Origin of the sequence: Curtobacterium sp. UNCCL20 (assembly GCF_900101675.1) — a bacterium.
In the GTDB taxonomy this organism is placed as follows: domain Bacteria; phylum Actinomycetota; class Actinomycetes; order Actinomycetales; family Microbacteriaceae; genus Curtobacterium.
The window spans coordinates 1,113,201-1,226,529 of the sequence record NZ_FNKG01000001.1 but is presented as its reverse complement, the minus strand read 5'-3'; the positions used below and the strand labels follow the sequence as shown (position 1 = coordinate 1,226,529).

General features: G+C 71.7%; 111 protein-coding genes (2 of these 111 only partly in view). 46 read left to right on the top strand and 65 right to left on the bottom strand.

The genetic code is table 11. The features are described from left to right. Together purD and BLT36_RS06050 are read left to right on the top strand one after the other, a co-directional pair. Positions 1-483: the final stretch of a phosphoribosylamine--glycine ligase gene (gene purD, locus BLT36_RS06055; protein WP_092092882.1), read on the top strand. The gene continues 786 nt to the left of window position 1, outside the view; the window shows 483 of its 1,269 coding nt (coding positions 787-1,269); its start codon lies beyond the left edge, outside the window; its stop codon occupies positions 481-483. Then, a complete protein-coding gene (locus tag BLT36_RS06050) occupies positions 480-1,349 on the top strand; it encodes a phosphoribosylaminoimidazolesuccinocarboxamide synthase (RefSeq protein WP_092092879.1) in 870 nt (289 codons plus the stop codon). The genes purD and BLT36_RS06050 overlap by 4 nt, the downstream gene beginning before the upstream one ends. A gap of 70 nt (positions 1,350-1,419) precedes the next feature. Here BLT36_RS06050 and BLT36_RS06045 read toward each other — a convergent pair whose 3' ends face one another. Beyond that, complete coding sequence (locus BLT36_RS06045; RefSeq protein WP_092092876.1) at positions 1,420-2,613, bottom strand: PP2C family protein-serine/threonine phosphatase; 1,194 nt, start codon at positions 2,611-2,613, stop codon at positions 1,420-1,422. A 173-nt stretch (positions 2,614-2,786) separates the two neighbouring features. Between BLT36_RS06045 and BLT36_RS06040 the strand changes: the two genes are divergently transcribed. From BLT36_RS06040 to BLT36_RS06020, 5 genes are read left to right on the top strand one after another with little or no spacing between them, the layout of a single operon-like run. Then, positions 2,787-3,725 (top strand): ABC transporter ATP-binding protein, encoded by a 939-nt coding sequence (locus BLT36_RS06040; RefSeq protein WP_092092873.1) that lies wholly within the window; start codon positions 2,787-2,789, stop codon positions 3,723-3,725. Further along, a complete protein-coding gene (locus BLT36_RS06035) occupies positions 3,722-4,531 on the top strand; it encodes an ABC transporter permease (protein ID WP_254787362.1) in 810 nt (269 codons plus the stop codon). Before BLT36_RS06040 ends, BLT36_RS06035 begins: the two co-directional genes overlap by 4 nt. Positions 4,532-4,554: 23 nt before the next feature. Further along, a complete protein-coding gene (locus BLT36_RS06030; RefSeq protein WP_092092871.1) occupies positions 4,555-5,796 on the top strand; it encodes a sensor histidine kinase in 1,242 nt (413 codons plus the stop codon). Beyond that, positions 5,793-6,419: a response regulator transcription factor gene (locus BLT36_RS06025; RefSeq protein WP_092092868.1), complete on the top strand. Its 627-nt coding sequence runs from the start codon at positions 5,793-5,795 to the stop codon at positions 6,417-6,419. Before BLT36_RS06030 ends, BLT36_RS06025 begins: the two co-directional genes overlap by 4 nt. Before the next feature lie 22 nt (positions 6,420-6,441). Beyond that, the gene (locus BLT36_RS06020; RefSeq protein WP_092092866.1) at positions 6,442-6,765 is read left to right on the top strand and encodes a hypothetical protein; all 324 of its coding nucleotides are present in this window, start codon (positions 6,442-6,444) and stop codon (positions 6,763-6,765) included. Here the strand turns inward: BLT36_RS06020 and BLT36_RS06015 are convergent. The 3 genes from BLT36_RS06015 to BLT36_RS06005 form a co-directional block, all read right to left on the bottom strand. Then, positions 6,740-8,362: an MFS transporter gene (locus BLT36_RS06015; protein WP_092092863.1), complete on the bottom strand. Its 1,623-nt coding sequence runs from the start codon at positions 8,360-8,362 to the stop codon at positions 6,740-6,742. The genes BLT36_RS06020 and BLT36_RS06015 overlap by 26 nt on opposite strands. Before the next feature lie 103 nt (positions 8,363-8,465). Further along, positions 8,466-9,431 carry an alpha/beta hydrolase gene (locus tag BLT36_RS06010; RefSeq protein WP_092092860.1) on the bottom strand — a complete coding sequence of 322 codons (966 nt, stop codon included), beginning with the start codon at positions 9,429-9,431 and terminating at the stop codon, positions 8,466-8,468. A gap of 85 nt (positions 9,432-9,516) precedes the next feature. Further along, positions 9,517-10,248 carry an alpha/beta fold hydrolase gene (locus tag BLT36_RS06005; RefSeq protein ID WP_092092856.1) on the bottom strand — a complete coding sequence of 244 codons (732 nt, stop codon included), beginning with the start codon at positions 10,246-10,248 and terminating at the stop codon, positions 9,517-9,519. 281 nt (positions 10,249-10,529) lie between these two features. On the opposite strand from BLT36_RS06005, the gene BLT36_RS06000 reads away from it, so the two are divergent. After that, the gene (locus tag BLT36_RS06000; protein ID WP_092092853.1) at positions 10,530-11,054 is read left to right on the top strand and encodes an MmyB family transcriptional regulator; all 525 of its coding nucleotides are present in this window, start codon (positions 10,530-10,532) and stop codon (positions 11,052-11,054) included. A 3-nt stretch (positions 11,055-11,057) separates the two neighbouring features. Here BLT36_RS06000 and BLT36_RS05995 read toward each other — a convergent pair whose 3' ends face one another. From BLT36_RS05995 to BLT36_RS05980, 4 genes are all read right to left on the bottom strand, one after another. After that, a complete protein-coding gene (locus BLT36_RS05995; RefSeq protein ID WP_175529513.1) occupies positions 11,058-11,915 on the bottom strand; it encodes a helix-turn-helix domain-containing protein in 858 nt (285 codons plus the stop codon). Positions 11,916-11,988: 73 nt separating this feature from the next. Beyond that, positions 11,989-12,804 carry a helix-turn-helix transcriptional regulator gene (locus tag BLT36_RS05990; RefSeq protein ID WP_139166387.1) on the bottom strand — a complete coding sequence of 272 codons (816 nt, stop codon included), beginning with the start codon at positions 12,802-12,804 and terminating at the stop codon, positions 11,989-11,991. A gap of 101 nt (positions 12,805-12,905) precedes the next feature. Next, positions 12,906-13,538 carry a signal peptidase I gene (gene lepB / locus BLT36_RS05985; protein ID WP_092092846.1) on the bottom strand — a complete coding sequence of 211 codons (633 nt, stop codon included), beginning with the start codon at positions 13,536-13,538 and terminating at the stop codon, positions 12,906-12,908. Next, positions 13,535-14,101: a hypothetical protein gene (locus BLT36_RS05980; protein WP_139166386.1), complete on the bottom strand. Its 567-nt coding sequence runs from the start codon at positions 14,099-14,101 to the stop codon at positions 13,535-13,537. The genes lepB and BLT36_RS05980 overlap by 4 nt, the downstream gene beginning before the upstream one ends. 109 nt (positions 14,102-14,210) lie before the next feature. Between BLT36_RS05980 and BLT36_RS05975 the strand changes: the two genes are divergently transcribed. Beyond that, complete coding sequence (locus BLT36_RS05975) at positions 14,211-14,993, top strand: SDR family oxidoreductase (RefSeq protein WP_092092841.1); 783 nt, start codon at positions 14,211-14,213, stop codon at positions 14,991-14,993. Between the two features lie 61 nt (positions 14,994-15,054). Continuing rightward, on the top strand, positions 15,055-15,939 hold the full coding sequence (locus tag BLT36_RS05970) for a VOC family protein (protein ID WP_092092838.1): 885 nt from the start codon (positions 15,055-15,057) through the stop codon (positions 15,937-15,939). A 141-nt stretch (positions 15,940-16,080) separates the two neighbouring features. On the opposite strand, the gene BLT36_RS05965 is transcribed toward BLT36_RS05970, so the two are convergent. The 5 genes from BLT36_RS05965 to BLT36_RS18320 all read right to left on the bottom strand — a co-directional run bounded on the left by BLT36_RS05965 (position 16,081) and on the right by BLT36_RS18320 (position 19,728). After that, positions 16,081-17,151 carry a hypothetical protein gene (locus tag BLT36_RS05965; RefSeq protein ID WP_139166385.1) on the bottom strand — a complete coding sequence of 357 codons (1,071 nt, stop codon included), beginning with the start codon at positions 17,149-17,151 and terminating at the stop codon, positions 16,081-16,083. Between the two features lie 29 nt (positions 17,152-17,180). Beyond that, positions 17,181-17,777 (bottom strand): ABC transporter ATP-binding protein, encoded by a 597-nt coding sequence (locus BLT36_RS05960; protein ID WP_254787360.1) that lies wholly within the window; start codon positions 17,775-17,777, stop codon positions 17,181-17,183. Continuing rightward, complete coding sequence (locus BLT36_RS05955) at positions 17,774-18,832, bottom strand: peptidoglycan-binding domain-containing protein (protein WP_092092831.1); 1,059 nt, start codon at positions 18,830-18,832, stop codon at positions 17,774-17,776. The genes BLT36_RS05960 and BLT36_RS05955 overlap by 4 nt, the downstream gene beginning before the upstream one ends. Beyond that, entirely contained in the window at positions 18,817-19,224 is a 408-nt protein-coding gene (locus BLT36_RS05950) for a hypothetical protein (protein WP_139166384.1), read from the bottom strand. The genes BLT36_RS05955 and BLT36_RS05950 overlap by 16 nt, the downstream gene beginning before the upstream one ends. Positions 19,225-19,446: 222 nt before the next feature. Continuing rightward, positions 19,447-19,728, bottom strand: a complete 282-nt coding sequence (locus tag BLT36_RS18320; RefSeq protein ID WP_139166383.1) for a hypothetical protein — start codon at positions 19,726-19,728, stop codon at positions 19,447-19,449. 99 nt (positions 19,729-19,827) lie between these two features. Here BLT36_RS18320 and BLT36_RS05945 point away from each other — a divergent pair, with 99 nt between their 5' ends. After that, positions 19,828-20,394: a GNAT family N-acetyltransferase gene (locus BLT36_RS05945; RefSeq protein WP_175529512.1), complete on the top strand. Its 567-nt coding sequence runs from the start codon at positions 19,828-19,830 to the stop codon at positions 20,392-20,394. 77 nt (positions 20,395-20,471) lie between these two features. Here BLT36_RS05945 and BLT36_RS05940 read toward each other — a convergent pair whose 3' ends face one another. Beyond that, positions 20,472-22,001, bottom strand: coding sequence for a catalase (locus BLT36_RS05940; protein WP_092092822.1), 1,530 nt, complete (start codon positions 21,999-22,001; stop codon positions 20,472-20,474). Between the two features lie 107 nt (positions 22,002-22,108). Further along, positions 22,109-22,573 carry a Fur family transcriptional regulator gene (locus BLT36_RS05935; protein WP_092092819.1) on the bottom strand — a complete coding sequence of 155 codons (465 nt, stop codon included), beginning with the start codon at positions 22,571-22,573 and terminating at the stop codon, positions 22,109-22,111. Between the two features lie 82 nt (positions 22,574-22,655). Here BLT36_RS05935 and BLT36_RS05930 point away from each other — a divergent pair, with 82 nt between their 5' ends. Further along, complete coding sequence (locus BLT36_RS05930; protein ID WP_254787359.1) at positions 22,656-23,408, top strand: aquaporin; 753 nt, start codon at positions 22,656-22,658, stop codon at positions 23,406-23,408. Positions 23,409-23,603: 195 nt separating this feature from the next. Further along, entirely contained in the window at positions 23,604-24,425 is an 822-nt protein-coding gene (locus tag BLT36_RS05925) for a cytochrome c oxidase assembly protein (protein ID WP_175529511.1), read from the top strand. Positions 24,426-24,747: 322 nt separating this feature from the next. Here the strand turns inward: BLT36_RS05925 and BLT36_RS05920 are convergent, their stop codons facing one another. Both BLT36_RS05920 and BLT36_RS05915 read right to left on the bottom strand, forming a co-directional pair. Then, positions 24,748-26,421: a DHA2 family efflux MFS transporter permease subunit gene (locus BLT36_RS05920; RefSeq protein WP_254787356.1), complete on the bottom strand. Its 1,674-nt coding sequence runs from the start codon at positions 26,419-26,421 to the stop codon at positions 24,748-24,750. Continuing rightward, entirely contained in the window at positions 26,418-27,026 is a 609-nt protein-coding gene (locus tag BLT36_RS05915) for a PadR family transcriptional regulator (protein WP_092092812.1), read from the bottom strand. Before BLT36_RS05915 ends, BLT36_RS05920 begins: the two co-directional genes overlap by 4 nt. A 179-nt stretch (positions 27,027-27,205) precedes the next feature. Here BLT36_RS05915 and purS point away from each other — a divergent pair, with 179 nt between their 5' ends. From purS to BLT36_RS05895, 4 genes are read left to right on the top strand one after another with little or no spacing between them, the layout of a single operon-like run. After that, positions 27,206-27,460 (top strand): phosphoribosylformylglycinamidine synthase subunit PurS, encoded by a 255-nt coding sequence (purS, locus tag BLT36_RS05910; RefSeq protein WP_092092809.1) that lies wholly within the window; start codon positions 27,206-27,208, stop codon positions 27,458-27,460. A gap of 5 nt (positions 27,461-27,465) precedes the next feature. Next, positions 27,466-28,161 carry a phosphoribosylformylglycinamidine synthase subunit PurQ gene (gene purQ / locus BLT36_RS05905; RefSeq protein ID WP_092094379.1) on the top strand — a complete coding sequence of 232 codons (696 nt, stop codon included), beginning with the start codon at positions 27,466-27,468 and terminating at the stop codon, positions 28,159-28,161. Positions 28,162-28,193: 32 nt separating this feature from the next. Further along, positions 28,194-30,575 (top strand): phosphoribosylformylglycinamidine synthase subunit PurL, encoded by a 2,382-nt coding sequence (gene purL, locus BLT36_RS05900; protein WP_092092806.1) that lies wholly within the window; start codon positions 28,194-28,196, stop codon positions 30,573-30,575. Between the two features lie 17 nt (positions 30,576-30,592). Then, entirely contained in the window at positions 30,593-31,513 is a 921-nt protein-coding gene (locus BLT36_RS05895) for a 2-hydroxyacid dehydrogenase (RefSeq protein WP_092092804.1), read from the top strand. 176 nt (positions 31,514-31,689) lie between these two features. On the opposite strand, the gene BLT36_RS05890 is transcribed toward BLT36_RS05895, so the two are convergent. Further along, the gene (locus BLT36_RS05890) at positions 31,690-32,775 is read right to left on the bottom strand and encodes a lactonase family protein (RefSeq protein ID WP_092092801.1); all 1,086 of its coding nucleotides are present in this window, start codon (positions 32,773-32,775) and stop codon (positions 31,690-31,692) included. Continuing rightward, positions 32,772-33,095 carry a chorismate mutase gene (locus BLT36_RS05885; RefSeq protein ID WP_092092799.1) on the bottom strand — a complete coding sequence of 108 codons (324 nt, stop codon included), beginning with the start codon at positions 33,093-33,095 and terminating at the stop codon, positions 32,772-32,774. The genes BLT36_RS05890 and BLT36_RS05885 overlap by 4 nt, the downstream gene beginning before the upstream one ends. A 121-nt stretch (positions 33,096-33,216) precedes the next feature. Here BLT36_RS05885 and BLT36_RS05880 point away from each other — a divergent pair, with 121 nt between their 5' ends. Further along, on the top strand, positions 33,217-33,621 hold the full coding sequence (locus BLT36_RS05880; RefSeq protein WP_175529510.1) for a DUF1304 domain-containing protein: 405 nt from the start codon (positions 33,217-33,219) through the stop codon (positions 33,619-33,621). A 247-nt stretch (positions 33,622-33,868) separates the two neighbouring features. On the opposite strand, the gene BLT36_RS05875 is transcribed toward BLT36_RS05880, so the two are convergent. Then, positions 33,869-34,843 (bottom strand): iron-siderophore ABC transporter substrate-binding protein, encoded by a 975-nt coding sequence (locus tag BLT36_RS05875; RefSeq protein ID WP_092092796.1) that lies wholly within the window; start codon positions 34,841-34,843, stop codon positions 33,869-33,871. An 86-nt stretch (positions 34,844-34,929) separates the two neighbouring features. On the opposite strand from BLT36_RS05875, the gene BLT36_RS05870 reads away from it, so the two are divergent. Then, positions 34,930-35,796 carry a shikimate dehydrogenase family protein gene (locus tag BLT36_RS05870; RefSeq protein WP_092092793.1) on the top strand — a complete coding sequence of 289 codons (867 nt, stop codon included), beginning with the start codon at positions 34,930-34,932 and terminating at the stop codon, positions 35,794-35,796. Positions 35,797-35,823: 27 nt separating this feature from the next. Here the strand turns inward: BLT36_RS05870 and BLT36_RS05865 are convergent, their stop codons facing one another. Continuing rightward, the gene (locus tag BLT36_RS05865; protein WP_092092791.1) at positions 35,824-36,210 is read right to left on the bottom strand and encodes a YchJ family protein; all 387 of its coding nucleotides are present in this window, start codon (positions 36,208-36,210) and stop codon (positions 35,824-35,826) included. A gap of 9 nt (positions 36,211-36,219) precedes the next feature. Then, a complete protein-coding gene (locus BLT36_RS05860; RefSeq protein WP_092092789.1) occupies positions 36,220-36,645 on the bottom strand; it encodes an organic hydroperoxide resistance protein in 426 nt (141 codons plus the stop codon). Between the two features lie 161 nt (positions 36,646-36,806). Here BLT36_RS05860 and BLT36_RS05855 point away from each other — a divergent pair, with 161 nt between their 5' ends. Next, entirely contained in the window at positions 36,807-37,538 is a 732-nt protein-coding gene (locus BLT36_RS05855) for an SOS response-associated peptidase (RefSeq protein ID WP_092092786.1), read from the top strand. 107 nt (positions 37,539-37,645) lie between these two features. On the opposite strand, the gene BLT36_RS05850 is transcribed toward BLT36_RS05855, so the two are convergent. The 4 genes from BLT36_RS05850 to BLT36_RS05835 form a co-directional block, all read right to left on the bottom strand. Further along, entirely contained in the window at positions 37,646-37,972 is a 327-nt protein-coding gene (locus BLT36_RS05850) for a hypothetical protein (protein WP_092092784.1), read from the bottom strand. 103 nt (positions 37,973-38,075) lie between these two features. After that, entirely contained in the window at positions 38,076-38,405 is a 330-nt protein-coding gene (locus BLT36_RS05845) for a hypothetical protein (protein ID WP_092092781.1), read from the bottom strand. Positions 38,406-38,673: 268 nt separating this feature from the next. After that, entirely contained in the window at positions 38,674-39,231 is a 558-nt protein-coding gene (locus tag BLT36_RS05840) for an arsenate reductase/protein-tyrosine-phosphatase family protein (protein ID WP_254787508.1), read from the bottom strand. 27 nt (positions 39,232-39,258) lie between these two features. Then, a complete protein-coding gene (locus BLT36_RS05835) occupies positions 39,259-40,551 on the bottom strand; it encodes an adenylosuccinate synthase (RefSeq protein ID WP_092092775.1) in 1,293 nt (430 codons plus the stop codon). Positions 40,552-40,783: 232 nt separating this feature from the next. On the opposite strand from BLT36_RS05835, the gene BLT36_RS05830 reads away from it, so the two are divergent. Further along, positions 40,784-40,957, top strand: coding sequence for an Rv0909 family putative TA system antitoxin (locus BLT36_RS05830; protein WP_092092772.1), 174 nt, complete (start codon positions 40,784-40,786; stop codon positions 40,955-40,957). 103 nt (positions 40,958-41,060) lie between these two features. On the opposite strand, the gene BLT36_RS18645 is transcribed toward BLT36_RS05830, so the two are convergent. Further along, positions 41,061-41,231, bottom strand: a complete 171-nt coding sequence (locus tag BLT36_RS18645; protein WP_175529509.1) for a hypothetical protein — start codon at positions 41,229-41,231, stop codon at positions 41,061-41,063. A 153-nt stretch (positions 41,232-41,384) separates the two neighbouring features. Then, the gene (locus BLT36_RS05825; protein WP_175529508.1) at positions 41,385-45,020 is read right to left on the bottom strand and encodes a S8 family peptidase; all 3,636 of its coding nucleotides are present in this window, start codon (positions 45,018-45,020) and stop codon (positions 41,385-41,387) included. Between the two features lie 160 nt (positions 45,021-45,180). On the opposite strand from BLT36_RS05825, the gene BLT36_RS05820 reads away from it, so the two are divergent. The 5 genes from BLT36_RS05820 to BLT36_RS05800 all read left to right on the top strand — a co-directional run bounded on the left by BLT36_RS05820 (position 45,181) and on the right by BLT36_RS05800 (position 50,861). Further along, the gene (locus BLT36_RS05820) at positions 45,181-45,861 is read left to right on the top strand and encodes a TetR/AcrR family transcriptional regulator (RefSeq protein WP_092092767.1); all 681 of its coding nucleotides are present in this window, start codon (positions 45,181-45,183) and stop codon (positions 45,859-45,861) included. Beyond that, positions 45,858-46,613: a P-loop NTPase family protein gene (locus BLT36_RS05815; protein ID WP_092092764.1), complete on the top strand. Its 756-nt coding sequence runs from the start codon at positions 45,858-45,860 to the stop codon at positions 46,611-46,613. The genes BLT36_RS05820 and BLT36_RS05815 overlap by 4 nt, the downstream gene beginning before the upstream one ends. Further along, positions 46,610-48,679 carry a YhgE/Pip family protein gene (locus tag BLT36_RS05810; protein ID WP_092092761.1) on the top strand — a complete coding sequence of 690 codons (2,070 nt, stop codon included), beginning with the start codon at positions 46,610-46,612 and terminating at the stop codon, positions 48,677-48,679. The genes BLT36_RS05815 and BLT36_RS05810 overlap by 4 nt, the downstream gene beginning before the upstream one ends. Before the next feature lie 213 nt (positions 48,680-48,892). Beyond that, positions 48,893-49,711, top strand: coding sequence for an NAD-dependent epimerase/dehydratase family protein (locus BLT36_RS05805; protein ID WP_092092759.1), 819 nt, complete (start codon positions 48,893-48,895; stop codon positions 49,709-49,711). A gap of 151 nt (positions 49,712-49,862) precedes the next feature. Next, positions 49,863-50,861 (top strand): LacI family DNA-binding transcriptional regulator, encoded by a 999-nt coding sequence (locus BLT36_RS05800; protein WP_254787355.1) that lies wholly within the window; start codon positions 49,863-49,865, stop codon positions 50,859-50,861. Between the two features lie 121 nt (positions 50,862-50,982). Here BLT36_RS05800 and BLT36_RS05795 read toward each other — a convergent pair whose 3' ends face one another. Beyond that, complete coding sequence (locus BLT36_RS05795) at positions 50,983-51,618, bottom strand: TrmH family RNA methyltransferase (RefSeq protein WP_092092757.1); 636 nt, start codon at positions 51,616-51,618, stop codon at positions 50,983-50,985. 95 nt (positions 51,619-51,713) lie between these two features. Further along, positions 51,714-52,409, bottom strand: coding sequence for a TetR/AcrR family transcriptional regulator C-terminal domain-containing protein (locus BLT36_RS18640; protein WP_092092755.1), 696 nt, complete (start codon positions 52,407-52,409; stop codon positions 51,714-51,716). A gap of 175 nt (positions 52,410-52,584) precedes the next feature. On the opposite strand from BLT36_RS18640, the gene BLT36_RS05785 reads away from it, so the two are divergent. Further along, complete coding sequence (locus BLT36_RS05785) at positions 52,585-53,382, top strand: HAD-IIA family hydrolase (RefSeq protein WP_092092752.1); 798 nt, start codon at positions 52,585-52,587, stop codon at positions 53,380-53,382. Between the two features lie 9 nt (positions 53,383-53,391). On the opposite strand, the gene BLT36_RS05780 is transcribed toward BLT36_RS05785, so the two are convergent. From BLT36_RS05780 to BLT36_RS05770, 3 genes are all read right to left on the bottom strand, one after another. After that, positions 53,392-54,267 (bottom strand): L,D-transpeptidase, encoded by an 876-nt coding sequence (locus BLT36_RS05780; RefSeq protein ID WP_092092750.1) that lies wholly within the window; start codon positions 54,265-54,267, stop codon positions 53,392-53,394. An 80-nt stretch (positions 54,268-54,347) separates the two neighbouring features. Then, on the bottom strand, positions 54,348-56,144 hold the full coding sequence (locus BLT36_RS05775; protein ID WP_092092747.1) for a phosphatase PAP2 family protein: 1,797 nt from the start codon (positions 56,142-56,144) through the stop codon (positions 54,348-54,350). Positions 56,145-56,334: 190 nt separating this feature from the next. Beyond that, entirely contained in the window at positions 56,335-57,222 is an 888-nt protein-coding gene (locus BLT36_RS05770; RefSeq protein ID WP_139166382.1) for a CPBP family intramembrane glutamic endopeptidase, read from the bottom strand. A gap of 37 nt (positions 57,223-57,259) precedes the next feature. Between BLT36_RS05770 and BLT36_RS05765 the strand changes: the two genes are divergently transcribed. Next, positions 57,260-57,949 (top strand): metal-dependent transcriptional regulator, encoded by a 690-nt coding sequence (locus BLT36_RS05765; protein ID WP_092092742.1) that lies wholly within the window; start codon positions 57,260-57,262, stop codon positions 57,947-57,949. 36 nt (positions 57,950-57,985) lie between these two features. Here BLT36_RS05765 and BLT36_RS05760 read toward each other — a convergent pair whose 3' ends face one another. Both BLT36_RS05760 and BLT36_RS05755 read right to left on the bottom strand, forming a co-directional pair. After that, positions 57,986-59,284 carry a sodium:proton exchanger gene (locus BLT36_RS05760; RefSeq protein WP_254787353.1) on the bottom strand — a complete coding sequence of 433 codons (1,299 nt, stop codon included), beginning with the start codon at positions 59,282-59,284 and terminating at the stop codon, positions 57,986-57,988. Positions 59,285-59,634: 350 nt separating this feature from the next. Next, on the bottom strand, positions 59,635-60,279 hold the full coding sequence (locus BLT36_RS05755) for a HEAT repeat domain-containing protein (RefSeq protein ID WP_092092739.1): 645 nt from the start codon (positions 60,277-60,279) through the stop codon (positions 59,635-59,637). Between the two features lie 95 nt (positions 60,280-60,374). On the opposite strand from BLT36_RS05755, the gene BLT36_RS05750 reads away from it, so the two are divergent. Beyond that, positions 60,375-61,328 (top strand): aldo/keto reductase, encoded by a 954-nt coding sequence (locus tag BLT36_RS05750; RefSeq protein ID WP_092092737.1) that lies wholly within the window; start codon positions 60,375-60,377, stop codon positions 61,326-61,328. 140 nt (positions 61,329-61,468) lie between these two features. Here BLT36_RS05750 and BLT36_RS05745 read toward each other — a convergent pair whose 3' ends face one another. Together BLT36_RS05745 and pyrE are read right to left on the bottom strand one after the other, a co-directional pair. Further along, the gene (locus BLT36_RS05745; protein ID WP_092092734.1) at positions 61,469-63,763 is read right to left on the bottom strand and encodes a septum formation family protein; all 2,295 of its coding nucleotides are present in this window, start codon (positions 63,761-63,763) and stop codon (positions 61,469-61,471) included. Then, a complete protein-coding gene (gene pyrE / locus BLT36_RS05740) occupies positions 63,760-64,311 on the bottom strand; it encodes an orotate phosphoribosyltransferase (RefSeq protein ID WP_092092732.1) in 552 nt (183 codons plus the stop codon). Before pyrE ends, BLT36_RS05745 begins: the two co-directional genes overlap by 4 nt. A gap of 85 nt (positions 64,312-64,396) precedes the next feature. Between pyrE and BLT36_RS05735 the strand changes: the two genes are divergently transcribed. Beyond that, positions 64,397-66,064 carry a hypothetical protein gene (locus tag BLT36_RS05735; protein ID WP_092092729.1) on the top strand — a complete coding sequence of 556 codons (1,668 nt, stop codon included), beginning with the start codon at positions 64,397-64,399 and terminating at the stop codon, positions 66,062-66,064. A 102-nt stretch (positions 66,065-66,166) separates the two neighbouring features. Beyond that, on the top strand, positions 66,167-67,495 hold the full coding sequence (locus tag BLT36_RS05730; protein ID WP_139166380.1) for a M23 family metallopeptidase: 1,329 nt from the start codon (positions 66,167-66,169) through the stop codon (positions 67,493-67,495). 77 nt (positions 67,496-67,572) lie between these two features. Here BLT36_RS05730 and BLT36_RS05725 read toward each other — a convergent pair whose 3' ends face one another. The 6 genes from BLT36_RS05725 to BLT36_RS05700 are packed head-to-tail and all read right to left on the bottom strand — an operon-like array spanning position 67,573 to position 70,665. Then, entirely contained in the window at positions 67,573-68,355 is a 783-nt protein-coding gene (locus BLT36_RS05725) for an aminoglycoside 3'-phosphotransferase (protein ID WP_092092724.1), read from the bottom strand. Positions 68,356-68,362: 7 nt separating this feature from the next. Then, a complete protein-coding gene (locus BLT36_RS05720) occupies positions 68,363-68,956 on the bottom strand; it encodes an Asp23/Gls24 family envelope stress response protein (RefSeq protein ID WP_092092721.1) in 594 nt (197 codons plus the stop codon). Next, the gene (locus tag BLT36_RS05715; protein ID WP_092092719.1) at positions 68,953-69,636 is read right to left on the bottom strand and encodes a hypothetical protein; all 684 of its coding nucleotides are present in this window, start codon (positions 69,634-69,636) and stop codon (positions 68,953-68,955) included. The genes BLT36_RS05720 and BLT36_RS05715 overlap by 4 nt, the downstream gene beginning before the upstream one ends. Next, positions 69,633-70,022: a hypothetical protein gene (locus tag BLT36_RS05710; RefSeq protein WP_092092716.1), complete on the bottom strand. Its 390-nt coding sequence runs from the start codon at positions 70,020-70,022 to the stop codon at positions 69,633-69,635. Before BLT36_RS05710 ends, BLT36_RS05715 begins: the two co-directional genes overlap by 4 nt. Continuing rightward, positions 70,019-70,210 (bottom strand): DUF2273 domain-containing protein, encoded by a 192-nt coding sequence (locus BLT36_RS05705; protein ID WP_092092713.1) that lies wholly within the window; start codon positions 70,208-70,210, stop codon positions 70,019-70,021. The genes BLT36_RS05710 and BLT36_RS05705 overlap by 4 nt, the downstream gene beginning before the upstream one ends. Continuing rightward, positions 70,207-70,665 carry an Asp23/Gls24 family envelope stress response protein gene (locus BLT36_RS05700; protein ID WP_092092711.1) on the bottom strand — a complete coding sequence of 153 codons (459 nt, stop codon included), beginning with the start codon at positions 70,663-70,665 and terminating at the stop codon, positions 70,207-70,209. Before BLT36_RS05700 ends, BLT36_RS05705 begins: the two co-directional genes overlap by 4 nt. A gap of 187 nt (positions 70,666-70,852) precedes the next feature. Here BLT36_RS05700 and BLT36_RS05695 point away from each other — a divergent pair, with 187 nt between their 5' ends. Both BLT36_RS05695 and BLT36_RS05690 read left to right on the top strand, forming a co-directional pair. Beyond that, the gene (locus tag BLT36_RS05695) at positions 70,853-71,689 is read left to right on the top strand and encodes an exodeoxyribonuclease III (RefSeq protein WP_092092708.1); all 837 of its coding nucleotides are present in this window, start codon (positions 70,853-70,855) and stop codon (positions 71,687-71,689) included. 137 nt (positions 71,690-71,826) lie between these two features. Then, positions 71,827-72,096 carry a hypothetical protein gene (locus tag BLT36_RS05690; RefSeq protein ID WP_092092706.1) on the top strand — a complete coding sequence of 90 codons (270 nt, stop codon included), beginning with the start codon at positions 71,827-71,829 and terminating at the stop codon, positions 72,094-72,096. Between the two features lie 21 nt (positions 72,097-72,117). On the opposite strand, the gene BLT36_RS05685 is transcribed toward BLT36_RS05690, so the two are convergent. Further along, positions 72,118-72,498 (bottom strand): four-helix bundle copper-binding protein, encoded by a 381-nt coding sequence (locus BLT36_RS05685; protein ID WP_254787351.1) that lies wholly within the window; start codon positions 72,496-72,498, stop codon positions 72,118-72,120. Positions 72,499-72,751: 253 nt separating this feature from the next. After that, complete coding sequence (locus tag BLT36_RS05680) at positions 72,752-73,675, bottom strand: AEC family transporter (protein WP_092092701.1); 924 nt, start codon at positions 73,673-73,675, stop codon at positions 72,752-72,754. 85 nt (positions 73,676-73,760) lie between these two features. Here BLT36_RS05680 and BLT36_RS05675 point away from each other — a divergent pair, with 85 nt between their 5' ends. The 3 genes from BLT36_RS05675 to BLT36_RS05665 all read left to right on the top strand — a co-directional run bounded on the left by BLT36_RS05675 (position 73,761) and on the right by BLT36_RS05665 (position 75,652). Then, entirely contained in the window at positions 73,761-74,357 is a 597-nt protein-coding gene (locus BLT36_RS05675) for a nitroreductase family protein (RefSeq protein WP_092092698.1), read from the top strand. A gap of 65 nt (positions 74,358-74,422) precedes the next feature. Beyond that, on the top strand, positions 74,423-74,854 hold the full coding sequence (locus tag BLT36_RS05670) for an acyl-CoA thioesterase (RefSeq protein WP_092092696.1): 432 nt from the start codon (positions 74,423-74,425) through the stop codon (positions 74,852-74,854). A 39-nt stretch (positions 74,855-74,893) separates the two neighbouring features. Then, positions 74,894-75,652 (top strand): HAD-IIB family hydrolase, encoded by a 759-nt coding sequence (locus tag BLT36_RS05665; protein WP_092092693.1) that lies wholly within the window; start codon positions 74,894-74,896, stop codon positions 75,650-75,652. A 31-nt stretch (positions 75,653-75,683) separates the two neighbouring features. Here BLT36_RS05665 and BLT36_RS05660 read toward each other — a convergent pair whose 3' ends face one another. Next, complete coding sequence (locus tag BLT36_RS05660; protein WP_092092691.1) at positions 75,684-76,307, bottom strand: phosphoribosylanthranilate isomerase; 624 nt, start codon at positions 76,305-76,307, stop codon at positions 75,684-75,686. Between the two features lie 70 nt (positions 76,308-76,377). After that, complete coding sequence (locus BLT36_RS05655; protein WP_175529507.1) at positions 76,378-77,430, bottom strand: serine/threonine-protein kinase; 1,053 nt, start codon at positions 77,428-77,430, stop codon at positions 76,378-76,380. 198 nt (positions 77,431-77,628) lie between these two features. On the opposite strand from BLT36_RS05655, the gene BLT36_RS05650 reads away from it, so the two are divergent. Then, positions 77,629-77,832 carry a hypervirulence associated TUDOR domain-containing protein gene (locus tag BLT36_RS05650; protein WP_092092686.1) on the top strand — a complete coding sequence of 68 codons (204 nt, stop codon included), beginning with the start codon at positions 77,629-77,631 and terminating at the stop codon, positions 77,830-77,832. A gap of 4 nt (positions 77,833-77,836) precedes the next feature. Here BLT36_RS05650 and BLT36_RS05645 read toward each other — a convergent pair whose 3' ends face one another. Both BLT36_RS05645 and BLT36_RS05640 read right to left on the bottom strand, forming a co-directional pair. Next, on the bottom strand, positions 77,837-78,571 hold the full coding sequence (locus tag BLT36_RS05645; protein WP_175529506.1) for a DedA family protein: 735 nt from the start codon (positions 78,569-78,571) through the stop codon (positions 77,837-77,839). 105 nt (positions 78,572-78,676) lie between these two features. Then, positions 78,677-79,825: an ROK family transcriptional regulator gene (locus BLT36_RS05640; protein WP_175529505.1), complete on the bottom strand. Its 1,149-nt coding sequence runs from the start codon at positions 79,823-79,825 to the stop codon at positions 78,677-78,679. 42 nt (positions 79,826-79,867) lie between these two features. Between BLT36_RS05640 and BLT36_RS05635 the strand changes: the two genes are divergently transcribed. Further along, positions 79,868-81,601: a beta-N-acetylhexosaminidase gene (locus tag BLT36_RS05635; protein WP_092094371.1), complete on the top strand. Its 1,734-nt coding sequence runs from the start codon at positions 79,868-79,870 to the stop codon at positions 81,599-81,601. A gap of 89 nt (positions 81,602-81,690) precedes the next feature. Here the strand turns inward: BLT36_RS05635 and BLT36_RS05630 are convergent, their stop codons facing one another. The 12 genes from BLT36_RS05630 to BLT36_RS05575 all read right to left on the bottom strand — a co-directional run bounded on the left by BLT36_RS05630 (position 81,691) and on the right by BLT36_RS05575 (position 98,562). Next, complete coding sequence (locus tag BLT36_RS05630; RefSeq protein ID WP_092092678.1) at positions 81,691-83,760, bottom strand: PTS fructose transporter subunit IIABC; 2,070 nt, start codon at positions 83,758-83,760, stop codon at positions 81,691-81,693. Positions 83,761-83,866: 106 nt separating this feature from the next. Beyond that, entirely contained in the window at positions 83,867-84,874 is a 1,008-nt protein-coding gene (locus BLT36_RS05625) for a 1-phosphofructokinase family hexose kinase (protein ID WP_092092675.1), read from the bottom strand. Next, positions 84,871-85,659 carry a DeoR/GlpR family DNA-binding transcription regulator gene (locus tag BLT36_RS05620; RefSeq protein WP_092092673.1) on the bottom strand — a complete coding sequence of 263 codons (789 nt, stop codon included), beginning with the start codon at positions 85,657-85,659 and terminating at the stop codon, positions 84,871-84,873. Before BLT36_RS05620 ends, BLT36_RS05625 begins: the two co-directional genes overlap by 4 nt. A gap of 140 nt (positions 85,660-85,799) precedes the next feature. Further along, a complete protein-coding gene (locus tag BLT36_RS05615) occupies positions 85,800-86,732 on the bottom strand; it encodes a carbohydrate ABC transporter permease (RefSeq protein WP_254787350.1) in 933 nt (310 codons plus the stop codon). Then, complete coding sequence (locus BLT36_RS05610) at positions 86,729-87,730, bottom strand: carbohydrate ABC transporter permease (protein WP_092092670.1); 1,002 nt, start codon at positions 87,728-87,730, stop codon at positions 86,729-86,731. Before BLT36_RS05610 ends, BLT36_RS05615 begins: the two co-directional genes overlap by 4 nt. A 4-nt stretch (positions 87,731-87,734) precedes the next feature. Next, positions 87,735-89,060 (bottom strand): sugar ABC transporter substrate-binding protein, encoded by a 1,326-nt coding sequence (locus BLT36_RS05605; protein ID WP_217638262.1) that lies wholly within the window; start codon positions 89,058-89,060, stop codon positions 87,735-87,737. Between the two features lie 263 nt (positions 89,061-89,323). Then, a complete protein-coding gene (locus BLT36_RS05600) occupies positions 89,324-89,878 on the bottom strand; it encodes a DUF2231 domain-containing protein (RefSeq protein WP_092092665.1) in 555 nt (184 codons plus the stop codon). A gap of 90 nt (positions 89,879-89,968) precedes the next feature. Continuing rightward, a complete protein-coding gene (locus tag BLT36_RS05595) occupies positions 89,969-92,137 on the bottom strand; it encodes an ATP-dependent Clp protease ATP-binding subunit (RefSeq protein ID WP_092092663.1) in 2,169 nt (722 codons plus the stop codon). A gap of 57 nt (positions 92,138-92,194) precedes the next feature. After that, positions 92,195-93,616, bottom strand: coding sequence for an MFS transporter (locus BLT36_RS05590; protein ID WP_092092660.1), 1,422 nt, complete (start codon positions 93,614-93,616; stop codon positions 92,195-92,197). A gap of 179 nt (positions 93,617-93,795) precedes the next feature. After that, positions 93,796-94,077 carry a twin-arginine translocase TatA/TatE family subunit gene (gene tatA / locus BLT36_RS05585; RefSeq protein WP_092094367.1) on the bottom strand — a complete coding sequence of 94 codons (282 nt, stop codon included), beginning with the start codon at positions 94,075-94,077 and terminating at the stop codon, positions 93,796-93,798. 164 nt (positions 94,078-94,241) lie between these two features. Then, a complete protein-coding gene (locus tag BLT36_RS05580) occupies positions 94,242-95,717 on the bottom strand; it encodes a sugar transferase (RefSeq protein WP_092092658.1) in 1,476 nt (491 codons plus the stop codon). Positions 95,718-95,832: 115 nt separating this feature from the next. Then, complete coding sequence (locus BLT36_RS05575) at positions 95,833-98,562, bottom strand: glycosyl hydrolase 2 galactose-binding domain-containing protein (protein ID WP_092092655.1); 2,730 nt, start codon at positions 98,560-98,562, stop codon at positions 95,833-95,835. Between the two features lie 258 nt (positions 98,563-98,820). Between BLT36_RS05575 and BLT36_RS05570 the strand changes: the two genes are divergently transcribed. Beyond that, the gene (locus tag BLT36_RS05570; protein WP_092094365.1) at positions 98,821-99,228 is read left to right on the top strand and encodes a pilus assembly protein CpaE; all 408 of its coding nucleotides are present in this window, start codon (positions 98,821-98,823) and stop codon (positions 99,226-99,228) included. Between the two features lie 76 nt (positions 99,229-99,304). Beyond that, positions 99,305-100,135 (top strand): aldo/keto reductase, encoded by an 831-nt coding sequence (locus BLT36_RS05565; RefSeq protein ID WP_092092653.1) that lies wholly within the window; start codon positions 99,305-99,307, stop codon positions 100,133-100,135. A 68-nt stretch (positions 100,136-100,203) separates the two neighbouring features. Here BLT36_RS05565 and BLT36_RS05560 read toward each other — a convergent pair whose 3' ends face one another. From BLT36_RS05560 to BLT36_RS05550, 3 genes are all read right to left on the bottom strand, one after another. Further along, positions 100,204-100,686, bottom strand: coding sequence for a DUF3060 domain-containing protein (locus tag BLT36_RS05560; RefSeq protein WP_092092650.1), 483 nt, complete (start codon positions 100,684-100,686; stop codon positions 100,204-100,206). Positions 100,687-100,784: 98 nt separating this feature from the next. Next, complete coding sequence (locus BLT36_RS05555; protein WP_302847107.1) at positions 100,785-102,626, bottom strand: Ig-like domain-containing protein; 1,842 nt, start codon at positions 102,624-102,626, stop codon at positions 100,785-100,787. A gap of 579 nt (positions 102,627-103,205) precedes the next feature. Beyond that, positions 103,206-105,491 (bottom strand): Ig-like domain-containing protein, encoded by a 2,286-nt coding sequence (locus tag BLT36_RS05550; RefSeq protein WP_092092645.1) that lies wholly within the window; start codon positions 105,489-105,491, stop codon positions 103,206-103,208. Positions 105,492-105,722: 231 nt separating this feature from the next. On the opposite strand from BLT36_RS05550, the gene dnaK reads away from it, so the two are divergent. The 6 genes from dnaK (at position 105,723) to BLT36_RS05520 (ending at position 111,690) form a co-directional block, all read left to right on the top strand. Then, the gene (dnaK, locus tag BLT36_RS05545) at positions 105,723-107,588 is read left to right on the top strand and encodes a molecular chaperone DnaK (protein WP_092092644.1); all 1,866 of its coding nucleotides are present in this window, start codon (positions 105,723-105,725) and stop codon (positions 107,586-107,588) included. 2 nt (positions 107,589-107,590) lie between these two features. Then, positions 107,591-108,244, top strand: coding sequence for a nucleotide exchange factor GrpE (locus BLT36_RS05540; protein ID WP_092092641.1), 654 nt, complete (start codon positions 107,591-107,593; stop codon positions 108,242-108,244). 23 nt (positions 108,245-108,267) lie between these two features. Then, entirely contained in the window at positions 108,268-109,281 is a 1,014-nt protein-coding gene (locus BLT36_RS05535; RefSeq protein WP_092092639.1) for a DnaJ C-terminal domain-containing protein, read from the top strand. Between the two features lie 137 nt (positions 109,282-109,418). Further along, complete coding sequence (locus BLT36_RS05530) at positions 109,419-109,829, top strand: heat shock protein transcriptional repressor HspR (protein ID WP_092094363.1); 411 nt, start codon at positions 109,419-109,421, stop codon at positions 109,827-109,829. Between the two features lie 44 nt (positions 109,830-109,873). Next, on the top strand, positions 109,874-110,494 hold the full coding sequence (locus BLT36_RS05525) for a DUF6518 family protein (protein ID WP_092092636.1): 621 nt from the start codon (positions 109,874-109,876) through the stop codon (positions 110,492-110,494). A gap of 53 nt (positions 110,495-110,547) precedes the next feature. Then, the gene (locus tag BLT36_RS05520) at positions 110,548-111,690 is read left to right on the top strand and encodes a class I SAM-dependent methyltransferase (RefSeq protein ID WP_092092633.1); all 1,143 of its coding nucleotides are present in this window, start codon (positions 110,548-110,550) and stop codon (positions 111,688-111,690) included. Here BLT36_RS05520 and BLT36_RS05515 read toward each other — a convergent pair whose 3' ends face one another. Beyond that, a protein-coding gene (locus BLT36_RS05515; RefSeq protein WP_175529504.1) for an acyltransferase family protein crosses the window boundary here: on the bottom strand, positions 111,691-113,329 show its 3' portion. 386 nt of this gene lie beyond the right edge of the window; only the last 1,639 of its 2,025 coding nucleotides appear in the window; the start codon falls outside the window, past its right edge; the stop codon is at positions 111,691-111,693.

Genomic DNA, 113,329 nt, shown 5'->3' with positions numbered 1-113,329 from the left:
TTCGTCGGCCTCCTCTACTGCGGGCTCATCGTCACCGAGCAGGGCGTCCGGGTCATCGAGTTCAACGCGCGCTTCGGCGACCCGGAGACGCAGGTCGTCCTCCCCCGTCTGGCCACGCCGCTCAGCAGCCTCATGCTCGCCGCGGCGACCGGGCAGCTCGGGTCCGCGCCGGAGCCGGCGTTCCGACCGGACGCCGCCGTGACCGTGGTGCTCGCGAGCGAGGGCTACCCGGAGAACCCGAAGACCGGACGCGTCATCACCGGCATCGACGCCGCGAACGCACGCGACGGGGTGTCCGTGGCGCACGCCGCGACCGGTCTCCTCGACGGCGAGCTCGTCGCCACCGGCGGCCGGGTGCTCAGCGTCGTCGCGACCGGCGCCGACTTCGCCGAGGCACGATCGCGCGCCTACGCCGGCCTGGGCGACATCACGCTCGAGGGCGCGCAGTTCCGCACCGACATCGCCGCGAAGGTCACCCGATGAGCGCCGCGCCCGTGCTCGACGGCTGGCAGCACGTCTCGTCCGGCAAGGTCCGCGAGCTCTACGTCCCCACCGGCACCCCCGACGTCCGGAGCGCCACCGAGCTGCTCCTCGTCGCGTCGGACCGGGTCAGCGCGTACGACTTCGCGCTCGAGCCGCCGATCCCGGGCAAGGGTGAGCTCCTGACCCGCCTGTCGCGCTTCTGGTTCACCCGGCTCGCCGACGTCCCGAACCATCTCATCGCACCGTCCGCCGGCGGCACCCCGGTGCCGGAGTCGGTCGCGTCGCGGTCCATGCACGTGATGCCGCTCGACATGTTCCCGGTCGAGTGCGTCGTCCGCGGGTACCTGGTCGGCAGCGGCTGGGTCGAGTACCAGGAGTCCGGCAGCGTCTGCGGCGTCGCGCTCCCCGAGGGGCTGTCGAACGGCGACCGCCTGCCCGAGCCGATCTACACGCCGGCGTACAAGGCACCGCAGGGCGAGCACGACGAGAACATCTCCTACGAGCAGACGGTGTCGCTCGTCGGAGCCGAGGCGGCAGCGGCGCTGCGGGACCTCTCGCTGCGGGTGTACTCCGAGGCGGCGGCGATCGCGGCCGAGCGCGGGGTCGTCATCGCGGACACGAAGTTCGAGTTCGGGCGTGACACCTCCGGCCGGATCCGGATCGGCGACGAGGTCCTGACGAGCGACTCCAGCCGCTACTGGGACGCCCGGTCGGGGAACCGCACCGAGTCGTTCGACAAGCAGATCGTCCGCGACTGGCTCAGTGCGAACTGGGACAAGCAGGGAACGCCGCCGGTGCTGCCCGAGGCGATCGTCACCCGGACGGCGGAGCGCTACCGCGAGCTCATCGAGCGTCTCGGCGCCTGACCCGCGCGCGCCGAGCGGGACGACGGGTGCCCGCTCGACGAACGGTGCCCGCTCGACGAACGGGCGCGCGTCAGTCGCGCGCGACGACGACGACCGTCAGGTCGTCCCCCGGGTCGTGCGAGGCCGCACGCGACCGCACCCGCGCCAGGAACGTCTCGATGACCGGCTGGTCGCGCCACACCGACCCGAGCACGGACAGCGACGCGAGCGTGGAGTCCCAGAGCTCGAGCGCTCCGTCGCTCACGAGCAGCAGGGCGTCCCCGGGCTCGAGCACGAGCGAGCCCGTCACCCGGTCGGCGCCGACCGGGTGCAGCCCGATCGGCAGGTCGTAGGAGCGCAGGATCGCCTCGGTGCCGTCGGCGCGGAGGTGCAGCACGAGGCCGTGGCCGGCGTCGGTGAACTCCATCCGCCCGGTCGACGGGGTCAGGCGGCCGTGGAAGAGCGTCGCGAACGACTCGGCGCGGCTGAGGTCGGGGCCGACCTGGGTCTCGAGTGCGGCGACGGCACGGTCCGGCGTCTCGGAGGCGCGGGCGAGCAGCGCTCCGCGGATGGTGGCGGCGAGGAGCCCGGCCGACATGCCCTTGCCCATGACGTCGGCGACGGTGACCGACAGGGCATCCCCGTCGACCTGCCAGTCGTGGAAGTCGCCGGAGACGACCCCGTGCGGGACGGACATCCCGCCGACGCGGTACCCGGGGAGCTCGACGGCGTGCGGCTCGAGGCCCGCGAGCACCGAGCGGAGGCGGTCCTCGTCGGCGCCGGCGGCGAGTTCGCGCTCCGCCCAGACCCCGAGCTCCTGCAGCAGCGCGAGGTCGTCCGGTTCGAGGGTCCGGGGCTGCGGGTCGATGAGGCAGAGCGTGCCGACCTTGACGTCGTCGTCGCCCACGCGGAGCGGGACGCCCGCGTAGAAGCGGACGTTGGGGTCGTCGAGGACCATCGGCAGGTCGGCGTACCGGGCGTCGGCACGTGCGTCGGGCACGACGACGGGGCCGGCTTCGCCGAGGGTCCGTCCGCAGAAGGTGTCCTGCAGGGGGATGACCGGACCGAACACGGCGTCGGACTGCTGCGACTTGATCGTCAGCGAGTCGGTGCCGGCGAGGTTGAGGAACGAGCCGCTCACGCCGAAGGCCTCGCGCGCGATGCGGGTGATGCGTTCGAACCGCTCCTCGGGGCCGCTCTCCACGACCTCGAGGGCGGCGAGCAGCGCTGCCCGCCGGACGGCTTCCGCCGCTGGGCGGTCGGAGACGGCGGGGTCGAGGTGCATGCGTCCACGCTAACGCGCCGACCGGACAGTCCCAGTCCCCAGTACGGAGGACGCGGATCCCGCCGGGGCACACCCCCGGGCACGTGCGGCCACCGCCGCCGTGACAGATGTCACCCCCGGATCGTGACGTCCGCCAGAGGTCCGAGCCGTCTCCGGGCGCGAGGCTCGAGGACATGAACGACACTCCGGTCATCCAGCTCCGTGGGCTCCGCAAGCGCTTCGGCGCCGTGGCCGCGGTCGACGGCGTCGACCTGACGATCCGTCCGGGCGAGGTCGTCGCCCTCCTCGGTCCGAACGGCGCGGGCAAGACCACGACCGTCGACCTCGCGCTCGGCCTCTCCACACCGACCGCCGGCGAGGCGCTGCTCTTCGGCGAGGACCCCCGGGCGGCGGTCGTCGCCGGCCGGGTCGGCGCGATGCTGCAGGGCGGCGCGCTGCTGCCGGACATGACCGTCCGCGACGCCGTCGCCCTCGTGGCCGCCGCGCACCGTCGTCCGATGCCCGTCGACGAGGCGCTCCGCCGCGCACGGTGCACCGAGATCGCAGGCCGTCGGGTGAACAAGCTGTCCGGTGGGCAGCTGCAGCGGGCGCGGTTCGCGGTCGCCGTCGTCTCGGACCCGGACCTGCTGGTGCTCGACGAGCCGACCGCGGCGATGGATGTCGAGGCCCGGCACACGTTCTGGTCGTCGATGCGCGAGTTCACGGACGCCGGACGCACGGTCGTGTTCGCGACGCACTACCTCGACGAGGCCGACACCTTCGCGGACCGGATCGTCATCATGCGGTCCGGGCGGATCGTCGCCGACGGCACGCCCGCCGAGATCAAGGCGATCACCGCGACACGGACCGTCCGGTTCGCAGGCGTCGGTGCGGCAGCGCACGTCGCGTTGCGCGCCCTGCCGGGCGTCGTCGGCCTGGAGGCTCGGCACGACTCCGTCACGCTCCGCACCGACCGCAGTGACGACACGCTCAGGGCGCTCCTCGCCGCGCACCCGGAGGCGCACGACATCCAGGTCGTCGCCTCGACGATGGACGACGCGTTCCTCGCGCTCACCCATGCCGACGACCCCGACTCCACCCCGTCCACCGAGCACGAAGGGGCCCGCGCATGAGCGCCGCGACCGCCGCCACCACGTCCGCCCGTCCGGCCACCGCCAGCACGACCAGCGGCCGGCTGCCGATCCGGTACGTCCTCCTCGAGACGAAGCGGCAGCTCCGGAACGTCCGCGCGATGGTGTTCACCTTTGCCGTCCCGGTCGTCATGCTGCTCGTGTTCGGCTCGGCCTTCGGCACGCAGACGGACCCGACGACGCGGCTGCAGTACCTCGTCGTCACGACCCTGCAGATGGCGTCCTACGGCGCGATGATGGCCGCGCTCAGCCAGGCGTTCGCGATCGTCAACGAGCGCTCGATCGGCTGGAACCGCCAGCTCCGGGTGACACCGCTGTCCGGCTGGGGCTTCATGGTGTCGAAGGTGATCGCCGCGATGGCCTTCGCCGGGATGTCGATCGTCATCGTCGTGCTCGTCGCCACCGTCGGCCTGCACGCGTCGCTCGACCCGGGGCACTGGCTCGCGGCGGGGTTCGGTGTCTGGCTCGGGGTCGTGCCGTTCGCCCTCATCGCGATCCTGATCGGGCAGTTCGCGAAGCCGTCCTTCGCGCAGCCGCTGTTCATGGTGGTCTTCATGGGGCTGGCGATCCTCGGCGGGCTCTGGGTCCCGCTGTCGATCATGCCGGACTGGATGGCGAGCGTCGCGCACCTGCTCCCCTCGTACTGGCTGAACCGCATCGGGCAGATGGGCGCCGGGGCCACCGGGGCGACGGGGATGCTCGAACCGGCGCTGGTGCTCACCGGGTGGGCGCTCCTCCTCGCCGCGGTGATCGTGTGGCGCTACCGTCGCGACGCCGCACGACAGTGACCGACGGCCCTACGCTGGCACCGATGTCCGAGGCGACCAGCACGACGGAGGCGCGGGACGCGGCCGACGCACCCCGCGCCTCCCGGCCTGCCCGGACGTCCCCGCGCTCCTTCCCGTGGGCCGTCCCGCCGGGCGCGGACGACGACGACATCCGGATCGGCCGCCGACGCTGGTACGCCGGCGCGGTGTTCGCGCTCCTCTGGCAGGTGCTCGAGGTGATCGCCGTCTGGAACGACGGCCGGAGCCTGCGGGCGCACGTCCTGTCGTCCGTCGCGCTCGCCGTCGTGTACGCGGCGTACCTGTTCGCACCGGAGGCGATGTGGCGCCGGAGCATGCGTGGCCGCGTCGTCGTGCTGCTCGGGGTCGCCCTCCTCGCCGGCCTCCTGCTCTTCGTGGTCGGTCCCCTCGCCGTCTGGACGTGGCTGCTCGTCGCCGCACTCTCCGGCTTCGTCGCCGAGCGGTTCTGGGTCGCGGGGGTCGTCGTGCTCGGCATCGTCGGCGCGCAGTTCCTCGTCGCCGTGAGCACCGGCTGGGACACCGCGGTGAACAGCGGCATCCTCTTCGCGCCGGTCATCACGGTGTCCGTCGGCGCGTCGATGCTGTTCTTCGGACGCCAGCGCGAGGCCGAGCAGCGACTCGGCGTCGCACAGGACGAGATCACCCGGCTCGCCGTCGTCGAGGAGCGGGCCCGCTTCTCGCGCGACCTGCACGACGTGCTCGGGCACTCGCTCACCGTCGTCGCGATGAAGTCCGAGCTGGCCGCACGCCTCGTCGACGTCGACCCGGTGCGGGCGAAGGCCGAGATGCAGGACGTCGAGCGGCTCTCCCGCGAGGCGCTGCAGGGGCTCCGCCGAGCGGTCAGCGGCTACCGCGAGGCCGACCTCGACGCCGAGCTGCTCTCCGCACGCGCGGCCCTCGAGGCCGCCGAGGTCGACGCGACGCTGCCCGCCGACGGCTCCGCGGCCGGTGACGACGTCCGCAGCCTGTTCGCGTGGGTGCTGCGCGAGGGCGTGACGAACGTGATCCGCCACGCTGCTGCCAGCCGGGTCCGTGTGACACTCACCCGCACGGCGCTGACCGTCGACGACGACGGGACGGGGACGACCGCCGGCAGCGCGGCGGGGGCGGACGGCACGTTCAGCGTCACCGGAGGCAACGGCCTCCGCGGACTGCGCGAACGCTCTGACGCCGTCGGCGCGACGCTGACCACGGGCACGAGCGACCTGGGCGGCTTCCGGCTGCGGGTCGAGAGGACCAGTCGATGACCGAGACGATCCGGGTCCTGCTCGCCGACGACCAGGCGCTCGTGCGCGGCGCGCTGGCGTCGCTGCTCTCGCTCGAGCGGGACATCGAGGTCGTCGCCCAGGTCGCCCGCGGCGACGAGGTGCTCGACGCCGCCCGGGACTCCGGCGCCACCGTGGCCCTGCTCGACGTCGAGATGCCGGGCGCCGACGGCCTCACCGCAGCCGCGACCCTCGCGCGCGACCTGCCGTCGTGCCGCTCCCTCATCGTGACCACCTTCGGGCGTCCCGGCTACCTCCGCCGCGCGCTCGAGTCCGGCGCCGCCGGCTTCGTCGTGAAGGACACCCCCGCCGAACAGCTCGCCGACGCCGTCCGACGGGTTGCCGGCGGCTTCCGCGTCGTCGACCCCGTGCTCGCCGCCGAGTCGCTCGCCGCCGGGCCGTCCCCGCTCACCCCGCGCGAGACCGACGTCCTCATCGCGTTCCGCACCGCGCCGACCGTCGCCGGGGTCGCCGGCACCCTGCACCTGTCCGAGGGCACGGTGCGGAACCACCTGTCGTCGGCGATCGGGAAGACGGCCGCCCGCAACGCGACCGAGGCGCTCCGGGTGGCGGCGGACAACGGCTGGCTGCTCGGCACGCCCTGAGCCGCGGCGTACCCTGGGGCACGTGCTGCGTCGTGTCGTCCCCGTGTTCGTCGTCGGCGTCGCCGCGGTCCTCACCCTCGCCGGCTGTGGTGCCCACGACTCCACCGGTCAGGTCTCGGTCACGGTGTCGTCGAACGCGGCGAGCCACGCCTACGAGGTGAAGGTCTTCACCGCCACGACCGGCAAGCTCGCCGAGCACCAGCGGGTGTTCCCCGGTGGCACCGCGGACTTCGCCGGAGTGCCCCTCGGCGAGGTCACCGTGCGCGCCGCCGACCTCTGCCCGCAGAAGACCACCGTGGCGAACGGCGAGGTGGCGAAGGTCACGCTGACGACGACGGGCTGCTGACCCCGACGGCCACCAGGTGCTCGACGCGCGGCTCCCCCGCGACCTCGCGCACCGCCTCGAGCATCCGGGCGTCGTCACCGGTCTGCCGGACCTCGTGCTGGTCGACGTGCTCCTGCCACGACCCGACCCGGAAGGCCTCCACCCACGCGTCCGGGCCGGTCGCGGCGTCACGGTAGAGGTTCCAGTCCCGCGCACCGGTCCGTCGGCGGCTCTTCCCGAGCCGGGCCGCACGCGCGCGGAACTCGTCGACGGACCCGGCCGGCACCGTCCAGTGCAGCAGGACGAGGGTCTCACCGGTCGCCGCAGCGTGGTCGTCGGGGACGAACGCCACGTCGCTGAGCGGCATCGGCGTCGCGGCACGCTGCCGGTCGGTGAGCACCGGGAACCCCGACACGAGGAGGAGTCCGGCGCCCAGTGCGGTGAGCACGCCGGCCGCGGCGAGGACGCCGACCACACCGAGGGGCGTCGCGACGACGCCGGCGAGTGCGGCGCCGACGGCCGTGCTGCCGAACAGGACGAGCTGGTACACGGCGAGGCCGCGCGCCCGGACCCAGGCGGGGAGGAACGCCTGCACGGTGCCGTTCAGGGTGGTGACGACCCCGATCCACGCGACGCCGCCGATGACCAGCGCGACGAGGACCACCGGCAGCGAGGGCACGAGCGCGACGACCACCATCGCGGCACCGAACACGACCGAGGTCAGTCCGACCACTCGGCCGATCCCGAGCCGCCTCCGGATCGCGGGCATCACGAAGGCGCCCCCGACGGAGCCGGCACCGACCGCGGCGAGGAGCAGCCCGTACCCGCCGGAGGACAGCCCGAGCGGCCCGTTCGCGACGAGCGGCAGGAGTGCCCAGAGCGCGTTCGCCGGGACCATGAACACGGCGAGCTGGACGAGGAGCCGCCGGACGACACCGGCGTGCAGGACGTAGCGGACGCCGGCGCGCGTGGCGTCGACGAACGGTTCGGCCCGGGTCTCCGGACGCTGGTAGCCCCGCCACGCCACGAGGACGACGAGGAAGAGCGCGAACGACAGCGCGTTCGCCGCGAAGACGAACGGCACGCCGAGCTGCGCGATGACGACACCGGCGAGTGCGGGGCCGATCGCCCGGGCGACGTTGACGCCGACGGAGCTGAGCGCGGCGGCGTCGGTGATGGCCGCGCGGGGCACGATCTCCGGCACGAGCGCCTGGTACGCGGGCAGCTGCAGGGCGGACGCGGACCCGAGCAGGAAGGTCACGGTGAGGAGGAGCGCCGGGGTCATCGACCCGGTGGCGGTCAGGACGGTCATCGCGGCGCCGACGACGACCTGGAACGCCTGCACGCCGATGAGCAGCCGGCGCCGGTCGACGAACTCGCCGACCACCCCGGCGGGGATCCCGATGAGCAGGACCGGCAGGCTGGACGCGGTCTGCACGAGGGCGACGACCACGGGGGCGGCGTGCTCGTCGACGAGCAGCCACTGCGCGCCGACCGTCTGCATCCAGCTGCCGATGTTGCTGACGAGGACCGCGATCCAGAGCGCCCGGAAGACCGGGATCGCGAGCGGCGCGAGCGCGCCGCTCCGGGGTGTCGTCGTGGTGCGTTGCGTGGTCACGTCGCCTCCTGGGTGGAACCGTGGTGGGCCTGGAGGCGCGGTGCGCGTCGGGCGTGCACCGCGCCTCCAGGCCCTGGTCGCGTCCGCGGTCGGACGCTCCGCGTCAGTCGGCGAGCGCCGCCGACAGGAAGGCGACCGCCTGCGCGACCGCGGCCTTGGCCGGCGGCATGTCGTGCAGCGAGTTCACCATCACGAAGTCGTGCACGACGCCACCGTAGCGGGCTGCCGTCACGGGGACGCCGGCGCGGCGGAGCTTGGCGGCGTACGCCTCACCCTCGTCGCGGAGCACGTCTGCCTCACCGGTGATGACGAGCGCCTGCGGCAGGCCGGCGAGCTGCTCCTCGGTGGCGCGGAGCGGCGACGCGGTGATCTCGGCGCGGTCCTCCTCGCTCGTCGTGTACTGGTCCCAGAACCACCGCATGCCGTCCAGGGCGAGGAAGTAGCCCTCGGCGAACTCCTGGTAGGACGCGGTGTCGAACGCGGCGTTCGTCACCGGGTAGAACAGCGCCTGCGCGCGGAAGACCACGTCGCCGCGCTCCTTCGCCATGATCGTCAGGACGGTCGCCATGTTGCCGCCGACCGAGTCACCCGCGACGACGAGGCGCGACCCGTCGAGGTCCTTCTCCGCGCCGTGCTGGACGACCCACTGCGCGACGGCGTAGGACTGCTCGTTCTGCACCGGGTACCGGTGCTCCGGGGCACGGTCGTACTCGGGGAAGACGACGGCCGCACCGGTGCCGACGGCGAGGTCGCGGACCAGGCGGTCGTGGGTGTGGGCGTCGCCGAAGACCCAGCCGGCACCGTGCGTGTACAGCACGACGGGCAGGACGCCGGTCGCGCCCTTCGGCTTGACGATGCGGACGGGGACGCTGCCGGTGGGGCCGCCCTCGACGGTGATCCACTCCTCGTCGACCTCGGGCTTCCAGATGGGTTCGTCCTGCACGCCGTCGACAGCCGTGCGCCCGTCCTCCGGGGTGAGCTGGTACAGGAACGGTGGGGTGGCGGTGGCGTCGACGAAGGCCTGGGCGGCGGGTTCGAGTGCGACGTTCTTCGGGTTGCCGGTGGGCATGGGTCCTCCTCGTGGGACGGGTGTGTGCGTGGTGCTGGGTGCTGGCCGCGCGGGTGGTGGTCCGTGCGGGTCGCGCGGGGGGTGGTCAGGCCGCGGCGTCGGTGGTCGTCGTCGCGGTGACGGCGCGCTCGATGACGTCGGCGACGGCCTCCGGGTGGGTCTGCATGACCAGGTGCGGCGCGGGCAGCTCGGTCACGTCGGTGATCCCGGCGCGGGTGTAGCCGAAGCGCTCGACCTCGGGGTTGATGGTGTGGTCCTCGCTGGAGACGATCGCCCAGGCCGGGGTGGTCTTCCACGCGGCGACGGAGGCCGGCTCGCCGAACGCGGCACCGGACAGCGGCCGCTGGGACACGGCGAGGACCTCGGCGACGCGGGGGTCGACACCGGCGGCGAACACGGCCGGGAACGCGTCGACCTTGACGGAGACGTCCGTGCCGTCCTCGGCGCCGGCGACCGGGTACGGCGTGTACACGAGGTTCGCGGCGAGGTCGGAGTCCGGGAAGCCGCCCTGCAGCTGCCCGAGGCTCTCGCCCTCGTCGAGCACGTAGCCCGCGACGTAGACGAGGCCGACGACGTTCTCCGCCGCTCCCGCGACGGTGATCACGGCGCCGCCGTACGAGTGGCCGGCGAGGACGACGGGGCCCTCGATGTGCTCGGCGACCGCGCGGACCGAGGCGGCGTCCTCGGCGAGGCTGCGGTTGTAGACGGGCGGGACGACGACGGTGTGGCCGCGGTCGAGGAGCTCGCGGGTGACGGGGGCCCAGCTGGCGGCGTCCGCGAAGGCGCCGTGGACGAGGACGATGGTCGGTGCGGTCATGGTGCACTCCCTGTGTGCGTGGTGACGGTGCCGGGCATCGTGCCGGCGTGGTCACGCTAGGGTCCGGGGTCCCCGCTCGTCCTGTCCCTGTGATGCCCCGTCAGCAGTCGGTGCGGCGGCCGTCGCGTCCGTTCGGCCGCCGCGGGCCGCCCTCGTGCCCGGCCATCCCGGCCGACTCGAGCCAGCTCTTGCCCGCTCGTGCCCGCTCGTGCTCCCCGGCGTCGCGGACGGGGTAGTGACGGGGTCCCCCTCATCGCCCGGGAGCTGGGTACCGTTGCCGGATGGAACACGGAGACGGCACGACGACGACGTCGGCGCAGGGGTTCGTGGACGCCCTGGTCGAACCCGTGGTCGTCCTCGACCGACACCTCGACGTGGTGGCCGCGAACCGGGTCGCCGGCGCACTGTCCGGGTCGCTGACGGTCGGCACGAACCTCGCCCGCTTCACGTTCCTGAACCCGTACGTCGAGGAGTCGGTCGACGAGTGGGAGGCAGAGGCGCACCGAACGGCCGCGATGCTCCGGGACTCGCTCGAGCAGCACGACGAGGACCCGCGGTTCCGTGAGCTCCTCGGCGAGCTGATGGCGAGGAGCCCCGCGTTCGCGACGGAGTGGGCCGCGCGGGCCGAGGGGCCGGCGAGCCAGGGCGTCTCGACGTTCGAGAACCCGCTCGTCGGTCGACTGGTGCTGCGCTGGGAGCAGCTGCGTCGTCAGGACGACCCCGAGCACGTGGTGGTCGTGTGGGCCCCGGCGGACGACGCCTCGGTTCGGCGTCTCGACGCGCTGCGGGCGCTGCTCGAGGGCTGAGGGTCAGCCGGCCAGCGACTCCCCGTCGACCCGGGTCGTGCGCGCGGTCCCCTGTTGCACCTGCGCGGCGAGGTACGCGACGGCGGCGGCAGCCGGGGTGCCGACGTCCGCCCAGAACGTGACGAGCACGTGGCTGCTGCCGGGGATGGCGAGGTTCTGCCACCGGAACTCGACCCAACCGATCGGGTCGATCCAGTGCCGTGACACCCCGGTCCGCTGCACGGCGACGTCGTGGCGGGCCCAGATCCCCGGGAAGTCCCGGTCCTGCAGGGTCAGGGTGCCGACGATCTCCTGCAGCCGCGGGTCCTCCGGGTCGGCGTGCATGCGGAGCGCCGCCACGACGCGGTGCGCGGTCGGCAGCCAGTCCGCTGCGTGCTGCCGGGACGCCTCTGTGAAGATCTGGAGCACGAGGTTCGCACCGGGCTCCATGTACCCGGGGCCGAGGGCACTGGCGAGGGCGTTCGACAGGATGATGTCCTGGTTGCGGTCCATGACGAACGCCGGGGTGTGGGACCACTGCGCCAGGAGCGACCGCACCGAGTCGTCGACGCCTGGTGTCGCGGTTCCGGAGCCCCGGGTGCGCTCGGCGTGCGCGAGGCGGCGCATGTACGCGGTGGCCTCGTGGTCGAGGCGGAGCGCTCGGGCGATCGCGGCCAGGACCTGGTCGGAGGGCTGGTGATCGCGGCCCCGTTCGAGCCGGAGGTAGTACTCGGCACTGATGCCCGCGATCCGGGCGACCTCCTCGCGCCGCAGCCCGTCGACGCGGCGCCCGGGCTCCCGGACGAGCCCGACGTCCTCGGGTTGCACGAGCGCACGGCGTGCCCGGAGGTACTGCCCCAGTTCGGATCGTCGTGCGTCCACGAGAGCAGGATAGCCGGAATCCGCACAGTTGAGAACCATCGTTCTCGAAGCGACGCCCGGCGAGGGTGACTCGTCAGCCGATCGGTCGCCCGGACCGCTGGATCGTCTCGTGGGGGCTCTCCCCGAAGCGCTGCCGGTAGGCCGCCGCGAACCGGCCGAGGTGCGCGAACTGCCAGCGGTGCGCGACGTCCCGGACCGTGCGCACGCCACCTCGGTACGCCGAGAGCTCGAGGTGCACGCGGTCCAGCCTGACCTCGCGGAGGTACCGCATCGGGGTCACCGCGAGCCGGCGCCGGAACAGGTCCTGCAGCCCGCGTTCGCTGAGGTCGGCTCCGGCTGCGATGTCGGCCACCTCGATCGACTCCCCCGCGTGGTCGTGCACGAACCGGATCGCGCGGCGCAGGCGGTGCTCGACGTCGGACCGTGACCGGGTGAACGTCGACAGGACGACGGTGGCGACCCGACGGTTCAGTGCGGCCCGCTCGGCCGGGTCGAGCGTCGGGTCGATGATCCGGTCGCCGGCCTCCCGCAGCAGGGCGAGGAGGGGCTCGACACCCGGGTCGTCGGACTCGGGCTGCACGAACTCCGACGGCTCCTCCGCGTCGCCGAGCATCCGCGGCGCGACGTGCAGGAGCGTCATGGTCGTCGCGTCGGTGTCGAACGCGTACGCCACCGGGGCGGAGAGCATCATCGGGCGCCCGGCCCCGACCTCCCACGAGCTGCCGTCGTCGGAGGTCAGGGTGGCGTGCCCGTCGGCGAGGACGAACACCACGTGGTCGGGGCGCGGGCCGATCGTTCCTGCCTGCGGTCCCGCGGTCCGGATGCGACGCAGGGCGACGTCGTCGTCACCGCCGGTCACGTAGTCGAAGGCCGGTTCGGGTGACGGCATGGCTTCTCTCGGGTCGACGACGAACACGCCCGGGTCCGGCGGTCACCGAACGGTACCGCGCGCGCACCGCCGGATGCGAGCCCGTGCCGCACCACGGTCGGTCAGGACGGGTCGGGCACGCCGTCCCACACATCGCCGTGCCGGGACAGCACCGTCCACCGCGACGCCGGCCACGTCGTCAGGAACGCACGACCGACCACGTCCGACACCGGCACCGTCCCGTGCGCTCGCGAGTCCGCCGAGTCGTACCGGTTGTCGCCCATCACCCAGAGGCGCCCCTTCGGGACGGTCACCGAGAAGTCGTCCATCGCCACCCGGTCCGTGCCCGGCGGCAGCACCACGTACGACTCGTCCACGGGGTGCCCGTTCACGGACAGCCGTCCCTGCGCGTCGCAGCACGACACGGTGTCGCCCGGCATCCCGATCACGCGTTTGATGAGGTCGTCCCCCTGCCCGGCGGTGAGCCACCCGCCCGGGTCCTGGAAGACGACGACGTCGCCGCGCTGCACCGGCACGGCTCCGGGCACGAGTTCGTTGACGAGCACCCGGTCACCGATGAGGAGCGTGTTCTCCATCGACGCCGACGGGATGTAGAAGGAGCGGACGAGGTAGGCCTTCACCAGGAACGACGCGAGCACCGCCGCGACGACGATGATGACGACGTCGCGGAGGAACTTCCCGCCCTGTCGACCGGCGCGCGGCGCGCCGGCTCGGGGCTGCTCGACGTCGCTCAATGCGTCAGCACCACCTTGACGAGGCCGATCACGAAGGCGACCGCGGCGAGCACGATCCCGCCCCAGAGGCCCAGGAACGTGGGCCGCTGGCCGCTGAACCGCTGCATGAAGACGCCGACCAGGCCGATGCGCACGACCAGGATGACGAGCGCCGCGGTCTGCGCCCACGACGCCGGCAGCCAGCCGATCCACGCCGCGGCGTACAGGACAGCCGGGATCAGGCCGGAGGTCGCGATCGGGTTGGCGTTCCGCACGATGGTCACGACCGACTCGCGGCGGACGTCGTCCGACTCGGACTCGTCGGCACCGAACCCGTGCGCGACGAGGTGGGACAGCACGTGCGCGAGGTACGTCAGCACCGCCGTCGCGAGGACCGCCCAGATCGCCGACCCGGCACGGATCGCTTCCGGGTCGACGGCGATCGCCGCCGCGAGGACGGTGATGTTGCCGTAGATGTACGACGACATCCGGTCGCGCATCTGCTCGACCGGGAAGGTCGCCGGGTCGGGACGACCGCCCCGTCGACCGCGTGGCCGGTCCGGCAGGCGTCGTGTGCGTGGCATCCCCCCATCTTGGCCCTGGTCGGCGCGGCCCACCCGACAGGACACCGGGTGCGATGCCATCCTGGGTGGGCCGGCGCACCGAGGCGACGGACAGACTGGAGGCACGCCCATGTCCCGCAGACCACTCGCCCTGGTGACCGGGGTCGGCCGCAGGGCCGGGATCGGCGCCGCGATCGCGTCACGACTGGCGGCCGACGGCTGGGACCTGGCCATCTCGTGGTGGGGCCCGTACGACGACCGCGTGTCCGGCGGGGCCGATCCGGACGGGATCGAGTCCGTCGTCGCCGAGTGCGAGCACGCGGGTGCACGCGTGACGCGCCTCCCGGTCGACCTCGCCGACCCGGAACAGGCGGCCGCGCTCGTCGACCGCGCCGAGACCGAGGCGGGCGCTCCGGTGACCGCCCTCGTGATGTCGCACTGTGAGTCGGTGGACTCGGACGTCCGGACCACCACGGTCGAGGCGTGGGACCAGCACTTCGCCGTCAACGCCCGTGCACCGTTCCTGCTCGTGCAGGCGTACGCGGCCGCACTCGAGCGCGCAGGCGACGATGCGCCCCGGGACCTCCGCCGGATCGTCGCCCTCACCAGTGACCACGTCGCGTTCAACCTGCCCTACGGCGCGTCGAAGGGTGCGCTCGACCGACTCGTGTTCGCCGCGGCGAAGGAACTCGGCGGGCTCGGCGTCAGCGCGAACGTGGTGAACCCCGGCCCGAACGACACCGGGTGGATGTCCGACGAGGTGAAGGCGTGGGCGATCGAGGCGACCCCGCGCGGGCGACTCGGGCGACCGTCCGACGCCGCTGCGCTCGTCGGGTTCCTCTGCTCGGCCGACGGCGGCTGGGTGAGCGGGCAGCTCTTGAAGTCCGACGGCGGGATCTCGAACAGCGTGTGACGCGTCACCGACTTTGTGCGATTTGGTTGACGCGTCAACTAAACCGGCGCACACTGGACGCATGCACACGCCGGACCTCCTCGCCGCCGACACCGGGATGGGCGCCGTCACCCTCCGGGTCGCGAACCTCGACCGGATGATCGGGTACTACCGCGAGGGCGTCGGCCTGTCGCTGTTCTCGAACGAGGGCGGCGTCGCCGTGCTCGGCCGACCGTCCGCATCGGGCGTCGACGTGCCGATCGTCGTCCTCGAGCACGAGCCGTCGATGCAGCACGCCGCTCCGCACGAGGCCGGCCTGTTCCACACCGCGATCCTGTTCGACACGAAGGCCGACCTCGCCGCCGCCCTGTACTCCGTCGCCACGAAGTACCCGCAGACCTTCACCGGCAGCGCCGACCACCTGGTCAGCGTCGCGTTCTACTGCACGGATCCCGAGGGCAACGGCGTCGAGCTGTACTGGGACCGCGACCGCACCGAGTGGTCGTGGACCCACGGCATGGTCGACATGGCCACCGAGTACGTCGACCCGAACGCCTTCCTGCAGGAGCACCTCACCGCGACCGCGCTCGAGTCCGCCGCCGCCCGGCCGGGACGGGTCGGGCACGTGCACCTCTCGGTCGGCGACGTCGACACCGCCCGCGCCTTCTACGTCGACCAGCTCGGCTTCGCCACCACTGCCGGGTTCGGCGAGGCGCTGTTCGTCAGCGCCGGCGGCTACCACCACCACATGGCGATGAACACGTGGAACTCCCGCGGAGCCGGACGACGGCAGCTCGCGCTCGGCCTCGGCCTGGTGCGGATCGAGGTCCGGGGCACCGACGACCTCGGGGCGCTGGTCGCGCGGATGCGGGACACCGGCGTGCAGACCGCCGACGACGGCCGGACGGTCGCGTTCGAGGACCCGTGGGCGAACCGCATCGAGGTGACCGCGCCCGGTCGCGGCTGACCCCGCGCGGCCCCGCCGCGCGCCCGCCGCGCCCCCGCCCGCCGCGCCCCCGCCGCGCGGGCCGAGTCTCGGGCTGATCGACACTCCTCGGGGCCGTGGGCACGAGAAGTGTCGCTGAACGCGAGACTCGGCCGCGCGTCATCACCGGGAGCGGAAGTAGCGGTGGAGTGCACGCTCCCGGACGGACGCCGCACCGACGCCTCCGCCGACGAGGACGCCGACGAGTCCGAGACCGGCCACGACGCCCGATGCGGCGACGATCGGCAGTGCGTCGTCCGGTGGGAGTCCCCGCACTGCGACGACCGCGGTCGCCATCGCGACGGCAGCACCGGCAACTCCCCACACGAGGTGCTGCAGGACGATCCCCAGCATCTGCTCGCTCCGCCGGACTCCGACGTGGCGATCGGACGCGAGCGCGAGCCGACGCCGAGCCACCGCCGCCCATCCGATGGCAGCACCACCCCCGATGGCCGCAGACGCCGGCACCCAGTCCGGCAGCCCGGCCGACCACACGAAGGTCTCCCCCAGCCGCGAGTTGAGCAGCCCCACCGTGGGACGCTCCTCTTCCTCAGCGCCGCTGGACGGGAGGACGGTGCGGCGGAGCATCGGCACCGTGTCGTCGCGCTGCGGCCAGACCGTCACCCAGCACGCGTCGAACGCCGTCCCGTCATCGGCGGCAGGGGCGAGTGCTGCGTACTCGAGATCGGGATCGCGTCCGTCATCCGGGTAGTCGTAGACGCCGGCGACCGGAAGCCGCCTCCCTGCAAACGTCACCAATTCGTCGCCCGGATCGAGGCCGAGCGCATCGTGGACGGCCGGTGCGAGGACCAACCCGGCGCCTCCGGCAGCGACTGCCCCGCCCAGGGCCCCGACCATGCCCGAGGTCACCTCGTAGGTCGGGATGGTCGACCCCGGCAACACGGCTGGGACCACCCCGCGGTCGACCCGGCGGAGCGCTCCGGACGCGAGGACCCCCTCGGAGTCGGCGAGCGCATCACAGCCGCGACCGTCGATCCGGCCTTCGGCGCGCTGGACCGTCGTCGCGGCGCCACTCGTCAGGAACGCTGACGCCGCCCGGACCTCACCGGCGGCCGAGGCGGCCCGGAATCCGAGGAGACTGCCGAGGAGCACGGCGACCACGACGGCGCTCGTCACCGCCCACGCCGCCCCCGCGCACACGTCGCGCCACGCTTCCCGCGCGATCTCCCGCACGCGCATCCCACCGGGACCGGGACGACTTCTCACCGGTACTGCCCGAGGTCGAGGACGCTGGTGCACGCCGCCCGGGTGTCCTCGTCGTGCGTCGCGACCACCACGACCGTGCCGGATTCGGCGAGCGCCGTGATCGCACAGTTCACCTCGTGCGCCGTCGCGCGGTCGAGCTGCGCCGTCGGCTCGTCGACGAGCATGAGGTCGGGCCGCGTGGCGAGCCCCCGCGCGAGCATGAGCCGTTGCGCCTCGCCGCCGGAGAGTTCGGCGAACCGAGCCTGTGCCCTGTGCGCGAGCCAGAAGCGTTCGAGCACTTCGAGCGCAGCGGCGTCGGCGCTCCGACGGTGGGCACCCCGTGCGAGGAACGGTGTCGCGACGTGGTCGAGTACTCGGCGCTTCGCGACCCCGTGCGGGTTCTGGAAGACCCAGAACGGCCGGCTGCCTTCCGGACGTCGGACGGCGCCCTGCGACGGTCGGAGCATGCCCGCGAGGATCGCCAACAGCGTGGACTTCCCCGAACCGCTCGGACCGACGACGGCCGTCACCGTACCGTCGTCGAGCGTGCGGTCGACGCCCCGGAACAGCTCGGTTCCCGTCGGCCACGTGTGACCGAGACCATCGAGCGTCACCGGCACGAGCGCGTCCGGTCCGGTGAAGCACGCAGACGGTCGAGCGCGTGCCCGTCCGTCGCGCGGACGAACGACTGCCCGAGCTCGGAGCCGAGGACCTCGACCTCGGCCGGCGCGCCGCTCGTCGGCTGGACGCACGCCCGATCCCCCTCGATCTCGTACAGCGCCGTGGGCGGGACGACCTGGACCGTCCTCGGACTCCTGAGCGACCAGCTCGCGGGGAGCGTCGGCACCCCGTCGGCCGAGACGACTGTCGCGGCGTACTCGGGGAGGGCCGCGATCCGCGCGAGCGCCTCCGTCGACGAGACCACGCCGCGTTCGTCCACCAGGACCTCGGTGCCGCCGATCCGTAGTGAGCGATCACCCGGCACCGGATCGACCGGAACCGCGTCGATGCGGGCACTGCGGAGCTCGGCCGGGAGTTCGGCGAGGACCCCCTCGACGGGGACCGGAGCGCCGACCACCGCGGTGCACGACCGCACCGTGTTCGTCGCCGCGGGGACCCACGCGAACGCGTCCTTCGTGAGCATGTCCTTCGGGAGCCCGACCCGAGGCACACCGCGGTCGACCAGGAACTGCCGGGCAGCTCGGAGTGTGGCGGCCCCCACGAGTCCGTCGACGGCGAGGTCCGCGCCGAGACGGTCGAACTCACGTTGCAGGCCGCGGACGTCGTCGCCCGTGTCCTCGAGTGCGAGGTCCCGCCAGAGGGGCACTGCGCTGGCAAGGGCGATCACGGCCCGACCGTCGACGTGGGCGATGACGTCCCCGCTCTTCAGCGGTTGCCCGGTCGAGCAGGCAGCGGCCGTCACCGTGCCGGTCATCGACGTCACGACGGCCCGGGGTGCCCCGGTGTCGAGCGCGAGCTGCACCTGCCGTTCGTCGGCATCGGAGCGCTCCGTCGCCCGAACAGTGCCGGCCGGGGTCGCCGTCCGGAGCGCTGCGGGCGGGTCCACCGGCACCGCGACCGCCACGGCGACCGCGACCCCGGCCGCCACCACCATCGCCCCGAGCCCCACGAGCGCCCCCGAGAGCCGGCCGGTCACGGTGTCCGCCACAGGCCGAGCGGGTCAAGGTCGCACTGCCTGGCGGAATCGCTCATCGAGTCGAAGGGGAAGGTGTCGGCATCGTGATCATCCCGCCACTGCTGGTCGGTGTAGTCCTCGCCGACCAGTCCCGCAGCCTGCAAGCACGGCACCGTGATCTCCGCGTCGTCGCGTCGTTCGGGGTTTCGCCGAGTCTGCTCGAACAGGTACGTCACGTACTCGTCGGATTCCTTCTCACACGAGCGCAGAACCGGATCAGACCGTTCGAAGAAGTCGTCGGGGTACTCGCCGTCCAACGACTCCACCCCGAAACCACCGTCCGGGTCGTAGTCGATCGCGAGACCGGAGTCCGCCAGACAGCGACCCACACGGTCGTGCGCTGCCTCCATCTCCTCGGCGGTCACGGCACCGTCCGCGAGGATCTGCCCTTCGAACTCGGACACTCCGTCGTCGAGCGCGGCCTGGAACTCGTCTGACCACGGACCAGCCGACTCGAGCGTCGCGTCGCGCGGGACGCCCGTCCCGGAAACCCGCGGTGCTGACGAGGAACAACCGGTGACCGTCACGAGGAGGGCCACAGCGGCCGCGACGCACCTCGCGCCGCGGCCGCCGTTCGAACTGCGCATCTAGCGCGCCGTCATGCCGTACGAGACCACGTTCGCCCAGCACAGTTGCTGCGACGAGACTCCACCCCTGCCCACCCACGCCCCGTACTTGCTCTTCGCGTTCTTGATGGCGTTCCAGTGTCGAGCACCGTTTGAGCAGGAGTTGTTCTTGCCTTTCATGAGCGTCACTGACCCGTAGCAGGCCGCCTTCGCCTCCGGCGCAGTCACAGTGTCCACCGCAACCCCTCCGGCGACGACGGCCCCGAGCACAGCGGCGCCGAGCAGAACATTCTTGATCGACATCGATCTCCCCTCTCATTGATACACCGTGTATCGCCGTTAACGTATCGATGCGAGTGCCGCGCCGCAACCCGTTGCCGCCGGAACCGGCAGGATGGACGCGTGACTGAAGACATCCGGTGGGAGGTGGTCGAGGAGAGCACGCTGTCGCTCCCCGACCACGAGGCGATCGCAGCGCTCCTGGGGCAGGCCTTCCCCGACTGGTCGCACTGGTACGTGGGCGGCCGCAGCTGGTCCGGCATGCAGCCCGAACGGCGCGTGCTCGCCCGCGACGACCACGGCGTCGTCCTCGCGCACGTCGGCATCCGTCGGATGTTCATCACCGTCGGCGGCCGCGACGTCCTGGTCGGTGACACCGGACTCGTCGCCGTGTCGCCGCGCCTGCAGGGAACGGGGCGGGGCCGCGAGCTCATGGAGCGGGCGCACGCCGTGCTCGAGGGGCTGCGCGTGCCGTACGGCTTCCTCGGCGCCGGCGAGAACCGGGTGCCGTTCTACGCGAAGCTCGGCTGGCACGTCTTCGACGACGTCGTCGCCGACTACACGGCGTTCACGGCGGAGGGCGCCGGCCTCCCGATGACGGACCAGGGTGGCTGGATGGTGCTGCCGGTCGCGGACCGACTCGAGGACTGGCCGGCCGGACCGATCGCGCTGAACGGCCAGCAGGTCTAGACCGCACGAGCAACGGACTGGAGGCCCGGTGCCAGCTGGCACCGGGCCTCCAGTCCGTTGCGGTGGTGGAGCGGGGCTTACGCCTCGACCGCGACCTTCTCCGGGTCCTCGTTGGAGCCCGGCGCGCTCGGCGCGACCGCTGCGCGGACGCGAGCACCCAGCTCGGCGTCGACGTTCGTCCAGTAGGCGAACACGCGCTCCCGCAGGTCGTCGCGGGTCACCTTCGAGACGTGACCGGCGATGTTGCCGACCAGGCGCTCACGGGCGGCGTCGTCGAGGACCTCGCGGACGAGGGTGCCGGCCTGCCCGAAGTCGTCGTCCTCGGGGTGGAGCGTCGCGGCGGAGCGCTGGAGCGCACCGTCAGACTCCCAGCCGGGGACGTCGTCGGTCGCCGACGGGTCGGCGTGCGCCCCACCGAGGGAGTTCGGCGCGTAGACGGGGACCTCGGACTTCTGGAAGTCGAAGCGCATCGCGCCGTCCTTCGAGTACGAGTGGACCTCGTTCTTGGGGGCGTTCACCGGCAGCTGCGCGTGGTTGGTGCCGACGCGGTAGCGGTGGGCATCCGCGTAGCTGAAGATGCGCGCGAGGAGCATCTTGTCCGGGCTCGCCGCGATGCCGGGCACGAAGTTCGACGGGGCGAACGTCGCCTGCTCGATCTGTGCGAAGTAGTTCTCCGGGTTGCGGTTGAGCTCCATCGTGCCGACCTCGATGAGCGGGTAGTCCGCGTGCGGCCACACCTTCGTCAGGTCGAACGGGTTGAAGCGGTACGACGCGGCGTCCTCGTAGGGCATGACCTGCACCTTGAGGGTCCAGCGCGGGAAGTCCTGGCGCTCGATCGCCTCGTGGAGGTCGCGGATGTGGAAGTCCGCGTCCTCGCCGGCGATGCGGTCGGCGTCCTCCTGCGTGAGCGTCTTGTGGCCCTGCTCGGTGATGAAGTGGTACTTCACCCAGAAGCGCTCACCGTCGGCGTTGATCCACTGGTAGGTGTGCGAGCCGAAGCCGTCCATGTTCCGCCAGCTCGCCGGCAGACCACGGTCGCCCATCAGCCAGGTGACCTGGTGCGCCGACTCGGGCGACAGGGTCCAGAAGTCCCACTGCATGTCGTGGTCGCGGAGGTGCGAACCCGGCAGGCGCTTCTGCGAGCGGATGAAGTCCGGGAACTTGATGCCGTCGCGGATGAAGAACACCGGGGTGTTGTTGCCGACGAGGTCGTAGTTGCCCTCGGTCGTGTAGAACTTCAGCGCGAAGCCGCGCGGGTCGCGCCAGGTGTCCGGGGAGCCCTGCTCGCCGGCGACGGACGAGAAGCGGGCGAGCATCTCGGTGGTCTGGTCGGGCTGCAGGAACGCGGCGCGGGTGTAGCGGCTGATGTCCTGCGTGACGGTGAAGGTACCGAACGCGCCGCCGCCCTTGGCGTGCACGACGCGCTCCGGGACCCGCTCGCGGTTGAACTGGGCGAGCTTCTCGACCAGGTAGTGGTCGTGCAGCGCGAGGGGGCCGTCGGCGCCCACGCCCATCGAGTGCTCGTCGCTGGAGACGGGGGCGCCGCTGTTGGTCGTGGTGGTGGGGGTGCCGGCCGGCTGGCCGGTCGTCGTGTTCTGGTCGGACACAGTTCCTCCTTGGGTGGAACGGTTGGTTCGGTCAGGGATGCTCGGGTTGGTCTTGTTCCGCGGTTCGGTGCAGCGCCGACGATCGACTGCGATCTCGGGCCGCTGCGTCACCGCTGGGGCTGGGGCTGCTCGCCGGAGGGGGACCCGGCGTCGTCGCGCTCGGCCGCCGCGCACCGTTCGCAGATCCCCCAGTACGTGACCTCGGCGGTGGTCACCGCGAAGCCGTGGGTCTCCGACGGCGTCAAGCAGGGCGAGGGCCCGACAGCGCAGTCGACGTCCTCGATCGCGCCGCAGAGGGTGCAGACGATGTGGTGGTGGTTGTCGCCGGTCCGTCGTTCGTAGCGCGCGGGGCTGCCGGCGGGTTCGATGCGCCGGACGAGTCCGACGCCGGTGAGCGCCGCGAGGACCCCGTACACCGCCTGGTGGCTGGTCGTCGGGAGTTCGGCGGCGAGTGCCGTGACGATGTCGTCGGCCGTGGCGTGCGGCATCGTCTCCGTCGCGCGGAGGACGGCGAGGCGTGGTGTCGTGACCCGGAGACCGGAGGCGCGGAGCAGGTCGGTGTCGTCGTCCATGCTGAGCCTTTCTTTTGCAGCGGTCAAGACAATGCGTCCAATGTACACCAAGCGCTCGCCGCGTCGACCACGAACGGTCGACATGACAACGATGACACACGACATTCCAGCAGTTCCCGGGATCACCGCATGCATCGCAGCGGAAGCGGCGGGGACGTTCCTGCTCGTGTTCGCCCTGGTCGGAGCAGCGAGCTACACGGCCGTGTTCCCCGATGAGCACGGGACGCTCGGCATCGGCCTCCTCGGGGTCGCCGTCACCCTGGGGCTCGTCGTGATGATCGGCGCCAGCGCCTTCGGCCCCGTCAGCGGCGGCCACTTCAACCCGGCGGTGACCATCGCGCTCGCCGTGGCGGGGCGCCACCGTTGGGCAGACGTGGGAGCGTACGTGCTCGCACAGTTCGTCGGTGGCACGCTCGGCGCCGCCGTCCTCCTGCTCCTCGCAGGTCAAGGGTCTCGCGGGTTCCTCGCCGCGACGCTCGACGGTGGATTCGCCTCGAACGGCTACGGCTCGCAGAGTCCGGCGGGCTTCACGCTCCTCGGCGTCGCGATCGCGGAGACGGTCGGCACAGCACTCTTCGCGACGGTCATCCTCCGCGTCACCGGCCCCCGCGGAAGCGCCGTCCCCGCCCCCGTCGTGATCGGTGCGACCCTGACGATCCTCCTCCTCACGCTGATCCCGATCTCGAACGCTTCGCTCAACCCGGCACGGTCGTTCGCCACCGCCGTGTTCGCCGGCCCGGAGTGGCTGGCGCAGTGGTGGGCGTTCCTGGTCTTCCCCGTCCTCGGTGGAGCGATCGCGGGCGCCGCTGCCCGGGTGCGCGCGACCGAGCGGTGACACCGGTCGGCACAGCCAGTCCAGAACCGAGCGCGCACCACCTCGTGCGGATCTGAACCGGTTCTCACCGATCGGAGCCCCTGCGGGCCGTGCTGCGGGCGGAGGATCGTCTTCGGCAGCACGACCCGCAGGAGGCACCCCACGCCGTCGACACCCGAGTTCTGGAGCATCTGGCACCCCGACCCGCTCGCAGCGGTGCTCATCGCCGTCGCCGCCGTGACCTACGGCTGGTGGGTGGTCGGCGCCGCTCGCCGAGGCACCCCCTGGCCGTGGTGGCGGAGCCTCGCGTTCCTCGGAGCCCTCGTCCTGTTCGGCATCCTGCAGTTCGGCATCGTCGGCGTGTACGACCGCGAACTCCGGTGGGCGTTCGTGCTGCGGTTGGCCCTGCTGTTCTTCGCGGTCCCCACCTTCGCAGCGCTGGCCGCGCCCGTCTCGCTGCTCCGGACTGGAGGCCCGGCTCACCTCGCCGAGACCGCCACCGCCATGCTGCACTCGCGTCCGGCACGGTTCCTCGGCAACGCGATCGTGTCGCCGCTCATCGCCCTCGCGCTGTTCTGCGTGCTGCTCACCCCGTTCGCGGCGACCGTCCGGGAGTCCCCGGTCTGGGCCGTCGCCATCACCGTGCTGGTGCCGGTGCTCGGGTTCACCCTGCTGACGCCGCTGTCGGAGCCGGGGATCCTGCGCTCGTCGACCTTCGTCACCGTCGAGTTCCTGCTGGCGTTCGTCGAGCTCATGGCGGACGCGATCCCGGGCATCGTCCTGCGGATCACGAACCACGTGCTCGACGGGTCGGTCGTGCAGGCGGTCGGGCAGCCGTGGTTCCCCTCCCCCCTGCGTGACCAGCACCTGGCGGGTGACCTGCTGTGGTTCATCGCCGAGGTCGCGGACATCCCCGTGCTCATCTCCCTCTTCATCCGGTGGCAGCGCACCGATCGTCGCGAGGCCCGCACGATCGACGCCCTCTCGGACGAGGAGATGGAGGAGCTCACCCGCGCGCACCTGCAGCGCCGCGGGTAGGCGGGCGCGGGGCGGCCGGGCGACCGGGCGGCGCGGTGCCGGGCGGCCGGGCGGCGAAACATGCACACGCAGATTCCGACGAAGCACCCGTCGATCGACTCGTGGGATGTCGGAAGATGCACACGCAGCACATGCGCCGGCATCGTTCGACGAAGCACGCGTCGATCGACTCGTGGGATGTAGCAGCAGGCGTGTGCATGTTTCGACGAGCACACGGCACCCCGGCACCCCGGCACCCGGCACCAGGCAACAGCGCCGCGGAAACGGAACGGGCCCCGCGCCGCTCGTGTGAGCAGCCCGGGGCCCGGGACGACGACGCGACTCAGGCGTCGGCGTGCTTGCCGTGGTGGTCGAGCGAGGCGAGCTCGTCCTCCGGGGTGGCCGGAGCCGCAGCGGCCGCGTGCACACCGTGCTCGGCCGGAGCCGCAGCAGGGGCGGCAGCAGCAGCGGGCGCCGGAGCAGCAGCGTCGGGAGCGGCAGCGTCGGGCTGCGTCGCCACCGAACCGGTCTGCTGCCACGCCACGGTCTGCTTCGGCTTCGCCAGGAAGAGGGCCGCGACGATCGCGATGACGAGCACCACGGCCGGCAGCACGAGCGACTGCCCCATCGCGGTGGCGAACGGCTGGAGCAGGAAGCCGGGCAGGCCGCCGACCTGCTGCTCGGCGCCGCCGGCCGAGACCCCGCCGGACTGGACCGGGAAGTTCGCCGTGATGCGCGCCTCGATCAGCGCGGCGATGCCGGCCGAACCGAGGACCGCACCGATCTGCCGCGTGGTGTTGTAGACGCCCGAGCCGGCACCGGCCAGGCGCGGCGAGAGGTTCCGCGTCGCCGAGACGGACAGCGGGCCCCACATGCAGGCGTTGGCGAGTCCGAGGAGCGCGCTCGGCAGGAGCACCCAGCCCCAGTCGGCACCGGAGGACAGCAGCGCACCGAACCAGAACAGTCCGGCCGAGAAGCACGCGAGCCCGAACGAGGCGACCCAGCGCGGGTTCCACACGGTGAGCTTCTTGCCCACGAGCGGGGCGAGACCGGCGGAGATGACGGCCTGCGGCACGAGGAGCAGCGCAGCACCGGTCGGCGAGAACTTCTCGACGTCCTGGGCCCAGAGCATGATCGGCAGCGCGAACGACGAGATCGCGACGCCCACCGCGGTGATGGCGATGTTCGCGAGGGTGAAGTTGCGGTCCTTGAACAGGCCGAGCGGCAGCAGCGGCTCGCCCTTCTGCACGCCCTGCCACACCACGAAGGCGGCGAGGACGACGAGGCCGGCGATGATCAGCGACCAGACCGTGAGCGGGCCGGCGATGACGCCCCAGTCGTAGGTCTCGCCCTCCTGGATGCCGAAGACGAGCAGGAAGAGCCCGACGGCGGAGAGCACGATGCCGAGGTAGTCGAACCGGTGGCCGTGACGCTCGAACGACGGGACGAAGCGCTGCGCGAGGACGAACGCGACGACGCCGACGGGGACGTTCACGATGAAGATCCACTCCCAGCCGAACCCGTCGACGAGCAGGCCGCCGAGGATCGGGCCGACGAGCGAGGCGACGCCAGCGACGGCACCCCAGAGGCCCATGGCCGCGCCACGGTTCTGCGGCGGGAACATCCGGGTGATGACCGACATGGTCTGCGGGGTCATCATCGCGGCGCCGAGGCCCTGCACGACGCGGGCGACGATGAGCATCTCGATCGAGCCGGACAGGCCGCACCAGAGGCTGGCGAGCGTGAACACGACGAGGCCGGTCTGGTAGAGCACCTTCGGGCCGAAGCGGTCACCGAGGCGCCCGGTGATGAGGAGCGGCACGGCGTAGGCGAGCAGGTACGCGCTCGTCACCCAGATCACGGCGTTGATGTCCGCGTCGAGCTTCTGGGCGATGGTGGGGGTGGCGACCGACACGATGGTCGAGTCGACGAGGATCATGAAGAACCCGACGACGAGTGCCCACAGGGCAGGCCACGGCTTCTTCTCGGTCGTCCGCGGAGGCGTGACGGTGGTCATCGAGTGGTTTCCTTGCTGTTCGTGGTGGTGTCTGCGGACGCGACGGAGGCGTTCCAGGAGATGTGGCCGGCGGCGATCCGGTCGGCCGTGGCGGCGAGCCACTCGATCTGCGTGGCGAGCATGGCACGGACGTACGACACGTCGAGCCAGTACCGCTCGGGCAGGTCCTTCGCTCGGACGATCCCGAGGATCTCGTCCGCCTCGTCGCTCTGGGCCCGGAGTGCGGTGACCCGCGCACGGAGGGCGGACTCGGCCTCGTCGACCGACAGGTTCTCGATCTCGGCGACGGCCAGGTGGAAGACGGGGTACTCCTCGGCCGGTTCGGCGATCAGCCGGACGAGCCCGTCGTGCAGCGCCGTCCACCCGTCGTCCGTGATGGCGTAGGTGGTGCGTTCCGGACGGTTACCCGCCCGGTCGGTCCCCACGACCTCGGCGAGGCCGAGCTCCACCAGGCGGCCGACCTGGTGGTACAGGGTGCCGGGCCGGACCTTGACGTTCCGGCCGTCCCGTCGGTGCGTCATCGTCTGGAACATCTCGTAGGGATGCGTCGGCCCCTCGGCCAGGAGCCCGAGCGCGGCGAACGCGAGTGGCGTGAGCGACGGCACACGTGCCTCCAGTCCGCTTGTTCGTTGTTGACTATTCGAAGTGGAATATACGCGTTGGAACAGACATGAACAACCGCACAGCAAGGGCCGGTCTGGAGGCCCGTGGCCGTCCCGGCGTGTCGCGCGCGCCCCGTAGACTGGTCGCGTCCCACCCACCCCCGAAGTGCTGGAGTGAACACGTGCCAACGATCGTCGTCGAGGTCATGCCGAAGGCCGAGATCCTCGACCCCCAGGGCAAGGCGGTGGGCAACGCCCTCGCCCGTCTCGGCAAGGCCGACCTGACCAACGTCCGCATCGGTAAGCGCTTCGAGGTGGCCGTCGACGGCCCGGTCGACGACGCCAAGCTCGCCGAGGTCCGCGAGATCGCGGCCGACGTCTTCTCCAACGCCGTGATCGAGGACGTCGTCTCGGTCCACGTCGCCGACGCCGAGTGAGCGCCATGCGCATCGGTGTCATCACCTTCCCCGGCTCCCTCGACGACCGCGACGCCCAGCGCGCGGTCCGTCTCGCCGGTGCCGAGCCCGTCGCGCTCTGGCACGGCGACCACGACCTGCAGGGCGTCGACGCCATCGTGCTGCCCGGCGGGTTCTCCTACGGCGACTACCTCCGCGCCGGTGCGATCGCCGCGAAGGCGCCGATCATGGCCGAGGTCATCGACGCGGCCGGCAAGGGCATGCCCGTGCTCGGCATCTGCAACGGCTTCCAGATGCTCGCCGAGGCGCGGCTCGTGCCCGGGGCGCACACCCGCAACGCGCACCAGCAGTTCATCCGGCGCGACCAGAAGCTCCGCGTCGAGACCACCGGCACCGCGTGGACCTCGGGCTTCACCGCCCAGCAGGAGATCACCATCCCGCTGAAGAACGCCGACGGCCGCTTCGTGGCGGACGCCGACGAGATCAAGCGCATCGAGGACAACAGCCAGGTCGTGTTCCGCTACGTCGGCGTGAACCCGAACGGGTCGATCGACGACATCGCCGGCGTCTCGAACGAGCGCGGCAACGTCGTCGGCCTGATGCCGCACCCCGAGCACGCGACGGAGCCCGGGTTCGGCCCGGACACCGCCGCTGCGATGGCCTCCGGGACGGACGGCCTCACCTTCTTCACCTCCGTGATCGAGCACGCGCTCATCAAGTGACCGCTCGTCAAGCGACAGGAAACGACAACACCGTGACCACTTTCGTGCGCCCGAAGCCCGACACCGTGCAGGACGCCGCAGCCACCCCGGACAAGGAGCAGCCGTACGAGGCGCTCGGGCTGAAGGCGGACGAGTACGCGAAGATCCGCGAGATCCTCGGCCGCCGCCCCACGTCGGGCGAGCTCGCGATGTACTCCGTGATGTGGTCCGAGCACTGCTCGTACAAGTCGTCGAAGAACTACCTCCGGCAGTTCGGCAAGAAGGTCACGCCGGAGATGACCAAGAACCTGATGGTCGGCATGGGCGAGAACGCGGGCGTCGTCGACGTCGGCAACGGCTGGGCGGTGACCTTCAAGGTCGAGTCGCACAACCACCCGTCCTACGTCGAGCCCTACCAGGGCGCCGCAACGGGTGTCGGCGGCATCGTCCGCGACATCATCTCGATGGGTGCCCGTCCGGTCGCCGTGATGGACCAGCTCCGCTTCGGAGCGATCGACCACGAGGACACCGCGCGCGTCGTGCACGGCGTCGTCGGCGGCATCTCGTTCTACGGCAACTGCCTGGGCCTGCCGAACATCGGCGGCGAGACCTACTTCGACCCGGTGTACCAGGGCAACCCGCTCGTGAACGCCCTCGCGGTCGGCGTCCTCCGGCACGAGGACCTGCACCTGGCGAACGCGTCCGGCGCCGGCAACAAGGTCGTGCTCTTCGGTGCCCGCACCGGTGGCGACGGCATCGGCGGTGCGTCGATCCTGGCGTCCGACACCTTCACCGAGGGCGGCCCGACCAAGCGTCCCGCCGTCCAGGTCGGCGACCCGTTCGCCGAGAAGGTCCTCATCGAGTGCTGCCTCGAGCTGTTCCAGAAGGAACTCGTCGAGGGCATCCAGGACCTCGGCGCCGCGGGCATCTCCTGCGCCACCTCGGAGCTCGCGTCGAACGGCGACGGCGGCATGCACATCTCGCTCGACGACGTCCTGCTCCGCGACCCCACGCTCACCGCCGAAGAGATCCTGATGTCGGAGAGCCAGGAGCGCATGATGGCGGTCGTCCGGCCCGAGAAGCTCGACGAGTTCCTGCAGGTCGTCGGCAAGTGGGAGGTCGAGACCAGCGTCCTCGGCGAGGTCACCGGCACCGGCCGTCTCGTCATCGACTGGCAGGGCGAGGAGATCGTCAACGTCGACCCGCGCACGGTCGCCGTCGACGGCCCCGTCTACGACCGCCCGGTCGCGTACCCGACCTGGATCGACGCGCTGCAGGCCGACTCGGCCGCGTCGCTCGACCGCCCGGCCGACGGACCGGCGCTCAAGGCGCAGTTCCTCAGCCTGCTCGGCTCGCCGAACCTGGCGTCGAAGAACTGGGTGACGAACCAGTACGACACCTACGTGCTCGGCAACACCGCGCTCTCCTTCCCCGACGACGGCGGCATGATCCGCGTCGACGAGGAGACCGGTCTCGGCGTCGCCATCGCGACCGACGCGAACGGCCGGTACTGCCAGCTCGACCCGAAGCAGGGTGCACGTCTGGCTCTGGCCGAGGCGTACCGGAACGTCGCCGTCACCGGTGCCGTCCCCGCCGCGGTCACGGACTGCCTGAACTTTGGCTCCCCGGAGAACCCCGAGGTCATGTGGCAGTTCTCCGAGGCCGTCGAGGGCCTCGCGGACGGCTGCATGGAGCTCGGGATCCCGGTCACCGGCGGCAACGTCTCGTTCTACAACCAGACCGGCACCACCCCGATCCACCCGACCCCGGTCGTCGGTGTGCTCGGCGTGATCGAGGACGTCGCCCTGCGCATCCCGTCCGGCTGGCAGGACGACGGCCACAACATCTACCTGCTCGGCACCACGTCGCTCGAGCTCGACGGGTCGGCCTGGGCCGGCACCGTGCACGGTCACCTCGGCGGTCGTCCGCCGGCGGTGGACCTCGAGCGCGAGAAGGCCCTGGCGGACCTGCTCCACGCCGCGGCGAGCGAGCAGCTGCTCACGAGCGCCCACGACCTGGCGGACGGCGGCCTCGGCCAGACGCTCGCCGAGTCGGTGCTGCGCTTCGGCCTCGGTGCCCGCGTGGTGCTCGACGAGCTCGAGGAGCGCGACGGCGTCGACACCGCCACGGCGCTGTTCTCCGAGTCGACCGGCCGCGTCATCGTGACCGTCCGCCGCGAGGACGACGTCCGCTTCCAGGGCCTCTGCGACGGCCGGGGCTTCCCGGTGCTCCGCATCGGCGTCACCGACGCCGCGTCGGGGTCGCTCGAGGTCCAGGGTGCGTTCGAGGCCACGATCGACGAGCTCCGTGGGACGCACAACGCGACGTTGCCGTCCCGCTTCGGGGACGTCATCGTCGAGGACGTCACCGAGGGCTACGTCGGCCGCGGCCCGCTCGACTCCGACGGCGCGTTCTCGCCCCGCACGGACTCCTGAGCCGGGGCGCCCGCCGGATGCCGATCGTCACGCTGCCCTTCGCCGAGCTCGTCGACCGGTTCGGCCCGGTGCCGGACGGCATCGAGCTGGACGTGTGGGACGTCGAGGGACCGTACACACGGCCCGACGACGTCGCGATCACGTTCCTGCCGTTCTACTTCGGCGGGCGCCACCGCTGGCAGTACGTGCACGACCTGCCGAACCTGCAGCTGCTGCAGCTGCCGAGCGCCGGCTACGAGCACGCCGTCCCGCACGTCCCCGGGCACGCGGCGCTCGCGAACGGCCGCGGCATCCACGACGACGAGACCGCGGAACTCGCCGTCGGGCTGGCGCTGACCTCGCTCCGCGAGCTCGGCGCGTTCCAGGCCGACCGCGCGAACGGCGTCTGGGACGCCCGCACGACGCGCTCCCTGGCCGACCGCCGCGTGACGGTGGTCGGCTACGGTGCGATCGGGTCCGCGATCGCCACCCGCTTCGAGGCGTTCCGCACCGAAGTGACCGTGGTGGCACGGACAGCCCGCGAGCAGGACGGCCGGCAGGTGCGCGCGTTCGGCGAGCTGCCGGAACTCGCGGCCCGGACGGACGTCCTCGTGCTCATCGCGCCGCTCACCGACGAGACCGAGCGGCTGGTGGACGCCGACCTGCTCGCGGCACTGCCCGACGGCGCGCTCGTGGTGAACGTCGCGCGCGGCAAGGTCGTCGACACCGATGCCCTGGTCACTGAACTGCAGTCCGGACGACTGTCGGCAGCACTCGACGTCACCGATCCGGAGCCGCTCCCCGCCGGGCACCCACTCTGGACGACGCCGAACACCGTGCTCACGCCGCACGTCGGCGGCAACACCGACCTCAGCGTGCCGCGGTCGATCGAGCTGATGCGTCGGCAGGTGGCCGCGCTGGCCGAGGACCGCCCGTTCGAGAACGTCATCGAGCGCTGAGGCCGCGGGCCACGCGCGTCCGGTGAGCGGCGTGCGGTGGTCGTGACCAGGTGACGGCCTGGAGGCGCGGTGCCGGCTGGCACCGCGCCTCCAGGCCGTCAGCCGGACCGGTCCGGAAAACAGGACCAGTCCGCAGACTGGATCAGTCCGCCGCGCGGATCAGTCCGCCGACAGGATCAGACGGGGACGACGCAGGTCGGCGTGCCGACCGGGATCTGCGCGACGGCCTCGCCGGGCACGCCGTCGTCGCCGAGGGGCAGGACCGCGATCGCGTCCGACATCTGGTTCGCGACGAGCACGAACCCGGGGACGCGCGCGAAGTGCCGCGGCCACACGCCGCCGGACGACGCCGAGCCGACCAGGATCAGGCCACCGTCGGCAGCGTCGAGCACCACGATGAGGTCTCGACCGCGGACCGCGACGAACACCCGTCCGGCATCGTCGACCTCGATGTGGCTGAGGAGGGACTCGCCGACCTCGCCCGTGAAGGTCGCGGCGGACGCGACCGTGACGAACGATCCGGACTCGTCGCGGCGCAGGCGGTGGACGTGCCCGTCCAGCTCGCCGGCCACGAACAGGTCGCCGTCGTACCAGGCCATGTGCCGCGGCCCCACGCCGGGCGCGACGTGGTGCACCCGGACCGGCTCGATCGACGGAGCGTCCGTGATCCGGAACTCGTGGAGCGCGTCGCCGCCGAGGTCGGCGACGAGCACCGTCCCGTCCGGCGTCGCGATCGACTGGTGGGCGTGCGGGCCCTCCTGCCGGTCCTCGACCGGGCCGGAGGCGTCCGGCAGGACCTCGGTCACGACGGCCGAGCCCGGTGCGCCGACGAGCTCCTCGCTGCCGTGGGCCGCGACGAGTCCATCGCTGGCGAGCACGGAGGCGGCGTGCGACTCGGCGGTCCGGAGCGACACCGCGGTCACGGTGCCGGAGACGTAGTTGGTGACCACGAGCGCACCGGACGGGTCGACGCGCACGTGGCACGGGGCGTCCCCACCGGCGGGTGCGTCCCAGAGGTGCTCGAGCCCGGAGCCGTCGCGGCGGAAGGCCGAGACGCCGCCGTCGGCGGTCTCGGAGACGGCGTAGACCCGGTCGCCGGACACGGCGAGGAACGAGGGGTCGTCCATGACGGCCACGGTGCGGACGTCAGCGCTGTCGGACTCGGAGGCCGCGGTGCTCGCGACGATCGAGATGCCGGTCGCGGTGCCGCCACCCGTCGCCGTGTACGAGCCGACGAGCAGGGTGGGGAGCGTCGCGGTCACGCCTCGCCGCCGGCGATCTGCTCGTGGTGGTGGATGACCTCGGCGACGATGAAGTTGAGGAACTTCTCGGCGAACGCGGGGTCGAGGTGGGCTTCGGCTGCGAGCGAGCGGAGCCGGGCGACCTGGACCTGCTCGCGACCCGGGTCGGCTGCCGGCATGCCCGCGGCGGCCTTGAGGTACCCGACGCGCTGCGTGTACTTGAAGCGCTCAGCGAGCATGTGGATCAGCGCGGCGTCGATGTTGTCGATGCTCTGCCGGATGCTGCGCAGTTCGGCGACGGCCGCCTGGTCGTACTGGGGCGTGGTGTCGTCGTCGCTCATGGCACGAGCCTAACCGCCGAGGCTGGCCGACTCGTGTCGGTTACGCCGGACGTGCTCGACGCCCCACTGCTGAACCTGGGCAGAACCTGAGCACCCCTTCTGAACTGCGAGAATGGAACCCATGTCGGTCCTGCTCGTGATCTCGTGCGTGGTCGCGGCCCTCGCGGGTCTCGTGCACGTGTACATCTTCTTCCTCGAGTCCGTGGCGTGGACGAGCCCGCGCGTCCGCCGGGTCTTCGGGATCGCGTCCGACACCGAGGCCGAGGCGACCCGGTCGCTCGCCTTCAACCAGGGCTTCTACAACCTGTTCCTGGCGATCGGTGCGCTGCTCGGCGTCGTGCTGGTCACCGCGGGCAACACCGCGAGCGGGTGGACCCTCGTCGTGTTCTCCACCGCGAGCATGCTCGGTGCCGCGGTGATCCTCGCCGGGACCGGTCGGCGCTACCTCAACTCCGCGTTCGTGCAGGGCTCGTTCCCGCTCATCGCGCTGCTGTTCGCGTTCCTCGGGTCGACGTTCGGCGTCTGACCCGGCGCGTTCGCGCGCGTCCTTTCCCATCGCACGCAGGCGTTCCTTCCCATTGCGCGCGGCGGGAGCCGCCGGCGTGGCCCAGGTGCCAGCTGGCACCGAGCCTCCCGTCCGTCAGCGCGACAGTTCCCGGCTGTGGCTCGCGTCCCCTCGGCGAGAGCGACAGATTGCCGCGGAGGTTCCGCGGCAATCTGTCGCTTTCGCGGAGCAGCGGCCCGGCGCCCGGCGCCCGGCGCCCGGCCCCGCGTCAGCCCAGCTTCGCCGCGAACTCGTCGGGCAGCTTCTTCAGCGCCCACTCGATCGCCGCGGTGGTCCCCATCGAGAACGCCGAGGACACGTCGGGGTCGTCGAACACGATGGAGTGCCCGGCCTCGACCGACGGCACCTTCTGGAACAGCGGGTCCGACTCGGCCTTCGACGCATCGACGTAGATCGGCAGGATCAGCGTGAGGTCGGCGTTCAGCAGGTCGAGGTTCTCGTCCGAGAGGTGCACCGAGAACGCCTTGCCGGCCTGCTCATCGATGGCCTTCGGGATGGTGAAGCCGAGGTTCCGCATGAAGGTGGAACGACTGTCCGTCGAGGCGTAGGCACCGAACCCGTCGGCCGTGTAGGCACCGACCACGGCGGACTTGCCGTCGAACTCCGGGTGGGCCTTCCGCGCGGCGGCGTAGGCGTCGTCGAGACCGGCGAGCAGCTTCTTGCCCTCGGCCTCCTTGCCCAGCGCCTTCGCGATCATCGTGGTCTGCTGCTCCGTCGATGCGAGGTAGTTCTCCCCGCCCTTCGGGATCGCCACGGTCGGCGCGATGGCGGACAGCTTCGCGTAGCGGTCCTTGTCGCCCGAGGACTTCACGTCGAGGATCACGTCGGGCTTCAGCTTGAGGATGTCCTCGTAGCTTGGCTCGAGCGTCTGGATGATCTTCGGCGACTTCTTGTAGGCCCCCTTGAGCCACGGTCCGACGCCGTCGCCACCGAATGCGAGCCAGTCGCTCGCACCGACGGGCTGCACGCCGAGTTCGAGTGCGGTCTCGGCGTCGCCCCAGCCGAGGGCGACGACGCGCTTCGGCTTCGCGTCGATCTTCGTGGTGCCGAGCGCGGTCGTGATGGACACCGGGAAGGCGCCGTCACCGGAGGACGACGACTCGTCGGTGGACGTGCCGGAGCCGGAGGCGCACCCGGCGAGGACGAGGGACGCTGCGACGAGGGCGCCGGCTGCGGCGAGCACGCGTCGGAAACGATGGGGAGTACGGATCACGAAGGGTAGCCTAACCTAACGGCTGGCTCGGAGACACGGCTGGATACCCTGGCACCGTGACGTACCTCGACCCCGACCGCACCACCCTGGCGGTGCTCGGCTCCCCCATCGCGCACTCGCTCTCGCCCGCGCTCCACGCAGCGGCTTACGACGTGCTCGGGGTGCCGTTCCGGTACGGGAGGCACGAGGTCGCGTCCGGTGGGCTCGACGCGTTCGTCGCGGGGCTGGGCCGCGAATGGCGTGGGCTGAGCCTCACGATGCCGCTCAAACGCGAGGTGCTGCCGCTCCTCGACCGGACCACCCCGCTCGTCGACGAGCTCGGCGTCGCGAACACCATCGCGTTCCGCACCGAGGGCGACACCGTCCTGCGGCACGGCGCGAACACCGACGTCGAAGGGCTCGTCCGCCCGGTCGAGGCGCTCGGGCACCTGCCCGGCGAGGCGGCGATCCTCGGCGGCGGGGCGACCGCGGCGAGCGCCCTCACCGCGGCCGTGCGGCTCGGGGCGGCACTCGTGCGGGTGTTCGTCCGCGACACCGCGAAGACCGGGCAGCTCGTCGACCTGGCGGTGCGGCTCGGGGTCACCCTCGAGGTGTTCCCGCTCACCGAGCTCCCCGGGACCCGCCACGGGTTCGTCGTCTCGACGTTGCCCGGCGGTGCCGCCGACGACCTCGAGCTGCTGCCCTCCGGCCCCGACGCGGTGCTGTTCGACGTCGCCTACGAGCCGTGGCCCACCGCCGCCGCGAGCCGGTGGGGTGCCGACGGTGGCCGCGTGCTGAACGGCCTCGACATGCTCACCGAGCAGGCCATCGGGCAGATCCGGTTCTTCCTCACGGGTGACCAGGACGAGCTTTTGCCGCGCGAGGCCGAGGTGCGGAAGGCGATGCGCGCCGCCGTGGGCCTGCCCGAGACCATCACGGCCTGAGCAGCCCCGAAGACGAGCAGGACGCGCTCAGGCCACCACGCCGTCGACGTAGAACCAGCGCCCGCCCTCGCGGACGAACTCGCTCGTCTCCTCGAGCGTGCCCCGTTCGTCGTCGCTGCGCCACCACGCGCGGAACGCGACCGTGCCCCGGGAGTCGAACGGGCCTCCAGACTGCGTCGACAGCACGTCCAACCGTGTCCATCGCTGCTCCGGGTCCAACTCGAGCGTGGCCGGCCGCGTCCGCGGGTGCCACGTCAGCAGGAGGTACTCCGGCAGACCGAGCGCGAACGCGCTGAACCGTGACCGCATGAGCCGCTCTGCCGTCGGGGCGGCGGCCCCGGCGTGCAGGGGTCCGCAGCACTCGCCGTAGGGGTTCCCGCTCAGGCAGGGGCAGCGCGACTCGTCGGTGACCACGGCGGAACGCTAGTCGACGATCGAGAGCGCGACGGTGATGTTGCCGCGGGTGGCGTTCGAGTAGGGGCAGATCTCGTGGGCACGCTCGGTGAGGCGCTGGCGCTGCGACGGCTCGGCCGACGGGGCGTACACGTCGAGCTCCACCGCGAGCCCGAACCCGCCCTGCCCGTTGCCGCCGATGCCGACCTCGGCGGAGACCTCGGCCCCGGTGGTGTCGACCCCGAGCTCCTTGCCCGCGGCGTGCAGTGCCCCGAGGAAGCACGCGGCGTACCCGGCGGCGAACAGCTGCTCGGGGTTCGTTCCCTCGCCGCTGCCACCCATCTCCTTCGGCGGACGGGTGTCGAGGTCGAGGCGGTCGTCCTCGGTGCGCACGTGGCCGTCGCGGCCTCCGCCGGTGGCGTGGGCTGCTGCGGTGTAGACGATGTCGAGACTCATGGTCCGAGCGCATCGTGCGTTCCTGAGCGAGTGCTGGAACGCGGCGGAACGGCGGGCGGGGGCCGCTCGGCGTTGCGGGCGGCTCGGGCGTGTCCGGTCATGCGTGGCCGCCTGCAGCGGGCCACCGGGCGCCTGTCGGTGGCGGCGGGCACACTGGGCGCATGTGTGGAAGGTTCGTGGTCTCCGACACCACCGCTGATCTGCTGCCCGAACTCGTCGGTGGGCTCGCCGCCCGGACCGAGCACGTCGACGAGGACACCGGCGAGGTCGGCACCGGTCTCATCCCGAGCTGGAACGTCGCCCCGACCGACCCCGTGTTCGCGGTCCGGCAGCGCCACGGTGAACGGGAACTCCCGCAGATCAGCTGGGGCTTCGTGCCGAGCTGGGCGAAGGACTTCCAGAAGCAGCGCCCGAAACCGATCAACGCCCGCATCGAGACCGTGGCGACGAGCGGCATGTTCAAGCGGGCCTTCGCGACGAACCGCTGCATCATCCCCGCGCAGGGGTACTACGAGTGGGTCGTGCGCGAGGACGGCAAGGAGCCCCACTTCGTGCACGAGCCCGGCGGAGCCCTGGCGATGGCCGGGCTCGTGAGCGCATGGCCCGACCCGACGAAGCCCGAAGGCGACCCGGACAAGTGGCGGCTGTCCCTCGCGATCATCACCCGTGACGCCCACGTCGCCCCGGGCGAGGTCCACGACCGGATGCCGGCGTTCCTCACCCCGGACGGCTACGACGACTGGCTCGACGGCGGGCTCGGCACCGACGACCTGCTTTCCCTGCTCGACCACGAGTCACTGACGGTGGCGGCGGGGCTCGAGCAGTACGAGGTCTCCCGTGCCGTGAACAGCGTCAAGAACGACGGACCGCAGCTCATCGAGCGGGTCGCGTAACCAGCGCTGCTGCGCGAACGGAGCGCAACGGACTGGAGGCCCGGACCACGTGAGCAGATCTGCTCACCTGATCCGGGCCTCCGGGTCCAGTGCCGCGGTGCGGCCGGTCAGACCGTCCGCATCACGTCCGGCAGGACGACGTGCAGCCGCTCGGCGAGACGCCGCTGCGCCTCTTCCAGCGAGCGGAAGTCACCGACGTACTGGCCGAAGGTGTCGGACACGAAGTAGTGGGTGCCCTGCCGGTCGACGGTGCCGCCGTAGTAGCCGCCGTAGTTGGCGGCCCAGAGGCCGGTGTCGGGCTGGGACCAGGTGATGCGGGCACGCGCAGGCTGCGTGGGAGCGATGACCTCCGCTTCGATCTCGGCGATCGCCTCGATGGTGGCGGTGTCCAGGGTCACCTCGGCCTGCTGGCGGTGGGCGACGGTCGTGCTCATGGTGCTGCTCCTGACGTGCTGTGGTGCTGTCCGTGCTGCGGGTGGTGCGTCGTGCCTGGTGGTGCGACGTGCGTCGTGCCTGGTGGTGCGACGTGCGTGGTGCTCAGTCGACGGGGCGGATCACGGACGGCAGCATCACGTGGAGCTGCTCCGCGAGCTGCGCCTGGGCGAGCTCGAGCGACTCGAAGTCGCCGACGACGAGACCGAACGTGTCGGAGGCCACGTAGCGGCCGTCACGCTTGTCGATCGAACCGCCGAAGTAGCCGCCGTAGTTGGCGACCCATTCGCCGTCCTCTTCCTGGGTCCAGGTGAGCTTGGCGCGGGTGGGGCGAGGCTGCGGCTCGGCCAGGGCTTCGAGGACCGCGATGGTGTCGACGGTCTCGGTGTCGAGGGTGACCTCGGCTCGGCTGTCGGTGGGGACGGTGGTGCTCATGTCGCTCTCCTGCTCGCGCTCCGGGGTACATCTTCTGACACCAGAACGCTACGAGAGACAGCGCTGTCCACGCCACCGACCCCCGTTGATTCACGGGTTCCCTCAATGCGATCGATCACTGAGCCCAATGATTCCGGGCCGGTGCGACACACTATCGGGGTACAGGGGACAGATCGGGGTACTCGTTTCCCGTCCATTCCCAGCGGACGCCGCAGGCGCGCTCGAGCCGGTCAGCGGAGCAGCATCGGGGCAGACGGCAGGCGACGCCTCAGCGCAGGGCGCGCAACGCGTCCGCGATGACCGCGAGCGCCGCGTCGATCTCGTCCGCCACCCGCTTGTGTGTCGCCTCGGACCGGCGGTAGGGGTCGTCGACGTCGTCGTCTGCGGGGTCGGCCGGTGGCGACACCGTCCCTCGGAGCCGCGCGACCCGCTCGACGAGCTGCTCGGCAGACTCGACTCCGTCGAGGTCGGAGGGTTCGAGCCCGTCGAGCACCCGGGCGAACTGCTTGATCGTGAACGCCCGCTTTGCGGCACGGGGTGCGAGCGACACCACGGCGGCGCGGTGCGAGCGCTCGGCCGTGAGCACGAGGTCGGCTGCTCCTGCGATCGAAGGGGTGAGGTACCGCGACCGGTGCGCGGACGGGTCACCGCCGAGCCGCGCGGACTGCGCGGCAGCGGCACCGTCCATCGCGGCACCGTCATCGGCGATGGTGCCGGCCGACTCGACGGTGAACGCCGGAGCGTCACCGCCGAGCCGCGCCGTCAGGACCTGTGCGCCGAGCGGCGAACGGCAGATGTTGCCACTGCAGACGAACAGGACGCGCATCGTCACGGCAGGACGCTCACCGTCACGTCAGGACGCGCCGAGCAGGTCGTGCCGGACGACGATGGCGTCACGGCCGGGGCCGACACCGATCGCCGAGATCCGGGCGCCGGACATCGCCTCGACCGCCAGCACGTACGCCTGGGCGTTCTGGGGAAGGTCCTCGAACGAGCGGGCGCCCGTGATGTCCTCGGTCCAGCCGGGGAACTCCTCGTAGATCGGCTTCGCGTGGTGGAAGTCGGACTGGTTCACGGGGACCTCGTCGACGCGGACACCGTCGACCTCGTACGCGACGCACACCGGGATCGTCGCCAGACCGGTGAGCACGTCGAGCTTGGTCAGCACGAAGTCGGTCACACCGTTCACGCGCGCCGTGTAGCGGGCGATCGGGGCGTCGTACCAGCCGCAGCGCCGCGGACGTCCGGTGGTGGTGCCGAACTCGAAGCCGTTCGCGCGGAGGAACTCCCCCGACTCGTCGAACAGCTCGGTCGGGAACGGGCCGGCGCCGACACGGGTCGTGTACGCCTTGACGATGCCGATGATGCGCTCGAGCTTGCCCGGGCCGATGCCGGAGCCGGTCGCGGCGCCACCGGCGGTCGCCGACGAGGACGTCACGAACGGGTAGGTGCCGTGGTCGACGTCGAGCATGGTGGCCTGGCCGGCTTCGAACAGGACGGTCTCGCCGCGCTCGAGGGCACGGTGGATCTCCAACCCGGTGTCGGCGACCATCGGCCGCAGACGGTCGGCGAAGGACAGCAGCGACTCGACCACTTCCTCGGCGTCGATCGCGCGGCGGTTGAAGACCTTGACGAGCAGGTGGTTCTTCTGGTCGAGGGCCGCTTCGACCTTCTGGCGCAGGATGTTCTCGTCGAAGATGTCCTGGATGCGGATGCCGACCCGGTTGATCTTGTCGGCGTAGGTCGGGCCGATGCCGCGACCGGTGGTGCCGATCTGCCGCTTGCCGAGGAACCGCTCGGTCACCTTGTCGATGGTGCGGTGGTAGTGCGTGATGACGTGGGCGTTCGCCGACACGAGCAGCTTCGAGGTGTCGACGCCGCGGGCCTTCAGCGCGTCGAGTTCCTGGAACAGGACCTCGAGGTCGACGACGACGCCGTTGCCGATGATCGGGGTGACACCCGGCGTGAGGATGCCGGAGGGCAGCAGGTGCAGCGCGTACTTCTCGCCGCCGACGACGACCGTGTGCCCGGCGTTGTTGCCGCCGTTGAACTTCACGACGTAGTCGATGCGGCTGCCGAGGAGGTCGGTGGCCTTCCCCTTGCCCTCGTCGCCCCACTGGGCGCCGATGATGACTGCTGCGGGCATCTGGTTCTCCTCACGTTGGCGGAGGACCTCACGCGACCGTCGGGCCGGTGGTCCACCCGAGTCTATCGGCTGGTCACCTGCGCGCCACCTGCCTGTGGACAGCACGCGCGGCCTCCCGTCCGGACCGTGCGGTCGACCGCTCCGTCTGGGAGCGCGTGCACGTGCGCCGGGGCAACGTCACCGTCGTCAGACCCACCAGGGGTCGTCAGACCCAGCAGGGAAGGAGCAGGACATGAGCAACCTCGGCGACAAGGCGAAGGACTTCGCGGACAGCGACAAGGGCGAGAAGGCGACGGACGCCGGCCTGGACAAGGCGGCGGGAGCCGCCGACAAGGCGACCGGCGGCGGTCACGGCGACCAGGTCGACAAGGCGGAGCACGCGGCCGACGACAAGATCGGTGAGTAGGGCGGTCGCCCGGACCCCCGACGGACTGGAGGCGCGGTGCCAGCTGGCACCGCGCCTCCAGTCCGTCGGTGACCGCGTCGCGGATCGCGGCACCGGCCCCGGATCAGCTCCGGAAGAAGTCCTGGTAGCTCGGGTCGCCCACGAGCTGGGAGTGGCCGGGTTCGGCGAGGCGCGCCTCGATCATGGACTGGAGGACGTCCGGCGGGGTGAGCCCACGGCGTCGCCACTCCATCGGGTTGGCCCGGAGCTGCTTCAGGGTGCTCTGCGTCTGCATGCTCCAATCCTGGCACCGGATAACTAGTTCGCCTAACTACATGTCCCGTAGACGCACTCCGCGAAACACCGGTGCTCGTCCTCCACACCCCGACATGTCGGGGTGCGGAACACGAGCACCGGTGTTCAGCGCTCAGGAACCTGCGAGCGGGACCTAGCGGCGGGCGACCTTCGCGGTCGGCTTCGACGTCGCCGAGCCGTCCTGGTAGCCCTTCGCCTTCGCCGTGACCTCGACCTGCAGACGGTGTCCCGCGTCGGACGAACCGAGCGAGTAGGTCTGCTTCGTGGCACCCTGCACGGCCGCGCCGTCACGGAGCCACTGGTACGAGTACGTCACGCCCTTGGCGTCCCACGAACCGTGGTGCGCGGTGAGGCGCTTCCCGACCGTGGGGACGCCGGTCACCGTGACCGCGCTGCCCTTCCGGAGCGTCACGGTCGGAGCGGCGACGGTGGCCGACACGGTGTCGGCCTGGTCGCCGACCGCGTTGCCGAGGTGCAGCAGCAGGGCCGTGGCGTTCGCGACGCCGGTGCCGCGGGTGACCTGGAGCGAGCCCCGGTCGGCGAACAGCACGCCCGTCGCGGTGCCCTGCTCGAAGGTGAGCGCCGGCTTCGTCGGGTCGTAGGTCGCCTCGGCGGTCTCGTCGACCACGTAGGAGCCGCTGGTGGCGAGCGCCGGTGCGTACGCCGACTCGGTCAGGACCGAGTAGCTGAACGCCTTCGTCGCGCCGATCGCCGAGCCCTGCACGGTGAGGACCTTGACCGCGCTGTCGAACGTGTTCACGTCCTGCCCGGGAGCCCCGCCGTTCAGCGGCTGCGCGTCCACCGTCTCACCGGTGGCGAGGTCGACCGTGGTGGCGAGCGTCGCGTCCACCGCTGCCGACTTCGCGTCGTACAGCAGGTAGTCCGGCGTGCCGTCGCGGTCGGTGTCGATGAGCACCTCGACGTTGGTCACGGCGCCGGGGTTGGCGTCGGGACCGGCGGTCTGCACACCGAACGCGAGCGTGTCGGACGCCTTGTCGTAGTTCGCACCGTAGGCACGGACGTCAGCGGCCTGGAGCGACTGCTTCGCCGAACCGGCCGGGAACGACTCCTGGCCGTCCGTCCCACCGAGCACGAACGGAGCGACGGCGGCGTGGTAGCCCGTCGTGGCGTCGCCCTGGTCGACCGAGCGGCCGGTCAGCGCGAGGTCCGCGGTGCGCTTCGAGCCGGTGAACGAGACGTCCGAGCCGTGCACCGCGCTGACGGGCTTCGGTGCGACGTACGCGCCGAGCCGCAGCGGGTTGAGCGACTTGTCGGTCGGCGTGAACGTCACGACGCCCGACGCTGCGGCGACGAACTCTCGCTGGTAGCCCTGCTGCACCGACTCCTGGGTGGGGTCGATGACCCGGCGGAGCTGGGTCGGGTCGGCGATGGCGAACGTCAGCGTGACGGTGGCCGTGCCGTGCGGACGGACGGTCACGCGCTTCTTGCTGAGCGAGAACGCGACGCCCGGCTGCGACACCTGCGGCTGGTAGGCCACGTCGTAGGTGTGCGGGCGACCGTCGGTGTTCTCGATCTGCAGGGTGCGACGTTCGCTGGTCTTCGAGGCCACCTCGACGACACCGAACGAGGCGGTGACGAGCTGGTCGTTCTCGATGCTGCGGACCGTGGTGCCGGCCGTGACGGCCTGCAGGGCGTCGACGCGGCCCGTGCCCTGGCGGAGCAGGGTCGCGGTGCCGTCCCCTTGCTTCACGTCGTGGGTCGCGGTGTTCATCAGCGCGGCCTTCACCTGCGGTGCCGTCCACGTCGGGTGCGACTGGAAGGTCAGCGCGGCGATGCCCGCCACGTCCGGCGTGGCCATCGACGTGCCGCTCATCGACATGCGGCCGTCACCGGTGCCGTTGGCCGCGGAGATCACGTTGACCCCGGGGCCGGCGATGTCCGGCTTGACGATGTCGTCGAACGACCCGTGCACGCCCCGGCTGGTGAACGACGCGAGCGTGTTCACGGTCTCCGGGTCCGTCGCGAGTTCGAAGCCCTTGAGCTCGTCGGCGAAGCGGACGTGCAGGGTCCCGGCCTGGGCAGCTGCCTGGAGGCCCGTGGCGCTGTCCTTGGTCAGCTCGGCACCCGGGATGGTCGCGTTCCCCGCGATGCCCGAGTCGAAGGTGTTGACCGTGCCGGCAAGGAGGACGCCGATGCCGCCGGCCGCCTGGACGTTGCCGAACCGGACGCCGGAACCGCACTCGAGGGCTCCGTCGGTCCACTTCAGCCATACGACCTTGCCGGCGATCTTCGCGGCCTCGTCAGCGGAGAACGCTGCGCAGCCGTCGATGTTCGTGGTCGGGACGACGACGTCGCCCTCGACCGGCAGCTCGCCCTGGAAGTTCTGCGAGTACTGGGCACGCCAGGTCTTCGCGACGTCGGCCGGGGCGGTCGCCTCGACGCCGTCGTAGAGCGACTGACCGGTGGCGCTCGCGGCGACCGTCAGGGCTCCCTCGGCGTTGCCCGGCGAGCCACCGATGTCGGTGAAGTCGTCGGCGTTGCCGGAGGCGATCACGGGCAGGACCCCGCGGGCGGTCAGCGCGTCGATCTTGGCGTTGTCCGGGTCGTCCGGTGCGCCGTAGTCGGAGCCGAGCGAGAGGTTGAGGACGTTGATGTCCTTCCCCTCGGTCAGCGACTGGCCGACCCAGTCGAGCGCGGCGCCGGTGAGGTCGGTCGAGCCACCGTTGTCACCGAACACCTTGAGGGCGTAGAGGCCGGCCTCGGGCGCGGTGCCCGGTCCGATCCACATGTCCTGGACCTGCTGCGTCGTCAGCTTCGTGTAGTCGCCGTCGTACGTCTGCTTGTCGGCGTCGAGGCCGTAGCCGGCGATGGTTCCGGACACGTGCGTGCCGTGGTCGCCGCCCTTGCCGTCGATCGGGTTCTCGTCCGGCGCCGGGGTCGGGTCGTAGTCGGCGCTCGACGAGTCGGCGTTGTACGTGGGGCCGGCGAAGTCGTACCCGCCGAGGAACTTCGACGCGTCGAACCAGCTCGGGTCCGGCGCACCGGTGCTCGCCAGTGCTGCGTCGTAGGCCGCCGTGGTGCCGGGGCCGCCGAAGTCCGCCTGGGTGTAGTCGAGGCCGGTGTCGAGCACGGCGACGTTCACGCCCTTGCCCGTGTGACCGGTCTGCTGCCACGCGTCGAGGGAGCGCGTGTACACGTCGCTCGCCGCGTTCTTCGGCGTGACGCCGTCCGCGCCCGGCTTCGTCAGGCTCGGGTCGACACCGGAGGGCGCTGCACTCGAGTCGGCGTTGACGGTCGGGTCGACGACCTTCTTCGGCGTGAGCGGGATGACGCTCTCGACGTCCGACCGCTCCGCCACCTTCCGGAGGGCCTCGACGTCGGCGACGACGGCGACACCCGGCACGGTGTACTCCGTCGAGTAGAGCTCGGTGGCGTCGCCGTCGGACTGCTGCACGGCGTCGGTGACGGCATCGGTCGTGGCGGTGATCGCCTTGACGCGCTGCTTCGCGGCCGAGGACTGGGTCTTCGACCCGGTCAGGTCACCGCCCTTCGCCTGAGCGTCGACCTCGAGCGCACCCTGGCCGGTCGTCCGCACGAACGCGGCGATCGTCTTCGAGGGCTTGGCGTCGCGCAGCGGCTGCGCGAGCTTGAGGTCGGCCGCCGAGAGGCCGGAGGGTGCCGCGGAGGCTGCTCCCCCGACGGCGAGTCCGCCGCACGCCAGGGCCGCGGCGGCGATGCCGGCGGTCAGGACGCGCGCAATGCGGTGGGGGTTCGGGTTCGGGTCGGTGTTCGGTGTTGCACGGTTCAAAGGGCGCACTCCCGGTTCGTCCGTGTTTCGCGAGGAATTCCTGTGAAGTTATGCGCTTCCTGTCAGGCTGCACAGTCCGCTCTTTGGGGGACGTCCCTCGTTCGGGGGACCCTCCACCTGATAACTTGCACACCCGTGTGCACGTTATTACGATGGGTGCGTGACCACCTCTGACCAGTCGGGACGCGCGCCGCGCCGCGACGCGACCGAGAACCGAGCGGCGCTCCTCGACGCGGCGAAGACCGTCCTGCAGGGCGATCCCGACGCCTCGCTCGAGACGATCGCCTCCGCGGCGGGACTCTCGCGGCGTGCGGTGTACGGACACTTCACCTCGCGTGACGACCTCGTGCGCGAGGTCGTCACCGCCGGTGCCGGCCGGATCGCCGCCGCCATGCCGACCACCTCCGACCTCGGGGCCCTCCCGCCCGCAGCGCGCCTCGCGGCCATCGCGGTGACGCTCTGGTCCGAGGTCTCCCACGTCCGCTCGATGGCCCGGGTCGCCGTCCGCAGCCCGTTCAGCGAGTCCGTCGCCGAGGTGTTCGCACCCCTCCGCGCCCAGGTCCGCGACGCGTGCGCCCTGGGCATCGCCGACGGTGCGATGCGGAACGACGTCGACCCCGGGACCCTCGGCCGGCTGGTCGAGGGCGCCTGCATCACCGTGCTCGACGAAGCCACCCGATCCGGCACGTCCGACGACGACGGACGGCGCATGGTGGTCCTGTCGGCCCTCGGCGTCGCCGGCATCGACTGGCGCACCGCACTGCTCTCCGAGCCGCTCGCCCCCGTGACCCCGAAGGCCCCGACACCGGGCCGCTCGACCCCCGCGAAGGACCTCGTATGACCCTCGAACTCGACCACGTCGGCATCGGCGAGGAGCCCGGCGCCGCACTGCCCGTCGTCTCCGCCGTCGCCGCCCCCGGACGCCCGGGGGTGATCGCCGTGGAGACGGAGCAGGCGCCCGTGCTCGCCTCGCTCGTCGCCGGCGGCCGGATGCAGCCCGACACCGGGCGCGTGCTGCTCGACGGGCACGAGGACCCCGCGGCCGTCCGGGCGACCTTCGCCCTCGTCGACACCCCGGGCGTCGCCGAGCCCTTCCCGGTGATGAGCGTCAAGCAGATCGTGCGCGAAGAGCTCTCCTACGCCGGACAGCGCCCCTCCCGCAGCCACGTCGACACCGTCCTCGACGAGCTCGGCATCCAGCACTACGCCGACACCCACGTGCAGCGGGTCCCGACCGAGGTCCGCGTCCGGCTCCTCGTCGAACTCGCCCTGCTGCGCGAGGGTGTCACCGGCCTCGTGCTCACCTCGCCCGAGCGGCACGGCGGCGCCGTCGAGGGCTGGTTCGCCGTCGTCCGCGACGTCGCACGCCGTGGCGTCACCGTCGTGCTGGTGACCTCGAAGGCCGCTGCGGCGACCGTCGAGTCGCTGCTCGACACCGTCGCCACGCACGAGATCGTCGAGCCGCTCGACACCACCCAGACCGAGGGTCCCGAGGACGCGACCCGGAACGACGGAACCGAGCCGCGCCTCCAGGCCGACGCCGGAACCGTCACCGAAGCACCGGCAACCGTCCCGACGGAGGCAACCCCGTGACCACCACCTCGCTCGTCCGCGCCGAACTGGCGCGCCTCACCGCGACCCCGCTCGCACGCCTCGCGTTCATCGCCCTCATGGTCGTGCCGCTCCTCTACGGCGGCGCGTACCTCTGGGCCAACCGCGACCCCTACGCCAAGCTCGACCAGATCCCGGCGGCGATCGTGGACCAGGACGCCGGGGCCACGCTCGACGGCGACCACGTCGACTACGGCAAGGACGTCACGAAGGAGGCCATCGACGGCGGCGACTTCAAGTGGACGAAGACCACCGCGGCCGACGCGCGCTCCGGCGTGCGGAACGGCACGTACGACTTCGTCGTGACCATCCCGCACGACTTCTCCGAGTCGCTGGTGTCGGCACAGTCCGACGACCCGAAGCGCGCCGAACTCGTCATGACGACGGCGGACACGAACTCCTACCTGGCGTCCACGATCGCCGAGCAGGCGGGCAAGACCATGCGGACCGCCGTGTCCGAGCGGGTCGGCAAGCAGGCGGCGAAGACCCTGCTCGTCGGGCTCGCCGACGTGCGCGACAGCCTCGGCGACGCCGTCGACGGTGCCGGGCAGCTGGCCTCCGGAGCGTCCTCGGCGGCGTCCGGAGCGGCGACGCTGGCCGACGGCACCGGCAAGCTGTCCTCCGGCGCGTCCGAGCTCGCCGCCGGCACCGCGCAGCTCCCGGCGCAGACCAAGAAGCTCGACGACGGCGCGCAGCAGGTCGCTTCCGGAGCGGCATCGCTGTCGTCCGGGCTGGCGACCGCGCAGCAGCAGACCGCCTCGCTGCCGGCCGACACCGCGAAGCTGAACGAGGGCGCGCAGCAGGTCGCCGCCGGCAACAAGCAGCTCGCCGACCAGACCGACCCGGCCCTCGATGCGCTGAGCGGCCTCTCCCCGGACACCGTGACCGCGGCGATCACGAAGGCCGCCGCGGACCGTGGCGTGGAACTGACCCCGGAGGTGCAGGCGGTCATCACCTCCACCGTCCAGGCGCAGCTCGGCGACGAGCAGACGAAGGCCGACCTCGCGAAGGCCAAGGCCGCGCTCGAGGGCGTCGACCAGCTGCGCGACGGGTCCGCCCAGGTCGCCGCCGGCACCGCCGCCCTGGCGCAGGCAGCTCCGACGCTGTCCTCCGGCATCTCGTCCGCCGCGTCCGGCGCATCCCAGCTGTCGAGCGGGGCATCGCAGGTCGCCGACGGCACGTCAGCGCTGGCCGCGGCGGCACCGACGCTGTCCTCCGGTGCGTCCCAGCTCGCGACCGGTGCCGCCTCGGCCGACGACGGGGCGAAGTCCCTCGCGACGGGCCTGACGAAGCTGCAGAGCGGCTCGTCGGAACTCGCGTCGAAGCTCGACGACGGCCGGACCAAGATCCCCGCGTCGACCGCCTCCCAGCGGAACGACCAGGCCTCGGTGATCTCCGACCCGGTGAAGGTCGGTGACGACAACGTCGCCGCGGCCGCGAACTACGGCGCCGGCCTCGCACCGTTCTTCATCTCGCTCGCCGCCTGGATCGGCATGTACGCGCTGTTCCTCATCCTCAAGCCGATCTCGAAGCGAGCGATCACCGCGGTGCGGAAGCCCCTGTCGGTGGTGCTCGGCGGGTGGCTCACGCCGGCCGTGCTCGGACTCGTGCAGATGGTGGCGCTGTTCTTCATCGTCCGGTTCGCCCTCGACCTCAACGTCGTGCACGCCGGAGCCACGATCGGGATCATGGTGCTCGCATCGGCCACGTTCGCGGCGATCATCATGGCGCTCAACGTGCTGCTCGGGTCCGTCGGGCAGTTCCTCGGCCTGGTGCTCATGCTCGTGCAGCTCGTCACCGCCGGTGGCACCTTCCCGTGGCAGACGCTGCCGGGGCCGTTGGCAGCGCTCCACTTCGCCCTGCCGATGACGTACTCGGTCGACGCGATCCGGCAGACGATGTACGGCGGGAACCTCGGCACGGCGTGGTCCGACGCGGGCGTGCTCGCGTGCTGGCTGCTCGGCGCGCTCCTGGTGTCGTTCGTCGTCACCGCCAGGCAGACCCGCTCCCGCACGCTGCGGGACCTGCGGCCGAGCCTGATCGGGTAGCGCGGGGCGGCGCGGACCGGCGCGGCCCCGCCCCGCCCCGGCACGGCCCCGGCGCCAGCGCGTTCGCACAACTGAAGTGGCCCCGAACCCCGCATCGCCGCGGTTCGGGGCCACTTCGGTTGTGCGGCGGCGAACCGAACCGCGGCGCCCGGACCCCGCCCGGCCCGGCCCCGCCCGACCCAGCCCCAGCCGCCCGCGGGTAGCGTCCGCGCCATGGCGACGTTGCTCATCACCGGGGCCACCGGCAGGATCGGGACCGCACTGCGACCGAGGCTCCTGGCCTCCGGCCACGACCTCGTCCTGCTCGACGAACGTCCTCCGGACCCGGCCGTCGGGGAGCGCGAGCGCTTCGTGCCCGGGTCCGTGAACGACCGAGCCGCGCTCGAGGCCGCCCTGCCCGGGGTCGACACGATCGTGCACCTGGCGGGCATCCCCACCGAGGACACGTGGGACGCACTCGTCGACGCGAACGTCACCGGCACGAAGAACGTCCTCGAGGCGGCGGCGAGCGCCGGTGTCCTCCGGGTCGTGCAGGCGAGCTCGATCCACGCGGTCGGGCGGGTGCCGGAGCTCCTCGACGGGCGCGACACAGCGGAGCCGGGGTCCGTGCCGGGCGACCGGCTTCCCCGTCCGGACTCGTACTACGGCGTGACGAAGGCGGCGATGGAGCTCTTCGGGAGCCTCTTCGCGGACCGGTTCGGGATGTCGATCGTCTCCGCGCGGATCGGGGCGTTCGGCGACCGTCCGGGTTCGGCGCGGGCGCTGCTGATGTGGACCTCGCCCGACGACCTCACCCGCCTCGTACAGGCCACCGTCGAGCTGACCGAGCCCGGGCACCACGTCGTCTGGGCGGTCTCGCGGAACAGCGGCGCACCCGCCGACTTCACCGCCGGGGAACGGATCGGGTTCCACCCGGTGGACGACACCGCCGCGGTGCTCGATGCGGACGCCCGCGCCACACTGCCGGCCGAGGACATGGAGTTCCTCGGCGGGGAGCTGGCGAAGCAGCCGCTCGGCCGCCCGCGGGACTGACGGGCGCGACCCACCGCGTGGCGCGCCGCGCCCCGGCCGGGCCACCCGGACGACGGGACGTGCGCGACGGCGGCGAACCGCGCCTCCAGGCCGCGCCACCCGCCCATGTCACGTCAACCGCTACGATCGACGACGAGAGCCACGGAGGTCGATGCAGATCATGGGAGCCGGCAAACCCGCGACCATCTACGACGTCGCCGCGCGCGCCGGGGTCTCGAAGTCCCTCGTCTCGCTCGTGCTGCAGCGCTCGCCACGGGTCAGCCAGCAGCGCCGGGACGCGGTCCTGAAGGCGATCCAGGAGCTCGACTACCGCCCGTCGACCGCGGCCGTGTCCCTCGCCGGCACCCGGAGCCGGACCATCGGCGTCGTGCTCGACGACTTCCGGAACCAGTGGTTCGTCGATCTGCTGACCGGTCTCCGCGAGGCGCTGCAGGACCAGGGGCACCGCCTCGTCGTCGCCGACCGGTTCCTCAACACCGGGCTCGACGTCTCCCCTGTCGAGGGGTTCCTGTCCATGCGGGTCGAGGGGCTCGTGATCGCCGGCGAACCCGACACGGACCTCGCGATCCCCGCGTCCACGCCGCTCGTCATCGCCGGCGGCCGCGTCACCATCCCGCGCGCCGACACCGTCGCGAACGACGACCGTGCCGGTGGCCGGATCGCGGCCGAACACCTCCTCGGCCTGGGGCACGTCCGCCTCGGGTTCATCGGAGCACGGTCGGCAGCCTCAGCCGAGCGTCGGGCCGGGTTCGAGGCGAGGGTCGGGTCCGCAGCGTCCGTCTCCGTGGCCGTCCTGAGCGGCGAACCCACGGAGGAAGCGGGCTCCGAGGCCGTGGGCCGGCTCCTCGACGAGCACCCGGACGTCACGGCGGTGTTCGCCACCAACGACGTGATGGCCATCGGCGCGCTGTCCGAGCTAGCGGCCCGGGGGCTCCGGGTCCCCGAGGACGTCTCCGTCATCGGGTACGACGACACCCCGTTGGCGGCCACGCGGTACGTGGGGCTCACGAGCATCGACGACCGCAGTGTCGAGATCGGGCGCGGCGCCGGGGAGCGGCTGCTCGCCCGTATCGCGGACCCGCAGCTCGCTGCGACCGAGGTGCTCGTCGAGCCCCGGCTGGTCGCGCGGCGCACGACCGCGGCGCGCTGACGCCCGGTGTGTCGACGCGGCGTGCGCTGACACCGGCGCACTGACGCGGCTGCGCTGACGCGCGCGGGCCTGGAGGCACGGCTCACCTCCGCCCCGCTGCGCGCGACCGCGCGCGGCCGGGTCAGCCGAGGTCGGCGTGCTGGACGACCCAGCTGTGCATGACGATCGCAGCAGCGGCCGAGGCGTTGATGCTCCGGGTCGACCCGAACTGCGTGATCTCGAGGTGACCGTCCGCGCCGGCGACGGCCTCGTCGGTGAGGCCCGGGCCCTCCTGCCCGAACAGGAACACGCAGCGCTCCGGGATCGTCGCCGACTCGATGCGTTCGGCACCCGGGGTGTTGTCGATCGCGATCACGGGGCGGCCCTCGTCGTGCATCGCCGCGAGGAAGGCCTCGACGTCGGGGTGGTAGCGGACGTGCTGGTACCGGTCGGTCACCATCGCCCCGCGCTTGTTCCACCGTCGGCGCCCGATGATGTGGACCGTGCCCGCGAGGAAGGCGTTGGCGCTCCGCACGATGGACCCGATGTTGAGGTCGTGCTGCCAGTTCTCGATCGCCACGTCGAACGCGTGCCGTCGGGTGTCGAGCTCGGCGACGATCGCGTCCATCGACCAGTACCGGAAGCGGTCGACGACGTTGCGGGTGTCCCCCGCGGCCAGGAGCTCCGGGTCCAGCCGGGGATCGTCGGGCCACGGCTCGGGGTGGGGGCCGACGCCGTTCGTCGTCCGCTCGTGGGACGGTTCGGGCGCTTCGGTCACGTGTCCAGCGTACGGCTGGCTGCGTCGCGCTCGCGCCCGCGACCGCGACCGCGCCAGCGTCCGCGCCCGCGCCCGCGCCCACGCCCGCGCCCGCGTCAGCCGACGCGCGACTCGATCCCCGCGACGAGGATGTCGAGGCCGAGCTCGAACCGGGCGTCGTAGGAGTGTCCGCCGAGGAGCTCGCCGACGAGCGCGTGCCGCTCCGGGCGGCCCGCCTCGGAGTCGCCGCGACCGACCTGCACGCTCGTGTGCCCGACCACGAAGTCGTACACCACGAAGAACGCGTACATCGCCTCGGCGTCGCTCAGCCCCGCCGAACGCAGCGCACCGACGACCTTCGCCACGACGGCGTCGGACTCCGTGGAGACGAGGGCCCCGCGGCGGCTGTGGGACTCGAGCACGAGCGGGTGCCGGTGCATGAGGTCCCGGAACGTCGTCGCGAAGGTCCGGACGACCTCGTGCCACTCGTCCGGCCAGACGAACGTCGCGGTGAACTCGTCGACCGTGCGCCGCACGAGTTCGGCGTGCAGGTCGTCGAGGCCCCCGATGGTCCGGTGCACGGTCATCGGCGCGACGCCGAGCCGCAGCCCCAGCGCCCGGAACGAGAGCCGGTCGATGCCGTCCTCGTTCGCGATGCAGGTGGCCGCGTCGATGACCTGCTCGCGGTGCAGCACGTTCGGGCGCCCGCGGCGTCGTCGCGGAGCCGTCTCGACCTGCTCCGACACGGCGCCGGCGACCGCAGCGGCGGTGGGGCGGGGTGTGGCGGTCGGGGATCCGGGTTCGACGAGCACGAGGGCCTCCTTGATTCGGTACGTGTCCCGAAAAGCCTAGGGCAAAGCCGAGTGGCGTTCGGTGTCTCGACCATCTCGGCTCCTGAGCGTGCGCGCAAGAGCCGATCGGTTCCTCCCGGCCTGCTCCGAGGTGCCCCCGAGGCGGGCCGACACGGGCGGCCAGTAGGGTGAGGGCATGGCGACCCGCGACGACGTCGAGTGCTGGCTGACCGACATGGACGGCGTGCTCGTCCACGAGAACAAGGCGCTCCCCGGCGCACCCGAGCTCATCCAGCAGTGGCAGGACCAGGGCACCGAGTTCCTCGTCCTCACGAACAACTCGATCTTCACGCCGCGCGACCTCAGCGCCCGCCTCCGCTGGTCGGGGCTCGAGGTCCCGGAGGAGCGCATCTGGACCTCGGCGCTCGCCACCGCGGACTTCTGCAAGTCCCAGATGCCCGGCGGCTCCGCGTTCGTGATCGGCGAGGCCGGCATGACGACCGCGCTGCACGAGGCCGGCTTCATCATGACCGAGACCGCCCCGGACTACGTCGTCGTCGGTGAGACTCGGAACTACTCGTTCGAGGCGATCACCAAGGCCGTCCGGCTCATCCGCGACGGCTCCCGCTTCATCGTGACGAACCCCGACGCCACCGGCCCGAGCGCCGAGGGCGTCCTGCCCGCGACCGGTGCGATCGCAGCGATGATCGAGAAGGCCACCGGCAAGCAGCCCTACGTGGTCGGCAAGCCGAACCCGATGATGTTCCGCTCGGCGATGAACCGCATCGGCGCGCACTCGGAGAACACGGGCATGATCGGCGACCGGATGGACACCGACGTGCAGGCCGGCATCGAGGCGGGCCTCCACACCGTGCTCGTCATGACCGGCATCAGCGACCAGGCCGAGATCGACAAGTACCCGTTCCGCCCGAGCGAGGTCATCGCCGGCGTGCACGAGCTCGTGCGCACCGAGCCGTTCGAGGTCGAGCTCTAGGGATCTCCGCTACTCGACGGTGACGAGCGTCCCGAGCGGCAGCGCGTTCACGGCCGCGACCGCTTCGGAGGACAGCCGCACGCACCCGTGCGACACCGCCCCCGAGGTCGTCGCGTTCCAGTGCAGGCCGATGAGCCCGCCGTCGTGGCCACCGTACGGCTCGTCAGCAGCGCTCGAGTGCAGCGACGTGAGCTGGATCGGGTGGTCGCCGGTGCCCTGCGCCGGGTCGACGTACCGCTGCTCCAGGTAGCCGGTGACCCCGGTCGGCGTCGGTGTGTCCGCCGTGCCGACCCCGGCGTCGAACCGCTCCGTGACCGTGCCGGACGCGGACACGATCGACACGGACTGGTCCTTCGTCGAGATGACGATGCGGGAGGTCGGGGTGGAGACCTCCCGGAGCGATGCCACCGGCACCCACGCCGAGGTCTGCGCTGCGGCACCCGCTCCGCCGGACGCCGAGGGGAGCTGCTGGCGCGCCGGGGTGAGCACGAGCTCCCAGGCGCCCTCGCGGCGGAGCCCGACGACCGTCGTCGGCTGTCGGAGGAAGTCGGCCGCGGCGAACCGGGCGACGGGCTCCTCGCGGGCGGCGCCGAACAGCGGGGCGTCCGCCCGGAGCTGGAAGACGGTGTCCGCCGTGACGGTCCGGTCGAAGGGCATGAGTCCGCCGATGACCGCAGAGTACTGCGCCTCCGGCAGCGCGGCGAGGGCGGCCGGGCTGACCCGTGGCACCGACGGCACGGCGGACGCCGACGCCGAGCGGGTCGGGCCGGCTGCGGCGGGCGCCGGTCCCCCGCCGAGCATCGGGACCGCTACCGCTACCGCTCCGGTCACGGCCACGGCGGCCGCCGTGACGCCGATGGTGGCCCAGAGGGTTCGAGTGCGCATGACGGGTGTGCTCCAGGAGGAAGTGGTGAGGGCCGGCGCCCGCGGGGTGCGGGCGCCGGCCAGGGTGGTGGTGCCGAGCGTCAGCCGCTGACGACCGGCAGGTGCACGCCGGTCCCCGGGTCGACGACCGCGGTGCCGGTGCCGCCGCCGGTCCCGGTGTCGCCACCGGTGCCGGCCGCAGCCGGGGTCACCGTGATCGCCAGCGGCGTCGCCAGCACCGAGGCACCGGAGGCGTCGGCCAGGTCGATCGTGTGCGCGCCCGTGGCGGTCCCGGCCGGGATCGTCACGCTGCCGGAGACGGTGCCGTCCGCGGCGACCGTGAGCGTGCCGACGGTGACCGGGTCGGAGTGCAGGACGACCTGCAGGGAGGAGCCGGCGGTGAACCCGGTGCCGGCGAGTGCGAGCGAGCCGCCCGCGGCGACGGACGTGCCCTTCGGCGCGGTGAGCACGCCGGTGAGGACGCGGGCGGAGCCGCCGGTCGCGAGCACCTTGACGCTGCCGTCGGTCGCGACGGACACGGTGGCGCTGGTCGCGGCGGCGAGGTTCAGTCGCTCCCACGAGCCGTTGGCCGTGCCGGTCTGGTCGAGCGGCTCCCCTGAGGCGCTCTCGGTCTGCGCGAGCACCGAGGTGCGCTGCGCGTCGGTGAGCGTCGGGAACGCGGTGAGCAGCAGGTTCGACGCGCCCGTGGGGACGGACGGCGCCTGGCCGGTCGCGCCGGTCGCGGTGAAGCCGTAGCTCATGCGCTCGGTGTAGACCTTGACGGCCGATGCCCGGTCGGTGACGACCTGCGCGGTCCCGCCGGGGATCGCGGCGCCGCCGTAGGGGTCGTCCGTGTAGGGCTTCTCCGCGGCGATGCAGTGCGCGAGCGTGTCGCCGCACTGCTGCTCGAGGTACTTCGTGAGCTCGGCACGGGCCGGCTCGAGCACGTCGGTGCGGTACTGCGTGTCCGACCAGCGGGCAGCGAGTGCGGCCTCACCGTCGATGCGACCGCCCATGATGTCGAGCGGGTAGTGCACGCCGAGGACGATGCGGTCGTTGCCGGCCTCGGACGCGCGGGCGAGGAGCTCCGGCGCCAGCTCGGGCACGAGGGTGGCGAGGGTGATGCCCGCCTGGTACGCCGTGGTGGTGTGACCGGACGGGTACGAGCCGCCGGTGCAGATGCCCTGGGTGCCGTAGCCGGCGTCGAGCACGACGTCGTTCGGCGAGAACTCGTGCGTGGTGTCCGTGGTGGCAGGCACGCGGGTGATGTCGAGCGTCCCGTCGGCCGATGCCCACGCCTTGCCGGCGCGGTTCGCCGACAGCGACGTCGCGTTGACCTTCGTCGGCGCGCAGTTCGTCTGGTCGTCGGTGGCCGGCAGCGTCGCCGTCGTGGTGCCGGGCAGGTACGGCCGCGGGTAGCTGTAGTGCGCCTTGGCGTCACCGGTGCTGACGTACGCGCCGCTGGTGCCGGTCGAGCTGTTCACCAGCGCCGACGTGAGGGGCAGTGCACCCGAGTTGCGGCCCTGCACGTAGATCTTCTCGAGCGCGTCGCCGAGGCCCTGCGACACCGTCGACGACTGGTCGTAGCCCGTGTTCGTCGCGTTCTGGTACTCGGAGTCCTGCAGCGCCTTGAGCTGCTGTGCCTTCGTCGCGTGCTGGTTGATCCACGACGTCAGTTTGTCGTTCTGGGCGAGCGTCGCCCCGTCCTTGACGGTGCCGTGCAGGTCGTTGGTGCCGCTCGAGGCCCAGAACTGGTCGTAGCCGTTCAGCAGGGAGACGAGGTCGGGCTTCGCGGTGTCGCTCGGGTAGCCGGCCGCGTTGGCGACGATCGGCGAGCCGAGCACGAGTGCGGTCGCGACCGTCGCGACGGTCACCCCGCGGAGTGCGGTTCTGCGCATGTGTGTTGGTCGCCCGGTGTGCGGGCGACACCCCTCTCTCGATGGTTCCGATGTGGAAACACCGCGACGGTACGGAGCCGCGGTGGACGAGTGGGGAACATCGTCCCAAGCCGAGGTGAACCGGGCCGCAGCCTGTGCGCACTCGCAGGGCGCGCCTCCCGTCCGGATTCGCGTCCGACGCGTGGTCGCGTCAGGTGACGGCCTGGAGGCGCGGCGCCCCCTCCTGCACCGCGTACGCCGCCATGGGCGGGACCGTCCGCCACCGGCGCCGCAGGCGGCGCGGCCGATCGTCACGCCACGCGACCAGCCCGCCGGCGACGACGCCGAGGGCCAGCACCCCGAACGAGAACAGGCCGAGCAGCCCGACGAACACGATCTTCGACGGGTCCTGCACGTCGGTCGTGGCGGAGAGCCCGATCGACCCGAAGTCCCAGAACGCGTGCAGCAGCACGGGGAGCAGCAGGCTCCCGGTCAGGCGGCGGGCGACGTACAGCGTGGAGCCGAACGACGCCGCGAACACCACCTGGACGAGCGTCACACCGATGCTCGCACCAGCCAGGGCGTTGAGCAGGTGGAGCAAGCCGAAGAGCACGCACGAGAGGGCCCACACCCCGAACTCGGGCAGCCGGCGCCGCAGCCCGACGAGCAGCACACCCCGGGTCATGAGCTCCTCGAACACCCCGACGAACAGCACACCGACGGCCAGCAGCAGGAAGTAGTGCCCCGGCAGCGCCGACCAGTCCATCAGCGGCAGCCGCACCACGCAGACGAGCACGATGAGGACGGGGGCGAGGACGGTCCAGCGGAGCCTCGTCCGGGTCGGGTCGACCGTGGCGATCCGCCACCAGCCGAGGCCCGTGACGACCAGGCAGAGCGCGAGGGCGGCGATGCCCTCGGGGATGACGAGTGCGCGGACGACGCTGTCGACCGTCTCCCCGAGCGTCGGGTAGTCGTCGCTCGGACGGGCACGCCAGGCGCTGACGGCCGCGAACACCACGAGGGGCGCCAGCCCCACCAGCAGCGAGGGCGGGACCGGCCAGCGGCGTCTCCGGGGGCGTTCCACGTCCTGTTGTTCCACGTCCTGTTTGTACCAGTGCAGCCGTACCATTGGCGGTATGCGCCTGCCTTCCCTGTCGACGATGGCGGAGGACTACGTGAAGCTGGTCTGGAAGGCGAGCGAACGCGGCGGCCCCGGACTGGCGACCCGGGACATCGCAGCGGCGTTGCAGGTGTCCGCGTCGACGGTGTCGGGGAACCTCCGGAAGCTCGACCGCGACGGTCTCATCGAGCACACCCCGTACTACGGCGTGGTGCTCACCCCGCTCGGGCAGCAGGTCGCCGTGGCGATGGTCCGACGGCACCGGCTCATCGAGACCTTCCTGGTCGAACGGCTCGGCTACTCGTGGGACGAGGTCCACACCGAGGCCGAGGCGCTCGAGCACGCGGTGTCGGAGACGTTCCTCGACCGGGTCGACACCGACCTCGGCCACCCCACGCACGACCCGCACGGCGACCCGATCCCCCGCACGGACGGCACCGTGCCGGACTCACCGGGGACGCTCCTCGGGGCGATCGAGCCCGGCGCGTGCGGCACCGTCGACCGGGTGTCGGACGACGACCCGACACTGCTGCGGTACTTCGACGAGCTCGGGGTGGGCCTCGGCACGCACCTGCGGGTGGAGCGGGTGCGGGACTACGCGGGCGTGATCGCCGTGACGCGCCGGACCCCCGACGGCGAGGAGTCCCTCGTGGACCTGCCGGCCGCCGCCGCCTCCGCGATCTGGCTCGCCCCCGACGCCGACTGATACCGCCGCGCGCCCGCGCTCCTCGTCCGCCCCGCCTCAGTCGCGGAAGACGGGCGACGACGGGCGCCGGAACGGTGCCGTCACCGTCGGCACGATGTCACGCCGGTTGATCCACAGCACGACGACGGCCGCCACGAGGTGCACGACGCTCAGCACCCAGCGCCCGTTCGTGTCCGTCACCGCGAACTGCACCGCGAACAGGACCGCCAGCGCGATCGCCGACCACCGGTGGAACCGCAGCGCGATGATGATCGCCACGCCGAGCACGGTCTGCGACGCCGTCAGCATGAACTCCTCCACCTGCCGACCGTCGAGCGGCAGCCCGCCCGTGGTCCCGCCGCCGAGCACGTGCGCGATCGGCAGCGACCCGACGAGCAGGGACCACTGGTTGACCTTCGACGCGATGAGGGTCCCGATCGCGGCGCCGCCCATCCCCCGCAGCGCGAAGAGCGCGGCGACGATGAACTCGGGGGCCTCGGTCGCGAGCGGCGCGAGCCACTGCACGAGGAAGTAGCTGTCGATGCCGAGGGCGCTCCCGGACTGCACGAGGGCATCGGCGAACGGCTCCGCGGAGGACAGGATCACGGCCGCGGCGACGACGAACAGCGCCACGAGCGTCCACCGTCGTGCCCGCTGCGGCATCGACGCGATGTTGCCCGCCATGCCGACCAGCGGTTCGTCGTCGCCGTCATCGGACACCTGCGACGCCCGCCAGAGGTACACGACGAACGCCGCGAGGAGCACGAACCCGAACCACATCGGGATCGACCCCATCAGCGGGATGAGGAAGGCGACGAGGGCGAGGAGTGCGAGGAACCCGACGTCGAGCCGCGCGGACCGTTCGAGCGACAGGACCTTCGTGGCGATCGGTGGCATGGAGCCCTCGCGGACGAACCGGCGCGCGACCAGCAGCGAGATGACCACGACGAGCGGCCACCCGAACCCGAGCAGGAGCCGGTTCGAGCCGGTCATGTTCGCGGCGGCGAACTGCTCGTACGCGGCGTCGGATCCGGACCGGAACGCGTAGTACAGGTCGACGGCGTACTCGGGCAGCACGGCGATGAGCGCCAGGATCGCGATCGCGAGGGCGCCGGCGATGTCCTTCTGCGCGGCCTCGGCGGCCCATGCGAGCAGGAATGAGGCCGCGACGACCGCACCGCCGAAGACGAGCAGGTCGACGAGCGGGTTCGGTGCGAAGCCGCCGAGCCGGAAGACCACGGCGGGCAGCGCGAGGACGATGCAGACGGCGATGCGGCCCCAGGCGCTGGCGCCCATCCGGGCTGCGGGGACGATGGGCACCGACGACGTGGACGGCGTCGACAGGGTGTCGGTCATGGTGGGTCTCCTGGTGCGGAGCCACGGCGGAGCGTCACGGGAGGACCTCGGCCACGGCGGAACGGCCGAAGGTCTCGCTCGCCCGGGCGGCCCTGGCGGCCTGGTCCGGGTGGTGCACCGGGCCGATCGTCGTGATGGCCAGTGTGTCGATGCACGCGCTGGGAGCTACTCCCCTTCGCCCTCCACCCTGGCGGACGCGCATCCGCGCACGCAAGCGGATCGGCCCTGTTCGGCGGCCCGAATCCCGGTCTTCCCCGACCCGCCCTGCGACGGCCTGGAGGCGCGTGGCGGCGCCGCCACGCGCCTCCAGGCCCGCAGGTGGGTCGCCGACAAGCGCGCGCCGCCCCGCGCTACCCCTTCGCGGAGCGGGTGCGACCGAGCGCGACCTCGCGCCGCGCGCGCTCGAGCGCCAGTGACGACGCCGCATCCGGGTCGTGCAGCAGCCGTTCGGTGTCGGCGACGTGCTCCCGGACCGCGTCCGACCCACGCGCACGAGCCGCCGCGAGCACCGGCGACACGACGTCGGCACCGAGCGCGACCAGGGACCGCGACAGGCTCAGCCGACGCTCCCGTCCACCGATGCCGAGCTGCACGGCCAGCGTCCGGGCGAGGTCCGCGCGCTCGTCGTCGGGCACGAGGGCGGCGGCGGTGCGCCAGGCAGCCCGGAGGACCTCGTCGTCGGTGTCCTCCAGCAGGGGGCGGACCTCCGGCCAGGCAGCCGGGTCACCGATCTTCGACAGCGTGTGGAGCGCCTGGCTCCGCGCCTGCGGGACGGCACGCCGCAGCTCCGGCAGGACCCGCGGCACGACCTCGTCCGCCGGGTGCCGGAGCAGCGCCCACGTGAGCATGTCCCGCACGAAGAAGTCCGGCTCGACGGCGCACTGCTCCACGAGGACGTCGAGGTCCTCCGGGTCCGGGTGCGTCCCGGCGGCCATCACCGCTCGGAGGCGGACGGAGGAACGCGGGTCGGCGAGGTCGGCGGGCAACGTGGTCATGCACCCATGCAAACCCATGCTGCTGCGTGACGCCAGGAGACAGCGCACGGAGGCTCGAGGCATAGCGTGGGAGGTCCGACCACGAAAGGACCCCCATGCCCCGCATCGGTACCAGCGACCTCACCGTGTTCCCCCTCGCCCTCGGCGGCAACGTCTTCGGCTGGACCGCCGACGAGCAGACCTCCCACCAGGTGCTCGACGCGTACACCGCGGCCGGCGGCGACTTCGTCGACTCGGCGGACGTGTACTCCGCCTGGGGACCGGGCAACGAGGGCGGCGAGTCCGAGCGCGTCATCGGGTCGTGGCTCGCGGCGTCCGGCAAGCGCGACGACGTCGTGATCGCCACGAAGGTCTCGCAGCACCCGCAGTTCCCCGGCCTGTCCGCGCCGAACGTCGCCGCGGCCGCCCGCGCCAGCCTCGAACGACTCGGCACCGACCGGATCGACCTGTACTACGCACACTTCGACGACCAGTCCACCCCGCTCGAGGAGACGGTCCGGGCCTTCGACCAGCTCGTGCGGGAGGGCCTCGTCCGGTACACCGCGATCTCGAACTACTCGAAGGAGCGGGCGGCGGAGTGGATCCGCATCGCGAAGGACAACGGCCTCGCGCTGCCGGTCGCGATCCAGCCGCACTACAACCTGGTCACCCGCGAGCCCTACGAGTCGGACATCGCACCGCTCGCCGCTGCTGAGCACCTCGGGGTCGTGCCGTACTTCGCGCTCGCCGCCGGCTTCCTGACCGGGAAGTACCGGAGCGCCGAGGACTTCGCGGGCAAGGACCGCGAGGGGCAGGTGTCCGGGTACTTCAGCGACGCCGGCGTCGCCGTGGTCGACACCCTCGCCACCGTCGCCGCGGACCACGGGGCCGAGATCGCCACGGTCGCGCTCGCGTGGCTGCAGGCACAGCCGGACGTCGTCGCGCCGATCGCCAGCGCCCGGAACGTCGAGCAGCTGCCGGCGCTGCTGGCGTCAGCCGAGCTGGAGCTCAGCGCGGAGGAGCTGCAGACCCTGTCCGACGTGTCGGCGAGCGTGCCCGCCTCGGCCTGAGGCCGGCGCGCGCGTGAGCGCCGAGCGCACGTGGCCGAGCACGCGGGGCCGAGTCTCGGCCTGAGCGACAGTCCTCGGGCTCAGCAGCGCGAGGACTGTCGCTCACCGCGAGACTCGGGCGAGCAAACGCCCCCGGCGGGCTACGGCGCGACGGACCCCGTCAGCGTGTCCCCCGAAGAGCGCGTCACGAAGCACGAGATGAACGTGTCGCCCTGGTCCCACGTGGCCTGGTCGGGCGCGTAGGAGCCCTGCACCTGCACGTCCCCGAACGCCGCGGCGGCCGAGGTGTTGAGCGCTGCCGAGGTCTGGCACTGCTCCGCAGCCTGCGCCGCGAGCGCGTCGGGCCCGGGCCACTGGTTCGCCGACACCGGCAGTCGCGCGGTCAGCTGGGCGATGTGCGGCGTCGCGCAGTCCACGACCGTGAAGGTCTGCGCCCAGGCGTTGGTGAACGGGGACAGGCACTCCCCGCCGGCGAGCTCGGTCCAGCTGTGCTCGCCCGGTGCGGCCGGGGTCGTCGCGAACTGCAGGGTCGCCAGGCTCGAGGGCGACGGAGTGGTCGCCGGCGCCGAGGACGCCGCGGTCGATGGCGATGCCTTCGCGGACGCCGCCGAGGTCGAGGTGGGTGCCGGCGTGTGGTCCTCGATCGTGTTGCCGAGGATCCAGCGGGTCAGCGCGAACACCGCGACGAGCAGGATGACGATGAGCGCGACGGAGCCCCAGATCAGCAGCAGCTTGCCGCGACGGCCCTCGTTCCGGAGCTTCGCGAAGCCCTCGTTGATGAAGTTGTCCCGCTCGCCACCGCCCGGAGCGGCGCCGGCACCAGCACCAGCGGCACCAGCGGCGCCAGCGGCCGCGGCAGCCGGCGGCACGGGCGCAGCGGGCGCCGTGTACGGCGTGCGTCCCGGCGCCGGAGCGTGCGCGGGAGCGGCGCCGACCGCCGGCATCATCTGCGTGCCGGTGTCGTGCGGGTCGTACCCGGTGCCGCCGAGCTGGCCGACGGCCTCGGTCCCGAAGAGGTCCTTGATGGCGCTGGTGTCGCTCGTCTCGCGGCCGTCCCACTCGGACTGGTCGAGGTCGTCCGGCGCGGCGGCGGGCAGGGGCTCGGGAGCGAGCTCGGTGTCGTCGGGGGCGTGCCCGCGGATGCCCATCACCGCGTCGAGGTCCTGACCGACGGCCGGCGGCAGGTGTGCCGGGTAGCCCGGCGCGTCCGGGCCGCCGGCTGCGGGCTCGACGAGCGGCGGCGCTGCGGTCGGCGGCACGGTCGCGTCGGGTTCCGCCCACCAGGGCGTCCCCGCGACGGGCAGCGCCGTGGTCGCGGCGTCGGACGGGTCTGCCTGGAGGCGCGCGGCCGCGTCCGCCTCGTCGCGCTCGTCGTCGACCCCGGTCGCGTCCGGGGCGGTGGTCGCGGCGAGCGCACCGGTCACGTCGCCCGCGGCGGGTACGGCGGGAGTGCCGTGCACCGGGGTCTCGACTTCGCCGGACACGACGTCGTCGTCGGACTCGTCCGCCCGGGTCCACGCGCCCCCGGCGAGCGCCGTCGTGTCGAACGCGTCCGTGGTGAGTGTCGTCGGGACCTCGCTGGCCTCGTCGTCGCGGATCGCCCAGTCGAACGGGCGCTCGTGTCCACCCGTGCCCTCGGTGTCGGCGTCCGCGATGCGGAGGAGCTCGGTGAAGCTCGGCGGCTCGTCGGCCGCGGGCAGCACGTTCTCGACCCCGAGCGCCGGCGGGACGGCGGGCGGCGGGACGATCGCCGGTGGCACGGCGGGCGGGGGGACGATCGCCGGCGGCACGCCGGGTCCGGAGGACTCGGGGTGCGACCCGGTGGCGCGGCCGAGCCAGTCGACGTCGCTGCGCCCCTCGCCGAACGGGTCGAGGCGGCGGCGCTCGTCCTCGATCGCACGGTTCTCGGCCGCACGGGCGTCGCGGTGGGCCTGCGCGGTGGGCAGGCTGATGGAGGAGGGGTGCGGCGCGGACGAGGTCGGCGGCACCGGGGCGGCCGGCGGGATCCGCTCGCCGAGGGTGGCACGCTCGTGCTCGGCGCTGGCCTGGGGGTTCTCGGACGGCTCGGTGAGCTGCTCCGGCATCGAGATCGCCTGCGTGGCGTCGGCGTCGGCGGGCTCGCGTGGGGCGGCGGGCTCCGGCACGTCCGTCGTCTCGTCGGCCTCGGGCGCACCCGGTGCGGACGCGACGGGTTCGAACGGTTCGGGGAGCGGCGCGCCGGTCTCGCGCGCGGTGCGCTCGGCTTCGCGACGATCGCGGCGCGACGGCCACTCGTCCTCACCGCGGGGCGCACCGAAGATGTCGGCGGCGCTGCGGAGACCGTGGAACGGAGCGTCCGGGGCGGAGCCGCGCCGTGCCTCCAGGCTGTCGTCCCCGTCTTCGGGACCGGCGGCCTGGTCGGGCTCGTGCGCGTCGTCCGGACGCTCCGGGGTCACGCGCTCAGCCCCAGATCAGCCAGCCCGATGGCTGCGAAGTACGGGTACCCGGCAGCTTCGATCTTCTCCTTCGCGCCGGTGTCACGGTCGACGACGACCGCGACGGCGGCGATGATCGCACCCTCGCGCTCGAGCGCCTCGGCCGCCTTGAGCGGCGAGCCGCCGGTGGTGGAGGTGTCCTCGAGGACGACGACGCGCTTGCCCCTGAGGTCCGGGCCCTCGACCTGCTTGCCGCGGCCGTGGTCCTTCGGCTCCTTGCGGACGACGAACGCGTCGTACGCGAGCCCGCGTGCCGCTGCCTGGTGCAGGACGGCGCTGGCGATCGGGTCGGCACCCATCGTGAGTCCACCGACGGCTGCGACGTCCGGGACCTGCCCGACGAGGTCGGTCATCACCTGTCCGATGAGCGGCGCCACGCGGTGGTCCAGGCTCACCTTGCGGAGGTCGATGTAGTACGTCGCCTTCTTCCCGCTGGTGAGGGTGAAGTCTCCGTGGAACACCGCTTCGTCCGTGATGAACTGGATCAGCTGGTCGCGCGCGTCGGTCACAGCCCACAAGGGTAGCCGGTCGGGCTCCCGCCGCGCTCCCCCAGCCTGTGGGGTCGTCCGGAGCCGCGCTCGGTACGCTCCCGACATGTCCTCCGACCAGCGCCACGACACCGCCGTGGCGCGTCCGTCCGGCGGCCTCCGGCGGCGCGGACTGGTCACCGCGATCGGCCAGGAGGCACTGGGCGGCCTGGTCGCGCTGGCCCTGGCCATCATCGCCCTGCGTCACGTCGTCGCGACCGCGCGGGTCGCCCTGCTCTGGTACGACGGCGACTCGGTGCTGCTCCCACTCGTCCAGCGCTCGATGCAGCTCGGGCAGCCGTTCGAGTGGGCGATGTCACCGGCCCTGTTCTTCTTCCCGGAGCTGCCGGTCTACCTGCTCTGCTCCCTCGTCACGGCGACCCCGCAGCAGGCGCTGGCGCTGAACGGCGTCCTGGTGCTGCTGGCCGTGTACGCGCTGGTGCGGGCGGCCGCGAACGAGCTCATGCCCGCCGCGCGCCGGTCGGCCCGGATCGCCGTGTCCGCGATCGCACTCGGGTTCCTGACGCTCCTGGTCCTGACCGAGTCGTCGGCCACCGCGACGTCGCTGGAGCTCGCCTCGCTCCTCCTCACGACGACCTACTACTACGGCGTCGTCCTGGCGATGCTCGGGACCGCCGTGCTCGTGCTGCGGGCGGTCCGCCTGGGCCGCGCCTCGGTCACGGTGCTCGTCGTCCTCGGGCTGGTCGCGACGTGCACGACGGCGTCGAACCCGCTCTACGTGCCGTGGTCGGCGGCACCCGTCGTCGTGACGCTCGTGCTGCTCGCCCTGGCCCGCCGCCTGCCGTGGCGCCCCGTCGTCCTGCTCGCCGGAACGGTGACGGCCGGCTCGGTCGTCGGCTACCTGCTCCGGATCCCGCTCCGACCCTTCGTGTCGCTCGACCCGTCCACGTACGTGCAGCCTGCCCGTGCCGCCGAGACGCTCGGTTTCTTCGCCGCGCTCACCGACACCCGAGCCGGCACCGCGGCCGGAGACGCCGGGCTGCTCCTGATGTTCGTCGGGGTCCTCCTCGCCGCCGGCGGGACCGTGTGGGCCTGGCGGGTGCGGACCTCCCGCACCGTGCTCACCGCCGCGGCGCTGCCCCTCGTGACCGTCGTCGCCGTGTCGGTCGGGGTGGTCGTCGCCGGCTCGGAGACCCCGCGCTACCTCGAGCCGGTGGTGACGGCCCCGCTGCTCGCCCTCGTCGCGGTCGCCGAGCTCACGCGCACCGCGGTCCGCCGGACCCAGGTGCACCGGCCCCGACGAGGGGTCCGCGCGGTCCTCGCCGTCGCGGCCGCCGCGGTCCTCCTGGCCGGGATCGCCACCACGCCGGGCACCGCGCGGGCCGTGTCCACCGCGACCTACGCACCGGCCGCGTGCCTCGACCGGTGGGCCGGCGGGCGGGACGTCGTCGGCGTCGGGCAGTTCTGGACCGTCCGGCCGCTCGCCACGTACTCGGCGAGGAACGTGCAGCTGCTGCAGGTCCGCGACACCTTCGCGACGTACCCGTGGCTGGTCGACCTGGGCGCCTACCGCGACGCCGAGCCGACGTTCGTCGTGATCGGGTCCGGCGACGTCTGGACCACCGCGGTCGAGGACTCGCTCGGCCGTCCCGCGACGATCACGCACTGCACCGGGTTCGACGTGTACGACTACGCCGGGACCACCGGCGCCGACCTGCTCCGGCGCGACGTGGTGGGGAGCGCCGACGCGATCCGTCGGGAGCGCGGTTTCTGACACCGTCCGTCGCGGCCCGGCGGCCGGTCCGCACCGCCGGAGTTCTCCACAGCCGCGCGGCGACGCCCGTTCTTCCCTGAACGGATGTATAGGCTCGTGCCCGTGACCCGCCCCTCCAGCCACCGCCCCCTGCGCCTCCGCTTCGCCGCCACGTTCCTGGCGCTCGCGGGCCTCGTCGGCACGGTCGTCCTCGACGCCCCGGCTGCCAGTGCGGCGACGTACCCCTCGTGGGACGAGGTGATGGCCGCCCGCGGGCAGGAGTCCGCCAAGCAGGACCAGATCACCGAGATCCGTGGCATCATCTCCGGCCTGTCGACCAAGGTGAAGGCTGCCGAGGCCGAGGCACAGCGGCTCGGCACCGCGTTCTTCGAAGCCCAGAGCAAGGCGCAGGACGCCGCCGAGAAGGAGCAGCGACTCCGCGCCGACGCCGAGGAGCACGCCGAGATCGCCGAGCAGAGCGCCGCCCAGGCCGGGCAGTTCGCCGCCCAGATGGCCCGCTCCGGCGGTGCCGACGTCACCACCTCGGTCATCGCCGGCGGCGAGGACGCCCGTGACCTCCTCTACAACCTCGGCGCACTGAGCAAGCTGTCCGAGCAGGCCGAACGGGTCGAGGCCGCGGCGAGCGCCGACGCCGCCGTCGCCCGGGCCCTGACGGCGCAGGCCGACCGTGCGTCCGAGAAGCTCGCCGAACTGTCGGCCGAGGCCGAGAAGCGCATGCAGGCCTCCCAGGCCGCTGCGGACCAGGTCCAGGCCGCCTACGACGAGCAGCAGAGCAACAAGGCGCGGCTCGACGCCCAGCTCGCGACGCTGACCTCGGGCCGCGTCCGGACCGAGGCCGAGTTCGCCCAGGGCGAGAAGGTCCGCAAGGCGGCAGAAGAGAAGGCCGCGCGCGAGGCGTACCTCCGCGCGCTCGCGGCCCAGGCGGCGTCCAACGCGGCGAACGCCGGTGGCGGTGGCGGCGGTGGCGGTGCGTCCGGCTCCAGCGGCTCCGGTGCGAGCGGTTCCCCGGGGTCGGGCAGCGGCTCCGGCTGGGTCCGACCGGCCAGCGGCTACGTCATCAGCCCGTACGGGTACCGCGTGCACCCGATCACCGGGGTCGTGACGAAGCACGACGGCGCCGACCTGGCGAGCGGCTGCTACACGCCGATCGTCGCCGCCGCAGCGGGAACGGTCGACTACGTCGGCTGGTACGGCGGGTACGGCAACTACGTCCGCCTCAGCCACGGCGGCGGGGTGCAGACCGCGTACGGCCACATCGTCAACGGCGGCTTCCGCGTGGGGCAGGGCCAGCAGGTCTCGGCGGGGCAGCTGATCGCGCTCGTCGGGTCCACGGGCGCGTCCACGGGGTGCCACACGCACTTCGAGGTCCACCTGGGCGGGGCGACGACCGACCCGATCCCGTTCATGCAGGCCCGCGGCGTCGCGTTCTAGCCGGTCCCGCCGACAGCGCCGACAGCGCCGAGTGTGCTGGCTGCGCCGACTCCGGTCGGGCGGTTCGCCGACCCCGGTCAGGACGTGGACGTCTCGATGCCGTCGTCGCCCACGTTCCAGAGTCCCCGGTACCAGGCGGTGCGCTCCTCGTCGACCGGCACCCCGTACGCCTCGTGGAACAGCTCGTCCCACCCCGGGCCGTAGTTCCACCCGAGGGCCATCGTCGCCACCGCGATGTCGGCCCACCGGTCGGCGATGCCGAGCGCGTCGAGGTCCACGTGTCCGGCCCACCGGCCGTCCGCCCCGATGAGGGTGTTCGGGGTGCAGGGGTCACCGTGGCACACCACGATCCGGTCGACCGGCGGCTCCGGCCCGAGCAGGTCCGGGTCGGCCCCGGCAGCCCGCGCCGTCGCGGTCCGGTGCGCGGTGGACCACTCGAACGGGCAGTCGAGCACCGGCAGGGTGTCGTGCAGTGCGCGGAGCCCCTCGCCCGCCGCGACCACCGCGGTGCGCGGCTCGTCGTGCCAGCGGGGGTCGACGGCGCTCCAGCCCGGGAGCGCGCGGGTCCGCAGCCAGACGCCCTCGTCGTCGGCGCCGTGGTCGATGAGCTCCGGCACCCGGGCGTAGCGGGACGCCCAGGTCAGCCGTCCGGCCTCCCCGACGACCCAGGACGCGTACGCGTGCGGGAGCACCTTGACGTACTCCTCGGCGTGACCGTCCTCGCCGATGCGGAAGGTCCGTCCACCGATCTCGTTGACCCAGACCGCCTCGACCGGCCGTCTGTGTGCGGCCTCGACGACCACGTGCGGGACGACGACGTCCGCCCGTGCGCGGGCGAGCCCGTCGATGGACCGTGGCACGCCGGCCTCAGTGCACCCGGTCGGTGCGGCCGGACCCGGAACCGCCGCGTGCGATCTCGAGCAGGACCGGCAGCCGGTCCCCGAGGAGCGCGTCGAGGTCGGCGACGATGCCCTCGACCCCGGTGGTGATGGCGCGCGGGGAGGCGCCCCGGCGGGGCCGGACCTTGATCCGGATCGCCCGGCCGCCCCGGACCCGGTAGACGTCGACGGCGAGCGAGCCGACCTCCGGCATCGCGCCGATCGCGGACGACAGGGCGTGCTGCACGGCGGCGGAGTCGATCCGGACGGTGCCGGCCACGCCGCTCGAGGACCCGTCGTCCTCCACCACGATGCCGACACGGCCGCCGCCGAGCGTGGACAGGACGACGAGGGCCAGGATGCCGAGCACCACGCCACCGCCGAGCACCCACGTCCACATCGTGACGGAGGCGTCCCGGGGCGCCCCGGCCCCGAGGTCGCCGAGCGACCGCCCCCAGTCGTGCCAGGTCGAGGAGGCCCACGGCACGGTCTGCACCAGGATCGTGCCGACCCCGGCGACGAGGAGGGCCAGGCCGACGATGACCAGTGCGGTGCGGCCGAGGCCACGGTTCGTCGCGTTCATCCGTCCACCCGTCCGGTCGGCTGCACACGGACCCGCGCGGTGACCGGCGGTTCGGTGTGGATCGCCGCGAACTCCTCGGTGACCGCCTCGGTCGCGGCGACCGCGGGGACGTCGACGCCGGCAGCGGGACGGAGGACCACGTCGACGGTCCGCCGGCCGACCGTGCCGACCGCGGCGTCGGGACCGAGACGGGTGGCCGACCGCGCAGCCCGGGCAGCGGCGGAGGCGAGCACCTCGTCGTCGACGACCACGGCGAGCCGGTCGGACGACATGGCGTGCCGAGGGCGACGCTGCGGCAGGAGGCCCTGTGCGAGGAACACGAGTCCGAGGAACGCCACGATGGCGGCGATGCCGACGGTGATCGTGGTGTCGAGGCCGCGCGGGGCCCGTGCGGCACGGTCGACGACGTCGCGGGGGTCGATGCCGAGCACGCGCTGGTCGAGCAGCACGAGCGCGGCTGCGAACACGGCGGCCGCTGCGATGACGAGCAGCACCAGCATGGCGACCACGACGGTGCCGGAACGCGACGCGCTCGTCTCCCGGCGGACCACCCGGCGGTACACCCGATCGTGGCCACGGCCGGTCCCGGTGCCGGTGACCGCGCCGGTGCCGTCGCCGGTGGCCGCGCCGGCACCAGTGGCCGCGCTCACACCGGCACCGGGCCGACCCTCGGCGCTCACCGGACCCTCCGCGGCGTGTCCACGACGGACGACGAGAACGTCACGGTGACCCGTTCGACCTGCCGGCCGGTGATGGTCCGGATGCGGTCCGCGATCGTGGCACGGGCGCGGTGCGCCGTGGTGACGACGGGTTCGTCGGGGACCGTGTGGCTCCCCAGCACGGGCACGGTGAGGGGGGCCGTGATCTCGACCGCGAGCGCACCGTGACCGTCGTCGGCGACCCGGGCACGGGCCTCCCGGAACGGGACGCGGAGTGCTTCGGACGCGACCGCCTGCGCGGTGTGCACGAGCGCCGCCGAGCCGATCCGGTCGTACCCGGCGACCGGACGGGGACCGGGTGACGCCGTTCCGCCGCCGCCGGTCGGTGCGGCGACGGCGCCGCTCACGACGAGCTCCGGCGTCCGCGCAGCACGTCGAGGAGGCGACGGAAGTCGATGTCGCCGGTGACGATGCGGGCGACCAGGCCACCCACGAGCATGAAGACGGCGACGACGACGAACGCCCAGAACCCGAGCGTCACCGCGACGATCGCGAGGAGCGCGCCGACGCCCATGCCGACGACCGTGGCGTTCACCGGACGCGACCCTCGGTCTCGTCGACGGGACCGTTGAGGCCCGGGATGTTGACGTCGTTGATGGCGATGTTGACCTCGGTGACCTCGAGTCCGACGAGCTCGGTGACCGCGCTCGTGACCGCCGCCCGGACGGCGGTGGCGACCTCCATCATCGGCGTCGGGTAGTCGACGACGATCGTCAGGTCGACGGCGACCTGGGTCTCGCCGACCTCGACGCGGACGCCCTGGCCGAGCGCGCTCGAACCGATGGCGTCGCGGATCGCCCCGAACGCCCGGGCGGCGTTGCCACCGAGCGCGAAGACGCCGGGGACGTCACGGGCGGCGATGCCGGCGACCTTCGCCACGACCGTGTCGTCGATGATCGTCCTGCCGTTGGTGGTCACCTGCGTCGTCGTGGTCCCGGCGGTGGTGCCGGTCGTCGCGGTCCCGTCGACGCGGTTCGTCGTCGATGCCATCAGTGCCTCCGATGTGGTCGATTGCTGGTCTCCCAGCGAACACCATCGTGCCGTGCCCCGCCCGGGAGACGGACGCGGCACGCTGGCCCGGATGCGACCCGCGGCACGGGGCACGCGGGTCCGCCCGCCCCCGTCGGACCACCCCCGCTGCACCGCACCCGCGGTGGTGCCCGGTAGGTTCGAACCCATGCGCGTGGCGACCTGGAACGTGAACTCCGTCCGCACCCGAGTGGGGCGGATCGTCGACTGGCTGGTGCGCGAGGACGTGGACGTCCTCGGCATGCAGGAGATCAAGTGCAAGCCCGAGCAGTTCCCGCTCGAGGCGTTCGAGGCCGCCGGCTACCAGGTCGAGGCGTACGGCCTGAACCAGTGGAACGGGGTCGCGTTCGCCAGCCGCCTGCCGATGGAGGACGTGACGCGCGACTTCCCCGGCCAGCCCGGGTTCCTCAAGGGCCACGAGGGGGACGACGTCCCGACCGAGGCCCGTGCGATCGGTGTGACGGTCGACGGTGTCCGGCTGTGGAGCCTCTACGTCCCGAACGGCCGCGAGGTCGGCGACCCGCACTACACGTACAAGCTCGACTGGCTCGCGCAGCTGGCGGACCGGACGTCGGAGTGGATCGCCGCCGAGCCGGAGCAGCCCCTCGCGCTGATGGGCGACTGGAACGTCGCGCCGCTCGACCAGGACGTGTGGGACATGCGCGCGTTCGAGGGTGCCACCCACGTCAGCGAGCCCGAGCGTGCGGCGTTCCGCGCGTTCGAGGAGCGCGGGCTGCAGGACGTCGTCCGTCCGATCGTCCCGGACGGCTACACGTACTGGGACTACAAGGCGCTCCGGTTCCCGCGCAACGAGGGCATGCGGATCGACTTCGTGATGGGGTCGCAGGCGTTCTCGGACGTCGTCACCGACGCGCGCATCCACCGCGACGAGCGCAAGGGCGACGCACCGAGCGACCACGTGCCGGTGTCGGTCGACCTCGACCTCGAGACCTCGCTCGACGACGACCGACCGATGATCTTCTGACGGTCCGGCGGCCAGACCGGACCGGCCACCTGACCGGCCCGACGTGCTCTGTTACGGCGCGCGTAGCCGTCCGTCGACGAGGGGACGGGCGCGACGTAGGTTTCCTGCACCGAACCCCTCCGAGAGCAGGTGAAGCCATGTCCCGCACGACCCCGTCGACGATCCTTCCGATCCAGCGCGTCATGGCCGACGCCACACCGCGCGCCTGGAGGGACGGCATCGTCGTCGAAGTCCGCCCTGCCGACCTCGTCGTCGCGTTCCTCGACGGTGCGGCGCACGCGGGCACCACGCAGCTCCGGGTGGCGGACGCGGACACGTTCGTGTCCGTCGGCGACCCGGTCGCCCACCACCCGGCCGCGGAGATCCTCAGCGCCGGCGGTCGGAAGACCACCGCACGCGTCGCGTAGTCGGGGCGTGACCCGAGGGCGTCAGGCGCTCATCGACTCCGTCATCGCCTGGCACTTCGCCACCATCTCGTCGCACGCCATCGCGCAGTAGCGGCACGACTCGTCCATGTCGGCGTGCTTCCGGCACTCCGCCGCGCACGCCGTGCCCATCGCCACACAGGCCATCAGCATCGTGCGCATCGCCTCGGCGTCCATGCCCATCGGGCGCATCATCATCCGCATCCCGGTGTCGGCGAGCATCGCGGTGTTCGAGCACATCGCGGCGCAGGTCGCCATCTCGCCGCCCATGCGCATGTCGCTCGCCGAGCACATCGTCGCGGCCATCGACGCGGCGTTCATCGCCATCATCGTGTCCTGCATCAGCTCGGTGTCCATCGCCATGGGCATGTCGGTCGCGGACATGCTCTTCATCATCGCCATCGTGTCCATCGGGGTCTCCGTCCCTCGTGGTGTCCGGCGCGGACGCGCCGCGTGCCGCACACCCTACGCGCGGTGTCCGGCGCGCTGGAAGACGCGACCGGCGGACGGCCTGGAGGCGCGTGGCGGCGTCGCCACGGGCCTCCAGGCCGACGCTGCGTGCGTCCAGTGCGTCCAGTGCGTCCAGTGCGTCCAGTGCGGACGGGCGCACGCCGACGCGTACCGGCGTCCGGTGCGCCTACGGGTGCAGGAGCGCCGCGACGGCCACGAGCACCGGGACGGACCCGATGGTCGAGATGAGCACCACGTCGCGGGCCATCGGCACCGCCGCCCCGTACCGCTGCGCGTAGTTGAAGACGTTCTGCGCCGCCGGCAGCGCGCCGAGCGTGGTCAGCACGAACACGTCCTGTCCGCCGAGCCCGAACACGAAGCGGGCGAAGACGAACGCGACGGCCGGCATCACGACGAGCTTGATCGACGAGGCCACGATGACGTCCGTCCGGATCCCCGGGTCCCGCAGCGGCGTCGCACCGTGCAGGCTCATCCCGAACGACAGCAGCACGACGGGCACCGCGGCCGCCCCGACGAGCGAGAAGGGCTCGAGGACCGGTGTCGGCAGCTCGATCCGTGTCGCCGAGAACACCAGCCCGACGAGCGACGCGATGATGATCGGGTTCCGGAACGGCCCCGAGATGCGGCGACCCCAGCCGCCGCCGCTCGACGTCGCTGTGTCGAGGACGGTGAGCGCGATCGGCGCCAGAACGATGAGCTGCAGCAGGATCACCGGCACGACCGCGGTCGCCTGCCCGAGCACGTACACGGCCACGGGGAGGCCGATGTTGTTCGCGTTGACGTAGCTCGACGCCAGCGCCCCGACCGTGGTGGTCGTCGCGGGCCGGCGGAGGACCAGACGGAACACGATCGCAGCGCCGAGGGCGACCGACAGCGCGCTGACCAGGGAGACCCAGAGCATCGGGGACAGCAGCGAGGCGATGTCCGCGGTGGCGATCGTGTGGAACAGCAGACACGGCATGAGCACGAAGAACGCGAGGCGGCTCATGACGAACTGGGCGTGCGGGCCGAGCAGGCCGATGCGCCCGACGACGTACCCGCCGGCGATGATCGCGCCGATGATCGCGAACCCGGTCAACACGCCACCCATCGCCCCCATCCTCGCACCCCGTGCGACGGCATGTGACCTCACTCAGGTCGGAAATGCGAACGCATCGAATAGCGTTGAGCGCACCATGACCTCGACGAACTCCAGCACGCTCACGCGTTCGACCGACTCCAGCCAGCCCCTCGTCCCGCTCCTCGAGGAACGCTGGAGCCCCCGCTCCTACGACGAGACCGCGACGATCTCGGACGCGCAGTTCGACGCCGTCCTCGAGGCGGCTCGCTGGGCGGCATCGGCCATGAACTTCCAGCCCCGCCGCTTCATCGCCGGCCGCCGTGGCACCGACACGTTCCGCAAGATCAACGAGAACCTCCTCGGCTTCAACGCGGCGTGGGCCTTCCGCGCCAGCGCCCTCGTCGTCGGCGTCCTCGAGACCGTGACCGAGGACGGTGACGAGCGTCCCTTCGCGCAGTACGACCTCGGCCAGTCGCTCGCCGCGCTGACGGTGCAGGCGCACGCCGAGGGGCTGCACGTCCACCAGATGGCGGGCATCGACGCCGAGGGCCTCCGTGCCGCGTTCGACCTCCCCGAGCGCTTCCTGCCGTTCACCGTCACGGCGATCGGCACCGTCGCGGACCCGTCGCAGCTCGACGAGAAGGCCGCCCAGCGGGAGGTCGCCCCGCGCACCCGCCTCCCCCTCGACGAGGTCGTCCTCGTCAAGGAGTGAGCCCACTCGCGTCGAACCACGCGGCCGGGTCCCTCGACGGACCCGGCCGCGTAGTATGTCGTGACATGCAGCAGGACGACGCGCTCCAGCCCGAGATGAACTTCTACACGCGGAAGTGGGTCCGCCCCGAGGACCTCAACGCGAACGGCACCCTCTTCGGTGGGAGCCTCCTCCGGTGGATCGACGAAGAGGCCGCGGTCTACGCGATCATCCAGCTCGGCAACGGCAAGGTCGTGACCAAGTACATGTCGGAGATCGAGTTCGTCTCGTCGGCGAAGGAGGGCGACATCGTCGAGATCGGGCTCGTCGCGACGCGGTTCGGCCGAACGTCCCTGACCATGCGCGCCGAGGCCCGGAACCTCTTCACCCACCGGAGCATCCTCACGATCGACGAGGTGGTGTTCGTCAACCTCGACGACGAAGGCAACCCGGCGCCGCACGGCTACACCGACATCACGTACGCGCGCGACCGGGTCCCCGCCACCCACCGCGCCTGACGGACGAGCCTGTCGGGCACACCTGACACAATCGGTGGCATGACCACGCCCCGACTCGTCGCCTTCGACCTGGACGACACCCTCGCCCCCTCGAAGTCCGCGCTCGATCCCCGCATGCTCGAGACGTTCGCGTCCCTGCTCGAGGTCGTGCCGGTCGCGGTCATCTCCGGCGGCAACTTCCAGCAGTTCGAGCAGCAGCTCGTGACCCCGCTCCGGCAGCGCGAGGGACTCACCCTCGACGACCTGCACCTGCTGCCGACCTGCGGCACCCGCTACTACCGCTGGTCCGGTGACGACTGGGCCCTGCAGTACGCCGAGGACCTCACCGACGAGCAGAAGGCCCGCGCCCTCGCCGCCGTCGAGTCGCAGGCGAAGGCCGCCGGTTACTGGGAGTCGGAGACCTGGGGCGCCATCCTCGAGGACCGCGGGTCCCAGATCACGTTCTCGGCGCTCGGCCAGGCCGCACCCGTGGACGTCAAGAAGCGGTGGGACCCGACCGGGGCGAAGAAGGACGACCTCCGCCGTCGGGTGCAGGCCGAGCTCCCCGACCTCGAGGTCCGCTCCGGCGGGTCCACCAGCGTCGACATAACCCGCAAGGGCATCGACAAGGCGTACGGCATGCAGCGGCTGGCCGAGCTCACCGGTGTCGCGCTCGACGACATGCTGTTCGTCGGTGACCGCCTCGACCCCGAGGGCAACGACTACCCGGTGAAGGCGCTCGGCGTCCCCTGCCACGCGGTCGACGGCTGGGAGGACACCGACGTGTTCCTGACGGAGCTCATCCCTACGCTGCGCTGACGGGCGGCGGCGGCCTGCCCGCGCGGCCGCCTCAGGGGATGCTGCGGACGGCCTCGACGAACGCGCGGATCTTCGCGGCGTCCTTGACCCCGCGCTCCGACTCGACACCGCTCGACACGTCGACGCCGTCCGGGTCGAGCGACTCGATGGCGGCCACGACGTTCGCCGGCGTGAGCCCCCCGGCGAGGATCCAGGCCTCGTCGACCTTCCCGTCGATCGAGGCCGCGTCGATGAGGCGTCCACTGCCGGGCACCGCGGCGTCGAGCAGCAGCAGGTCGTGGTCGTACGACGACCGCTGCTCCGGCGACTCGCGGAGGTAGTCCTCGGCGGCGACGGCCCGGATGGTGAAGAAGCCGGCGTCCCGCGCCCGGGCGAAGTCCGTCGCGGACTCGCCGCCGTGCAGCTGGAGCGTGGTGAGCCCGACCGCTGAGGCGATGCCGACGATCTCGTCGATCTCCTGGTCGCGGAACACCCCGACGGCGTCGACGCCGTCCGGCACCCGCTCGACGAGCTCCTTGGCGAGGTCAGCCGTCACGGTACGGGGGCTGCCGACGGCGAAGACGAACCCGACCGCGTCGGCACCCGCGTCGATGGCGGCGTCCACGGTCTCGGGCGTCGACAGGCCGCAGATCTTGATCCAGCGCTGGTCGGTCATGCGCTCCATCCTGCCAGGGAGACCGGGGGTGCGGGACGGAGCGGCTTCCGCCGAGCGCGGACGCGACGGGTCAGTGCAGCATGCCCGCGAAGTACGAGGCACCGCAGGCGACCAGGACACCGAACACCGCGAACGACCCGACGAGCACGTTCCGCCGACGCCAGCGCCGCACCACCTCGAACGTGCCACGCCGGGCGTGCCGGTGGGCCGCTCGGTGCAGGCGGTGGTCCTTCTTGTGCTTGGTCCGCTGCGGGCCGAGCGGCACCGGCCCGGTGATCTGGGCGGAGCCACCGCGCAGGGCGTTCGCGATCGCCACCGCGGTCGGGCGGCGGTCCGGGTCACGGGCGGTCATCCGGGCCAGCAGGTCCCGCCACTCGGGGGCGATGTCGTCCGGGATCTCCGGGTCGTGCCGGAGGCGGGCGAGCGCTGCCTCGATCAGGGTGCCGGAGTACTCCTGCTTGCCGGTCAGGGCTTCGAGGAGCACGAGGCCGAGCGAGTAGACGTCGGTCGCGAACCCGATCGGTTCGCCGGCCACCTGCTCGGGGCTGAGGTACGCCGCCGTGCCGATGATCGTGCCGTCGTTCGTCAGTCGGGAGCCGTCGACGAAGTGGGCGACGCCGAAGTCGGTCAGCTTGACGGTGCGGGCGAAGCCGGAGGAGCCCTCGTCGCTGATGAGGATGTTCGCCGGCTTGACGTCACGGTGCACGATCCCGCGGGAGTGCACGTAGGCCAGGGCGTCGGCGAGCTGGGCGCCGAGGTCGGCCACCTCGTCGTTGTGGAGGGCACCGCTCGCCAGTCGCCGGAGCAGCGTCGTGTCCGCGATGAGCTCCATCACGATGAAGCGGTGCGGACCGTCCTCGAAGTCGTGGGTGCCGGCGTCGTAGAGCGGGATGAGCCCGGGGTGCGACAGCATGCTGAGCAGCCGGATCTCGCGTTCCTGCCGGACCCGGTCGGCCGTGGTCATCGACTCGGGCGTCGCGAAGAGCTTCACGGCGACGGCGCGGTAGGTGTGCTCGTCGCGGGCTTCGTAGACCGTTCCCATGCCACCCGTGCCGATCAGCTGCACGAGCCGGTAGCGGCCCGCGAGGACCGTGTCCGTCCGTGTGCCGTTCAGCAGCGTCATGGGGTTCGTCGTTCCGTTCGGAGCCCGGTGATCCGTGGCAGTTGCCAGCAAGGTGACTCGGGCACTACGGTACGCGCCCGCGACCCCCGGCGCGTGGACGTTATGACATCGTGATCGGCCCACTTCCCTGTGTTCATGCGGATGCATAGGGGTATCGTCCGACGTCCGAAGAAGTGAGTATCGCGCAAGGAGGACATCATGGCGCTGTCGAAGGGCGACACCGTGCACTGGAACACGTCGCAGGGCAAGACGACCGGGACCCTCGTGCAGAAGCGGGTGAGCGACTTCGAGTTCGACGGACAGACGTTCACGCCGACCGACGACGACCCCTACTGGATCGTCGAGTCCGAGAAGAGCGGCAAGCGTGCCGCGCACAAGGAGTCGGCGCTGACGAAGGCGTGATCGGTCAGTCGCCGGCGGGCTCGGCCCGGCGGCGGCCACGCGCCGGCTGTTCGTCGACCTCCGCACGCCCGGCGCGGGCCGCACGTGCCCGCCGGATGCGCCGCACCACGAAGGTCACCACGACCGCGGCGATCGCGACGTACAGGACGCGGTCGATCCACTCGGTGTACTGCTCGACCCGCTCGTACTGGCTGCCGAACGCGGCACCGAGCAGGACGAGGGCGCTGTTCCAGATCCCGCTCGCGATGATCGTGAACACCGAGAACGTCGCGAGGTGCATCCGGTCCGCACCGGCGGGCAGGGAGATGAGGCTGCGGACGATCGGCACGAAGCGGCCGAAGAACACCGCACTCTTGCCGTGTCGGTGGAACCAGTCGGCGGCCTTCCGGAAGTCGTCCTCGTCCACCAGGGGCAGCTTGCCGAGCCACCGCGTGGTCCGTTCGAACCCGATCGCGGCGCCGAGCCAGTAGAGCACCAGGGCGCCGAGGTAGGACCCGAGGGTCGCGAGCACCAGGACGAGCACCAGGTTCATCCGCCCGGCACCGGCGAGGAACCCGGCCAGCGGCAGGATCACCTCGGACGGGATCGGCGGGAACACCGTCTCGACGAAGAGCATGAGCGCGACGCCCCACTCCCCCAGGGCGTCGATGAGCTGGAGCACGAGCCCGGACAGGCCACCCATCTCGGAGTCACCGGCGGCCGTCACGGTCGTGGCCGGGGCGGCCAGGGCAGTCGTCATGCCGCCCATGTTCCCTGAACGTCCTGACAGAACCCGGCGCGCGACCTGGAGATCAGCCCGCGGACCGGCGAGCAGTTCCGGCCGGGACCCGAGGAGCACGATCGCTCAGCCGAGCCCCATGTGCGACGTCCGCACGTGCGTGAGCGACCGGGCGAGCGCTCCCCGGGCCACGGCGTCGCGGCCGACCGTCGACGGCACGATCTCCACGGGGTGCCGGAGGTGCGGGGTCACGGCCTCGGTCAGCGCTGCGCAGAAGACCTCGGCGGCGGGCAGGACCTCGCCGCCGACCACGACGACCTCCGGGTCGATCGTCGCGATGAGCTGCACGACGCCCGGCGCGACGTCCTCGGCGAGGGCACGCACGACGGCCGACGCGACGGGGTCCCCCTGCCCGGCCGACGCCATGACGGACTCGAGGTCGGAGCCGGGGGCGATCCGCGCCTCCAGACGGGCGGGTGCACTCGGCCAACCCGTCGACGCCAGGCCGCCCATCTCACCGGCGGCGCCGCGCGCACCGCGCGCCAGCGCGCCGTCGACCAGGTAGGCGGCACCGATCTGCCGTCCCATCACGAGCGAGAGGCCGTCCTGCACACCACGGAAGCGTCCCCACATCGCCTCGGCGGTGGCGGCGAGCTTGGCGTCGTTGTCGAAGAACGTGGTCGCGCCGGGGAACAGGTCCCCGATGCGGCCCGGCACCCGGCGTTCGACCCACTGCGGCACGGCCACCGTGTAGTCGATCTCGCCCGACCGGTCGACGACCGCCGGGACGCCGAACGTGGCGGCCAGGAGTCGGGTCGGGTCGGCGCCCTCGACCAGTCGTCGGACGACGTCCTGCACGCTCTCCCACGCCTGCTCCGCCGATGCGAGGTCGGTGTAGACCTCTTCCACGCGGGCGAGCTGCCGACCGCGGAGGTCCGACCGGAGCCCCACTATGCCGTGCAGCCCGAGGTCGACGCCGAGCACCGACCCCGCTCCGGCGTCCGCACGGAACCGCTTCGCGCGTCGCCCGGCCTTGTTCGGCGTGGCGATCGCCTCGGCCTCGGTGACCCAGCCCTCGTCGACCAGGTCGGCGAGCGCCGCCTCGACCGTGGGACGGGAGAGCCCGACGGTGCGGCTCAGCTCCGTGACGGTGTGCGAGGCGTCGTCGCGGAAGAGCTCGTCGAGGATGGCGCGCGAGTTGATGAGTCGGAGGGTGCCCGGGGTGCTGCCGACGACACCGCTCGGGAGCGTTGACACGATCTCGTCCACGGCCATAGCCTCCATATTACGAAAGATCTTTGAGGAATGGACTGCGACATGCTCATCCCACGGCCGCGCCGCACCGAACCGGGTGTCGGTGCCTTCGCGATCACCCCGTCGACACGCATCGCCGCAGACCCTGCGAGCGAGTCGGTCCGACTGTACCTGCAGCAGACCCTGCGCGGCTCGACCGGGCTGCCCGTGCGCGATGCAGCCGGGGCGACGCCGGGCGAGCGCACGGACGCGGCCGGCACCGGCGCCGGCGCCGGCGCCGGCGCCGACGAGATCACCCTCCGCGTGGCCATGGACGACGACACCCTGCCCGAGGGACCCGCTGGCGACCGCTCCGAAGCGTTCCGCCTCGTCGTGACGCCCGACCGCGTCGAGATCACCGGCGGCAGCGCCGCGGGCGTCTTCTACGGCGTCCAGGCGCTCCTGCAGTCCCTCCCGGCCGACGTCTACCGGCACGGCCGTGTCGGTACCGGCCCGTGGACGATCCCCGCGGTCACCGTCGAGGACGCCCCGGCCTTCGCCTGGCGCGGGGTCATGCTGGACGTCGCCCGGCACTTCCGCACGAAGCACGAGGTCATGCGCGTCGTCGACCAGCTCGCGGCGCACCGCCTCAACCGCCTGCACTTCCACCTCACCGAGGACCAGGGGTGGCGCATCGAGATCCGCAAGTACCCCCGCCTGACCGAGGTCGGGTCGTGGCGGACGGAGTCGCAGGTCGGCGCGCACGTGCCCGGCCCCGACGGCACGCTGGTGGTCGCCGGCAAGGACGGCCGCCCGCACGGTGGCTACTACACGCAGGACGACATCCGCGAGATCGTCGCCTACGCGGCAGACCGGTTCGTCACCGTCGTCCCCGAGATCGAGACGCCCGGTCACGTCCGCGCCGCCCTCGCCGCCTACCCGTCGCTCGGCGTCACCGGTGAGCCGATCGACGTCTGGACGGAGTGGGGCATCGCCGACGACGTGCTCAACGCCGAGGAGTCGACGGTCGCGTTCTTCCAGGACGTCCTCGACGAGGTCATCGCGCTGTTCCCCTCCCAGTACATCGGTGTCGGCGGCGACGAGTGCCCCAAGGTGCAGTGGGAGCAGGACCCGCGCACGCAGGAGCGCATCCGCGAGCTCGGCCTCGAGGACGAGGAGCAGCTGCAGGCCTGGATCATCGGCCGGCTCGCCGCACACGTCGAGTCGCACGGACGCCGGGCGTTCGGGTGGGACGAGATCCTCGAGGGCGGCACGCTCTCGAAGTCGGCGACCGTGGTGTCGTGGCGCGGCCTCACCGGTGCGCGGACGGCGGCGAAGCGGGGGCACGACGTCATCTCCGCCCCGGACGACCAGGTGTACCTCGACTACCGGCAGAGCGAGCTGCCGACCGAGCCGATCCCGGTGTCGATCGTCCTCACCGTCGACGACGTGTTCGCCTTCGACCCGGTGCCGTCGGACCTCACCGACGAGGAGCGTGCGCACGTCATCGGCGGCCAGGGCAACATGTGGACCGAGCACGTCGACACCGCCCGGAAGCTCGACTACCAGCTGTTCCCCCGCGTCGCGGCCCTCGCCGAGGCGCTGTGGTCGGCCGACGTCACGGGGCCCCGCGACGTCGTCGAGTTCCGCGGGCGTCTCGCCGAGCACGTCGCACGGCTCGAGGCGATGGGGATCGAGTACCGGCACGAGGCCGGCCCGTTCCCGTGGGAGCAGCGTCCGGGCGTGCCCGGACGTCCGCACTCGCGCGAGGAGCGCGCCATGTACATCGACGCGGTGACGGCGAACATCGCCGAGTAGGCGCGTGGCCTGACGCGGTGGTCGCGACCCACGACGGACGGGAGGCGCGGTGCCGGCTGGCACCGCGCCTCCCGTCCGTCAGATCGTGACTAGACGGCGACCGCCACCCGCTCCTCAGCCGGTGCCGCGACCTCGGCCGGCGCACGTCGCACCCACTTCTTCAGGCCGACGAGGACCAGCGCCGAGACGACGGTGCCGGCGAGGATCGCCACGATGAACATCGCGACGTCACCGATGGCGAAGAAGACGAAGATGCCACCGTGCGGTGCCCGCGAGGTCACACCGGCCGCCATCGAGATCGCACCCGTGACCGCGGCGCCGACCATCGACGCGGGGATGACCCGCAGCGGGTCGGCCGCGGCGAACGGGATCGCACCCTCGGAGATGAAGGACGCCCCGAGCAGCCACGCGGCCTTGCCGTTCTCGCGCTCCGGCTTGGTGAAGCCCTTGCGGTAGAGGACGGTCGAGGCGAGGGCCAGCGCGAGCGGCGGGACCATGCCGGCCGCCATGACCGCGGCCATGATCTCGAACGGCACGACGTTGGTGGCCGTCCCCGCACCGAGGCCGGCGACCGCGAACGCGTACGCCACCTTGTTGACGGGCCCGCCGAGGTCGAACGCCATCATCAGGCCGAGGATGATGCCGAGCAGGATCGCGGAGGCACCGGACAGCGAGTTGAGGAACTCGGTCAGCTGGGTCATCAGCCAGGCGATCGGACCACCGAGCACGAGCAGCATGAGTCCGGAGGCGATGATCGACGCGAACAGCGGGATGATCACGACCGGCATGAGGCCGCGCAGCCAGCGCCAGGTCGGGATGCGGCCGATCCAGTACGCGGCCGCACCGGCGATGAGGCCACCGATCAGCCCACCGAGGAACCCGGCGTTCATGAAGACCGCGATGGAGCCGGCGACGAAGCCCGGCGCGATGCCGGGTCGGTCGGCCATCGCGTAGGCGATGTACCCGGCGAGTGCGGCGACGAGGAAGCCGAGGGAGATCCCGCCGATCTGGAACGCGGCGGCACCGAGGTAGTAGCCGAGGCCCTCCGGCGGCAGGTTGAGCAGCGTGTAGTTCGTCAGCGTGAAGACCGCGTTGTTCTGACCGGAGTCGCCGTGCTGCAGCGCGATGCCGTACCCGGCGAGCAGGAACCCGAGCGCGATGAGCAGCCCGCCTCCGGCGACGAACGGGATCATGTAGCTGACGCCGGTGAGCAGCCAGCGTTTGACCGACTGGCCGAAGTGCTCGTTCGACGTGTTCGTCTCAGCCGTGGCGGCGCCGCCCTGCACACGGGCGGCGTTCGGGTCGTCCGCTGCGCGGAGCGCCTCCGCGATCATCTTGTCGGGCTCGTCGACGCCGCGCTTCACCGGCCCGGCGACGAGCGGCTTGCCGGCGAACCGGCCGCGGTCGCGGACGTCGACGTCGACCGCGAACACGACGGCGTCGGCCCGGGCGATGAGCGCCGGGTCGAGGGGCTCGACCTGCGAGGACCCCTGGGTCTCGACGTGCATCTCGGCGCCGGCCCGCTGGGCCGCCGCGACGAGGGCGTCGGCCGCCATGTAGGTGTGCGCGATGCCGGTCGGGCAGGCGGTGACACCGACGATCAGCTTGCGCGTGCCACCTGCGGTCGGTGCCGGGTCCGGTGTGGTCGGACTGGAGGCGCGGGTCGTGTTGCCGACGCCGGCTTCGGCGACCTCGCCGCTCACCTCGCGGTCGACCAGGTCCACGATCTCCTGCGGGGTGGTCGCGGCGCGGAGTGCGGCGGTGAAGTCGTCGCGGATGAGGGCACGGGCGAGCGTCGAGAGGACCGTCAGGTGGTCCTTGTCGGCGCCCTCCGGCACGGCGATCATGAAGACGATGTCGGCGTCGCCGTCCGGGGCGCCGAACGACACCGTCCGTGCCAGGCGGGTCATCGCCAGGGTCGGCTCGGACACCGACGCGGAACGGGCGTGCGGGATCGCGATGCCGCCGGGGACGCCGGTGCCGACGCTGGCCTCGCGCTTGATGGCGTCCTGCGCCAGCGTGGCACCGTCCGCCGCGCGGCCGGAGGCGGCGACGCGGTCGGCGAGGACGCGGATGACGTCGCTCGAGGTGGCGCCGAGGTCCTCGTCGAGACCGACGAGCTGGACGCTGATGAGGCGTGGACTCGTGTTGACGGACATGGTTGCTCCTTTGCAATCGTGCTGCGGACGCACGGGGTGCTGGTGTTCGGGGGTGCGGTGCGGTTCGGTGGTGCGGTTCGGTTCGGGGAGGGCGGTACCGGCGGGGTCAGGCCGGTTCGTGGGCGGGCTGCTGCGACTGCTGCGGGTGCAGCGTGCGGACCGTGATGGCGGCCGGGTCGGTGTGGTCGAGCGCAGGGACGTCGCTGCCGGGCAGGGCCGCGGCGGCCGCACCGGTGGCGACGGCCTGGGCGAGCCGCTGCTCGGGCGACTGTCCGGCGACCTCGGCGAGGAGGTAACCGGCCAGTGAGGAGTCCCCCGCGCCCACCGTGGAACGGGCGACGATCCGCGGGGCGGCGGCGGCGTAGCTCCCGGTGTCGGTGACGAGGACGGCTCCGGCGCTCCCGAGGGTGAGGAGGACCGCGCCGACGTTCCGGTCGCGGAGTCGCTGCGCAGCCGTCGCGGCCGCGTCGACGTCCCGCTCGTACGTCTCCGGGTCGCCGCCGACGACCTCGGCGAGCTCCTCGGCGTTCGGCTTCACCAGGTCGATCCGCTCGCCGGACTGCAGCAGCGCGGTGAACGGCACGCCCGACGAGTCCACGGCGATCCGTACTCCGTCGCCGTGACGCTTGCGGACGGCGCGGACCAGGACGGCGAGCGCGTCGTCGGGGAGCCCCGGCGGCAGCGATCCGGCGAGGACGACCCAGCGGGCCGCCGGGCCGGTGGCCGTCGCCGCGGCGGTCTCGGCGACGAGGGCCGCGAGGTCGTCGAGGCGGCCGGCGAGGGACGGGCCCGGCTCGTTGAGCTTCGTGGTGGTGCCGGTCGGCTCGGTCACGGTGACGTTCGAGCGGAGCGGAGCACCGATGGGCAGCGCCGCCGTGGGGATGCCGCGTGTCGCGAGGCCGAGCAGGACGGGGTCGAGCTCGTCGCCGGGCAGGACCGCCACGGTGTCGCCGCCGCTCGCGACGACGACCCGGGAGACGTTGACGCCCTTGCCGCCGGGTTCTGCGGTGCTCCGGGTCGCGCGCTGGACGGCACCGCGCTGCAGTTCACCGGCGAGCTCGATGGTGCGGTCGAGGGAGGGGTTCGGGGTGACGGTGACGATGCGGCGACTCATGCCACGACCACCTCGACGTCGGCGTCGGTGAGCGCCCCGGCGAGGTCTGCCGGGGGTTCCTGGTCGGTGACGACGGTGTCGATCTCGTCGAGCCGGGCGAACCGCATGAGCGCCTCGACCCCGTGCTTGGCGGCGTCGGCGAGCACGACGCTCCGGCGGGCCGCGAGGACGTAGGCCCCCTTGACGGCAGCTTCGTACTCGTCCGGGGTGCTGAGGCCGAACCCGGCGGACAGGCCGTTCGTGCCGACGAACGCGATGTCGGGTCGGAGCGCACCGATCTGCTCGACCGTGGCGGTGCCGACCGCGGCACTCGTGACACCGCGCACACGCCCGCCGAGCAAGTGGAGCTCGACGTGTGCGCTGTGCTGCAGGGTCGCGGCGATCGGGACGGAGTTGGTGATGACGGTGAGGGTGGCACCCGCGGTCGTCGGCTCCCACCGTGCGAGCTCGGTGGCGACGGCGGCGCAGGTGGTGCCCGCGTCGATGGCGATGGACCCGGTGAAGGTCGGCGGGACGAGGCGCATCGCGGCGCGGGCGATGGCGGTCTTCGCGGAGTTGTGCTGCCCTTCGCGCTCGGCGACGGTGAGCTCGACGACGCTCGACCTGCTGACGGGGACCGCTCCGCCGTGTACCCGGCGCAGGAGGCCGGCCGACTCGAGCGCGTCGAGGTCGCGGCGCACGGTCTCGGTCGTGACGTCGAAGTGCTCGGCCAGGTCGGCGACGGAGACCCGGCCGGCCGACTGCAGCTCGGCGGCGATGGCGTCTTGCCGCTCAGTTGCGTACATGCCCGAACTCCTTCGTTCCCGTGGGTTTTGAGGAGCATACGTCCGCTTCCCACAGAAACGCAACTGTTCTCTCCTGAAACCAACGCCAACGAAGACGCCCCGGCCTGCCGGAGCAGGTCGGGGCGTCGGGACCGCGCGGGTCAGCCCTTGACCGCTCCCGCCGTCATGCCGCTGACGAGCCGCCGCTGCACGATCAGGAAGAACACCACGACCGGGATCGAGAACAGCACCGACGCTGCCATCAGCCCGCCGAAGTCCGTCCCCTTGTCCGTCGAGAACCCGGCGAGCCACACCGGCAGCGTGTACATCCCCTGGTCCTTCAGCATCACGTACGCGGTGAGGTAGTCGTTCCACGCCGCGATGAACGCGAACACGCTCGTCGCGATGACGCCCGGCATCACCAGCGGGAACAGGACGCTCCGCAGGATCCGGAACGTCCCGGCGCCGTCCACCTTCGCCGCTTCCTCGATCTCGATCGGGACCGCGACGAAGAACCCGCGCATGACCCAGATCGAGAACGGCAGCACGCTCGCGACGTACGCCAGGATCAGCCCGAGGTAGCTGTTCAGCAGCCCGAGCGTCTGGAACGACAGGAACAGCGGGATCAGGAGCGCGCCGGAGGGGATCATCTGCACGAAGAGGATCGCGACGAGGATCGCCCGGCGACCCCGGAACCGGAAGCGCGACAGGGCCGCCGACGCCAGGAACCCGACGACGATGGACAGCAGCACCGCCGCGACCACCACGATCGCCGAGTTGCGCAGGTAGACGAGGAACCCGTCCTGGGTGAGCGCCCGCGTGAAGTTGTCGAGGGTCGGGCGCAGCGGCAGCCAGATCGGCGTGAGCGTGGTGACCTCGTCGGCGGGCTTGAACGCCGTGTTCACCATCCAGTAGATGGGGAACACCCAGACCAGGCAGAACACGACGGCGATCGTGTTCGCCAGGACGCGCGGCTTCCGCTTGCGTCCGCGGACCGGCGCGACCGGCCCGGAGGCACGGTTCGGCCCGGTCACGTCGGGCTGCGTGTCGGAGGTGGGCACCCCGGTCACCCCGGGGGTCGTGGTCGTCGTCACAGGTCCTCCTCCCCGCTCCGGACGAGCCGGCGGATGTAGTAACTGGTGAGCGCACCGAGGATCAGCGTCGAGATGACGGCGATCGCCGCGCCCTGCCCGTAGGCGTTCGACACGAAGGACTTCACGAAGGTCCAGATGCCGAGCGTGAGCGTGGTGTCCTCGGGGCCGCCCCGGGTGAGCAGCCAGATCTGGTTGAAGACGTTGAAGTCCCAGATCACGGAGAGGATCGTGACGAGCAGCAGCGTCGGCACGAGCGCCGGCAGCGTGATCGCGCGGTACATCGCCCACGACGAGGCACCGTCGAGCGACCCGGCCTCGTAGTACTCGGGGGCGATCTGCGACTGCGCGGCGTAGAGCGTCAGGGCGACGAACGGCACCGCCTGCCAGATGACGAGCGTCAGCACGATCGTGAGCGCCTGCCCGGGGCTCGACGCCCAGTTGTCCTGGGTGTGGTCTCCGAACACGCCGAGCTGGGTGATGAGCCAGTTCAGCACGCCGTAGAACGGCTGGAACAGCCACTGCCACACCAGGCTCGAGGCGACGTTCGGCATCGCCCACGCCAGCACGAGCACGACGCTGACGACCGTCCGCATCGCGACGCTGAGCCGGGTGAGCAGCTGCGACACCGCCATGCCGATACCGATGGTCCCGACGACCATCGCTCCGGTGACCAGGACGGTGCGGAGGATGACCGGCCAGAAGCTCGGGTCGGTCAGGACGTTCGTGTAGTTCGTGACGCCCGCGAACCCGGCCTGCCCGGTGAAGATCGCCCGGAGCCCGTAGTCCTGGAAGGAGATGACCAGGAGCCGGACGAGCGGGTAGACGACGAGGGCGAGGAGGAGCAGTGCCGCGGGGGCGAGCAGCACGAGCGGCGCACGCGACGACGTCACCGAACGGCGGCGACCGGCCCCGTTCCCACCCCGCGGACCGGAACCGCGCTGCCGGGTGCCCGGCTCGGCCGAAGCCGAACCGGGCACCCGTTCTGCAGTGGACGTCATCCGACTACTGCTGCGCGTTGAGCGCGGCCGTGAGGTGCTCCGAGAAGCCCTCTGCTGCCTGCTTCGGCGTCTTCCGCCCCGTGGCGATGTCCGCGAACATCGTCTGGAACGAGGAGTCGCTCTCGATGGTCGCCCAGCCCGGGGTCGCCGGCGTCGGACGGCTCGTGGAGGCCGCCGCGAAGTACGGCTTGTGGAGCTCGTCCACGTCACCGGCCACCGCGTCGAGCAGCTGCGTCGAGTTGGGCTCCCAGCCGTCGACCCCGAACACCTGGTCCTTCTGGAACTCCTTCGAGGTGAGGATCTTCGTGTAGTAGAGCGCGAGGTCCTGGTTCTGCGACTTCGAGGGGATGCCGAGGTCCGAGCCACCGAGGAAGACGGGCTGCGTCTTGCCCTCGGTCGACGACGGCATCGCGAACGTGCCGATCTGGTCCTGCAGTTCGGGCTTGGCCGTGGTGATCGAGCCGATCTCCCACGCCGATCCGAGGATCGCGGAGGTGTTGCCCTGCGCGAAGACGTCGGACTCGGCCGGCTTGTCGGTGTTGATGTCCTGCGTGGACTTCGCCGAGTAGCTGTTCTGGAAGTCCTTCCAGGCGGTGAGGCCCTTGACGGCGTCGGCGGAGTCGATCGCCCCCTTCCACTTGCCGCCCTTCTCGGTGGCGATCTGTCCACCGGCGTCCCACATCCACTGCAGGCCGCCGTACCAGTACTGCCCCGGCATGTAGAAGGCGGAGAAGTCGGCCTGGGGGTTCTTGGCCTTGACCTTGTCGAGGTCGGCCGTGAGCTCGTCGTAGGACTTCGGCACGTCGGTCACCCCGGCGTCGGCCCACGTCTTCTTGTTGTAGATCACGGCGCGGTTGCCGGCGAACAGCGGCGCTCCGTACAGCTTGCCGTCGACGGTGGCCGGCCCCTCGAGTCCGGAGAGCCAGGTCTGTCCGCCCTGGAGCTCCTTCTTGTACGGCGAGAGGTCCATCAGCCCACCGGTCGCCGCGTACACGGGGACCTGCGTGTTGCCGAGGTCGACCACGTCCGGCGCGTCCTTCTGGGCGAGCGCGGTCGTCAGCTTGGTGGTGATGCCGTCCCACTGTTGGAGCTGCAGCTTCACCTTGGCGCCGGTGGCCTTGGTGAACTGCTTCTCGGCGACGTCGAGGATCTTCGGGCTGAGGTCGCCGTTCATGATCCAGACGGTGATGGTCTTGCCCTTGCCATCGGGTGTGCCGATGGACTTCGTCCCGCTGTCGGAAGCTCCGTTGCTTCCGGCGGAGCACCCGGTGAGGGCGAGCGCGGCGGCCAGGCCGAGCGCACCGAGTGCGGCGAATCGCGTGCGTGTCACGTTGACTCCCTTTGTCCGACCTTTATGAAAGGACGTTGCGTATTCGCAAGTGAAGACCCTCGGGGTCGCGTTGTCAACCGTCAATCCGAGCCGTGCGGGCGGTTGTGATCCGCGTGTTTCCGGGGGATCACGGATGTCGAACGGATGACCTCCGATGCTTGACGAACTGGTCATGACCAGGCATGATCAGCACCCCCGCGGACAGACGGAGAGCGCGGTGCCGGTCTTCGACCCACACCGCGCTCTCCACACGATCCACCTACTCAGGAGTCGAACGGGACCTCGCCGCCGCGGCTGACCCCGGCACGCTGCCGGTACGCCAGGTGCCCGCCGAGGTACCCGCCGACGCCGACGACGGCCAGCCCGGCGAACCCGAGCAGCTTCCCGGCGCCGTGGTTCCCGCGCTTCCGCTGCATCCACGACAGCCCGTACAGCGAGATACCCGCCCAGTTCACGGCCTGGTGCACCCACCCCGTCCGGAGCTGCTCACGGTCGAGCTCAGACCAGTCGACGTAGCCGGCGACGGTCGCGCTGCCGGCCGAGGCGAGCCCGACGCCGACCAGGGTCTTCGCTGCCGTCGCGTTGCCCTTCCCGCCGACCGCGTCGAGGACCGCCGCTGAGATCCAGGCGCCGAGCGGCACCTGCACCATGAGCGGGTGCAGCGGGTGCCCGAACGGCACCCCGTGCAGCAGCTGGCGGAGGGCCTTCGGCTTGGCGAGGGCGTTGACGATCGAACGGTCGACGTCGACCGCCTTGTCGAGCACGCTCGCGTGCTCGACGGAGTCGGTGAGGCGACGCAACAGGGGCAGCTCAGGCATGCCCTGGAATCTAGGCCTGGAGGCGCGGGGCGGTCTCAGGGACCGACGCCGCGCCTCCAGGCGGTTGCGTTCGCCGCGCGGCGGACGCGCCTACTCCTCGACGATCTCCGCCAGTTCGAACGGCTCGACGGTCAGCTCGTCGCCGCCTGCGGCGACGTCGACCCGGACCGTGTCCCCATCGCGGACGTCACCCGACAGGATGGCGCGCGCGAGCCGGTCGTCGATCTGCCGCTGCATCAGCCGGCGCAGCGGACGCGCACCGTACACCGGGTCGTACCCGCGCTCCGCGAGCCAGGCACGGGCGTCGGGGGTGACCGCGAGCTCGAGCCGGCGGTCCGTCAGTCGGCGTGCGAGCCGGTCGACGTAGAGCGACACGATCTGCCCAAGGTCCTCCTCCGTCAGCGCCTGGAACACCACGATGTCGTCGAGCCTGTTGATGAACTCCGGCCGGAAGGCCTGCTGCACGAGTTCACGAACGGCTTCCTCGCGCTGGACATCAGAGATCGACTGGTCCGTCATGAACTGCGAGCCGAGGTTCGACGTCAGGATGAGGATCGTGTTCCGGAAGTCGACCGTCCGGCCCTGACCGTCGGTCAGACGCCCGTCGTCGAGCACCTGCAGCAGGACGTCGAAGACCTCGGGGTGCGCCTTCTCGATCTCGTCGAGCAGCACCACGGAGTACGGGCGGCGGCGGACGGTCTCGGTGAGCTGCCCGCCGGCCTCGTAGCCGACGTACCCGGGCGGGGCACCGATGAGCCGCGCGACCGAGTGCTTCTCGCCGTACTCGCTCATGTCGATGCGGACGAGGGCCTTCTCGTCGTCGAACAGGAACTCCGCCAGCGCCTTCGCCAGCTCGGTCTTGCCGACGCCGGTGGGGCCGAGGAACAGGAACGACCCCGTCGGGCGGTCCGGGTCGGAGATGCCCGCGCGGGTGCGACGCACTGCCTCGGACACCGTGGACACCGCGGTGCGCTGCCCGATGATCCGGCGGCCGAGCTCGCTCTCGAGGTGGAGGAGCTTCTCGGTCTCGCCCTGCAGCAGCCGCCCGAGCGGGATGCCCGTCCACTGCGCGATGACCGCGGCGATGTCCTCGTCGGTGACGCTGTCGTTCACCATCCGGTCGGCGGACTCGGCCTGCTCGGCGGCGGCGAGTTCTGCCTCGATCCGGGGCTTCTCGCTGTACTCGATGCGGGACACGAGCTCGTAGTCCGCCTCACGCTGCGCGCGCTGGCTGCGCATGTTCAGCTCGTCGAGCTGCTGCTTGAGCTCACCGATGCGGTTGAGGCTCGCCCGCTCCGACTGCCAGCGCTGCTCGAGCTCCCCGAGGAGGGTCTCGCGGCCGGCGAGCTCGGCGCGCAGGGTCTCGAGGCGCGCCTTCGACGCGTCGTCCTTCTCCTGCTTGAGCGCGAACTCCTCGACCCGGAGTCGGTCGACGGTGCGCTTGAGCTCGTCGATCTCGACCGGGCTCGAGTCGATCTCCATGCGCAGGCGGCTGGCGGCCTCGTCGATGAGGTCGATCGCCTTGTCGGGCAGCTGCCGCCCGGAGATGTACCGGTTCGACAGGCTCGACGCCGCCACGAGTGCGGAGTCGTTGATCGTCACCTTGTGGTGTGCCTCGTAGCGCTCCTTCAGTCCGCGCAGGATCGCGACGGTGTCCTCGACGGTGGGCTCGCCGACGAACACCTGTTGGAAGCGTCGTTCGAGGGCGGCGTCCTTCTCGATGTACTCGCGGTACTCGTCGAGCGTCGTCGCCCCGATGAGCCGCAGTTCGCCGCGCGCGAGCATCGGCTTGAGCATGTTCGACGCCGCGACGGAGCCCTCGCCGCCGCCGGCGCCCATGAGCGTGTGCAGCTCGTCGATGAACGTGATGACCTGCCCGTCGGAGTCGTTGATCTCCTTGAGCACGGCCTTGAGCCGCTCCTCGAACTCGCCGCGGTACTTCGCGCCGGCGATGAGGGCGGACATGTCGAGCGACACGAGCCGCTTGTCCTTGAGGGAGTCGGCGACGTCGCCCGCGACGATGCGCTGGGCGAGTCCTTCGACGACGGCGGTCTTGCCGACGCCGGGTTCCCCGATGAGCACGGGGTTGTTCTTGGTGCGACGCGTCAGCACCTGCGAGACGCGCCGGATCTCGGCGTCGCGGCCGATCACCGGGTCGAGCTTGCCGCTGCGAGCGATCGCGGTGAGGTCGACGCCGTACTGCTCGAGGGCGGTCTTCTGTCGCTCTTGCGAGTCAGGAGCGCCCTGGAGGTTCGCCATGCGTTCCGTCCTTTCGTTGCGTGGTCGTTCGGCTGGTTGAGCCTACTTGACTCAAGTTTACAACGGCGGGCGCTCTTCCGGTACGGGATTGCGGATTCCGACCGCGCTGACGGCGGCACCGGCCAGCAGGAGCAGCGCCATCACCAGCATGGCCCGGTGCAGTCCGGCGACGCTCACCTCACCCCCGAGGACGACACCCGCGAGCGCCACCGTCACGAGACTGGCGATCCGCGCGATCGCGTTGTTCACCGCCGACCCTGCCCCCGCCTCGGACTGCGGGACCGAGCCGAGCACGGCACTGGTGAGCGGCGTGACCATGAGCGAGATGCCGGCTCCCATCAGCACCAGCCCCGGGAGCACCGACCACCAGTACCCCTCGGGCTCGTCTCCCGCCAGCAGCAGCAGGAGCGCCCCGACGGCGGCGATCGCCGGGCCACCCGCCATGAACCAGCGCGGCCCGTACTTCCCGGCGAAGGCCCCGACGGTGGTCGAGAGCAGCAGCAGCATCACGGTCGGGGGCAGCGTCGCCAGGCCCGCGAGCCAGGCCGGGAAATGCCAGACCTCCTGCAGGAACAGCGTCACCACGAAGAAGACCATGCCGATCGCGCCGTAGATGGACAGGGTGGCGAGGTTGCCGACGGCGAAGTTCCGCGCCCGGAACAGCCCGAGCGGGACGAGCGGGGCACCCGAGGTACGCGTGACTCGGAGCTCCCACGGCACGAACGCCACCAGCGCCGCGGCACCGATCACGAGCGCGGCGACGACGACCGGCGCACCCCACCCCAGCCGCTCCTGCTCGATGAGTCCCAGCACGACCCCACCGACCCCCACCACCGCGAGGACCGCACCCACCACGTCCACCCGTGCCCGCGGCCCCACCCGCACCTCGGCCTGGATGCGCCGCACGAGCGGGATCGTCACCGCGATCGGGATCGCCGTGAGCACGAAGATCCAGCGCCACCCCACACCGTCGACGATGAGACCGCCGACCACCGGGCCGAGGATCGTCGACGCGCTCGACCACGCGGTCCACGTCCCGATCGCCTTCGCCTGGGCAGCGCCACGGAACGCCGCGACGATGAGGGCCAGCGCACTCGGGGTCACCAGCGCGCCGCCGACGCCCTGGAACGCCCGGGCGACGATGAGCACCTCCCCGGTGGGCGCGATCGCACAGGCCACGGAGGCGATCCCGAAGACCACCAACCCCCACGTGATGATCCGCACCCGGCCGAACAGGTCCGACAGGGACCCGGCGACGAGGATGAGCGAACCGAGGGTCACCAGGTAGGCGTCGACGGTCCACTGCTGCACGACGAGGCCGCCGCCGAGCTCGTCCCGGATCGCCGGCAGTGCCACGTTCACGACGCTCGAGTCGAGACCGACCACGAACGAGGAGAGGATCGCCACCACGAGCACCACACGTCGGTCGTCCCGGAGCGGTGCGGTCTCGGCGGGGTGCGCCGCGGGCGGGGTCGTCATGTGCTCATCCTGCGCCCCCGCGGACGTTCCTGCGTGTCCCCGCCGCTCCCCCGCAGCCCACTGCACAGCGCACCGCGCCTCGCAGCACACTCCGCTGCCTGCACGACGAAGCCCCCGTGACCGGTACCGGTCACGGGGGCTGCCGACAGGACGGGGCTGGGTGTCCTGGGCTTCTGGGGCTAGTTCTGGGTGGTGTTCCGCGAGTCCGAGTTCGGCTGCACCGACGGACCGGGGTTCACGACCGGCTGCGCGACCGGAGCAGCGGTGTCGGCCGCGGTGTTCTGCACCGTCGTACCGTCCGTGCCCTTGGCCTTCTTGTCGTCGTCGCTCATCTCCTTCTTGAAGATGTTGATCGACTGCCCGAGGCCCTTCGCGAGCGCCGGGAGCTTGGTCGCACCGAACAGCAGGATGACGATCCCGAGGATGATCAGCAGGTGTACGCCGCCGAGGTTTCCGAGCATCATGACTCCTTGAATCTGGATCTGGTCGCCGTCTCCGAGTCACCGTCGACGCGTGCGGCGGAAGTCCGTCGTCCGACCATCGTAACTCGCCCGCACGGGGAAACCCATGCCGAGCGCCCGAACGGACACCGTTCGCACAGCCTGGCGCAGTACCGACGACCCGATCAGTACGCGCCGCGGGATCGCATCACGGAGGGGATCGTCCGCGCGAGGATGACGACGTCGTGCGCGAAGGACCAGTTCTCGACGTAGTGCAGGTCGAGCCGGACTCCGTCGGCCCAGTCGAGGTCCGAGCGACCGCTCACCTGCCACAGGCCGGTGATGCCCGGGGTCACGAGCAGGCGCCGGTCGGCGAAGTCCTCGTACAGGGCGACCTCGCGCGGCAGGGCCGGACGGGGGCCGACCAGGCTCATCGACCCGGTCAGCACGTTCCAGAGCTGCGGGAGCTCGTCGAGCGAGGTCTTGCGGAGGAACGCACCGACGCGTGTCACCCGTGGGTCGTCCTTCATCTTGAACAGGGGGCCGGCGCCCTCGTTCGACTGCGTGAGCGCCGCCATCCGGGCTTCGGCGTCGGTGCACATCGTCCGGAACTTGAGGATCGAGAACTCGGCACCGCCCCGGCCGACCCGGGTCTGCCGGAAGAACACCGGGCCACGGTCGTCGGCACGGATGACGACGGCGACGACGGCGAAGACCGGTGCGAGGAGTACCAGGCCGAGCGCGGCACCGACGACGTCGAGCGCGCGTTTGCCGAACCGCCGCCGGTAGTCGGGGGTCTCGACGTGCATGAGCGGCAACCCGTCGACCGGGCGTTCGTGCACACGCCCGGCACCGATGTCAGCCAGAGGCGAGGAGACGACGAGCTCGACCCCGCGCCCCTCGAGCTGCCACCCCAGCCGACGGAGGCGCTCGTGTCCGCCCCGCACAGAGCCGGCGACGACGACGGCTGAGACGTCGAGTGCGCCCGCGAGGTCGAGGACGTCGTCGGTCCCACCGACCACCGGCACCACCGCGCCGTCGAGGTCGATGTCCGAGCCGGCAGCGGCGCAGTCGGTCACCACCGCTCGGACGCGGTACCCGGCCCCGGGCGTCGCGACGATGCGGCGGCCGACGTACCGGAGGTCCTCGGCGTCGCCGACGAGCAGGACGTCCTGCAGGCCGTCACCGCGCAGCCGACGACGCAGGAGCGCGGTCCGGACGGCCTTCCGCCCGAGCGCGAGCAGGAGCAGTCCGAGGGGGAACGCGATCGCGACGTACCCGCGGGCGATGTCCACGTTGGCTGCGTAGGCGACGACCGCGACGACCGCGGCGGCCAGCAGGCTGGCGGTCAGGAGACGGCGGTACTCGTCACCGCCGCCCCCGGTGATGCGCGGATCCCGCGTCCGGAACGCGGACAACAGCACCATCCACACGAGGACGATCACGGGTGCGACGACGATCTCGCCCCACCCGACGCCCACCGAGCCGCTCGGGAGCTCCCACGGGAACCGCAGGACGTGCGCGACGGAGAACGCCACGAGCAACAGGCTCCCGTCGAGCAGCGCCAACCGGAGCGGAGCGGCGGCGAGACCGCGGGTGCGCCGCGGGGTCGGCGTGGAACGGGTGGGCGTCGAGGGGAACGATCGGATCGCGAGTGACATCGAAGGGGCCTCCTGGCAGCCGCCGGCGCGACAGCAGGTCGCCCGGGCGCTCCGGCAGGTCGGAGTGACCCGTGACGCAACGCCCTTCTAGAATATCACCACAACACTCTGCACATCAATACCGCAGATGGTGGTCCAGCGTCGTGATGACGGGTGCCTCGCGGAGCGCCGGGACATCGGCCTCGGTCACGCCGCGCAGGCGGAAGGACACGGCCTCCCCGGGCAGCATGGTCATGAACCCGCGGTCCACGGTGCCGCCCGGAGCCACCCGGTCGGGCTGGACGAGGAGGTCGCGGACGAGCCCCTCGGCCTCGACGACGAGGGCGAGTCCGTCATCACCGATCGGCGTGAACGTCGTGCGGTACCGCGCCGGCTCCCAGCGCATGTCCTTGTCCGGCGCGGGGGTCCACACCGCGCGACGCCAGTCCATGTCGGCCACGACGAGCTCGTTGGTGGGGTCGTCGACCACCCCGACGGACTCGGGCAGGGCCACCACGGCGACCCCGGCGGCCGACAGCCGCACGGGCAGCGTGGCCTCGGCGAGCACGGTGCCGGCGAGGGTGACGCGCCGCACGCGGACGACGCTCTCGAGGCCCGCACGGGCGGAGCGGACGGCGACCTCGATCGGCGCGTTCCCGAAGGCCCCGGGCGACACCCCGAGCGAGAGGGTGTCCGCCAGGTCGCTCGGCTCAGCCTTCTCGGGGGCGGGAGCCGACGACGCGGGGTGCTCCGCGCCTCCAGGCCCGTCCGACGCACCGGTCGACGGACCGCCGCTCGGAGCGCCGCCCACCGCACCGGTCGTCGGACCGTCGGCGGGAGCGCCGGGTGCCGCTCCTGCGCGCGACACCGGACGGATCGTCAGCAGCACGTCGTCGTACAGCCGGCGCAGCTCGTGCGCCAGCGGCTTCAGCCGCCCCGCCGAGTCGACGGCCGACCACGAGGAGACGGGCCACAGGTCGTTGAGCTGCCACACCACGACGCCGGTGTTCCGCGGCCAGTGCGTCCGCCAGTGCTCGACGCCGGTCGCGATCGCCCGTGCCTGCTGGAGCTGCGTCAGGTAGTGCCACGCGTCGAAGGACGCCGGGTCGACGGCACCGAAGCGCGGCGCGAGCCCGCGCGCGAGCTTCGCCATCCCGTCGTCGGCCTTCTGGTGGTGCACGACGCCCGGCGAGTCGACGCGCATCGGCTCGTCCGTGACGGCCTCGCGGAGCGTGCGCCAGGCGGGCGGCGCCTGCCAGCCGAACTCGGACACGAACCGTGGCACCGAGTCGCGGTAGTGGTCGTCGGACAGCCGGTTCCAGACGTCCCACGAGTGGTGGGTCTCGTGGTCGACGTCGTTCGCGAACAGCGACTCCGAGCCCGACCACGGCGACGCGACCGTGTAGAACCGCGACGGGTCGACCGCGTCGACGATCGTCGGCAGCAGGTCGAGGTAGTAGTCGAGGCCCCAGCCGCGGTCGCCGAGCTCCTCGCCCCACCCGTCGGCCTGGTGCAGCCAGATGTTCTCGTTGTTGCCGTTCCAGACCACCAGCGAGGGGTGTCGCGCCAACCGGGCGACGTTGTCGCGGGCCTCGGCGATGACCTCGCTGCGGATCGGCTCCACCTCGGGGTAGGCCGAGCACGCGAACGGGAAGTCCTGCCACACGAGCAGACCGAGTTCGTCGCAGACCTCGTAGAAGTCGTTCGACTCGTAGACGCCACCGCCCCAGACGCGCACGAGGTTGGCGTTGAGGTCGACGGCCGCACCGAGTCGGGACAGCACGCGCTCCCGGTCCACCCGCGACACGATGACGTCGTCCGGGATCCAGTTCACGCCGCGCACGTCGATGAGGGTGCCGTTCACGTGCACGTTGAAGGGCTTGCCGACGGAGTCCGAGGCGGTGTCGACGCGCGTCGAGCGGAAGCCGGTGCGGAAGGTCGACCGGTCGAGCACCTCGCCGTCGACGGTCTGCAGCTCGACCACCACGTCGTACAGCGCCTGCGCACCGTACCCGCGCGGCCACCAGCGCTGCACCTCGGGCACGCGCACCGTCACCACGGTCTCGTCGTCCTTCGGGGTCAGCTGCGCGCGGGACCGCTGCCGCGTCGTGCCGCCGTCCTCGGTCGCACCGCTCACCGTGACGACCAGCACGAGGTCGTCGTCCTCACCGTCCTGGTCGAGGTCGTTCAGGCCCGAGCGCTCGACCGTGATGTGCGCGTCCAGCACCCCCTCGCCGGCCTCGACGTCGACCAGCGGGCGCACGTCGCGGAGCCGCGCCGTCGACCAGCGTTCGATCGCGACCGGGCGCCACGGGCCGCTCGTCACCGCGGTCAGGCCCCAGTCCCAGCCGAAGTTCGACGCCATCTTGCGGACGTACGGGAACGGCTCGTCGTACGGTCCGGGCATGCTGCCGGCCTTCGCGGCGACGCGCCCCGCCTCGCGGTAGGGCGACTCGAACAGGATCTCGAGCGTCTTGCTGGCGCGGCCGACGCCGCCGGTCTGGTCGCGGGCGTCGAACCGGTACCGGCGGTGCATGTTGCGGGTCGTGCCGACGACGACACCGTCGAGGCTGAGCTCCGACACCGTGTCGAGGCCGTCGCACACCAGGTCGACACGCTCGTGGCCGCGCGGGTCGACGTCGACGGTCCGCCGGTACGACCAATCGGCACGTCCGACCCACTTGCCCGCGTCCTCGTTGCGGTCGAACGTCGGGTCGGCGAGCAGTCCCTCGCGTTCGAGGTCGGTGTGCACCTGCCCGGGCACGGTCGCCGGGATCGTGCGACCGACGACGGCGTCGGGAGCGCCGGTTCCTCCGACCATGGTCACGGTCCAGTCGTCGCGGAGTTCCTCGCGGTCGAGGGTCATGCGGGTCCTTCTCTGAGCGGACGGGTTGGTTTCCGCCGTGGTCGGGACGCCGGCCGGCGGCCCGCCTCGGGTCCGGTTGTCCGGCCTGGAGGCGCGGCACCGGTTTCTGGGGCGTCGTCGCGTCGCGCGCGCGGACGCGGGTGCGATCGCGCACAGGGGTGCTCGGCGATGCTAGTACGGCGACCTTTCGACCGGCTCAGCGGTGTGCGTTCCGTCCCCGTGGATGACACGCTCTGGCTCCTCGTGCAGGCTGGGGTGGTGATCTCCGCTGACCTCGCCCGATCCCTGCGTGATGCCGGGCTCCGCTGGCACCCCACTACCGGCGACCGGTTCGTCATCGACAAGCCCGGAGTGGACGACGACGTCTACACCGTGTCCGAGATGACGGTCGAACGCCACGACTACCCGAGCGGCACCGTCCTCGGCTTCAACGGCACCACCGAGTGGGCGCTCGACTCCGTGGACGCCGCCGAGTCGCTCTGGCTCCCCCGCGAGGACCAGCTGCGGGAGCTGCTCGGGCCGGCGTTCGTGTCGCTCGCGGTGTCCGGCTCGTCCTTCGTCGTCACCGCGACGATCGCGGGTGAGCCGGAGGAGTTCCACGACGTCGTCGCCGCCGAAGCGTACGGGTCGGCGCTGCTGGGGTACATCGCGGCCGCGCTGGCGTAGGCATCGTCCCGCGGCGGCTCGCCCGGGCTGAGTGTTCCCGGAATGACTCCTGGGGGCCGTTTGGTTGCATGGCACCATGACCGTTCCGAACATCACCCTGAACGACGGCAAGACCATCCCGCAGCTCGGCTTCGGCGTCTTCCAGATCAAGCCCGAGGACACCAAGGACGCGACGCTCGCTGCACTCGAGGTCGGCTACCGCCACATCGACACCGCCGAGATGTACGGCAACGAGAAGGAGGTCGGCGAGGCGATCGCGGAGTCCGGCATCGACCGGTCCGAGATCTTCGTCACCTCCAAGCTCAACAACGGGTTCCACGACCCCGAGGCCGCACTCGAGAACGGGAAGAAGTCGGCCGACCTGCTCGGCGGGTACACCGACCTCTTCCTCATCCACTGGCCCCTGCCCACCGTCTCGGACTTCGTCCCCACGTGGAAGGCCCTCGAGGAGCTCTACGCCGCCGGCACAGCGCGCTCGATCGGTGTCTCGAACTTCCAGGCGAACCACCTGAACCGCCTCGCCGCCGAGACGACCATCACCCCGGCCGTGAACCAGATCGAGGTGCACCCGTACCTCACCCAGGAAGAACTCCGCGCGTACGGCCGTGAGCACGGCATCGCGACCGAGGCGTGGTCCCCCATCGCGCAGGGCCTCGTGCTCGACGACGAGACCATCACCCGCATCGCCTCCGCGCACGAGAAGTCGCCCGCCCAGGTCGTGCTCCGCTGGCACATCCAGCGCGGGGACATCGTCTTCCCGAAGTCGGTCACCCGCGCCCGGGTCGAGGAGAACTTCGCGATCTTCGACTTCGAGCTCTCCGGTGAGGACATGACCGACATCACGTCGCTCGACAAGGGGCACCGGACGGGTCCGGACCCGGACACGTTCGACTACGTCCCGGCCTGATCGGTCCGGAACCACGACGAACGGGGCAGCGACCGAGTGGTCGCTGCCCCGTTCGTCGTGATCGGGTACTACTTCTTGCCCTGCTGCTGGGTGACGTTCTGCTCTCCCTCGTCGGAGACCTTCGCGGGCTTGTCGCCCGCGAAGAGGACGTCGTTCGCGTTCCCGACGATCGAGACCGACTTCGCCTTCCCGACCGTGACGCGGGTCAGCGAGCCCTCGACGATGAGTTCGTCGACGTCTCCGAGGTGCACGATCGCGTCGTTCGCCGAGACGGTGACCTTCGGGCAGGCCCCCTTGAGCGTGACCTCGGTGCCCGACTGGTCGATGACTGCGGACCCATCCGTGCAGGTCGCGTCGGCCTTCGTCTCGGGGGTGCGCACCTCGTCGTCGGGGAGCACGCTCGGTGCCGACGAGGGCTTCGATGCCGAGGCGGAGGGCTTGCCCGTGTCCGCCTTCGTCGCGGTGGTCGACTCGCCCGCGGAGCAGCCGGCGAGCATCGTGATCAGTGCGGCCGCGGTGATGGCGGGCACGAGGATTCGGTTGGTTCGCATGACGAGCGCCTCTCGTTCGGGGTCAGGGCGTGGGAGTTGTGGGGCGGGAGGGCTCGGAGCGTGCCGAGCCCTCCCGGGTGCGGGATGTCCCGCGGGTGTTACTGGGCGGTGCGGTCGATCGTGAAGGGCGCCTGGACCGTCGAGGTCTTGCCCGACTTGGTCGTCTGCTTCACCTCGAGGTTGTACGAGCCGCCGCGGGCGAGGTCGATGCTCGCGGTGGTGCGGAAGGTGCCGTCCTGACCGACGGTCGCGGTCGCGACCACGGTGCGGGAGGAACCGATGCGGATCTCCGCACCCGGGGTGGCCGTGCCGACGAACGTCGGGCGCAGGGTCTTCACGGACTCGCCGTCCTCCGGAGAGGTCAGCGTCAGCTCACGGAACGCCGCAGCGGACACGGTGAACTCGGCACGGACGGTGCCGGTGACCGTTCCACCGACGGACTGGTCGACGTACAGGTTGTACGTGCCCGGGGCGAGGTCCATCCCGGTCTGGACCGTCCAGCGACCGTTCGTGACGGTACCGGTGCCGAGCACACGCGAGGAGCCGCGGACCGTGATGGTCGCGCCGTTGTGTCCGGTTCCCTCGAAGGTCGGACGAAGCGTCTCGACGGTCTCGCCCGACGTGGGGCTGGTGACCGTGTGCTGCGCGATCGGCGGGGTGACGGTCCCGACGGTGAACGCGTGCCGGACGGTGTTGGTCAGCCCGCCCTTCGTGACCTGGTCGAAGTACAGGTCGTACGACCCCTTCGCCATCGCCATGCTCGACGTCGCCGTCCACGCACCCTGGGCGTTCACGGTCCCGCGAGCAACCTCACGACTCGAACCGCGGACGACGACCTTCGCGCCGACCTGGCCGGAACCGCGGAACTCGACGACGCCCTCTGCGACGGTGCCGTTCTTCGCCGGCGTGGTCACGATGACGCCAGTACCCGCCTGGCCGTAGTCGAGCGTGAAGGACTTCGCGTTCGACGCGTCACCGGCGATGACCGCACTGAACGTGTTCACACCTGCCTGGGCCTTCTTCGGGTCGATGGTGATCTCGTACGCGTTGTCCACGGCGACGGTCCGGCCGATCTCGGTGCCGGCGGCGTTGCGGAGGATGACGGTCGCACCGGTCGGAGCGGAACCGAACGCGGTCGCCGGCTTCGTGGCGTCCTGCGCGTCGAAGCGGCCGGCCGCGCTCAGCTCGGCTGCGGTCTCGCCCGGGTTCACCGTGACGGTCGACGTGGTCGTGTTGGCGCCCTTCGACATCTGCTTCGCCTCGAGCACGTGCTCACCGTTCGAGAGGGGCGCCGTGCTGGACCAGCGGCCGTCTGCACGGACCGTAGCGCTCACGATCGGGGTGCGGCCCGCGTTGTCGAACACCTGCACGGACGAGCCCGGCTCACCGGCGCCGGCGATGGCCGTGTTGCCGGAGGCCTCATCCTGGTCGGCCGGGTCCGTGACGAGGACCGCACGTCCGTAGTCGAGCGAGACGTTCTGCGAGCCGCCGGCCTGACCGTCGACGGTCTGGGTGACGGTGAGGTTGAGCACGCCGCCCTTGTTCGGAGCCGGAACGCCGATCGAGTAGTCGCCGCTGGAGTCCGCGATCACGGTGGCGACGACGGTCGCGCCGTTCTTGATGGTGATCGTCGCACCAGGCTCCGCCGAACCGGACACGACTGCGCGCCGGGTTGCTTCAGCCGGGAACGAGCCCGTCGCCGTCAGCGCCTCGAATGCGTCGCCAAGGTTGTCGGGCAGATCGATCCACTCGCCAGTCGTAGGCGGATCTGCAGGGGTACTGAGATTACCAGTAGTGTTGATGGTGTCTCCGAAGAACGAGACCCTATTGCCTGAATAAAAGCTATCTGGGCCAGAAATGGAGCCGTCTGACTGGCGGAGCACACTGTATTGGGTGCCACATTTCTCAACCGCCGCGCCACCCGTCTGGACACGCGCCATCCACCCGAGGACCGTTGCCTGATAGCACGCACTGGGAGCCTGCGGGTCGTAGAGCTCAAATCCTCCATCTCCGAGTGCGCGAACGTTGAAGTCAGCGGCCACTGAGCGGGCCTCCGCAAGGCTAGTCACGTAACTTGCCGGGGTTTGGATGACTCCATTGCCCTGGACTCGGGTGACAATGAGGTATTTATTCGCGCCGATCTTGTTGATGAGCTTGATGGTTCGATCGGCCGTGGGCGCGGGGGCGGGGGCGGCGGTCGCGGCGGTCGCGGCGGTCGCGCCGAAGGATAGGCCCGACGCGATGGTGGCGAGGGCGAGCGCGGAAGCGCCGAGGCCCTTGGCGATGGTCTTCTTCTTGGACATGGTGATGAGATCCCTTTCGAGGGGTCGATCCGTGACCGTTCGGAGTGCACGCGGGGTGCGCCGGTCAGGGGGTTGTGTGCGGGACACCCCGCTGCGATACAAGAATATCACCGTGACATCCGATATGCAAGATGTACCCGTGGTGCGCCGTAGAAACGCGGGGCAGCCGGGCGCAGGCACCCTGGAGATGGCCAGCCCGCATCCACTCCGCGGCCGCTACTCGGCGCCCCGTGCGACCGTGAAGCTCGAGGAGACGGTCGAGGTCTTCCCGCTCGGCGTGGTCTGCTTGACCTCGAGGCCGGTGTAGGTGCCGCCGCGCTCGAGGTCGAAGTCCGCGGTGGCCCGCCAGGTGCCGTCCCGCGCGACCGTGGCCGTCGCGACCGTGGTCCGCGAGGAGCCGACCCGGATCTCCGCACCCGGCGTTGCCGTACCGACGAACGTCGGACGCAGCGTCGTGACGACCTCGTTCTGCGCCGGCGCGGACAGCGTCAGTTCCCGGAATGCCTCGTTGGAGACGGTGAACGCCACCCGGACGGTGGCGACGACCGTGCCACCGATGGACTGGTCGACGTACAGGTTGTAGGACCCGGGTGCGAGCGGTGCCGAAGAGTCAGTCTGGACGAGCCACTGACCGTTCTGGACGGTTCCACTACCGATGACACGGCTCGATCCGCGGGCCGTGATCGTCGCACCCTCGTGCCCGGTGCCACGGAACTCCGGGGTCAGCGTGTCGAGGACCTCGTCGGGACCCGGGCTCGTGACGGTGAACGGCGCGATGGGCGCCTCGCCGACAGTGAAGGCGTGGCGGACCGTGCTGGTGATCCCGCCGCGTACGACCTGGTCGAAGTACAGAACGTACGCACCGGCGGGGAGCTCGGTCGTCGACGTCGCCGACCACGCGCCGTCGGCGCCGACCCGTGTGGTGGCGATCTCACGGCTCGAACCGCGCACGATGATCCGTGCGCCTGCCTCGCCGGTACCGCCGAACGCGACACGGCCCGGCGCGACCGTGCCGTTCTCCGCGGGGGTCGTCACGACGACGCGCGCAGCAGGCAGGCCGTAGTCGAGCGTGAAGGACCGCACCTCCGACTCCGCCCCGTCGATCACCACGGTGAACGCGTTCACGCCGCTGGTCGCCTGCGCCGGGTCGATGGTGATCACGTACTCGTCGCCCGAGGCCGTCGCCCGGCCGATCTCCTGGCCGAGCGAGTTCCGCAGCACGACGATCGACCCCGTCGGTGCCGAACCGAACGCCTCGGCGGCTTTCGTCTCGTCCTCCGCGTCGAACCGACCCGCTGCGGACAGCTCGACCTCGGTCGCACCGGGGTTCAGGGTCACGGTGACACCGGTCGTGTTCGCCCCCTTCGACATCTGTGTGACGGCGACCGTGTGCTCGCCGGCGACGAGGACGCCGGTGACGCTCCAGACGCCGTTCTCGACCGTCGTCTCCGGGAGGTCCGTCCCGTTCACCGACACCCGGACACGCGATCCGTCTTCACCGCGACCGGCGAAGGTCGTGGCTCCGGCATCCGCGGCAGCCTGGTCCTCGTGGGACGTGATCGACACGGCGGTGCCGTAGTCCAGCGAGACGGGAACGTTGCCGGCCTCCGTGCCACCCACGATCTGCGAGACCGAGTAGGCGCGGGGACCGCCGGCCAGGGGCGCGGGGGCGTCCCAGACGTACGAGCCATCAGCCGAGCTGGCTTGCACACGGCCGACCTCCGCTCCACCGGAGCGGATCACGATCGTCGCCCCCTTCGCCCCGACGCCGGAGATCCGCGCACGCTGGGAGATGTCGGACGGGAACGAGCCGCTCGCGGTGAGCGTCGCCTGCGGCGGGTCGACGGTCACGGCGACCGTCCGGGAGTCGCGGTACACGCCGCCGACCCACTGCTCGAAGGTCAGGTCGTTGCGACCGACGCTGAGCCCGTTGGCCGTGGTCGACCACTGGCCGTTCGACGTCGCGACCTGCTGCCCCCGGAGCCGGATCTGCGCGCCCTTCGTCGCAGCCCCGGAGACCGACACGGACCGAGCGCCCTGATCGACGACTCCGGCGGTCGCGGTCAGCGCAGTGAACTCCTCGGGCCGTGTGACCGTCGTGGTGAGCGGCGGCGTTCCGTACCACCCGTTCCCCACGATGTCGATCGCGTAGTACCTGATGGAGACCGTGCCGGCCGTTCCCGGCTGCCACGCACTCGGCCACCCGACGGAGTGCCCGCCACGCGGGTCGACGTTCTTCTGGCTGTAGCCCGGGAACTCGATCCACGCGTTGCAGGACCGGTACAGCCCGTTGCAGAACGGATCCGCGCTGATCACGAGGCCCTGTTCACTCTGGGTCACACGGAAGTTGTTGACACCGCCCGTCACGCGGGGAGTCGCCGTGGAACCGGACGGCTCGGGAACCGCGGTGGCGGCGGTGCCGCCCAGCGTGAGACCGGAGGCGATGACGGTGAGTGCGAGCGACGCGCACGCGAAGGGTTTGAGGAGCCGGGTGGTCTGCATCGGCAGGAGGTCCTTTCAGAAGGGAGCGTCCCGTGATGTGAGACATTGCGGATACTAGTAGGACGCTTTTCCACATGACGCGCGATATCGACAGTCCGGGAAGTTGCGTCGTTCTGACGCAACTTTCAGCTGCCAGAGTTGACGCGCCTCCAGTCCGGAGTAGAGTTGAGTCCATCGGACGCAAGTCCGCAGACTTCAGCACCACGCACCCAACCGAAGGAGCACCAACACATGGGACGTGCAGTAGGCATCGACCTCGGAACCACCAACTCGGTCGTCAGCGTTCTCGAGGGCGGTGAGCCCACCGTCATCGCGAACGCCGAGGGCATGCGCACCACGCCGTCGATCGTCGCCTTCACGAAGGACGGCGAGGTCCTGGTCGGCGAGACCGCGAAGCGCCAGGCCGTGACGAACGTCGACCGCACCATCGCGTCGGTCAAGCGCCACATCGGCACCGACTGGAAGGTCGAGATCGACGGCAAGCAGTACACGCCGCAGGAGATCTCGGCCCGCACCCTCGGCAAGCTCAAGCGCGACGCCGAGCAGTACCTCGGTGAGGACGTCACCGACGCGGTCATCACGGTCCCGGCGTACTTCAACGACGCCGAGCGCCAGGCCACGAAGGACGCCGGTGAGATCGCCGGCCTCAACGTCCTCCGCATCATCAACGAGCCGACGGCGGCCGCGCTGGCGTACGGCCTCGACAAGGGCAAGGAAGACGAGCTCATCCTGGTCTTCGACCTCGGTGGCGGCACGTTCGACGTGTCCCTGCTCGAGGTGGGCAAGGACGACGACTTCTCGACGATCCAGGTCCGCGCGACCTCCGGTGACAACCGCCTCGGTGGCGACGACTGGGACCAGCGCATCGTCGACTACCTGGTCAAGAAGTTCAAGGACGAGCACGGCGTCGACCTGTCCACGGACAAGATCGCCAAGCAGCGCCTGAAGGAAGCGGCTGAGCAGGCGAAGAAGGAGCTGTCGTCGCAGATGTCGGCGAACATCCAGCTCCCGTACCTGACACTCACCGCCGAGGGCCCGCTGAACCTCGACGAGACCATCTCGCGCGCACAGTTCGAGCAGATGACCTCCGACCTGCTCGACCGCACCAAGAAGCCGTTCAACGACGTCATCAAGGAAGCCGGTGTCTCGGTGGGCGACATCGCTCACGTGGTGCTCGTGGGTGGCTCGACCCGCATGCCCGCCGTCGCCGAGGTCGTCAAGTCGCTGACCGGTGGCAAGTCCCCGAACCAGGGTGTCAACCCGGACGAGGTCGTGGCCGTCGGTGCCGCACTGCAGGCCGGCGTGCTGAAGGGCGAGCGCAAGGACGTCCTCCTCATCGACGTCACGCCGCTGTCGCTCGGCATCGAGACCAAGGGCGGCCTGATGACGAAGCTCATCGACCGCAACACCGCGATCCCGACCAAGCGGAGCGAGACCTTCACGACCGCTGACGACAACCAGCCGTCGGTCGCGATCCAGGTCTTCCAGGGCGAGCGCGAGTTCACCCGCGACAACAAGCCGCTCGGCACCTTCGAGCTGACCGGCATCGCGCCGGCTCCCCGTGGCGTCCCGCAGGTCGAGGTCACCTTCGACATCGACGCCAACGGCATCGTGCACGTGTCCGCGAAGGACAAGGGCACCGGCAAGGAGCAGTCGATGGTCATCTCCGGCGGCTCGTCGCTGCCGAAGGAGGACATCGAGCGCATGGTCCGCGAAGCCGAGGAGCACGCGGCCGAGGACAAGGCCCGTCGCGAGGCCAACGAGCGTCGCAACCAGGCCGAGCAGCTCGTCTACTCGATCGAGAAGCTCATCAAGGAGAACGACGGCAAGCTCCCCGAGGACGTCAAGTCCGAGGTGCAGGCCGACGTCGACGGGCTCAAGTCCGCACTCGCGGGCGACGACGAGGACGCCGTGAAGACGGCCTTCGACAAGCTCAACGAGTCGCAGGGCAAGCTCGGCCAGGCGATCTACAGCCAGCAGGACGCAGCAGCCGGCACCGCCGGTGGCGAGCAGCCCGCGGGCGAGCAGCCGGCTGACGACGAGGACATCGTCGACGCCGAGGTCGTGGACGACGAGGACGACAAGGACAAGAAGTAACGATGACGGATCCCAAGGACAACGTGCCGAACGAGGACGAGCCCCAGGTCGAGGGCGACGCCACGAACGCGCAGGAGCCCGAGGACCTCATCGAGGCCGAGGGGCCGGACGTCGAGATCCCGACGGACGGCCCCGCCGGGGGCGACCCGGCCGGAGCGAACGACCTCTCACCCGAGGACGAAGCGCTCCTGGCCGACGCCGCCCGCGGTATCGCCGAGGACAAGCTGAGCTCCGAGGACCGCGACCTGGTCGCCGAGATGCGTGCGGACATGCTCCGTGCGCAGGCCGAGCTGGTGAACTTCCGCAAGCGCGTCGAGCGTGACCGTGAGGCCAACCGCGAGGTCGCCATCGCCGAAGTGGTGCGCGCACTGCTCCCGGCGCTCGACGACCTCACCCGCGCCGAGGCCCACGGCGACCTCGCCGAGGGTCCGATGCAGGTGATCGCGCAGAAGATCCGTGGCGGGTTCGAGAAGTTCAAGCTCGTGCAGATCGGCGAGAAGGGCGAGTCCTTCGACCCGAACATCCACGAGGCGATCGTGCAGCTCCCGACTCCGGGCGCCACCGGCCAGACCGTGGCGGACGTCGTCGAACCGGGCTACAAGCTCGGCGAGCGCGTGCTCCGTGCGGCCAAGGTCGCGGTGGCGGTCCCGGCCTGAGCCGGAACGGAAGGTAGGTATTCGTGGCCAGTCAGGACTGGTTCGACAAGGACTTCTACAAGGTCCTCGGGGTGTCGAAAGACGCCTCGGACGCTGATCTCAAGAAGACCTACCGGAAGCTCGCCCGGCAGTACCACCCGGACTCCAACCCGGGTGACACCGCCGCCGAGAACCGCTTCAAGGAGATCAGCGAGGCCTACTCGGTGCTCTCCGACAAGGAACAGCGGCAGGAGTACGACCAGGTCCGCGCCATGGGGTCGGGCGCCCGCTTCACCGCGGGTGGCCCGGGCCAGGGCGGCGGCTTCGAGGACGTCTTCGGCGGCATGTTCGGAGGAGGCGCCGCTGGACAGCAGGGTGGACAGCGCGTCCGCTTCGGCCAGGGCGGCGCGGGCGGCTTCGAGGACATCCTCGGCGGCATGTTCGGTGGCGGCGCGGGCGGCGGCTTCGGCCAGCCCTCCGGCGGCTACCGCGGCTTCGGCGGACCGACGAAGGGGCGCGACGTCACCGCGACGACGACGCTCGACTTCACCACCGCGATCGCCGGCGACACGGTCAAGCTCTCGCAGGGCAACGGCCGCCCCGTGAACGTCCGCATCCCCGCGGGCGTCGCGGACGGCCAGAAGATCCGGCTGCGCGGACGCGGCGAGCCCTCGCCCGACGGCGGTGAAGCCGGCGACCTCGTGGTCACCGTCACCGTCCGGAAGCACCCGGTCTTCGAGCGCGACGGGCAGAACCTCCGCGTGGACGTCCCGGTGACGTTCGTCGAGGCGACGCTCGGTGCGACGATCCAGGTGCCGACGCTCGGCGGCGAACCGGTGAAGCTCAGGGTCGCACCGGGCACGCCGTCCGGTCGCGTCCTGCGTGTGAAGGGCCGCGGGGTCACGACCAAGAACGGGACCGGTGACCTGCTCGCGACCGTACAGGTCGCGGTGCCGTCGCACCTGTCGGACAAGGCGCGCGAGGCCGTCGAGGCACTCGCCGAGGCACTGCCCGACGAGGACCCCCGCGAGGACCTCCTCGCGAAAGCGCGCGGCTGACGCGTGCGCTGACGACGCAAGAAACGCACGAGACCCGGCCTGGAGGAACGGCGCGGCTTCCTGACGGACGCTCGCCGGGCCTCCAGGCTGGGTCTGCCATCCCCGCGGACGACGGAAAGGAACACGCCATGACCGACATGGACGAGAACTCGCCCGTCTTCGCGATCGCCGTCGCGGCAGAGCTGGCGGAGATGCACCCGCAGACGCTGCGGCAGTACGACCGGCTCGGCCTGGTCGTACCCGGGCGCACCCGCGGTGGGTCCCGTCGCTACTCGATGCGCGACATCGCGCAGTTGCGCGAGATCGCGCGGCTCGGGTCCGAGGGTGTGTCGCTCGAGGGCATCCGGCGGGTGCTCGAGCTCGAGAACGAGAACAAGGAACTCCGTGACCGCGTCCGTGAGCTCGAGACGGCGTTGGCCGATCAGCTCATCAACCGACCGGGCGCGCGGGTCTTCGCCGCCACGACGACCGGCGCGGCGATCTCCCTGAAGGCCGGGTCGCGTCCGCAGCGGAACACACAGATCGTGCTCTACCGCGGCCCCCACTGAAAAGACCCGGCATGTGATACACAGAGCACCTGCCACAATGAGTCGTGCGCGTCATCGGATGGTGGGCCGTCGCCGCCGCCGCAGGGTTGGTCCTCGGCGGCTGCACGTCGCTGCTCCAGACCGTCCTGCCGGATGGTCTCCGCTCCTTCGCCAACTCGAACGGCGGGTGGACGATCCTGACGTTCGCGGTCGTCGTGGTCTGCGCCCGTTGGACGAGTGCGCGTCCGTGGTGGGTCGGTGCGGTGATGGGGCTGCTCCTCTTCCACGGGCTGCTGCAGGGCTACACCGTCGTGTCGACGCTGCGGGGCTTCCCGGGCTCCTACGGTCCCGGCGACCTCTACTTCACGATCGCGACCCTGGCCGGGCCGGTGATCGGCGTCGCGGGCGTCTGGTGGTGGTCCGAGCGGCCCGTGCTCCGTGCCGTCGGCGGAGAGGTGCCGGCAGCGGTCATGATCGGTGACGGCATCGACGGCCTCTTGCGGGTCGTCGAGACCACCGGCTGGATCTGGTGGACCATCAGCATCGTGATCGGCGTGGCCGTCCTCGCCTGGGTCGTGGTCCGTCGGCTGCGCAGCTGCGGCGTGCGATGGCTCGCCGTCGCCCTGACCCTGGTGGGCGCGGGGGCGTTCGCGGCGGCGTTCCTCACGGTGTTCGGCGGCTCCTGACCGCACCGGCCACGCTGACGCACTGACCGCCGCGCCCTCGGTACGCTGGCGCCGTGCCACCCGACTTCGCCGACTTCTTCCGCCGCCGTGACCACGACGCGCCGGACCTCATCGCGATCGACGGGACGGACCGGTTCATCCTCGACGAGGCACCGCACGTCCACGGGGATGCGCTCCGCCAACCCGGTGAGGTGGCTGTCGTCGACGACCGCCACGGCGTCCTGACCCTCGGTGCCATCACGGTGCACGGCGCGTCGGACGTCCGCGTCGTCCAGGACTCGCTGGTCGGAGTCCGCGCGCTCGAGGCGAACGCCGGCACGTTCGGCCGCCGGGGATTCCACCACCCCGACTCGCTCGAGCAGGCGTTCCGGGACGTGCGCCTCGTGCTGCTGCGCCTGTCGAAGTCGAACGACCGACTCGACGAGATCGCCCGCGCGGTCGCACGCTTCGCCGCCCCCGATGTCGTCCTGCTCTGCGGCGGGGTCACGAAGCACATGAACCTGTCGCAGAACGACGTCCTGCGCCGGTACTTCGGCGAGGTCACGGCGTCGCGGGGGCGTGGGAAGTCCCGGCTGCTCATCGCACATGACCCGCTCCGTGCTTCCGCCACGCGTGCCGACGCGACCAACCCGTGGCCGAGGTCCGTGCACGTGGACGCGCTCGGGATGACGATCGTCGCGCACGGCGGCGTGTTCGCCGGGAACTCGCTCGACCAGGGCACCCGGGTCCTGCTCGACGTGATGGACGGCGCCGTCCCGTCCGCCCGCACCGTCGTCGACCTCGGCTGCGGGAACGGTGTGATCGCCGCGGCCATCGCACTCCGTCGACCGTCGGTGAAGGTGATCGCCACCGACGTCTCCGCCATCGCGGTCGCGTCGACCCGCGGGACGGCAGCGGCGAACGGTGTGGGTGCGCGAGTCGACGTCGTGCGGAGCGACGCCGGCGACGAACTCGGCGAGGGCTCCGCACAGCTCGTCCTCTGCAACCCGCCGTTCCACGCGGACACCACCGTGACCACGGACGCTGCCGAGGCGATGTTCCGGAACGCGGCCACGATCCTCCAGTCCAGCGGTGAACTGTGGTGCGTGTGGAACTCGCACCTGCGGTACCGGGGCGTGCTCGAGAAGGTCGTCGGACCGACGCGGCAGGTGACCCGGACGGACAAGTTCACGGTGACGGCGTCGCGGCGCGCCTGATCAGCGGGCAGCGGCCACCGCCTCGCCGATCGGCTTCCACAGCGATGCGGACCACTCCTCGGTCAGGTGTCCCTGGTCGCGGTACATCAGCGTCGTGCCCGAGACGACTCCGCACCGGTCGGCGTCGCAGAACCAGTCGGTGAGGTCCCGGTACGTGTGCCCGGCCGAGTCGGTGGCTGCACGCTCACGGCTCTGCCAGTCGGCGTCGATCGTGTCGGCACGAGCGACACCACAGCGCCGCAGGTCGTCGAGGGTCGCCGATGCGCACCGTGGAACGGACTCCGGGAAGTCCGGGGTGTCCGCGAGCACGGTGACCCGGGACGACGTCGGCAGCTCGCCGAGCAGCCGTCGGAGCCCGTCGCTCCACGCCGCCGCTCGCGGTTGGTCGGACACGAGGTCGAACCGGCTTGCGTTCGACAGGAGGATCACGTCCGGCTGGACCCGGTCGAGCTTCTCGACCACACCGGCACGCCAGGTGTCGCAGTCGTGGAACGCCGTGCTCTTCAACCGCACCGTGACGTCGACGACGGGACAGCCGGCCTTCGTGTACGCGAGGAGTCGCACATCGCCGACCTTCCCCGCCCAGCGCTCGAGTGCCGGGAACCAGTGCGCGGCGTGCGAGTCCCCGACGAGCGCGACCGTCCGGGTTCCCTCGGCGTCACCGAGGACGCAGTCGTTCACGGCCACCTCCGCACGCTCGTTGATGTGACAGCCGTTGCGGTTGATGGTCGTCCCCGACGAGGAGGCGGAACGGAGCGATGGTTCGAGGTCGGCGGGGACGAAGTCCGTGAACACGGGGGCCGTGCTCGGGACGACGTCCGCCGCGTCACGGTCGGTCGAGAGCGGGCGCTGATCCACGACGGGCAGCGCCGCGAGCACGACGAGGACAGCGGCGGCGGATGCGGCCGTCCCGGTGAGCACGACGCGGAGACTGGACGCGGTCGCGCGCGCGGTCCGCAGCGGTCCCTCGATGCACCGCGTCGTCACGTCCGCGAGCACCAGCGCGACGAGGACCGCGCCGACCCGCGACCAGAGCGGGAGCGGTGTGGCCAAGCCGATCGCGGCCTGCGGGATCACGAGCAGCGGCCAGTGCCAGAGGTACAGCGAGTAGGACACGCGGCCGAGGTACTGCAACGGTCGGAGGCGGAGCAGCAGGACGGGGCCCCGTCCCCCGTCGGCGGTCCCGGCCCAGACGAGGGCCGCCGCAGCGGTGGCCGGTACCAGTGCGGCCACGCCGGGGTAGGTCGTGCCCGCGTCGTAGAGCAGTGCGGAGACGACCAGGATCGCCAGTGCGAGCCAGCCGAGGAGCGCGGACCATCGAGCGGGCACGACGACCCTGCGGCTGACCGCCACCGCCACGAGGCCACCGAGCGCGAGTTCCCACGCGCGAGTGGGGAGCGAGAAGAACGCCCACGGCTGTGACACCGCCGTCAGGACGACGGAGAGCACGGCCGAGGCGATCACCACCGCAGCGATGCCGAGCGTGACCACGCGCATCGGACCCGTCCGACCGACGCGTCGTCCCAGCCACCACAGGAGGAGCAGGAGGAGTGGCCACACGAGGTAGAACTGCTCCTCGACGCCGAGCGACCAGTAGTGCTGGAACGGCGACGGCGCATTGCCCGCGAGGTAGTTCGTC

Bases quoted from the DNA above. Each gene is read 5' to 3' on its own strand.
- BLT36_RS05835 (WP_092092775.1), bottom strand. From the start codon at position 40,551: ATGCCCGCAGCAGTCATCATCGGCGCCCAGTGGGGCGACGAGGGCAAG.
- BLT36_RS06035 (WP_254787362.1), top strand. From the start codon at position 3,722: ATGAGCGCCGCGACCGCCGCCACCACGTCCGCCCGTCCGGCCACCGCC.
- BLT36_RS05815 (WP_092092764.1), top strand. From the start codon at position 45,858: ATGACCCTCGAACTCGACCACGTCGGCATCGGCGAGGAGCCCGGCGCC.
- BLT36_RS05555 (WP_302847107.1), bottom strand. From the start codon at position 102,626: ATGGCGCGTGTCCAGACGGGTGGCGCGGCGGTTGAGAAATGTGGCACC.
- BLT36_RS06000 (WP_092092853.1), top strand. From the start codon at position 10,530: ATGGAACACGGAGACGGCACGACGACGACGTCGGCGCAGGGGTTCGTG.
- BLT36_RS05845 (WP_092092781.1), bottom strand. From the start codon at position 38,405: ATGAGCACCACCGTCCCCACCGACAGCCGAGCCGAGGTCACCCTCGAC.
- BLT36_RS05805 (WP_092092759.1), top strand. From the start codon at position 48,893: ATGGCGACGTTGCTCATCACCGGGGCCACCGGCAGGATCGGGACCGCA.
- BLT36_RS05595 (WP_092092663.1), bottom strand. From the start codon at position 92,137: ATGGCGAACCTCCAGGGCGCTCCTGACTCGCAAGAGCGACAGAAGACC.
- BLT36_RS05560 (WP_092092650.1), bottom strand. From the start codon at position 100,686: ATGCGAACCAACCGAATCCTCGTGCCCGCCATCACCGCGGCCGCACTG.
- BLT36_RS05860 (WP_092092789.1), bottom strand. From the start codon at position 36,645: ATGAGTCTCGACATCGTCTACACCGCAGCAGCCCACGCCACCGGCGGA.
- BLT36_RS05625 (WP_092092675.1), bottom strand. From the start codon at position 84,874: ATGAGTCGCCGCATCGTCACCGTCACCCCGAACCCCTCCCTCGACCGC.
- BLT36_RS05735 (WP_092092729.1), top strand. From the start codon at position 64,397: ATGTCCTCCGACCAGCGCCACGACACCGCCGTGGCGCGTCCGTCCGGC.
- BLT36_RS18645 (WP_175529509.1), bottom strand. From the start codon at position 41,231: ATGCAGACGCAGAGCACCCTGAAGCAGCTCCGGGCCAACCCGATGGAG.
- BLT36_RS05780 (WP_092092750.1), bottom strand. From the start codon at position 54,267: ATGCGCACTCGAACCCTCTGGGCCACCATCGGCGTCACGGCGGCCGCC.
- BLT36_RS05565 (WP_092092653.1), top strand. From the start codon at position 99,305: ATGACCGTTCCGAACATCACCCTGAACGACGGCAAGACCATCCCGCAG.
- BLT36_RS05885 (WP_092092799.1), bottom strand. From the start codon at position 33,095: ATGAGCGACGACGACACCACGCCCCAGTACGACCAGGCGGCCGTCGCC.
- BLT36_RS06050 (WP_092092879.1), top strand. From the start codon at position 480: ATGAGCGCCGCGCCCGTGCTCGACGGCTGGCAGCACGTCTCGTCCGGC.
- BLT36_RS05750 (WP_092092737.1), top strand. From the start codon at position 60,375: ATGCCCCGCATCGGTACCAGCGACCTCACCGTGTTCCCCCTCGCCCTC.
- BLT36_RS06030 (WP_092092871.1), top strand. From the start codon at position 4,555: ATGTCCGAGGCGACCAGCACGACGGAGGCGCGGGACGCGGCCGACGCA.
- BLT36_RS05930 (WP_254787359.1), top strand. From the start codon at position 22,656: ATGACAACGATGACACACGACATTCCAGCAGTTCCCGGGATCACCGCA.
- BLT36_RS05975 (WP_092092841.1), top strand. From the start codon at position 14,211: ATGTCCCGCAGACCACTCGCCCTGGTGACCGGGGTCGGCCGCAGGGCC.
- BLT36_RS05970 (WP_092092838.1), top strand. From the start codon at position 15,055: ATGCACACGCCGGACCTCCTCGCCGCCGACACCGGGATGGGCGCCGTC.
- BLT36_RS06025 (WP_092092868.1), top strand. From the start codon at position 5,793: ATGACCGAGACGATCCGGGTCCTGCTCGCCGACGACCAGGCGCTCGTG.
- BLT36_RS06040 (WP_092092873.1), top strand. From the start codon at position 2,787: ATGAACGACACTCCGGTCATCCAGCTCCGTGGGCTCCGCAAGCGCTTC.
- BLT36_RS05655 (WP_175529507.1), bottom strand. From the start codon at position 77,430: ATGACGCTGCTGAACGGCACACGGACGGACACGGTCCTCGCGGGCCGC.
- BLT36_RS05895 (WP_092092804.1), top strand. From the start codon at position 30,593: ATGCCGATCGTCACGCTGCCCTTCGCCGAGCTCGTCGACCGGTTCGGC.
- BLT36_RS05645 (WP_175529506.1), bottom strand. From the start codon at position 78,571: ATGACGACTGCCCTGGCCGCCCCGGCCACGACCGTGACGGCCGCCGGT.
- BLT36_RS05580 (WP_092092658.1), bottom strand. From the start codon at position 95,717: ATGTCACTCGCGATCCGATCGTTCCCCTCGACGCCCACCCGTTCCACG.
- tatA (WP_092094367.1), bottom strand. From the start codon at position 94,077: ATGCTCGGAAACCTCGGCGGCGTACACCTGCTGATCATCCTCGGGATC.
- BLT36_RS18320 (WP_139166383.1), bottom strand. From the start codon at position 19,728: ATGTCGATCAAGAATGTTCTGCTCGGCGCCGCTGTGCTCGGGGCCGTC.
- BLT36_RS05855 (WP_092092786.1), top strand. From the start codon at position 36,807: ATGTGTGGAAGGTTCGTGGTCTCCGACACCACCGCTGATCTGCTGCCC.
- BLT36_RS06005 (WP_092092856.1), bottom strand. From the start codon at position 10,248: ATGACCGCACCGACCATCGTCCTCGTCCACGGCGCCTTCGCGGACGCC.
- BLT36_RS05690 (WP_092092706.1), top strand. From the start codon at position 71,827: ATGTCCCGCACGACCCCGTCGACGATCCTTCCGATCCAGCGCGTCATG.
- BLT36_RS05685 (WP_254787351.1), bottom strand. From the start codon at position 72,498: ATGTCCGCGACCGACATGCCCATGGCGATGGACACCGAGCTGATGCAG.
- BLT36_RS05775 (WP_092092747.1), bottom strand. From the start codon at position 56,144: ATGCGCAGAACCGCACTCCGCGGGGTGACCGTCGCGACGGTCGCGACC.
- purQ (WP_092094379.1), top strand. From the start codon at position 27,466: ATGCGCATCGGTGTCATCACCTTCCCCGGCTCCCTCGACGACCGCGAC.
- BLT36_RS05610 (WP_092092670.1), bottom strand. From the start codon at position 87,730: ATGACGTCCACTGCAGAACGGGTGCCCGGTTCGGCTTCGGCCGAGCCG.
- BLT36_RS05880 (WP_175529510.1), top strand. From the start codon at position 33,217: ATGTCGGTCCTGCTCGTGATCTCGTGCGTGGTCGCGGCCCTCGCGGGT.
- BLT36_RS05590 (WP_092092660.1), bottom strand. From the start codon at position 93,616: ATGACGACCCCGCCCGCGGCGCACCCCGCCGAGACCGCACCGCTCCGG.
- BLT36_RS05575 (WP_092092655.1), bottom strand. From the start codon at position 98,562: ATGACCCTCGACCGCGAGGAACTCCGCGACGACTGGACCGTGACCATG.
- BLT36_RS05695 (WP_092092708.1), top strand. From the start codon at position 70,853: ATGCGCGTGGCGACCTGGAACGTGAACTCCGTCCGCACCCGAGTGGGG.
- BLT36_RS05990 (WP_139166387.1), bottom strand. From the start codon at position 12,804: ATGCCGTCACCCGAACCGGCCTTCGACTACGTGACCGGCGGTGACGAC.
- BLT36_RS05935 (WP_092092819.1), bottom strand. From the start codon at position 22,573: ATGGACGACGACACCGACCTGCTCCGCGCCTCCGGTCTCCGGGTCACG.
- BLT36_RS05765 (WP_092092742.1), top strand. From the start codon at position 57,260: ATGCGCCTGCCTTCCCTGTCGACGATGGCGGAGGACTACGTGAAGCTG.
- BLT36_RS05670 (WP_092092696.1), top strand. From the start codon at position 74,423: ATGCAGCAGGACGACGCGCTCCAGCCCGAGATGAACTTCTACACGCGG.
- BLT36_RS05800 (WP_254787355.1), top strand. From the start codon at position 49,863: ATGCAGATCATGGGAGCCGGCAAACCCGCGACCATCTACGACGTCGCC.
- BLT36_RS05660 (WP_092092691.1), bottom strand. From the start codon at position 76,307: ATGACCGACCAGCGCTGGATCAAGATCTGCGGCCTGTCGACGCCCGAG.
- BLT36_RS05755 (WP_092092739.1), bottom strand. From the start codon at position 60,279: ATGACCACGTTGCCCGCCGACCTCGCCGACCCGCGTTCCTCCGTCCGC.
- BLT36_RS05830 (WP_092092772.1), top strand. From the start codon at position 40,784: ATGAGCAACCTCGGCGACAAGGCGAAGGACTTCGCGGACAGCGACAAG.
- BLT36_RS05840 (WP_254787508.1), bottom strand. From the start codon at position 39,231: ATGCGCGTCCTGTTCGTCTGCAGTGGCAACATCTGCCGTTCGCCGCTC.
- BLT36_RS05665 (WP_092092693.1), top strand. From the start codon at position 74,894: ATGACCACGCCCCGACTCGTCGCCTTCGACCTGGACGACACCCTCGCC.
- BLT36_RS06045 (WP_092092876.1), bottom strand. From the start codon at position 2,613: ATGCACCTCGACCCCGCCGTCTCCGACCGCCCAGCGGCGGAAGCCGTC.
- dnaK (WP_092092644.1), top strand. From the start codon at position 105,723: ATGGGACGTGCAGTAGGCATCGACCTCGGAACCACCAACTCGGTCGTC.
- BLT36_RS05600 (WP_092092665.1), bottom strand. From the start codon at position 89,878: ATGCCTGAGCTGCCCCTGTTGCGTCGCCTCACCGACTCCGTCGAGCAC.
- BLT36_RS05530 (WP_092094363.1), top strand. From the start codon at position 109,419: ATGGACGAGAACTCGCCCGTCTTCGCGATCGCCGTCGCGGCAGAGCTG.
- BLT36_RS06010 (WP_092092860.1), bottom strand. From the start codon at position 9,431: ATGCCCACCGGCAACCCGAAGAACGTCGCACTCGAACCCGCCGCCCAG.
- BLT36_RS05550 (WP_092092645.1), bottom strand. From the start codon at position 105,491: ATGCAGACCACCCGGCTCCTCAAACCCTTCGCGTGCGCGTCGCTCGCA.
- BLT36_RS05675 (WP_092092698.1), top strand. From the start codon at position 73,761: ATGACCTCGACGAACTCCAGCACGCTCACGCGTTCGACCGACTCCAGC.
- BLT36_RS05540 (WP_092092641.1), top strand. From the start codon at position 107,591: ATGACGGATCCCAAGGACAACGTGCCGAACGAGGACGAGCCCCAGGTC.
- BLT36_RS05700 (WP_092092711.1), bottom strand. From the start codon at position 70,665: ATGGCATCGACGACGAACCGCGTCGACGGGACCGCGACGACCGGCACC.
- BLT36_RS05680 (WP_092092701.1), bottom strand. From the start codon at position 73,675: ATGGGTGGCGTGTTGACCGGGTTCGCGATCATCGGCGCGATCATCGCC.
- BLT36_RS05650 (WP_092092686.1), top strand. From the start codon at position 77,629: ATGGCGCTGTCGAAGGGCGACACCGTGCACTGGAACACGTCGCAGGGC.
- BLT36_RS05760 (WP_254787353.1), bottom strand. From the start codon at position 59,284: ATGACCGACACCCTGTCGACGCCGTCCACGTCGTCGGTGCCCATCGTC.
- BLT36_RS05620 (WP_092092673.1), bottom strand. From the start codon at position 85,659: ATGTACGCAACTGAGCGGCAAGACGCCATCGCCGCCGAGCTGCAGTCG.
- BLT36_RS05785 (WP_092092752.1), top strand. From the start codon at position 52,585: ATGGCGACCCGCGACGACGTCGAGTGCTGGCTGACCGACATGGACGGC.
- BLT36_RS05980 (WP_139166386.1), bottom strand. From the start codon at position 14,101: ATGCCACGCACACGACGCCTGCCGGACCGGCCACGCGGTCGACGGGGC.
- BLT36_RS05720 (WP_092092721.1), bottom strand. From the start codon at position 68,956: ATGAACGCGACGAACCGTGGCCTCGGCCGCACCGCACTGGTCATCGTC.
- BLT36_RS05850 (WP_092092784.1), bottom strand. From the start codon at position 37,972: ATGAGCACGACCGTCGCCCACCGCCAGCAGGCCGAGGTGACCCTGGAC.
- BLT36_RS05630 (WP_092092678.1), bottom strand. From the start codon at position 83,760: ATGTCCGTCAACACGAGTCCACGCCTCATCAGCGTCCAGCTCGTCGGT.
- BLT36_RS05640 (WP_175529505.1), bottom strand. From the start codon at position 79,825: ATGGCCGTGGACGAGATCGTGTCAACGCTCCCGAGCGGTGTCGTCGGC.
- BLT36_RS05635 (WP_092094371.1), top strand. From the start codon at position 79,868: ATGCTCATCCCACGGCCGCGCCGCACCGAACCGGGTGTCGGTGCCTTC.
- BLT36_RS05920 (WP_254787356.1), bottom strand. From the start codon at position 26,421: ATGACCACCGTCACGCCTCCGCGGACGACCGAGAAGAAGCCGTGGCCT.